The organism is Amycolatopsis sp. NPDC104775 (assembly GCF_055583325.1).
This window is the reverse complement of record NZ_JBVJOE010000001.1, coordinates 1-115,343: the sequence shown is the minus strand read 5'-3', so window position 1 is coordinate 115,343 and position 115,343 is coordinate 1. Positions and strand designations below refer to the sequence as shown.

Here is a 115,343-nt window from a genome sequence, read left to right as displayed (position 1 = left end):
GTGGACTCGCGTACTCGGCGTCGGTGGCGTCGCTCTTGGCCGGTTTGCCGACTTCGCCGATGTAGTCGTCGTAGACCGCGCGGCGGCTCGATTCCACGAACACCGTGCTCGAGTATTCCGCGGAATTCGTGACGGCCAGGTCGGCGCGCCCGCCCGCCAGCGCGACCTTCATCGGCTGCGCGGTGCGGACGAAGAGCCCGACCGACTTCGAGGTGAAGAAGTAGGGCTCCTGCATCATGTAGCTGGCGGGGGAGAACTCCGGCTCGTCCACCGTTCCTGCGGAAAGCGGATACGGCTGGGTTTTGCCCTCGCTGGTTTCGCCGCCGCCGTACCAGTGACCGGACGTCGTGAGGTCGAAGTGGGTCGCGCGCTGTCCTGCGGCGAGCCCGTCGACCGTCCACTTCAGATCGAAGCGGTCCGGGCGCGGCGTGATCCGAAGGGTCACCGTGCGGCCCGCGGTGCTGTCGGCGCGGGCGACGACGGTGGTGCCCTCTCGGGAGATCGACCGTACGCGCGTCACCACGCCGCCGTCGAAGGTGAACGCGTCGGACGCGGTGCGCAGCAATTGTTCGCCGCCGCGGGTAAGGCTCAGGCCAAGGCGGGCGGTGTCGATGCGCAGGTGGTAGCCGGGGGAATCGGGACCGCGCGGCACGGAGATCGAAGAAAGCGGTTCGGCCGCGGCGGGAGTCGCGACGGAACCGGTGAGGACGAGCCCGGCCGCCGCGTACGCGAGTCGTCGAGGCACTCGAGGCATGGGAGCCTCCTATTCTGCGTGAATATGCTCAATGTGACGCTCGAACCTGCAGTAGTAAGCATGTCGCGCGGCGGCTTTGTCAAGGCTTGGCCTCGGGCGGCCGAGCGGGAAAACGCTCGGCGAAATCGGGGAGTCCTGAATGGACCCGGGCACGACTGTTCCGCCGTCCGGCCAAGGAGCGGCGGACGGCGAACCGGGACGGCCCTCAGGCGATCTGGACCGGGATTCCGGCGGCCTTGAGAGCGGCGGTGACGTCGGGGTCGGCGTCGGTGTCGGTCACGACTTCGTGGACGTCGGTGATGTCGCAGATGCGGGCGAAGGCGCGGCGGCCGAGCTTCGAGCTGTCCGCCACGGCCACCACTCGGGCCGCGTTGCGCACCATGAGCCGGTTGATGTCCGCCTCGCCCTCGTGGCAGGCGAACGCGCCCGCGGCGGGGTGCAGCGCGTCCACGCCGAGGAAGAGCAGGTCCAGGCTGAGCTGGCTGAGCACCAGGGTGGCCAGCGGCCCGCTCAGTTCGAAGGACTGCGGGCGGGCGACCCCTCCGGTGACGACGATCTTCATGTTCGGCCGCACCGCCAGCTCGTGGGCGATGTTGAGCGCGTTGGTCACGATGGTGAGGCCGGGGGCGTCGGCCAGGTCCGCGCGCATGGCCAGCGCCCGGGCCACGCCCGCGGTCGTGGTGCCGCCGTTGAGGCCGACCACCATCCCGTTGGACACCAGTGCCGCCGCCGCGGCGCTGATCCGCTGTTTTTCCGGGGCGTGGCGGGCGGTTTTGTAGCGCAGCGGCAGATCGTAGGCCAGGTCGTTCGCGACGGCTCCGCCGTGGGTGCGGGTGAGCAGCTGCTGTTCGGCGAGGTGGTCCAGGTCGCGGCGGATCGTGGCGGCGGAGACGTTCAGCTCCGCGGCCACCTCTTCGACGTCGAGTTTCTCCCGTTTCGCCAAGAGGTCCAACAGTGTGCTCAACCGTTCATGCCGAGCCATCGGCTTGTGCTCCCTTCGAGCCGGTCCCCGTGCCTGTTTGCCCGCCGCCGCGCCATTGTTCACCCCTCCGGCCGATCGCGCTCATCCGGCCCCGCCGCCGGTTTTCATCCGGAAGTCGTACTCGGCGGGCAGCGGGCCAGCGGAGATGGCGTGCCACACGTCGCTCAGCGACGTCTCGCCCTCGCGGATCCCGGGCACGGTGAACCCGCGCTCGTACACCTCGCGCGCCCCTTCGAGATCGCCGAGCGCGAGCGAGATCCGCGCCCGCAGCAACGCGAACCGGCCTTCGACCGGCCACGGTTCGAGCAATTCCCGTGCGGCGCCGGGATCTCCGGCGGCGAGGTGCGCGGCGATGGCCTCCACCGCGAGCGGAGCGAGTTTCGGCAGCAGGTCCAGCGCCCGCCGGTAGTTCTCCGCGGCGCGCACCGGATCGTCCTGGGCGGCGGCGAGATTGCGCCACGCCCAGCCGTTCGGCTCCGCCTCGACCGACCGGTGCCAGGCGGCCGCCGCGCCCTCGCGGTCGCCTGCCGCCCAGCGTGCGATTCCCCGGTGGTACCAGGTGAGCCAGCCCTTGTCGGGCACGGCCTCCAGCAGGTCGGCCCAATGCCGGTTGACGAGCGTTTCCGGCGGTTCGGCGGCGGGCTCGGCCCGGGGTGCCACGCCGTCGAGCAAGTCCAGCCACGGCTGCTGCGCCGCGCCGAGACTGCTCTCGGGAAACGGCGTGCCGGGCAGGTCCACCAGCATCCGGCGGGTTTCCAGTGCGCCCCAGCCGGATCCCGCCGCCAGAAGTTCGCCGGGCGCGGCGTCGGCGGACGCGCGCCATTCGCGCCACCGCCGGTCCAGTTCTTCCGCGGCGGGCAGTCCCGCGGCGACCGAGGCGAGCGCGGCTGACCAGTCCGGTCCGTGCGCGAGTTCCGGGTCGGCCGCGACCGGGCCGTAGCTTTCGAGCCAGTCCCACGAGGCGCCCGCGGGCAGCCGCAGGTGTTCGAGCTGCGTGCGGGCCAGCCCGGCCTGGATTTCGAGGTATCCCTCCTTGCCCGGCGCGAGCCATTCCTGCCACCGTCGCCCGCCCGCGGATTCGCCCCACACGAACAGTTTCCGCCCGCGCAGCCGCGCGGTGGACGCCTGGCCGAGCCCGTGCCCGTCCGCGTCCACGGCGGCGATCCACGGCGGTCCGTCGACCTCGAAGAAGTAGTCGGCCGCCGCCGTCGCCCGGGCGGGATAGGTCAGGTCGCCGGTGACGTCGACGAGTTCCAGCCGCCCGGAATAGCCGTAGTGCCAGGCTTTGCCCGCGGGCGCGAGCACGCGGGTCCCGGCCGTCTGCGCCACCGCGGTGTTGGACCACCAGTACACCGGCACGTCGCTGTCGTGCGGGTTGCGGATCCGGACGCCGACGAACAGCCGGCGCGATCCTTCGGGCAGCCAGAAATCCAGCTGGTACGGCAGATCGCGGGTGCGTTCCCATTCCCACAGCCGCAGCAGCGGTTCGCCGCCCGGCCCGGGTGCCTCGGCGGCGAACATCGGCGCGCAGGTCAGCGTGGTGTGCCCGGTGCTGCCGAGATTCCACTCGACGCCGCCGGCGAACCACGCGTCGCGCAGCGCCAGGTTCGCCGGCTGGAACACCGGGTTGCGGTACACCAGGTCCCGGCCGGTTTCCTTGTCCAGCAAGGAATGCAGCCGCCCGCCCAGCCCGGGCAGGACGGTCGCGCGCAGGTGCTCGTTCTCCAGCACCAGCGCGGGCAGCCGCTGTTCGGTCCGCTCGCGGCCGTATCCGTCCTGCATCCGGTACGGCAGCACCGTGTCCAGCCGGCCGTAGGACAGGTTTGCCGCGAGGTCAGCGGGAAGTTCGCCCGCATTGACCACCGACGCCGCCGGTTCGGTCCGGATCAGCGGCGGCAACGGGTTTTCCGGGCCGAGCGCGGCGGCGGGGAGGACGAGTTCGGTGCTCGTGATCGTGCTCATGCGTCCGGCAGCCGTTCGCCGGTGGCGGCGTCGAACAGGTGCGCCGCGCCGGTTTGCGGCGCCAAGGAAATCTCCTCGCCGCGCCGCCACGGGGCCATGCCCGGCGTCCGCACGGTGAGCACCCGGTCCCCGGTCCGGCAGTAGAGGTACTGGTCGCTGCCGAGTTCCTCGACGACTTCGACGACCGCGCGGTATCCGGTGCCGCCGATGTCCCAGCCTTCCGGCCGCACGCCGACGACGATCCCCGGCCCGGTCAGCGCGGACCGCTGCGCCGGGGTGAGCGGGAGCGTGCCGTCGCCCGCCGCCGCGCCGGAACTGTCCACTGTGGTCTCGATGAGGTTCATCGCGGGCGAGCCGATGAAGCCCGCGACGAACACGTTGCGCGGGCGTTCGAACAGCCCGACCGGGGAATCGCATTGCTGCAGCACGCCGTCGCGCAGCACGGCCACGCGGTCGCCCATGGTCATCGCTTCGATCTGGTCGTGCGTGACGTACAGCGTGGTGGTGCCGAGCCGCCGTTGCAGCGACGCGATCTGCGTGCGGGTCTGCACCCGCAGTTTCGCGTCCAGATTGGACAGTGGCTCGTCCATCAGGAACACGCTCGGCTCCCGCACGATCGCGCGGCCCATCGCCACCCGCTGCCGCTGCCCGCCGGACAGCTTCGCCGGACGCCGGTCCAGGTATTCGGTCAGGTCCAGGGTCGCCGCGGCTTCGCGGACCCGGCGCTCCCGCTCGTCCTTCGGCATGCGCGCGAGCTTGAGGTGGAAGCCGATGTTCTCCGCGACGGTCATGTGCGGGTAGAGCGCGTAGTTCTGGAACACCATCGCGATGTCCCGTTCCTTCGGCGGCAGTTCGGTGACGTCGCGCTCGCCGATGTGGATCGAGCCGCCGTCCACGCCCTCCAGCCCGGCGAGCATCCGCAGCGTGGTCGATTTGCCGCAGCCGGACGGCCCGACCAGCACCAGGAATTCGCCGTCGGCGACCTCCAGGTCGAGCCCGTCCACCGCGGGGCGCTCGACCCCGGCGTAGTAGCGGGTGGTGTCGGTGAAACTCACGGTGGCCATCGAAGTCCTACTTTCCGGCGCCGAGGGTCAGGCCGGTGATGATCCGGCGGGCGAGCACGACGTAGAGCAGCAGCATCGGGAGCACGACGATCGCCACCCCGGCGATCAGCCCGCCGTACTCGGACTGGTAGCTGGCCGCGCCGTAGAAGGTGAACAACGCGCGCGACAGCGTGAAATGGGCCTGGTCCTTGAGGAATACGATCGCCAGCAGCGTTTCGTTCCACAGCCCGATCGCGTTGAGCGTCAGCGCGGTGATCACGCCGCCGCGGGCGAGCGGCAGGACGACCGACACGAACACCCGCACCGGCGAGGCTCCGTCGAGCACCGCGGCCTCTTCGATCTCTTCCGGCAGCGAGCGGAAGAACCCGGTCAGCAGGAACACCGTGAACGGGATCGACAGCGCCACGTAGAGCACGAACAGCCCGTACTGGTTGTCCAGGTGGATCTCGCTGAACGCGACGAACAGCGGGATGATCACGGTCTGGAACGGCACCCCCATGCCGATCGCGACGCCGTTGGTCAGCACGCCCGAACCGCGCACCCCGAGCCGGGTGAGCGCGTAAGCGCAGGGCGCGGAGATCGCCACCGTGACGACCGTCGCCAGGCCGACCAGGACCACAGTGGACAGCACGGCGTCGCCGAATCCGGCGTTGTTCCAGGCGTAGACGAAGTTCCGGAACGGCTTGCCGACGTGAAACCATTGGTAGGGCAGGGCGAACGGCTTGGTGAAGATCTCCACCGGGGTCTTGAACGACGCGGTGATCAGCCAGTACAGCACCAGCAGGTTGCCGGCGGTGAACAGCCACACGATCACCGAGCCGAGCAGCCGCAGCGGGCTGAGCCTGCGGCTGCCGGGCGCCGGGCGGGGCCGGCGCGGCGGGGTGCGCCGGGGCTTGCCCGCCGCGCTGCCGCGCGGCGGCGCTTCCGTGACGGTCACAGGATCTCCTTCAGAACTGGATGGCGTCACGGCGCATCAGCCGGCGCAGGAGCACGACGAGGATCGAGACGAGGGCGATCATCGCGACCGCGCAGGCGCAGGCCGCGCCGAAGTCCGGCGTGCCGTTCGAGCCGAAGGTCCGGTCGAACACGTAGATGCCGAGCGTCCACGCCCGGTTCGGCGGGGCGTAGGTGCCGGGCCCGGCGAGCACGAAGACGAGTTCGAAGATCTTGAGCGCGTTGATCGTCCACAGCACGCCGGCCACGCCCACCACGTCCCAGGTCAGCGGGAGCGTGATGGAGCGGAACTTCTGCCAGGGCGAGGCGCCGCCGAGGTCGGCGTCCTCGTAGAGGTGCGGCGGGATCTGGTCCACCGCGGCCATCAGGATGGTGATGTAGAAGCCGGAGCTGGCCCAGATCAGCGACGCGGTCACCACCCCGGTCACGTTCTCCGGCGCGAGGAATTTAGCCGCGTCCGCGCCGAGGTGCTCCAGCACGTAGTTGGCGAGCCCCTGTTTGCCCGGCTGGTACTTGAACACGAAGCCGAGGAACATGCCGAGCGCGACCGGGGCGACGATGTTCGGGAAGAACAGGATCGCCCGCACGATCTTCCCGCCGCGCATGTCGCGCAGCACCATGGTGAACAGGAACGCGAGCAGGAAGGTGCCGACGCCGCCGAGGAACACGTAGATCAGCGTGTTGCCGAAGGCGTAGCGGAACGCGTCGCTCTGCCACATCCGCACGTAGTTCCCGACCCCCTGCGGCCGCGGCGTGTCGCCCGCGCCGGACCAGCTGGTGAAGCTGAGCACGACGGTCGCGATCGTCGGCAGCACCAGGAACGCCAGGTAGAGCGCCAGCGCCGGGGCGGCGAACGGCCAGAACAGCTTGCGTTTGCGGCTCAGGTGCGGCCCGAGCGCGGGCCGCCGCCCGGCCCGGGCCGCCTCGGTGACTGTGGTGACTGTCGCCATCAGTGCTGGTTCTTCCAGAAGGCGGCGGACTTCTGCGCGAGCTGCGCGACGAACGCCTCCGGAGTCAGCTGTCCCTTGAGCAGCGCGGTGTCGGCGGGGTCGAACACGTCGGTCTGCCATTTACCGCCGGCGATCGCGTCGATGCCGTCGTACTGCAGCACGTGCTCCTTCTTCTGGTCGTCCATCACGGTCTTGACCGGCTTGAGGTCGTCCGGCACCGCGAGATCGGGGCGGGGCACCAGGTTGTCGGCCACCGCCGGGATGCCGGCGAGGTTGCCCTTGTTGAGGAAGTAAGCGATGAACGCTTTGGCCGCTTCGGCGTTTTTCGCCTTCTTGGGCACGGCGAAACCGATCGACATCTGCTCCACGGTGTCGTGCGTGGCGCCGGGCGGCATCGGGAACTGGAAGGAGCCGTAGTCGATCTTCGTGCCCGCGCCCTGCTTGTCCAGGTATTCGCGGGTTTCGCTGGGCGCCCAGGTGCCGACGTAGAGGAAGCGGGCGTCGCCGTCCGCCCAGCGCTGCTGGATCTGCGGGAACTTGGCCGCGTCCCAGCCGTCGATGAAGTACTTCGAGATCCGCGCGGTCTGCGCGGCCGCTTCGCGGAACCCGGGCACGTCGGTCCACGCGCGGCCGGTCGGGTCCTGCGCGGCCTTCGCCAGCCCGCCCGCGCCGACGTAGCGCTCGGCCAGCTGGGTGAAGTAGTACATGTTGTAGAACGGGATGTCGCCGTCCTGGCTGACCGCCGCCTTGCCGTCTGCCTTCGCCTTGTCGAACAGGCCGATCAGCTCGTCCACGGTCTTCGGCTGGCCGAGCGCGCCGCCCGCGGCCTTGTTGTACCACCAGGCGCTGGACTGGATCTCGTACGGCACGAGGAAGCTGTGCCCCTCGCGGTCCTTGTTCTGCGGGAAGTCGTACGAGGTGGGGGAGAGGACGTCCTTGACCGTCTTGTCGCCTTCGCCGATCTTCATGCCGAACACGTCGTCGAGGCTTTGCGTGCCGCCGGGCGTCATGATCGCCGCGCCGACCTTGCTGACGTCCTGGTCGAACAGGTCGGGCACGGTGTCGGTGTTGAGCGCGGGGACCAGGTTCTGGGTGTAGGCCTTGCGGCCGAGCCACTGCACGTCGACCTTCACGCCGGTCTTGTCCCCGAAGCACTTCAGCGCCTTTTGCAGCACCTTGCCCTGCGGCTCGTCGGCGGTCCACATGGACCAGTAGACGAGCTGCCCGCCGCTCGCCGGTTTCACGGCGGGGTCCGGACAGGGCGAGGACAGGAACTCGGCCGCGCCGGGGAGCGCGTTCTCCCCTGAGCCGTCGCCTGCCGCGTCCCCGCCGCCGCCGCACCCGGCGAGCAGCAGCGTCGCCGCTAAGGTCGAGCCCACGAGCTTGTGAAACCGCATCAGCCACCACCTGATCGAGGTCGAAAGACCACACACTGAGTGCGTGTTGCTGCGCATTTTTAGCGCTTATCAATCACTTGTCAACATTCCAGCCGAGGTTCGCTGCTGCATCGTGATCCGCGGCCAGAGGGCGGCGGCCTGCGCGAAGGGGGTCGAATGGCGGGTTGACAGTGCAAAATCGATCACCAAGACTGTGTGAACTTGTTCGTTCTTGTCGGTTATTGATGCCGATCGCCTGCGAGGAACCGAGCCATGTCACGCTTCCGCATTCCCCTGACCGCCGGTGCGGCCCTGGCCCTCACCGCCGGGACCTGCGCCGTGCCCCTGGCCGCGCACGCCGACCCCGGCTACTCCGTGTCGGTGGGGGCCGTCGCCGACTACCCGTTCCCGACGGACACCCCGGCCGCCCCGTTCCTCGACCGGGACGGGACGTTTCATTTCCAGCAGTCCGCCGCCCTCTACGGCAAAGAAGGCCCGCGCGTCTGGGACTTCTACACCGGCAAGGACTTCGATTCGGCGAAGCGCGACGCGGGGCTGAGCGACGCGGTGAACCCGGCGGAACCGCGCGACCGCAACAACGACACGACGTGGCGGTGCAACACCAGCCCGACCGGCCGCGAGGCGACCGACCCGCCCGCCGGGTCCAGCTACACCCAGAAGAACTTCTGCGATCTCGTCGGCACCTGGGTCGACCCGGACACCGGCAACTGGTACGGCCTGGTGCACAACGAGTTCACGCCCGAGCCGTTCGGCGCTTATTCGTTCTCGCACTACGACGCGATCGACTGGGCGGTCTCGGCGGACCACGGCCGGACCTGGCGGATCGGCGGGCACGCGATCACCTCGCCGTACTCGACGAAACGCGGCGACACGGCGGCGTTCCCGAACCAGACTTTCGACTACGGAGACGGCGATCCGCGGCTGTTCGCCGATCCGAAGTCCGGGTACTTCTACGTCTACTACGGCTCCCGCATCGTGACGAAGGCCGGAGCGGGCGGCGGCGGGTTCAGCGGCCTCGCCCACGTCGCCCGCGCGCCGATGTCCGGGAAGATGGGCACCGGAACGTGGCAGAAGTGGTACGACGGCCGTTGGTCTGAGCCGGGCGTCGGCGGCAAGGAAAGCAACCTCGTGCCCACGGACGTCGACCCCCTCGGCTACACCCCGCCGGAGAAGGACTACGACCCGGCGCACACCGGCACTGCCGCCCAGCAGGTGGCCGCCGGCACGCTGCCGCGCAAATCCGACCTGTTCGTCATGAACATCGCTTACGACGCGCACCTCGGGCTGTACATCGGCGAGCCGGAAGCGGTCGATTCGGTCGGGCCGCAGCGGTTCTACGCGACCGAGGACCTGGCGAACCCGAAGTGGCGGCTGATCGGCGACACCGGCTCCTACCGGGACCAGTCGTGGTACCGCTGGTTCGTCGACTCGGCGTCCCGGACCACCGGGACGATCGTGGGCAAGACCTTCCGGTCCTACTGCTCGATCTCGTGCGTGGACGGCCGGGACGGCGTCTACGCGGACGTCACCGTCACGTCCGCCGCACCGTCGCCGTCGCTGGTCGACCCGGGCCGGGTCTACCGGATCGGCTCCGGCCGCGTGCTCGCCCAGTCCGGCCGCACCGGCACCACGTCCGTGCCTTCGTGGCTGGCAGGCGATCGCGCGAACTGGCGGTTCACCCCGGCCGGGGACGGCTCCTACCGCATCACCAACGCCGCGAGCGGGCTGGCGCTGGGCGTTCCGGCGGTCCCCTCCGGCCGGGCCTGGGGGACCGCGCCGATCCTGAGCGCCGGATCCGGCGTCGCCCAGCAATGGTTCCTGGTCCCGGCGGACGGCGGGATGCGGCTGGTCAACCGCTACAGCGGACTGGTGCTGGCGCTTTCGGCGGCGCCGGGGCGGCAAGCCGAGACCACGCCGGTGCGCGCCTGGACCGACCACAGCGGCAGCCGGGTCGGCGACGGCCGCACCGCGGGGGAACAGCTCCTGCAGCTCACGCCGCGCCGCTGAACCACCCCAGCCGTGAGGGGAACCCGGAGGGAATCAGATTCCCTCCGGGTTCCCCTTACGTCGGTCAGGCGATCGCGGCGGTGAAGACGTGCAGTGCCGAATTCGACGGCAGGGTGATCGCGACGACTCGCTTGCCCGGCGTCAGCGGGACGGAGTTCGCGAACACCCGGTAGGCCACCGTCGGGTAAGCCGGACCGGACTTCGTGTTCTTGCCCGGCACCGAGGCGACCGTGGTCGCGCCGTATTTCGCCGGGTCGGAGCAGCACCAGTTCGGGAAGCCGAGATCGGCCTGGCTCGTGCTGCCGTCGGCGTACCGGACGACGACCGTGCCGTTCGCGGCGGAGCCGGTCCCGGTGCCGGTCAGGACCAGCTTCGAACCGCTGCCCTGCACGGCGACGGTTTGCCCGCTGGCGACGACGTTGTCCGGCTTCCCGGCACCCGCGTCGGGCCAGGTCGCCTGGGCGCCGTTCGCGGTGAACGGCGCTCCCGGTTTCAAGCCCGCGTCGGCTAGGCCTTCGGCACGAAAGCTGCTGCCGCTGCCGTCGAGGTCACCATTCGCGACGTGCGCGGCATCAGTGACTCCGACGTTTCCGTATGCCGCGGCCACCGTCGCGTAGGGCACGGTGACCATCGTCGACCCGGCCGTCTCGTGGGTGCTCAGCCGGGCCTGGTACTTCGCGGTGGCGGTCAGCTCGTAGTCCGCCGGACGCAACCCCGCGTCCGGCGTGAGCCGCACCGGGACCTGCACGGTCTGGCCGGGCCAGACGAGCGACGGAGCTGGCGGAACATCCGCGTGGAAACCGTTGGCCTGCACCGACAAAGCCACGTCACGCACCGGCAGCGGCGTGCTGTTGGTGAAGCTGACGGTAGCCGAGACGGCCTGACCGGGAGCGGCTGTCGCGGGGGCGGAAAGCCGCACTGAGGCGTTGTCGTCAGCGGGGAAGAACCCGCCGACCGCGCTCGCCCCGAGCAGCCGGATGTCCTGCGCGGCACCGGAATCGATCGAGCCGGTCTTCACTCGCACGACACCTCGTGCGGACGGGTCGTACCACCAGCCGGACGGGGCCTGGTCCAGTTCCGCCTTGCTGGCGTACTGCCGCAGGACGCCGTGGCCGCCCAGCACCGCCGCCGGTTTCGTTCCCGTGTGGACGGACAGCTGGTAGTTCCGCGCCGCCGGTTTCCCGGGATAGGACCCGGTGCTCGCGCCGATCCCGACGGTCACCGTGCCCGGCCCGGACTGCGGCGCGTCCACCGTGAACGTCTGCCGGGCCTGCTCGCCGCGCTGGTAGCCGCGCGTGACGCCGTCGTCCTCGGCGAGGGTGAAGCTGCCCTTGCCCTGCGGGTACACGTCGACGTCAAGCCGGCCCTTGTCGCGGGTCTGCCAGGAGGTCGTGCCTTCCGCCCACATCGGCACCACAGCGCCGCCGCGGACGAACAGCGGCAGCTTGTCCAGCGGCGCGTCGTAACCGTCCACAGTGGTCGGACCGGTGTAGGTCTTGCCGCTCCAGTAGTCCACCCAGGTGCCCTTGGGCAGGTAGATGCCGTTGCGCACGGACGAGCTGTCGTAGACCGGGGCGACCAGGAAGTCCGTGCCGGACAGGAATTCGTACTTCGCCTTGTCCGTCCACGCGTTCGGGTCGCCGGGGTATTCCAGGGCCAGCGGCCGGACCTGGCCGACGCCGGTCTGGTGCGCCTGCGCCGAGTAGCTGTAGGTGTAGGGCAGCAGCCGTTCCTTGAGCAGCAGGTACTTGCGGTTGATCGAGGTGTAGGGCTCGCCCTGGCGCCAGGGCTGCTTGTCCGACTTCGCCCAGCCGTCCATGGTCATGGCGACGGGAAGGAAGGACTTCCACTGCAGGTCGCGGACGTAGGTCTGCGGGGTGCCGCCGAAGATGCCGTCGATGTCGCCGGTGTTGTAGGCGATGCCGGAGAGCGTCGAGCCCGCGTAGGTCGGGATCTGCCATTTGATGTAGTCGTAGGAGCCGGACTGGTCGCCGCTCCACAGCACGCCGCACCGCTGCGCGCCCGCCCAGCTCACCGGCTGCCAGACGAACCCGCGCGCGTCGCTGTTGTCCTCGATGCCCTTGTGCGCGGTGTCGCAGGCGTCGAGCGCGAACTGGTAGCCGGGGCCGACCCAGGCGACGTCCAGTTTGCGCACGCGGACGCCCGCCTTGACCTCCTCGGCCTGGTTCGGCACGCCGTTCTCGGTCCACAGGCCGAGCTGCATTTTGTTGTCCCGCAAGCCTTCGCCGGTCTGCTGCAGGTTTTCGTAGCCGCAGCCGTAGCCGTCGTTGACCAGCATCCAGCCGTTGGGCATGCCGTGTTCGGGATAGCCCTCGGCGACCTTCACCGCGTCGAGGGTGTGCCGTTCGCCGCGGTTGGCGTTGTGCAGATAGCAGTCGGAATCGCCGGTCTCCAGGCCGTAAAGGGGCGGGAGGAAGGGTTTGCCGACCAGGTCGGTGTAGCCGGAGATGACGTCCTTGAGCCCGTCGCCGACGACGTAGGTGGCGTCGAAACGGCGTTCGTCGTGCGTCGTGCGGACCGGTTCGCCGAACGAGTAGCTCCCGGGCGCGAAGGTGTTGCGCAGTACGCCGTATCCGGCTGTCGAGGCGTAGAACGGCTGGGAGTTGGGTGCGCCGCCGTCGTTCCAGTTGTCGTCGGCGAAGATCTTGATGGTCTGGTCTCGGTGGCTGAACCGGCCGTTCTGCTCTCCGCCGCCGACGTACTGTTCGGCGGCGCCGCGGGCGAGCGTCTGCGTGGTGGTGTCGCCGGTCCAGGACAGCGGGGAGGATTCGGCCCAGAGCTGCTTGCGGTCCGCGCCGTCGTAGAGGGCGAACTTCAACGGGTGCTTGTAGGCGCGGAGGGTGGCCTTTCCGGTGCTGATGGCCCAGTAGGAGCCTCGGTCGGTGCGCTTCGGCACCGCGGGGGCTTTGCCGTTCGGCAGCACGATCTTGCTGCTCGCCGGATCGGTGAAGACGCCGTCCGGCGCGAGCCAGACCCGGACCGCGGCCTCGGCCGGGAAACTGACCCGGACGGCCGCGGCGCCCGCGGTCAAAGTGGTCACCGGGCCGTCGGCGGAGAAGCCGGTCAGGTCGCCGAGCTGCCCGGCGGGGGCGGTGGCGGCATGGGCGGGGGCGGGAGTCGCGACGGCCAGCAGGACCAGCGCTGAGGCCAGACAGCGAAGGGGTTGCATAAATCTGCTCATTGCATACCTCTCTTGCGCATTAAAATGCACATGGCGCTTCTGTATAGCGCACTCAGGCAGCGAAGTCACCGGCCGAAGCGGTGGAGCAGACTTCCGTCGGGTAGTGAGGTTCTGAGGGGTGCCGCTGAGCCGGATCCGTTGGGCGGCAGGCGGATCCGCGCGGTGCCGCTTTCCGGCACCGCGTCGGCCTGACCTGAACCTCCTGGTTTCTTTATCCGGCCAGCAGCCGCAGCAGCCGTGCGGTTTCCGCCGCCACAGCGGAACGGCCGAGCCGCACGTACTTTCGCGGGTCGACCGCCTCGGGCTGCTCGTCCAGGAACTGCCGGACCGCGCCGGTGAACAGCCCGTTGAGGTGCGTCGAGATGTTGATCTTCGCCATTCCGCCGGTCACCGCGCCGCGCAGTTCGTCGTCGGAAAGGCCGGAGGACCCGTGCAGCACCAGGGGTACTGGGACCGCCTCTCGCAGCCGCGTCACCAGGTCCCGGTCGACCCGGGCGGTGCGCGACAGCATCGCGTGCGACGTGCCGACCGCCACGGCGAGCGCGTCGACCCCGGTGGCAGCGACGAACTCCGCGGCCTCGGCCGGGTCGGTGCGAGCGCCCGGCGCGTGCACGCCGTCCTTGCCGCCGACCTCGCCCAGTTCGGCCTCCACGGCGACGCCCGCCGCGTGGCAGAGGTCCGTCACCTCGCGGGTGCTGCGCACATTGTCCGCATAGGACAGTCGCGAACCGTCGTACATCACGCTGTGCACGCCCAGTTCGACGCCCTCGCGGACGAGCTCGGAATCCTCGATGTGGTCGAGATGCACGAGCACCTCCACCGACGCCGCGCGCGCGATCGCCAGCGAAGCCGCGGTAAGCGGGGCCAGGCCGCCGTGGTACTTCACGCAGTTTTCGCTGATCTGCAGGATCACCGGCAACCGGGCCTCTTCGGCTCCCGCGACGATGGCCTCGGCGTGCTCCAGCAGGATCACGTTGAACGCGCCGACCGCGCCGCCGCGGTCCTGCGCCGCGGCGAGCAGCTGGGGGAGGGCGGGGCGGGTGATCATGCGGAGGCTCCGTTCAGGAATCTGCGGTAAGCGGACAGGTCGATTTCGCCGGCGACCGGGCGCAGCACGGCGGCCGCCCCGGCTGCCGCGGCGTGGCGCAGCGCTTCGTCCAGCGGCAGCCCACGCACGAGCGCCGCGGCCAAACCGGCGGTCGCCGCGTCCCCGGCGCCGGTGGGATTGCCGTGCACGCCGGGCACGACGGGAACCGAGACGGCTCCGGACGGGGGATACGCGGCGATCCCGTCCTCGCCTCGGGACACCACGACCAATCCCGCGCCGAGACTGGACAACGCCGCAGCGCCCGCAGTTTCGTCGGTGGCGCCGGTGGCCGAGAGAAGTTCTTCCCGGTTCGGTTTCACGTCGGCTCCGGCGCGGGCGGCGGCCAGCAGAGCGGGTCCGGACGAATCGACCAGTGCCCGGACCCCGGCGTCCCGGGCCAGCCGGACCCACTCGCCGACCAGTTCCGGCGAGGCGTTCCGGGGCAGGGAACCGGAAATCACGAGCAGCTCGGCGTCCCGCACCCGGGCGGCGAGCAGTGCCGAGAAGCCTTCCCATTCCGCCGCGGACAGCTCGGGTCCCGGCTCGACGTAGACCGTGGGATGGCCGTCCCCGGCGACCGCGACCGTCGACCTGGTTTCGCCTTCGCATGGCACCGAGTCGAACGGAACCGTCAGCGCCGAGCCGAGCCATCGGCCCGCGTCGCCGCCGAGCGGAAGGACAGCGTGCATCGGAACGTCCAGCGCGGCAAGGACATGCGCGACATTCACGCCCTTGCCACCGGCTCGCCGCTGGACGTCGAGCACCCGGTTCGTGCCGCCGGGCACGTGGGCGGCGACCTGGTAGGTGATGTCGACCGCGGGGTTGGGCGTGGCTACGACGATCATCGCAGCGCCAGCAGCGTCGCACCCACCACGGCAGCCCGATCCCCGTGGTGCGCCTGGGCAATCGCGGGCGCCCGCAGTGCTCCGAGCCGATGCGCGACCTCGCGGGCGAGCGGGCCGAGCAGCAAGTCGCCCGCCTCGGCGAGGCCGCCGCCGACGACCACCGTGGAACATCCGGCTACCGCGGTGGCCCAAGCGAGCGGCTCCGCGAGCGCGCGGACGCATTCGTCCCACGCCTCGACCGCCGCGGGATCTCCGTCGCGAACCCGCGCGGCCACGGCAGCCGCGTCCGGTGCTCCGGCGCGGCGCGCGAGCCCGGCCGCCGACGCGACTTCCTCGACGCGGCGGCCGTCGGGCAGCCGGATCTGGCCGACCTCGCCCGCCTGCGGACCCGCGTCGAGCACCTCCCCGCGCACCACGAGCGCGGTCGCGAAACCGGTGCCGACCGGTGCGAACAGCACCGGTCCCGACGCTCCGGCCGCCGCGCCGGTGCGGGCCTCGGCGAGCGCGCCCGCGCGGACATCCTGTCCGAACGCGAGCGGGACATCGAGGCGCGCGGCGACGAGGTCGCGGACGGGGACGTCCTCCCAGCCGAGGTTGACCGCCCGGACGCACCGCCCGGCGCGTTCGTCCACGATCCCCGGGACGACCAGCCCCACCGCGCCGATCGGATGGCGCGCTGCGGCACGGGCCACCAGATCGGCGAGCGCGGCGGGATCGCCGAACGGAGTCGGTTCGCGCCATTCGGCGAGAACGGAACGCCCGTCGGTCACGCACATCTTGACCGTCGTGCCGCCGACGTCGATGCCGAGGACGGCCATCAGGCGAGGATGACCGAACGGGTCAGGGACCGCGGGTGGTCGGGATCGAGCCCGCGCCGCCGCGCGACCGCGACCGCGAACCGCTGCGCCACGACCAGCCCGGCGAGAGGGTCGAGGTCGTGGTGCACGAACCGGGCGCCGGTGCGCGCGACTTCGCCGGCCAGGCCGTCCGGGGTCTCGCCGAACGACCACACGAGCCGGCCGGGCTGCGCGATGGCGATCGGGCCGTGCCGGTAGTCCATCGCGGGGTAGGCCTCGGCCCAGAACTGCGCCGCTTCCCGGGTTTTCAGCGCGGCCTCGCAGCTGATGCCGACCGCGGGCCCGCGCCCGATGAAAGTGACCTGTTCGGCGTCGAGCAGGTCGTCGATCGGTTCCCGCAGCGCGCGTTCCGCCTGCCGCGACAGCTCGCCGATGTCGTCGCCGAGACCGGCGCGCAGCAGCGCGAGCGTGCTGGTGGCGAAGCGGGTCTGGACCACTGAGCGCTCGTCGGCGAACGGCAGCTCGACCACCTCGGCCGCGACCGAGGCCGCCGGGCCGTCGCCCACGGCGGTGATCAGCGTGGTGCGCTGCCCGGCGAGCGAGGACAGCAGCTCGATGATCTCGGTCGTGGTGCCGGAGCGGGAAATCGCGACGACGCGGTCGTATTCGCGGCCGGCCGGGTACTCGGATCCGGCGAACGCGTCCGTGACGCCAAGGCCCCGCTGCTCTCGCGCGGCGGCGTAGCTCATCGCGACGAACCAGCTGGTGCCGCAGCCGACCACGGCCACCCGTTCGCCCGGCTGCGGCAACGCGGCGCCGGCGGGCGCGGCACAGTCCGCCGCGGCGAGCCACATCCGCGGCTGGGAGGCCAGTTCGGCGGACACGAAGGACCCGGTCCCGGGCGCGGCGAGCGCGTCGGCCGCACTGGGCGCGGGGGACTCGGGCGAAAACGACTCGGGGGAGGACGGCTCTGTCATGAAGGCCCTTCGATCCGTGAGCGGCAAAGTGAGCGCGAGCCTCAGTGTAGACGATCGTTTGTGATTGAAGTAAGCGATTTACGTCATCTTCAATCATCGAGTCCGGGTGTTGTGGTCGCTCGGGCCGGTGGCTGCGCCACCGCGGCGGAGGGCTAGGGGGAGGGCGCGGCCGAGGTCGGCCCGATGCTGGATCTGGGCGGGCAAGGCGGCGGAACGCAGGAAAGCCCCGCCGGGAAGAGGGGCTTCGGCTGGGAGTTCGACCTCGCCGAGACGCGCGAGGATCGGCTGAACCTGGACTACGTCCGCGGCGTGTTCACGACGTGGTGCTCGATCGCGTTGGAAGAGAGCGCCCACGGCGAGGCACTCGCCGAACTGGGCGGTGCCGGGGGAGTCGCTCCGATGGCCGAGTGGCTGTCAGGCAAGCTGGAGCGGTATGGCTGCTCGTTCGACGAGGAACTGGTCCTCGGGCAGCGCACGCCCGGCTCGCCGCGCCGTGGACCCGGTTCCCGGCGGGCGCGGACTAGCTTCCGGCGCGGCATGCGCCCGGCAACGGCCCGTCGGCAGTGTCGTCGTGGCTGTCCGAGCCGCCCGTCCAGCGGGCACGATCGGAAACGCCGTGGTGCCCGGGTGCCGCGACCGGTGATCCCGGGCAGACGGCTGCTGCTCGGCGGCGCACGCCTCCCGGGTCAGGGGAGTGGCGCCGCCGAGCGGCAGCCGGAGCGGAAAGTCCATTGTGGACTTTGCCGTGAATGAACCGCGGCGAACTCAGGAAGCGGCGAGGGTTTCGTAGATTTCCCGCGTCTCCTGGGCCCACGGCTCGGGACGGAACGTCTTCGGGTCGAGCCGGATGTGGACCCGGCGGCCTTCCGCGTGGGTGACGCCCGCCTCGGAGAGCACCTTGAAGCCGTAGACGACGCTGGTCTCGCCGACGCGGTCGACAACGAGGTGCACGTACACCGGCCCGGTGCCGAAAATCGGGGCCTTGTAACTGATCGCGAACTCGGCGACCCCCACCGACGCGTCGGGGTGGCCGAGCTTGCCGTTGCGGAAGCTGTATCCCTTGGCGTCCCAGAACATCGTCAGCGCGCGCTCGACCAGCAGCCCGTAGCGGGTGTTGTGCACCATGCCCATGGAGTCGAGATCGTCGAAATGCACGAAGACCGGCTGCAAGTGGCCGTGGTCCGCGGTCGGGCCTTGGTTCACGTCGGTTCCCTTCCCCCAGTACGCCGTCGGACCACCAGCATAGTCACGCCCGGCGCGGCACGGCCTCGGTCAAGGACATCGCCGTCGGCGTCGGGAGCACCCGGCCGATTTCCAGGTCCGCCTCCGCGAGCAGCGCGGCGAGTTCCTCGCGGGTGCGTTCCTTGCCTTCGAACACCGTCATCATGAGCAGGTCGGAAGCCGGGTTCGGCTGGTCCTCGTCCGCCGGCGGGACCACGATGTCGAAGATGAGCAGTTTCGACTCCTGCGTCATCGCCGCGCGGCACGTGCGGAGGATCCGGACGGCTTCCTCGTCGCTCTTGTCGTGGATGATCCGTTTGAGCAGGTACAGCTCGGCCCCGCGGGGCAGTTCGGCGAAGAAGTCGGCGTCGACGAGGTCGAACCGGCCCTCGGCGGCCGGATCGGCGATCCGGTGCCGCGCCAGCACCTCGGGCCGCTCCACCAGGACGCCGCGCAGGCCCGGATTGCGGACCAGCACCGCCTCCAGCATCCCGCCGAGCCCTCCGGCGACGTCGACGACCGTGCCCGATGCCGGGAACTCGTAGCTCTCGGCCATTCCGCCGTGTTCCAGCACCGAAAGATCGGCCATCGCGTCGGCGAACAGCTCGTACTTCTCCGGGTCCTTGCTCAGGTGCTCGAAGATCTGCCCGCCGAAGATCTCGTCGAACACCGTCGTGCCGCGGCGGACGGTGTCGTCGAGGCGTCCGGCCGGCCGCCAGTACATCTCGTCGGTGAACAGCAGCACGAGGTTGCGCAGGGACACCGGGAAGTCCGCGCGCAGCACGCTCGCCGCGGTCGTCAGGGCGAACCGGCCGTCGGGCTCTTCCCGGAACACGCCGCGCGTGGCGAGGAACCGGAGCGTCCGGCGCAGCCGGTCGGCGTCCACCCCGGCCGCGGCGGCCAGGTCATCCGCGGTCCGGGGGCCTTCGGCCAGACGGCCGGCGATGTCGGCCTTCGCCGCCGCGCGCAGGGCGGCCGGGTACAGGTAGCCCAGCGCGTCGCCCATCAGCTGCCGCACCGCTGAGCCGATGTCCTTCGGATCCGTGCTGATCACGAGCCCGCCTTCCGTCCGGGGGTCACCAGTCGACCAGGAATCGTTCGAAGCCGCCGAGCGCGGCGTTGTTCTTCCAGCGCAGTTCGTTCATCGGCTCGGCCAGCCGCAGGCCGGGGAACCGCTCGAACAGCGCGCGCAGCCCGATGCGCACTTCGAGCCGGGCGACCGGCGCGCCGATGCAGAAATGCGGCCCGTGGCCGAACCACACCTGCGACGGCTGGTGGCGCCGGACGTCGAACGCGTCCGGATCCGGATAGGCCCGGGGATCGCGCAGCGCCGCTTCGTAGTTGACCACCACCGCAGCGCCGCGGGGGACCTCCACTCCGCCGACGGTGAGGTCTTCGGTGGCGATGCGCGGGAAGGGCGACATCCCGGGAATGCCGAGCCGGGCGATTTCGTCGGTGGCTCCCGCCCACAATTCCGGATCGGCCTTGAGTGCCGCCAGCTGGTCCGGATTCCGCAGCAGGTTCAGCACGCCGCTGGTGAGCACGGTGGCGCTGGTCTCGTGCCCGGCGACGAAGACGAAGGTGCCGAGCGAAACCATTTCGGACTCGGTCAGGCCGCCCTCGGCGTCCGACTGCGCGGCCACCACGCTGAGGAAGTCGTCCCCCGGGTTGTCCCGCTTCGCCTTCACCAGCTCGACGAAGTACCCGCGGAGGCCGACGTAGGCCTGGGCGATCTCCTGTTCGGTCGAGCCGATGTTCAGGATCGTGTCGGTCCATTCGGTGAACAGCGGCCAGTCCTCGAACGGAACGCCGAGCATGTCCGAGATGACCCGCAGCGGCAGCGGCCGCGAGAACGCCTCGTTCAGGTCGACCGGCCCGCCCCGGGCGGCCATCTCGCTCACCACTTCGTCCACAATGGACTCGACGCGGGGGGTCAGCGCCGCGAGCCGCGCCGGGGTGAACGCCTTGCCCGCGAACTTGCGGATCCGGGTGTGCCGCGGCGGGTCCATGTTGATCAGGGAATCGGGATTCGGCCGCACGGCCTGGGACCGGGACGCGTTCTCCTCGCATCCGGCGGCCCGGCTGAACCTCCGGTCCGAGAGCACGGTCTTGGCCTCGTCGTGCCGGGTGACCAGCAGCGCCGGGTCGCCGGTCGCCAGCGCGACCGGGCAGAGCGCCGCGGCCTCGCGCAGTTCGCCGAGCAGCGCCGGCACCTCCACCGGATCGGTGCGGTGCACCGGCATCCTCGGCGGCCCGGGCGCGAGGTCCGCGCCGGGGGACAGCATTTCGCTGGACATGGTTCCTCCGGCTCAGGCCGCGACGGCCTCGACGACGGACACCGAACCCGGCGTGGCGACGATCCGGGACAGCCGCAGGCCCGCCTGCGCGAACAGCGTGCTCAGCTCGTCCTCGGTCCGTTCCTTGCCGTCGAAGACGATCATCATCGCGATGTCGGACAGTTTGCTCGGGTGCGGGTCGTTGCCCTGCGGCACCACGGTGTCGATCACCAGGACGCGCCCGCCCTCGGCCATCGCCTCGCGGCAGCCGCGCAGGATGCGCACGCTGTCCTCGTCGTTCCAGTCGTGGAGGATGCGCTTCAGCAGATAGGTGTCGCCGCCGGAGGGGATGGTCTCGAAGAAGCTCCCGGCCTCGACCTGCCAGCGGCCCGCCAGCGCCGGGACGTCCAGATTGTGCCCGCGCACCACTACGTCGCGGTCGAACAGCACGCCCTTGACGCCCGGGTTGGCTTCGAGCACCGCGCGCAGCAGGCCGCCCTGGCCGCCGCCGACGTCGACCACCGTCGAGCCTTCGGCGAACTCGCAGTTCGCCACGATCGGGCCGTGCTCGGTGGCCGACAGGTCGTCCAGCGCGGTGTGGAAGACGTGGCCGCGGTCCTCGTGCCGGCCGAGGTAGTCGAACAGCGGGGAGCCGAAGATGTCGGGAAAGACGGTGGTGCCGTCGCGGACCGTGTCGTCGAGGCGGCCCGCCGGCAGCCAGTACATCTCGTCGGTCAGCAGGTTCACGATGGACGCCATCGGCAGCGGCGAGCCGGTCCGCAGCAGATTGCTCGCGGTGGTCAGATGGAACGCGCCTTCGCCGTCCTCTTCGAACAGGCCGCGGGTGGCCAGGAACCGCAGCACGCGCCTGAGGTGGTCGGGGCTGGCCTTGCTGCGCTCGGCGAGGTCTTCGGCGGTTTTGGCGCCGTCGGCGAGGTGGTCGGCGATGCCGAGCGAGACGGCGACGCGCATGGCGGCGGGGTAGAGGTAGCCGAGGGAGTCCCCGAGGACCTGGCGGACCGCCGCACCGATGTCGTTCTGCTGCTCCTGACTCAACGGAAACCTCCGGGACCTGGATCGACGATCAGAGGACCTCAGTGTCACGACGCCCGTTGACCGCTGATTGACCGGTCGCTGACGAGCCGGGCCGATCAGCGCGCGGTCAGCGATCCGTCAACGGCCGCGCCGATGCTTCGGGCACCGACGCGGGAGGACGAGGCGGATGCGGATCACCGAGGGAGTGCTGGAGCGAGGGGACCTGAGCACCTGGTACCAGGTGCACGGTGAACTGGGCGCGGACGACGGGCGCGCGCCGCTGGTCGTCTGCCACGGCGGCCCGGGGCTGACCCACGATTACTTGTCGCCGGTGAAGGAACTCGCGAAATCCGGGCGTCCGGTGGTGTTCTACGACCAGTTCGGCAGCGGCCGGTCGGGGCATCGGCGGGACGCGCCCGCGGAGTTCTGGACTGTCTCGTTCTTCCTGCGGGAACTGACCGACCTTCTCGACCACCTGGGGATCTCGGGCGGCCATCATCTGCTCGGCCACTCGTGGGGCGGGATGCTCGGCCTCGAACTGGCCGCGCTCGCTCCGGCCGGGTTGCGGTCGCTGGTCGTCGCCGACGCCTTCGCGCGGGCACAGACTTATACCGACGAGGTTGGCGCGCTGGTCGCGGCGCTGCCCGAAGACGTCCGCGCCGCCATCGAGCGGCACGAGGCCGCGGGCACTACCGACGATCCCGAGTACCAGGAGGCCGTGCGGGTGTTCTACCGGCGGCACGTGTGCCGCCGCCGTCCGGTGCCGGACGAGGTGCTGCGGACCCTCGGCGCTCTCGGCGAGGACCCGACCGTCTACCACGCGATGGCGGGGCCGAGCGAGTTCCGGCTGACCGGTGCGCTGCGGGACTGGGACATCACCGGCAGGCTGGCCGGAGTCACCGCCGACGTGCTGCTGGTGTCCGGCCGCCACGACGAGGTCACGCCCGCCGCGGTGGCCGAGCTGCACGAGGCGCTGCCGAACTCGCGCTGGGAACTGATCGAGGACGCCAGCCACATGCCGCATCTCGAGGCACCTGAGCGGTTTTTGGAGCTGGCGGGGAAATTCTTCGACCACGTGGACGCGCGCGGAACGCGGCGTTGATCACTAGACTCGCCCGCATGCCTCCTACGATCGGCTTGTTCGCGGCCAACATGCGGGCGGTCGCCGAACCGGCCGCGGCGACGCGGATCGCCCGGCTCGCCGAGGACCTCGGCTACGACTCGCTCTGGGTCGCCGACCATGTGGCGGTGCCGTCGCCGCGAGTCGAGCCGTCGCCGATGGAGCCGGACGAGGCGCTGCTCGATCCGCTGGTCGCGCTGACCTATCTAGCCGCCGCGACCAGCCGCATCCGGCTGGCGACCGGGTGCGTCGTGCTGCCGCAGCGGAATCCGCTGGTGCTCGCGAAACAGCTGGCGTCCGTGGACGTGCTGAGCGGCGGACGGCTGGTTTTCGGGGCGGCGGTCGGGTATCTGGAGCCGGAGCTGCGCGCGCTCGGCGTGCCGTTGCGGCGGCGCGGCGCGCGCACCGACGAATACCTGCGAGCGATCCAAAGCCTTTGGTACGACGAGAAACCCGCGTTCGACGGGGAGTTCGTCAGCTTCTCCGGGGTGGACGCGCACCCTCGGCCAGTGCAGCGCCCGGTTCCGCTGGTGATCGGCGGACACAGCCCGGCAGCGTTCCGGCGGGTGATTTCCTTCGGCGCGGACTGGTACGGCTACCTGCTGGGCCTGCGCGCGACGGAGCAAACGCTGACGGAACTGCGCCGCGTGGTCGAGGCGGCTCCCGGAGCCAGGAAGCCGCGGGTGACGATCACGCCGTCGCGGCGGCTGGACGCGGACGGCGTCCGTGCGTACGGAGAGATGGGCGTCGACCGGCTGGTGGTGGCTCCGCTGCCGACGTGGACAGCCGACCAGATCGCGGAGTTCGTCGAAGCCAACGCTCCGGCCCGGATCGGCGCGCAGCCCGCCTGATCGTCGTTCCGGGCCGTCCCGGCGGAGCCGGGCTCCGCCGGGGCGCGCGGTCACGCGAGGAAGTCCGCTGCCTGTTCCCCGACCAGCAGAGCAGGCGCGTGCGTGTTGCCGCTGGGGATGCGGGGGAACACCGAAGCGTCCGCCACCCGCAGGCGCTCCACGCCGTGGACTCGCAGCCGGGAATCGACCACTGCGTCCGCGTCGGAGCCCATGCGGCAGGTGCCCGACTGGTGGTGATACGTCGTGACCGTCGACCGCACGTACGCGCGCAGTTCGTCCGTTCCGCGGACCTCCGGGCCAGGATGGCACTCGACCGCGCCCCATTCCTCGGCCAGCACGCGAGCACGGCCGATTTCCTGGCACAGGGCCACGGCCGCCACGAGAGTGTCCACATCGGACTCGGTGCGCAGGATCGCCGGGTCGATCAGGAGCTCGTCGTCCGGGTCGGCTCCGGTCAGCCGGATGGAGCCTCGGCTGGTCGGGCGCACCAGCCCGGCTTGCATCGTGAAGCCGGTCGGCGGGCCGGTCAGGCCGGGCTGGTACATCGGCACCGGGAAGTTCAGCGGTTGCACGTCCGGCGCGTCGAGACCCGGCCTGCTGCGCCAGAACAGGTGCGTCTGCGCGGGCCCGATGCCCGCCGAGGGCCGGCCGGGATCCCGCTCGGTGCCGACGATCACCGGCACCAGCAAGTGATCCTGCAGGTTCCGGCCGACGCCCGGCAACGCGGCTTTCACCTCGACACCCACCGCGCGCAGGTGTTCCGGATCGCCGATGCCCGAGAGCATCAAGACCCGGGGCGACTCGATCGCCCCGGCGCTCAGCACGACCTCACCGGTGCAGTAGGTCTTTTCCACCTGCCCGTCGCGCAGCCACTCGACTCCGACGCAGCGGGTGCCGTCGAGCAGCAGCCGCCGCACCCGTGCTCCGGTGACGACGGTCAGCGAATCCGCCACCGGTTCGACGTAGGCGCGGAACGCGCTCCGCCGCTGCCCGTCGGCCACGGTGAACTGCACGCGCGAAACCCCGTCCGGCGTTCCCCGGTTGTAGTCCGGGTTGTACCCGATGCCGGTCTCCTCGGCCGCTTTGATCAGCGACTCGTGAATCGGATCCGTGCGATACCGCGTCGTCACCGGCAGCGGTCCGTCGGCGCCGTGCCATTCGTCGGCTCCGGCGTCGAAGTTCTCGATCCGCTTGAACACCGGCAGGACGTCCGCCCAGGACCAGCCGGGGTTGCCGAGACTGGCCCAGTGATCGTAATCGGCTGCCGCGCCGCGGGTGTAGATCATGCAGTTGAGCGAGCTGGACCCGCCGAGCACCTTCCCGCGCGGCCAGTGCAGCCGCCGGTCCGCCGCGTGCTGCTGCGGCGTGGTCAGATAGGCCCAGTCGTGTTCGCCGAACCACAGTTCGCCGAACCGGCGCGGGTCGTGAATGGCCGGGTCGTCGTCGGCGCCGCCGGCTTCGAGCAGCAGCACGCGGGCGCCCCGGCCGGCGGTCCGGCGGGCCGCCGCGCAGCCCGCGGAACCCGCGCCCACCACGATCACATCGAATTCGCTCACTGCGGGTTTCCTCCGGGTCAGGACGTGAAGACGAGCACGGCGTTCTGGCCGCCGAACCCGAACGAATTGCTCACCGCGACGTCGACCGGCTGCGCGCGGGCCGTCTTGGCCACCACGTCCAGCTCGACCTCCGGGTCCTGGCTGTCCAGGTTCGCGGTCGGCGGCACGAGCGCGGTGTGCACGGTCAGCGCGGTCACGACCGCCTCGATGGCCCCGGCCGCGCCGAGCGAATGCCCGACGACCCCCTTGACCGAGGTCACCGACGCGCTCTCCCCGAGCGCGGTCCGGATCATCCGCGCTTCGGTGGAGTCGTTGAGCGGGGTGGACGTGCCGTGGGCGTTGACGTGGCCGACGTCCGCCGGGCCGAGGCCGGCGTCGGCGAGCGCGGCGGAAAGTGCTCGTGCCGCACCCTTTCCGGTGGGGTCGGGCGCCGTCATGTGGTAGGCGTCGGCGGACGCGCCGTAGCCCGCCACCCGGGAGTACACCTTCGCTCCCCGCGCCCGTGCGTCGGTTTCCCGTTCCAGCACGAGGATTCCGCTGCCCTCGCCGACGACGAAACCGTCCCGGTCCACATCGAACGGACGCGACGCCGCGGCCGGATCGCCGAGCCGCTGGGAAAGGGCTCCCATCCGGGCGAACCCGGTGACGATCAGCGGGCTCACCCCGGCTTCGGCGCCGCCGGTGAGCACCACGTCGCACACGTTGTCCCGCAGCAAAGCCAGCGCCGAACCGATCGCGGTGGCCCCGGACGCGCACGCCGTGGCGGTGACGAAGTTCGGCCCGGCCGCGCCGAAGCGCATCGCGAGATGCCCCGCGGCCATGTTCGGCACCAGCATCGGGATCAGCAGTCCCGACACGGTGTGCGGCCCCGGCCCCAGCAGCTGCTTGTGCTGACGCTCCCAAGTGGACACTCCGCCGAGCCCGCAGCCGAGGACCACGCCGACCCGCGCACCGTCCCAAGTGGACGGATCGAGGCCGGAGTCCGCGACCGCCTCGGCCGCCGCGGCCAGCGCGAGCTGGACGAACCGGTCGTGGCTGAGGGCGCTGCGCTTGCCGACGTGCTTGGCCGGGTCGAAATCCGGGACGGTGCAGGAAATGTCCACCGGCAGCCCGGCGAGCGCGGCGTCCTTGCGCGCGGCCGGCGCACCGGACCAGATCGCCTCCTGGCAGGCGGCGACCCCGATCCCGGCGGCGGTGACCAGGCCCAGGCCCGTCACCGCGATCGCCGGGCGGGTCACGACGCCGCCGCCGTCACCCGCTTCGCGATCTTCTCGGCGGCGTCCTCGAGGGTGTCCCGGGGGGACGCGGTGTCCTCGTCGATCCGCACGCCGGTCGCGGTCTGCATCTCCAGCAGCAGCTCCACGAGGAACAGCGAGTCCATTTCGAGGTCCTCGAAGGTCACGCCGGGCCGGATTTCGTCGCGGTCGACCTGGAACTTGTCCACCAGCAGGTCGACCAGGGTGTCGTAGGTCGCGCTCATTTCAGGTCTCCTTCGTTCGTGGTGCGCGGTCGGTGAGAGGAAGTCCGGTCGGGGGACGCGCGTCAGCCGCGCGTCAGCTCGGGCCAGGTGAGCACGGTCGACCCCCAGGTCAGCCCGCCGCCGAACGCGGTGAGCAGCACTCGCTGCCCGGCTCGCAGCTGTCCCGCCGCCAGGGCGTGGTCCAGGGCGAGGGGAATCGACGCGGCGGCGGTGTTGCCGACTTCCGCGATGTTTCCCGCGCAGCGTTCGCGCGGGACGCCGAGCATGTCGGCGAGGCGGTCGAGGATCCGCTGGTTGGCCTGGTGGCCGACGAGCCAGTCGATGTCGCCGACGGTCAGCCCCGCGTCTTCGAGCACGGTCTGGCACGAGGCGGTCATCCGCTGGACGGCACGCCAGAAGACTTCGCGGCCCGCCATGCGGAAGTAGCGGTCGGCCGGGTCCGGCGCGCTCGCCGACAGCCGCGACCGCGATCCGCCCGCCCGCACGGTGATCATGTCGTAGCCCTCGCCGTCGCTGCCGAGATCGCACCGGCCGATCGCGCCCGGCTCGTCGGCGGTGCCCGCGCGCAGCACCACCGCGCCCGCACCGTCGCCGAAGATCACCGAGGTGGTGCGGTCGGCGGGGTCGAGGATGCTGGAGAAGGTCTCCGCGCCGATCACCAGCACCCGCTCGGCGGAACCGCTGGCGATCAAGCCCGCGCCGGTAGCCAGGCCGTAGAGAAACCCAGTGCAGACGGCGTTGACGTCGTAGGCGGCCGCGCCCGTCATCCCCAGCCGGCTCGCCACCAGGGGAGCGGTGCCGGGGCAGGGCCGGTCCGGGGTCGTCGTGGCCACCACGACGGTGTCGACCTGGCTTTCGCCGGCGGACTTGAGCGCCGCGGCGCCCGCGCCGATCGCGAGGTCGGAGGTCGCGGTGCCGGCGTCGGCGTGGTAGCGCCGCGCGATGCCCGTACGGGAACGGATCCACTCGTCCGTCGTGTCCAGCCGCGCGGACAAGTCCGCATTGGACACTTCGCGGGGCGGCAGGAAACTGCCGATCCCCGTCAGCACCGCCGACCGGCTCACCATCGCTTCCCCTTCCGTGGGCCAGGAAACCCAGTCTGTGCCGGGGGCTTGACGGGGCGCTGACCGATGGTTGACGCCGCCGCGCGGTCATCGGGCCGTCAACGGCCGGTCAGCCGGGCCGGACACGATGGGGCGCCGGAACAGCCGAGCCCGGAGGCGCGGATGAAAGTGTTCGAAGACCTGGCCGCGCTGGCGCGCGAGGCGGGGAGCGCTCTCGGCGTCACCTCGTGGCGCGAGCTCGGGCAGGCCGAGGTCTCCCGGTTCGCCGAAGCGACCGGCGACCGGCAATGGATCCACGTCGATCCCGAGCGCGCCGCGGCGGGCCCCTTCGGCGGCACGATCGCGCACGGCTACTACCTGCTGTCGCTGATTCCCTCCCTCCTGGGCGAAATCTTCGTGCTGCGGGGCACCGGCGCGGTGCTCAACACCGGCGTGGACGAGTTGAGGTTCCGCCACCCGGTGCCGGTCGGAGCCCGCTACCGCGCGGCGGTGCGGCTCGACAGCGTGGACGTCAACCGGCGCGGGGTCGCCGAAGTCGGGTTCTTCGTGGAAATCCACGTCGAAGGGCGCGACGAACCCGCGTGCACCGCGCTAGTGCGGCAGATGGTCCGGCCCCCGGCCGCGCGCCCGGCGGTCAGCCGACCGGGATGACCGGAGGCTGGCCCTCGGCCAGCGCCGGGTCCTGGGCGAGGATGTCGGCGTAGCGCTGCCGCAGCCGCCCGCCCGGCTGCAGGCCGAGTTCCTCGCCGAGGCGGACGCGGATGCGGTGGAACGCGGCGAGCGCGTCGCTTTGCCTGCCGCAGCGGTAAAGCGCGAGCATCAACTGCTCGCAGAAGACCTCGCGCAGCGGGTGCTGAGCGACGAGCGGGCCGAGGTCCGCCGCCGCCGTCATGTTGTCGCCGACGGCCAGCCGCGCGGTGGTGATGTCTTCCCAGACGCCGAGTTTGCGTTCCTCCAGCAGCGCCGCCGCCGACCGGCAGCGCAGTCCGTCGCCCGCGTCGAGCAGGGCTGGCCCGTGCCACAGCCGCATGGACTCCTTCAGAAGATCGATCGCGCGGTGCGGATCGGTGCGCACGAGCGCCGCGCCGCGGGCGGCCAGCGCGAGAAAGCGGCTGCCGTCCACGTCTTCCGGCGCGACGTCGAGCAAGTAGCCGTTCGGCACCGCGCGGACCACGATCCCGCCCGGGCCGTCGACCAGCTTGCGCAGCCGCGCCGCGTGCGCCTGGACCGCGTTGCGGGCGTTGGACAGCGACCGTCCCGACCACAGTTCCGTCGCGAGGTCGTCGTAGGACACCGGCCGTCCGGGATCCAGCGCGAGCGTCGCGAGCATCGCCCGGACTTTGCCCGCCCGGATGTCGCGCAGGACTCCGTCGACGTTCACCGAGACAGTGCCGAGAAGACGAATGAGCACGGTTTCTCCCTGGAATGAGCCGGCGCGGGTTTTTTCTCCCGTCAAGAAAAGCACATCCGGTGCCCGGGACGCCATTGCCCGGCGGGCGCGAAACGAATTCCTTCCCTGGGTTCTTCCCAGGGGTCCGGCTGCCCGAGGCAGGGGTTCCCCCAGTGCTGTTCGGCCGATCCCGGCGCCAGACTCGGACCTCGGTCACCCACTGCCGGAGAATCGGAGTGCTCCGTGGACATCGCCGACAAGGCCACTGCCGAGGCGCCGCCGGTGCCGCGACTCGACCATGTGATGGTTCTGCTCGACCCGGCGAGCTACCAGGCCGTCACCGAGTCCGGGTTCCTCGGGGACCGGTTCGCCCGGCGCAAGCTCAAGCACGCGGACAGCTCGGTCGCGGGCTCGTACTCGACCCTGGGGATCGCCGGCGACAACACGCTGATCGAATTGTTCGGCACCCGGCCGCCGGGCGCGGACGCCCTCAACGGCGGCCTGGTTTTCTCCTTCGCCCAGCCCGGTTCGTCGTCGCTGGCGCAGTCGCTGCTCGGCGGTACTGAGGTCGAGTACCGCTACGACCTGGTGCGCCGCGCGGTTCCCGGCCACGACGAGCCGCAGCCCTGGTACCACCTGATCAACGTCGACCTCGGACAGCCCAGCCCGTTGCTGCTGTTCCTCAACGAGGTCACGCCCGCGTACTTCACCTCGGTGGGCGCCTCCGCCGGGGCCGACGGAATCCTCGACCGGGCCGCCTACCTTCGCGCGGTCCTCGGCGAGCACGAGGGCGAACGCCCGCTGATGCGCGACATCGAGAGCGTCACCTTGGCCGTCACGGAGCAGCGGGCCGCCCGGCTGAGCGCCGCGCTGCGCCCGTTCGGCTTCTCCGCCGAGTCCGGCGGGGTGCTTCGCGGGCCGGATCTCACCCTCCGGCTGGTCGGCGGGGCCGAGGGGGCGGAGCGGGTGACGGAAATCGGAATCCGGATTTCCGCCGCCGGTTACGAACCCGGACGCGCTCTCGATTTCGGCCCCGGCTGCCGTCTTGTCTTCGACTCGCCGGAATTCGCCCGAATGGTGTTCCCGCCCGTCGGCTGAATGCTGTTTCCGGCATCTTTTACCCCGGCGATCCGGCCGGTTCCGCCGCATTCCCGTTCGCGAGAAGGAATTCAGCGTCATGACGAAGACAACGCTTTTGTTCGCCGATGCGTTCGCCCGGCAGGCGGCGGCGTCGCCGGACGCGGTCGCCGTCGAATTCGGCGCGCGCTCGCTGACCTACCGCGAACTCGACGCCGCCGCGGGCGCCCTCGCGGCGGTGCTCCGCGGCCGCGGAGCCGGGCCGGGGACGCTGGTCGGGGTAGCGGCGAGCCCGTCGGTGCACCTGCCGGTGGCGATTCTCGGCGTGCTGCGCTCCGGGGCCGCGTGGCTGCCGCTGGACCCGGGTTATCCCGCCGAGCGGCTGCGGTACATGATCGCCGACGCGCGCATCGAGCTGCTGGTTGCCGACCCGATCTCCGCCGCGGTGCTCGACCACGGCGTCGAGGTCGTCAGCCCGGACCAGGCGGGCGAACCGCTTGCCGCGCACCCGATCCGGCCGCAGGATCTCGCCTACGTCATTTACACCTCCGGCTCCACCGGACGGCCCAAGGGCGTCACGCTCACGCACGGCGGACTCGCGAACCTCATCGCCGCGCAGGAAGCGACGTTCGCCGTCGGACCCGGCGACCGGGTGCTGCAGTTCGCGCCGTCCAGCTTCGACGCGTCGGTGTTCGAAACGGTGATGGCGCTGGCCGCCGGCGCCACGCTGGTGCTCGCGCCCCGCGACGCGCTCGCTCCCGGCCCCGGCCTCGCCGATCTGCTGCGCCGGCTCAAGATCAGCCACCTCACGATCCCGCCGTCCGTGCTGGCGACCTTGCCGGTCGAGGACTTGCCGGACCTGCGAACCCTGGTCAGCGCGGGCGAGGCGCTGCCGGAACATCTCGTGCGGCGCTGGCAGCCCGGCCGCCGGATGGTCAACGCCTACGGCCCGACCGAGACCACCGTCTGGGCCACTGCCGCCGAGGTCGAAGCGGGGGCGGGAAAGCCGTCGATCGGCACCGCCATTCCCGGGGCGAGCACGGTCGTGGTCGACGAGCGGCTGCGCCCGGTCGCCCCGGGCGTTCCCGGCGAGCTGCTGGTCGGCGGCGCCGGTGTCGCCCAGGGCTACCTGGGCAGGCCGGGGCTGACCGCGCAGCGGTTCGTGCCCGATCCGGACGTGCCCGGCGGCCGCCGGTACCGCACCGGGGACCTGGTCGTGGCGCGGCCGGACGGGAATCTGGAGTTCCTCGGCCGGGTGGACCACCAGGTCAAGATCCGCGGCGTCCGGATCGAGCCGGACGAGATCGCCCGCTGCCTGGCCGGATTCGACGAGGTCGAGGACGCGGCGGTGATCGCGCGGGATCTCGGCCGCGGCGACGAGCTGTACGGCTACGTCACCGGTGCCGCGGACCCGGAACTTCTCCGGGAGCGCCTGAAGGCGGAGCTGCCGGAACACCTGGTCCCGGCCGCGGTTCTCGTGCTCGAAGAAATGCCGCTGACCCCGAGCGGCAAGATCGACCGCGCCGCGCTGCCGGAGCCGCCGCGCGCGGCCTCCGGCCAGGATTACGTCGCCCCGCGAACCCCGGCCGAGCACGCGCTCGCGGCGCTGCTTGCCGAGCTGCTGCACGTCGAACGGGTCGGCGTCCACGAGGACTTCTTCGCTCTCGGCGGGCATTCGCTGCTCGCCGGTCGCCTCGCGGCCCGGGTCCGGCAGGACCTCGGGCGGGAACTGCCGCTGCGGCTGCTGTACCAGTCGCCGACCGTCGCGGGCATGGCCGCGGCGCTCGACGGCGGGGAGGCCGCGGCACTCGCCCCGCCGCCGATCGAGAACACCGTCGGAGACGACCCGGCCCCGCTCGCGTTCCCGCAGGAACGCGTCTGGTTCCTGGAAAAGCTCGCTCCCGGCAACCTCGCCTACAACGCGCAGGCGACACTGCGGCTGCGCGGACCGCTGCGGGTTGACGCGCTTACCGCCACGCTCACCGAAATCGTGCGCAGGCACGAGGTTTTCCGCTGCGCGTTCGTCGCCGAGGGCGGGACGCCGACCCAACGGCCGCTGCCGCCGATGCCGGTCGGGCTTCCGGTGGTCGACCTGACCGACCTGCCCGCCGAGGCCCGCGCCGCCCGGATCGAGCAGATCGTCGCCGACACCGTGCGCGATCCGTTCGACCTGGCCCGCCCACCGCTGGCGAGGTGGGTGCTGATCCGCGAGGCCGAGGACGACCACACCCTGGTGCACGTCGAACACCATCTGGTGCACGACGGCTGGTCGTTCGCCCTGTTCTGCCGCGAGCTCCAGCGAATCTACCCGGAGGCGCTGGACGGCACGGTTTCCGGGACGCTCCCGGTGCCGCGCTTCACCGATTTCGCGCGCTGGCAGCGAAACTGGCTGCGCGGCGATGTCCTGGAGAAGTACCTCGCCTTCTGGACAGCCGAGCTCGAAGGCTGCCCGACCGCGCTCGAACTGCCGCTGGACCGCCCGCGCCCGCGGGTGCAGAGCTTCCGCGGCGCCGCGCTGCGCGTCGACATCCCGCCGGAGCTGAGCGGCAGGCTGCGCGATTACACCAAACGCCGCGGCGTGACGCTGTACTCGGTGATGCTCGCCGGGTTCGCGGCGCTGCTTTCCCGGCACAGCGGGCAGTCCGAGATCGTCGTCGGCAGCGGTGTCGCGAACCGGCGCCTCGCCGAAACCGAAGACCTCATCGGCATGATCGTCAACACGCTGGCCTTGCGCCTCGATCTCGAGGGCTCGCCGGGCTTCGACGACCTCGTCGGCCGCGCGCACCGCACGGTCGGTCGGGCCAGCCAGTGGCAGGACATGCCCTTCGAAATCCTCGTCGACGCACTCGGCCTGCCTCGCGATCCCAGCCGGAACCCGGTGTTCCAGGCCATGTTCAGCTTCCACGACTCCCAGGTGCCCGAACTGGACTTCGCCGGGATCCGCGGTTCGGTGGTGGAACGGCACAACGGCTCGGCGAAGACCGACATCAACGTCGTGGTCGTGCCGCGCGCCGAACAGCGCGCCGGGCACGCCGTGCGCGACGACACCGACCCGATCACGCTGATCTGGGAATACGCCACCGATCTCTTCGACGCCGACACGTCCGCCGCGCTCGTGGAGCGGTACCTGGCGCTGCTCGACGCGGCGATCGCCGATCCGGGGACCGCGTTCGACCGGCTGCCCCTGCCCGGTGCGGGGCGCGCGCTGGCCGGTCCGGTCACCGATTTCCCTTCCGGGCGCACGATTCCGGAGCTGTTCGCCGAGCAGGCGGCACTCCGCCCGGACGCCGTCGCGATCGTCGACGGCGAGCGCGAGCACACTTACGCCGAACTCGACCGCCGCGCCAACGGCATCGCCCACGCGTTGCGCGCCAACGGAATCGGCCCGGACCGGCCGGTCGGCGTGCTGCTCGAACGAGGCGACGAGATGATCGTCGCGATCCTGGCCGTGCTCAAGGCGGGCGGCGCTTACGTCCCGCTCGATCCACGTTATCCAGCCGCCCGGCTGGAAATGATGGCCGCCGAAGCACGGCTCGCCGCGGTCGTCACTCGCACCGGGTTGGAGACGCGGCTGCCCGACGTTCCCGTTGTCACCATGGACGGCATCGAGAGCGCGGCCGACGCCCCGCACTGTGAAGCGCGACCGCGAAACCTCGCGTACATCCTGTTCACCTCGGGCTCGACCGGCAGGCCCAAGGGCGTGATGGTCGAGCACCGTTCGGTGCTGCGGCTGGTCCGCGACACCGACTACGTCGAGTTCCGCCCCGGAGAACGGTTCGCCCAGGTCGCCGACGCCTCGTTCGACGCCCTCACCTTCGAGCTGTGGGGCGCGTTGCTGAACGGCGGCACGGTCTGTGTCATCGACACCGGCACTCTGCTGGCCCGCGGCGGCCTCGGCCGCGCGCTGAAACACCACCGCGTGACCACGATGTTTCTCACCTCGGCGTTGTTCACCGAGGTCATGGCCGACCATCCGGATTCCTTCGCGGGCATGCACACCCTGCTCGTCGGCGGCGACGTCCTCAACACCGACCGGGTCCGCCGCCTCCTGGAAACCGATCGGGAGCACCGGCCCGCCCGGCTGATGAACGGATACGGACCCACTGAGACCACCACATTCGCGGTTTGCCACCTCATCGAGGAGCTTCCCGCGGACGCGCCCTCGGTGCCCATCGGCCGTCCGATCGCCAACACCACGGCGCACGTTCTCGACGCCCACCTAGCTCCGGTCCCGCCCGGGGTCGCCGGTGAGCTGTATCTCGGCGGTCCGGGCGTCGCGCGCGGATATGCCGGGCGGCCGGGCCTGACCGCGCAGCGGTTCGTGCCGGATCCGGTCGCCGCGGACGGCAGCCGGCTCTACCGCACCGGCGACCGAGTGCGCGTTCTCCGGGACGGCACCCTGGAATTCCTCGGCCGCGCCGACGAACAGGCGAAGATCCGCGGTTTCCGGGTCGAGCCCGGCGAAGTCGAGGCCGCGCTCGCCGCGCACCCGGAGGTCACGCAGGTGGCGGTGGTCGTCGAAGACTCGCCGGGAGGCCGCAGGCTCGCCGCCCACGTCGTCGGAACCGCGCTCGCCGCGCGGCTGAGGGAGTTCCTCGCCGAACGGCTGCCGCCCTACCTGCTCCCGTCGCGCTACGTCCGGCTCTCCGAGATGCCGATGACGCCGAGCGGCAAGATCGACCGGGCCGCGTTGCCCTCGGGCGGCGATTCGGCCGAGGTCGAAGAACACCAGCCGCCGACCACGCCGACCGAGAAGGCCATCGCCGAGCTCGCGGCGGAGCTGCTCGGAGTTCCGCGCTTGGGCGTCGCCGACGACTTCTTCCGCCTCGGCGGCCATTCCCTTCTGGCCATGCGGCTCGCCGCACGGGTCAACGAGCGGTTCGGCACCGAGGTGCCGCTCAACCGTTTCCTGCTCACGCCCACCGTCGCGGCCTTCGCCGCCGAAGTGGACGCGGCGGTGCGGGTGACCGCCGGACCGGACCGGCTCGACACTGACGCCGCGATCCTGGACCGGCTCGACCAGCTGTCCGACCACGACGTCGAGGAGTTGCTGCGAACCATGGCCGAGAGCGAGGCCGACCAGTGACCGAGATTTCCGAAGCCCCCGCCCCGGACACCGCGGCCGGCCGGCGCGCCCTGCTGGACCGGCGGCTGCGGGAGCGCCTGGCCTCCCGCGGCCGGGTGCTGTCCTACCCGCAGCAGCGGCTGTGGTTCCTCGACCAGCTCGACCCGGGCAATCCGGTGTACGTCGTCCCGCTGGTCTACCGCATCGACGGACCGCTGGACCTCCCGGCGCTGGAGCACGCGCTGACCGAGGTCGTGCGACGCCACCACGTGCTGCGGACGGTGTTCCGCGCGGTCGACGGCGAACCCCGCCAGTTCGTCCAGCCCGCGCCGGAGCTCGCCGTCCCGGTGCGGGAGGCAGCCGATCCCGCCGAGGCGGACCGGATTTGCGCGCAGGAGGCCAGGACTCCGTTCGATCTGGAAGCCGACCTGATGATCCGCCCGCTCCTGGTCCGGCTCGGCGCCGCGGAACACCGGCTTTGCCTGACTCTGCACCATCTCGCCTGCGACGGCGCGTCCCTGGGACTGCTCGCCGGCGAACTCTCCGCGTTGTACCGGGCCCGGTTGCTCGGCGAGCCCGCTGACTTGCCGGAACTTTCCTTGCAGTACGCCGAATTCGCCGAACGGCAGCAGGCGAGCCTGTCCGGTCCCGGCCTGGCGGAGACGGTCGAGCGCTGGCGCGAACGCCTCGCCGGTGCGCCGGCCCTGGCCACGCTGCCCGCCGACCGGCCCCGGCCGCCGGTGCAGAGTCACCAGGGCGGGCACGTCACGTTCAGCGTGGACGCCGGGACCACCGCCGCGCTCGCGGAGCTGTCGAAAGAAAGCGGGGCGACACCGTTCGCGGTGCTGCTGGCGGCGTTCGCAGTGCTGGTGCATGGATACACCGGCGGTGACGAGGCCGTCGTCGGCTCCCCGGTCGCGTGCCGCACCACCGAAGCGGTCCGGCCGCTGATCGGGTTTTTCACCAACACCGTCGTGCAGCGCCTCGACCTTCGCGGCGAACCGACTTTCCGCGAACTCGTCGCCCGCGCCTGGAACGAGGCCCGGTTCGCGCTGGCGGATCAAGACCTGCCGTTCGAAAAGCTGGTCGAGGAACTGCAACCCGCCCGGGACACCGCGCACAACCCGGTCTTCCAGCTCATGGTCAGCTACCAGGAGGGGGAGGAGACCACCCTGTCCCTGCCCGGCTGCGAAGTCCGGATGGTCCCCGGCGACACCGAAACCGCGAAGTTCGACCTGACCCTCGGACTCACCCGCGAAGACGGCAAGCTCTCCGGACGGCTGGAGTACGCCACCGACCTGTTCGACGCCGCGACCGCGCAGCGGCTCGCGAAGCACTACACCACCGTCCTCGCCGCGGCAGTGTCCGAACCGGACACTCGCATCGGCGCGCTTCCCCTGCTGTCGGCCGAAGAAACCCGCCACCTGCTGGCCGGGCTCAACCCCGCGCCCCAGCCGGTCCGCGAAGCCCTGGTGCACGAACTGATCGAAGAGCAGGCCGCGCGAACGCCGGAGGCGCCCGCGCTGCTGCACGTCGCCGAGGCTCCCGGCGAGGCGCTGACTTACCGGGAACTGGACGAGCGCGCCGAAGCCCTCGCCGCCCGGCTGCGCGCGCACGGCGTCGGACCGGACGTGCCGGTCGGGGTGTACCTGCCCCGCTCGCCCGAACTCGTGGTCGCGATGCTGGCGATCCTCAAGGCAGGCGGCGCCTACCTGCCGCTCGACCCCGGCTATCCGCACGAACGGCTGGCCTTCATGGTCGCCGACTCGCGGGCCGCGGTCGTCGTCGCTTCGGCCGCGCTGGCCCGGCGGGCCGCCCGCCTGCCCGCGCCCTCGCTGCTCGTGGACCGCCCCGCCGAAGGGGAAGCACCCGCTCCGGCGGCCGTCGCGGGCAAGCCGTCACCGGACAACCTCGCCTACGTCATCTACACCTCGGGGTCCACCGGGACTCCCAAGGGAGTGATGGTGACGCACCGGAACGTCGGCAATTTCTTCGCCGGGACGGACCCGCTGATCCCCGGCGCCGTGCCGGCGAGCTGGCTGGCCGTGACGAGCGTGTCGTTCGACATCTCGGTGCTGGAACTGCTCTGGACGCTCGCTCGCGGGCACCGGGTGGTGCTGCGGGGCGACGAACCGGCCCGGACCGCCGCGGCTGCGGGCGGCCCTGCCGTCCCGGCCGCCGCGCAGGCCAGGACCCTCGATTTCAGCCTGTTCTACTTCGGCGGCGACCGCGGCGGGGACCCGGCCGACCGCTACCGGCTGCTCGTCGAGGGGGCGAAATTCGCCGACCGCAACGGTTTCCACGCGGTGTGGACGCCGGAACGGCACTTCCACGAGTTCGGCGGGCTCTATCCGAACCCGTCGGTCACGGGAGCCGCGATCGCCGCGGTGACCGAGCGGGTGCGGGTCCGGGCGGGAAGCGTCGTGCTGCCGCTGCACGATCCGCTGCGGGTCGCCGAGGAATGGTCGGTGCTCGACAACCTCAGCGGCGGCCGGGTCGGCGTCTCGGTGGCCTCGGGCTGGCAGCCCGACGATTTCGTGCTCTCACCGGACAATTACGCCGACCGCAAACGCCTCATGATCGAAGGCGTCGAGACGCTGCGGAAGCTCTGGAGCGGGCAAAGCATCAAGCGCCGCAACGGAGTCGGCGAGGATACCGAGGTGTCGGTGTTCCCGCAGCCGGTGCAGGCGGAGCTGCCGTTGTGGATCACCAGCGCGCGCAGCCCGGAGACCTTCCGGATGGCCGGCGAGCTCGGAGCGGGCTTGCTGACCCACCTGCTCGGCCACTCGGCCGAACAACTCGCCGAAAAGATCGCGCTGTACCGCGAAGCTTGGCGCGAGGCTGGGCATCCGGGCGAGGGCCGCGTGACCTTGATGCTGCACACGTTCGTCGGTTCCGACGAGGACGAAGTCCGCGAAATCGTGCGGGAACCGTTGTGCGCCTACATCAAGTCGTCGTTCGACCTGCTGGCCGGGCTCGGCGCGGCGATGGGGAGCGACACCGATCCGCGCACCCTGCCGCCGGACGAGCTGGACGCGTTGGTGGCAGGCGCTTTCGAGCGTTTCTTCGAAACCTCGGGCCTGCTTGGCACGCCGGAACGCTGCGCGGACCTCATCGACCGGCTCAAGGCCATCGGGGTCGACGAAGCCGCCTGCCTGGTCGACTTCGGCGTTGCGCACGAGCAGGTTCTCGACGCGCTCGGCCAGCTGCGCGTGGTCCGCGAGCTGTCCGAGGACCGTCGGCGGCGCGCGCTCGCGGACGAGCCGATCGCCGCACAGATCCGCCGCCACGGCATCACGCACCTGCAGTGCACGCCGTCGGTGGCGGGCCTGCTCGCGGAAGACGAGGACGCCGCCGCGCTCGGCACGCTGACCGGGCTGCTCGTCGGCGGCGAGGCGCTGCCGGAGCCGCTGGCCGAGAAGCTGGCCGGGGCTGGCCCGGCGGTCCGCTCGATGTATGGCCCGACCGAAGCGACGGTCTGGGCGAGCAGCACCGAAGTCGACGGCGGCGCGGTCGCGCTCGGCGAACCGATGGCCAACACCCGGGCCTACGTCGTGGACGCGCACCTGCGGCCCACGCCGCCGGGCGTGCCCGGCGAACTGCTGCTCGGAGGTCTCGGCATCACCCGCGGCTACCTCGGGCGGCCCGGGCTCACCGCGCAGCGGTACGTGCCGGACCCGTTTTCCGGCGTGCCCGGGCAGCGGCTCTACCGCACCGGCGACCTCGTGCGCCGCGCCGCGGACGGCTCGCTGTGGTTTCTCGGCAGGCTCGACCACCAGGTCAAGCTCCGCGGCCACCGAATCGAGCTCGGCGAGATCGAGAACGCCGTGGCCGCGCACCCCGGCATCCGGGCAGCGGCCGTGGCGGTCCGCGGCGAAGGGGAGGCGAGCCGGATCGTCGCCTACGGCGTCCCGGGGGCGGAGGAGGCACCGCCTTCGGCCGCGGAGATCCAGGCCTTCTGCGCCCGGACGCTGCCGGACTACATGGTGCCCGCCGACGTCGTGCTGCTCGAACGGCTGCCCAGCACCCCCAACGGCAAGCTCGCCCGCGACGAACTGCCTGAGCCAGGGCAGCAGGCCCAGCGCGAATACCGGCCGCCGGACAACGACGTCGAGCGCGAGGTCGCCCGTGTGCTCGCCGAGGTCGTCGGAGCCGAACGCGTGGGCGTGCTCGACAACTTCTTCGAGATCGGCGGGAACTCGCTGCTGGCGGTCCGCGCCCGGACGCTGCTGGCTCCGGTGCTCGGCGACCGGGTGTCCTTAGTGGACATCTTCCGCTATCCGACCGTCCGCGGCCTGGTCGCCGCCTCCGGCGGAGGACGCGCCGACACCGGGGTCGACCGGGCGCGGGAGGCCGCGAGCCGCCGTGCTTCGGCGTTCGCCCGGCGCCGCGCGGAACGGGGCACGGCATGACCGAGCCAGCAACGGACGGCCTCGAGCCGATCGCGGTGATCGGGCTCGCCTGCCGGGTGCCCGGCGCGCGGACCCCGGAGCAGTTCTGGCGGAACATGCGCGACGGCGTCGAATCGATCACCCGGTTCGACCGCGCCGAACTGCTGGCCGCGGGCGTCGACGAAGAGACCCTCGCCGATCCCGACTACGTGCCCGCGTCCGGGCATCTTCCGGACGCGGACCGGTTCGACGCCGCGTTCTTCGGGTTCACCGCGGCCGAAGCCGAGACGATGGATCCGCAGCAGCGGATGCTGATCGAAACCGCCTGGGCGGCGATGGAGGACGCCGGGCACGATCCCGCCCGGTTCGCCGGGGACGTCGGCGTGTTCGCCGGCGCGTTCTTCGCCAAGTACCTGCTGAACAACCTGGCGACGAACGCGCGGTTCCAGCGCTCGCCGATGGCCCCGCTGGCGCGGATGTTCAACGACAAGGACTTCCTGGCCACCCGGGTCTCGCATCTGCTCGACCTCACCGGCCCCTCGCTCACCGTCCAGACCGCCTGCTCGACGTCCCTGGTGGCCACGCACCTGGCCTGCCAATCGCTGCTCAGCTACGAATGCGATGCCGCGCTCGTCGGCGGCGCGACGGTGAACGTCCCGCTCCGAAGCGGTTATCCGGTGGCGGAAAGCGGATTGTTCAGCGCCGACGGGCATTGCCGCCCCTTCGACGCCGCCGCGGGCGGGACCGTGCCGGGCAACGGCACCGTGGTCGTCATGCTGCGCAGGCTCTCCGACGCGCTCGCCGACCGCGATCACATCTACGCCGTCATCCGCGGGTCCGCGGTCAACAACGACGGCGCGATGAAGGCGGGGTACGCCGCGCCGAGCGTCGACGGACAGTTGCGCGTGGTCACTTCCGCGCTGACGGTCGCCGGGATCGATCCGGCGACGGTCGGCTACGTCGAGGCGCACGGCACCGCCACCCAGGTCGGCGATCCCATCGAAACCACCGCGCTCGCCCAGGCCTACCGCGGCCCGGGCGGTTCGTGCGCACTCGGCTCGGTCAAGGCCAACATCGGCCACCTCGACGCGGCGGCCGGACTGGCGGGCCTGCTGCGCGCCGCGCTCGCCGTGCACCACGGCCGGATCCCGCCCGCGGCGAACTTCACCACGCCCAATCCGCAGCTGAGACTGGAAGAAACACCGTTCTACGTCCCGGCCGAGGCGCGAGACTGGCGACCGGACGGACATCCCCGCCGGGCGGGTGTCAGCTCGCTCGGGGTCGGAGGCACGAACGCCCACGTCATCCTCGAACAGGCCCCGGCACCGCGGCGGGCAAGCGGAGAAGCACGGCAGTGGCAGCTGCTCCCGGTCTCCGGCCGGACCCGGCGGGCACTCGACGCCGCTTCCCGCGGACTCGGCGACGTCTTGGCCGAGGCCGACGCCCCCGCACTGTCCGATGTGGCCTTCACCTTGCAGCAGGGCAGACGCGCCTTCGAGTTCCGCCGTGCCGTCGTGTGCGCCGACCACGCCGACGCGGTCCGCGTGCTACGGGGCGAGGAATCCGCGCGGCTGACCACCAGGACCGCACCAGAGGGCGTGCACAGCGCGGTGTTCGCTTTCCCCGGCGGCGGTTCGCAGCACCCGGACATGGCCGTGGACATCTACCGCTCGGAAAAGGTCTTCCGGGCGGAGGTCGACCGCTGCGCCGAAATCCTGCGTCCCCGGCTGGGTTTCGACCTTCGCCGCCTGCTGTTCCCGTCCGCGTTCCCGCCGCTGGAAGGCCGCGAACTCGCCGGGGGAGCGGCCACCATGGGCCGGGATCAAGGGGCAGGCGTGGTCTCTTCCCTGTTCGTCATCGAGTACGCGCTGGCCCGGCAGCTGATGGCGTGGGGCGTGCGGCCCGCGGCGCTGCTCGGCCACAGCCTCGGCGAGTACGTCGCCGCGTGCCTGGCGGGCGTCTTCACGCTTGAAGGAGCACTCGACATCACCCTTGCGCGCGGCGAGCTTTTCGCCGCGATGCCACCCGGCCGGATGCTGGTCGTCGGCCTGCCCGAAGCCGACGTAGCGGCGCGGCTGTCGGACCGGATTTCGATCGCCGCGGTCAACTCCCCGGAGCTCACCGTGGTTTCCGGGCCGGACGAGGACATCGCCGCGCTGCTCGCCGAGCTGCGCGGACAGGACGTCGACTGCCGGAAGGTCAGCGTCCCGGTCGCCAGCCACTCCTGGATGGTCGAGCCGTACCTGGCCGAGTTCACCCGCAAGGTCGCCCGGGCCGGACTGTCCGCGCCGGACCTGCCGGTGGTCTCGGGCGTGACCGGGACCTGGCTGACCGCCGAAGAGGCGACCGATCCGGAGTACTGGGCCCGGCATCTGCGCCAGCCGGTCCGGTTCGCCGACAGCCTTCGCCAGGCATTGGCCGAACCGGGCCGGGTCGTGCTGGAGGTCGGCCCCGGGCGGACCCTCACCGCGCTCGCGGCCGCTCAGCGGCTCGCGCCCACGCCGGTCGCGGTGCCCACCATGGGCCTGCCCCGCGACACCCTGCCCGACCTCGCCCACCTGGTGCACGCGGTCGGCAGGCTTTGGCAGTCCAATGTGGACGTCGACTGGGCGGCCTTCCACGGAGACGCCGACCCCCAGCGGGTCTCGTTGCCGACCTATCCGTTCCAAGGCGAGCGGCACTGGATCGAACCGGGCGCCGCACGCACCGCGGAAAGCGCCCCGGTTCCCGCCGAGGAATCCCCGGAGGACCGCATCGAGCTCGACGACGGGTTCGTCGCGCCGCGCACCGAACGGGAACGGCGGATCGCTCGGATCTGGTGCGATCTGCTCGGCCTGGAGCGGGTCAGCGTCGACGACGATTTCTTCGACCTCGGCGCGCATTCGCTGATGGTCACGCAGCTCACCCGCGAGCTGCGCCGGATGGGCGCGGTGGAGATCAGCGCCCGCGACGTCTTCGCCGCCGGAACCGTGGCGGGCATGGCGGACCTGGTCGGGCAGGCGCTCGGCGAACCGCCGTCGGCGCCCGCCGGCTCCGGGCTCGTCCTCGAAGACGAGGTCGTCCTCGACGAGACAATCACCGCGGAAGGGCTGCCGCCGGTCGTCGGCGCCGCCGATCCGGAGACCGTCCTGCTGACCGGCGCCACCGGATTCGTCGGCGCCTATCTGTGCCACGAACTGCTCGAACGAACCCAGGCCACCGTGGTCTGCCTGGTCCGCGCCGCGGACGCGGGCGAGGGCCTCGAACGGCTCCGCGCGAACCTGGACTCCTACGGCCTCAGGACCGGCTGGGGAGACAGGCTGCGAGTGCTGCCGGGAGACCTGGCGCGGCCCCGGCTCGGCCTGTCCGCCGCCGCTTTCGAGGCGGTCGCGGAGGAAACCGACGCGATCTACCACTGCGGCGCCTGGGTGAACTTCGTCCGGCCCTACCGCGCGTTGAAGGCCGCGAACGTGCTCGGCACGCAAGAGATTCTGCGGCTGGCCACCACGAACCGGCTCAAGCCGGTCCACCACATCTCCACCCTTGCCGTGCTCGCCGGGGCGATGCGTCCCGACGTCCCGCGCATCTCCGAGGACGACCCGCTGCCCCCGCCGATCGGCCACGACACCGCCTACAGCCAGAGCAAGTGGGTGGCCGAGGGCCTGATCGGCCTCGCTCGCGAGCGAGGCGTGCCGGTGTCGGTCTACCGCGCGGGCGGGGTGCTCGCGGACAGCCGCAGCGGCGCGGCGAACCGCGACGACTACGTCACGAAGGTCATCCAGGGTTGTGTCCAATTAGGACTCGCGCCGGAGCGCCGATACGCGCTGTCCGTCGGCACCGTCGACCATCTGGCCCGGACCGTGGTGGACCTTTCCCTGGCCCCGGCCTCGCTCGGGCGCACCTTCCACGCCATCGACCCGGATCCCTTCCCGTGGAACGAAATCTTCGATCGCATCCGGGAGTTCGGCTACGCGGTCGAGTCCGTTCCGTTCGACCAGTGGCGGGCGGCGCTCGTCGAGCAGGTCGACCGCGAAGGCGACGACAACGCCCTCGCGCCGCTGATGGCCATGCTGGGGGACACCCCGGACCGGCAGATGCCCCGCATCTCCTGCGACAACGTGGTCAGCGTGCTGCATCGCGACGACGCGCCCGCACTGGATCAGAGCTACTTCACCACAATGCTCGGGTTCTTCGTCAGCAGCAGGCTGCTGCCGCCAGTTCCCGCCGCGGACAAGAGAGGTTCCTGAATGAGCATGTTGCTGACCGGCGCCACCCTCATCGACGGCGTCGCGGACGAACCGGTCGCCGGTACCGCGGTGCTCGTCGACGGCGAACGGATCGCGGAGGTGGGCGCGCGGGAGACGGCGCGCGACGCCGAGGTGGTCGACCTTTCCGGGCTCACCGTGCTGCCCGGGCTCATCGACGCGCATGTCCACATCGGACACTCGAGCGAGATGCGCGCGGTGCTGAACATGGAGCTTTCGGTCGCCGAGCGGGCCGCCGACATCTTCCGCACCCTGCGGCAGACGCTGGAGGCGGGCTTCACCGCGGTGCGCGATTGCGGCGGCATCGACCACGGCATCCTGCGCACGGTGGGCCGCGGCCTCGTGCCCGGGCCGCGGATCTGGGCCTCGGCGTCGCCCCTGGTGCAGTGCGGCGGGCACGGCCACCTCGGCTCGCCGTTCGTCGGCCCGGACGAGACGTTCCACTTCCGCGTGCGCGGGCTCACCGCGGTCGGGCGGATTTCCGACGGCTGCGACGAGGTCCGCAAGGCCGCCCGCGAGTGTTTCCGGCAGGGCGCGTCCTTCCTCAAGATGGCCGTCACCGGCGGAGTGGTGTCCATTGCGGACAATCTCTCCGACACTCAGTTCACCGTCGAGGAAATCGCCACCGCGGTCGCCGAAGCGCACGCCCGCAACACGTATGTCACGGTGCACGCCCACAACATCAACGGCATTCGCAACGCGGTGTCGGCTGGCGTCGAATGCGTCGAGCACGGCACCGGCATCGACGAGGCCACCGCGGCGATGATGGCCGACCGCCGGGTCAGCCTGGTGCCGACCCTGGCCATCGCGAAGGTGCTCGAAGAGAACTTCGAGGTCCACGGGCTGCCTCCGCAGGTCCGGGATCGCGTCTGCGGCACCATGGACGGGATGGTCGAGGGCCTCAAGGCCGCGCTGGCCGCGGGCGTCCCGGTCGGCTCCGGGTCCGATCTCATCGGTCCCGACCAGACCCGGCGCGGGCTGGAGATCGCGCTCAAGGCCGAGATCCTCGGGGCGATGGCCGCGATCAAGTCCGCCACGTCGGTGAACGCGGAGATCATGCGGGTCGCCGACAAGATCGGCTCGGTCGAGCCGGGCAAGTACGCCGACCTGGTCGCGGTCGACTTCGACCCGCTGGCCGAACCCGCCCTGTTCGACGACCCGGACCGGGTGGTGTTCGTCGTCAAGGGCGGCCGGATCGTCAAGGACACCCGGAAATGACCCCGTCCGGGAACGGAAAAGCCCGCGAGCAAAGGAGAACCGCGATGGCGGAACGCACCTTCCAGGTCGTGCTCAACGACGAGGAACAGTATTCGCTCTGGGACGAGTCCCTGCCGGTCCCGGCGGGCTGGCGGCCGGCGGGGTTCAGCGGCCCGGAAGCCGACTGCCTGGCCTACGTCGACGAGGTGTGGACCGACCTGCGTCCGCGCAGCCTGCGCGACGCGAGCTGACCCGGCGGACAGGGGAGAAACCATGGGCACGTTCGGGAGACGGCCGTTCGTGGTCGGCATCGGCGGCTCGGACCATCCGGACTCGGCGACCGAGCGCGCGCTGGCCGCGGCGCTGCGGGAAGCCGAGAGCCACGGCGCCGAGGTCCGGCTCTTCGGCGGCGCGTTCCTCGGCCGGTTGCCGTTGTTCCGGCCTCGCCACCCGGACCGGGCCTGGCCCGCGACCGAACTCGTCGCGGCCGTCGCACGCGCGGACGGCCTGATCCTCGCCACTCCGAGCTACCACGGGGGCGTGTCCGGACAGGTCAAGAACGCGCTGGACTATCTCGAGGACCTCCGCGAGGACGACCGGCCCTACCTGGACGGCCGCGCGGTCGGCTGCATCGTGACCTCGGCGGGCGCCCAGGCGGGCGGTGTCACCCTGGCCGCGCTGCGAGCCATCGTGCACGCCCTGCGCGGCTGGCCGACGCCGTTCGGCGCCACGCTCGAAGCCGGGCCCCTCGCCGCCGACACGGAGAAGCTCGGCGTCGTGGCCGGGCAGGTCGTCGAATTCGCCCGCATGGCAGGCTCCGCGGAGGTGGTCCGGTGACCGCGTCGCCCGTCCCCGCCGAACCGGCGCCGCCCGCGACCACGGCCGAGCGCATCGCCGAATACCGCCGCCGCCGCGCGGAATCCCGGGAACCCGGTTCCCCGCGCGCGGCGCGGCGCCAGCACGTGCTGGGCAAGTTCACCGCCCGCGAGCGTCTCGACCTGCTGCTCGACGAGGACTCGTTCGTCGAGATCGATCCGCTGGCCCGGCACCGCAGCACGAACTTCGGCGCGGACCGGCAGCGTCCGGCGGGCGACGGCGTGGTCGCCGGCTTCGGCAAGGTGGACGGCCGCCCGGTGTGCGTGTTCGCCCAGGACGTGACCTCGTTCAACGGCAGCGTCGGCGAGGTGTTCGGCCAGAAGGTCGGCAAGGTGCTCGACATGGCGGTGCGGGTCGGCTGCCCGGTCGTCGGCCTTTACGACTCCAGCGGCGCGCGCGTGCACGAAGGCGTGCTGTCGCTGGCTTCCTTCGGCCAGGTCGCGCGGCGCGTGGTCGGCGCGTCCGGGATCGTCCCGCAGATCTCGGTGATCATGGGAGTGTGCGCGGGCGGCGCGGTGTACACGCCCGCGGCGTCCGATTTCGTCGTGATGGTCGAGAAAACCTCGCACATGTTCGTCACCGGCCCGGACGTGATCCGCGCGGTGAACGGCGAAACGGTCGGCATGGAGGACCTCGGCGGGGCCCGGCTGCACGTGGCCAGGACCGGCAACGCGCACCACATGGCCGCCGACGAACCCGCCGCGATCGACTACGTCAAGGACCTGCTTTCCTTCCTGCCGGGCAACAACCTCGAGGAGCCGCCGAGCCATCCGGTGGTCGCGGACCTCGCCGAATCCCCGCTGGACCGCGGACTGGACGAGGTGATCCCCGACCTGCCCACGCGCGGCTACGACGTCCTCGACGTCATCGGCGGGCTCGTCGACGACGAGTTCCTGCTGGAGGTGCACGAAGAGTTCGCGCCCAACATCGTGTGCGGATTCGCGCACGTCGAGGGCAGGCCGGTGGGCGTGGTCGCCAACCAGCCGCAGCACCTCGCGGGCGCGCTCGACATCGACGCCGCCGAGAAGGCCGCGCGGTTCGTGCGGTTCTGCGACGCGTTCGGGATCCCGCTGCTCACGATCGTCGACGTCCCGGGATTTCTTCCCGGCACCGATCAGGAACACGCCGGGATCATCCGCCGCGGCGCGAAACTCGGCTTCGCTTACATCGAGGCGACCGTCCCGAAGATCACCGTCATCACGCGCAAGGCTTTCGGCGGCGGGTACGCGGTGATGGCGTCGAAGGAGTTCGGCGCTGACCTGGTGCTGGCCTGGCCGACCGCGGAGATCGGGGTGATCGGCGCCGGCGGGGGAGTGGGACTGCTGTTCCACCGGGAAATCGCGGGAGCCGCCGACCCCGAGGCGGCCCGCCGCGACTTCGCCGAGCAGTACTACGAAACGCTGATCAGCCCGTACGTCGCCGCGGAGCGGGGTTGCGTCGACGACGTCGTCGCTCCTTCGGAGACCCGGGCGCACCTCGTCCGCGCGCTGCGGACCCTGTGGACCAAACGGGTGGTGACCCCGCCCCGCAAGCACAGCAACATCCCGCTCTGAACCGTCCCGCTCCGGCTCACCGCGCGGACGTCGCGGTGAGCCGGAGGTCGGCGACATGAGCGGCGACCGCGGTCCGGTTGTCCACGCCCAGTTTCCCGAACAGGTTGGTCAGGTGCATCTCCACGGTTTTCTCGGAAATGCTGAGCCTGCGGGAGATCTTGCGGTTGGTGAGCCCGTCCCGGACGAGTTCGGCGATCTGCTGTTCGCGGCGGGTGAGCAGCGGTTCGGTGGCGGCCGGCTCCGGGCTTTCGGCCGTCCGGGACCTGCGCGCGGCGAGCCGGCGCTGTTCCCGATGCGCGCGTTTCGCCAGCGCGGTCGCACCGGCGCGCTCCAAGCCCGCCTTCGCGAAACGCAGTTCCCGCAACGCTTCGTCGGTAAGCCCCTGGTGCCACAGCGCGACGCCCAGCACGACCCGGGCGCGCAGTTCGTCCACGGTGGCACCGGTCCGCGTGATCCCGGCGACGGCCGCCCTCGCGGCGGGCAGCGCGGCGGCCGGATCTGTGACCAGCAAAACCTGCGCGGCCGCGAGGTGGCCCAGCCCGGCCTGTCCGGTCAGCGAGATCAGCGCTTGCGCGCGTTCGGCCCACGCCGCCGCGACGGCCGGGCGTCCCGCGTCGAGTTCGGCCCGGACCAGCAGCTCGTACCAGATCACCCGCGAACCGGCGTTGGCGACTTGGAGGTCGACGTTGCCGATGATGCCCGCGAGTTCGAGACAGCCGTCCGGGTCGTCGTCGAGCAACCGGGCCTCGGCCAGCAGCCGCAGCGCCAGCGCGCCCTGCCAGCCCACGACGACCTCGCTCTCCCGGGCCATCTTCTCGGTGACCGCGCTGAGCGCCTCGTCGGGGACGCCCAGGTAGCTGTTCGCCCAGCAGAGCCGCGCGCGGGCGGTGAAAAGCTGTTCTTCGCACCCGGACCGTTCGGCGAGCTGCACCGCGTGCCCGGCGGCCGCCTGCGCCTCCGCGAGTTTGCCGCGGCTGCGCAACGCCATCACCTGCCCCAGCAGCAGTTGCGAAAGCACCATGCCGTTGTTCGTCCGGACCGCGCTTTCGACGGCCCGGTCGAAGTGCCGCGCGGCGTCGTACCAGCGCTGCAGCAGGATTTCGCTCCAGCCGATCCACACCGCCGCGTCCAGGCTCTCCGGCAGTTCGTCGTCGAGCATCCCGTCGAGAATCGCGATCGCCAGGTCCAGCCGGGCGGCCGCGCCGGCCGTGTCGCCCAGCGCGCAGTCCGTCTTTCCGAGCAGCCCCAGGCACGACGCCTCGAGCCCGCGATGCCGGTGGCGGCGGGCGATCGCGAGCGCCTTGCTCGCCCACGCGTGGCAGGCCTCCGGGTCGTTGCGGACCAGTTCCCCGTGCGCCATCTCCAGCTGGAGGAAGGCGGTGGGCACTCCGGCGTCGTCGCCGCGCGCGGCGATTTCCGCGCGCAGGATCACGTCCGCCGAACCGCGAGCGCCCAGCATCCGCTCGATCGCGGCGAGGTGGGCGACCGCCTCGGCCCGCTCGTCGCGCTGTTCGTCGGTGAGCGTGCGCAGCGCGTGGTGCATGGCGTCCCAGGATTCGGACAGCTCCCCGCTGATCCCGAGCGCCCGGGCCAGCGCCATGAGCGCGACGGCGCGGCGCTGCCGGGTTTCATCGCGGCTGGGCAGCGTCTGCAAGGCGGTGCGCAGCCAGGACGCGGCCGTGCGCGGCTGATTCGCCATGATTTCCATGGCCGCGCCGGCCAGCAGCTCCGCGCCGGCGAGGTCGCCGTAACGGATGCTGTGCTGCACGTGCGGTGCGCGCTGCGAGGCGGGCGCGCCGCGTTCGCGCAGGGTTTCGCCGGCCAGTTCGTGCAGCCGGATCCGCCTGCTCAGTTCGCAGCTCTGGTAGACCGCGCGGCACACCACCGGATGGCGGAAGGCGAAACTGGTGCCGTGCACCGCGGGCCGCACGAGGTCCCGGCGGATCAGGGAATCCAGCGCCACCAGCACTTCCTGCTCGGGCGCGGCCAGCATGGTGGCGATCAGCGCGACGTCGAAGCCTTCGCCGAGGACCGCCGCGGCGTCGGCGACGTGCCGGGCGAGCGGATCGATGCCGTCGAACTCGGCCAGGAACTCGATGTCGTCGTGGTTCGCGTGCAGGGGACTCGACTGCTCTCCCGGCCAGGGCCGCTCCTTGAGCAGCGCGTTCAGGTAGCGCGGGTTGCCCCCGCTCTCGCGGTAGAGCTGCGTGCGCCAGGTCGGGGTTCCCGCACCCGCCAGCAGCTGCTGAACGTCGTCCTCGGAAAGCGGACGGATGTCGAGCCGGGCGACGGGCAGCGCGCGCGACCGGTCGAGCAGGAGCGACCGGAGCCCGGCGCAGGCCTGCCGGTCCCGGAAGCCGAGGGCGAGCAGGACGGGGGCGTTCGGCGGTTTCCGGAGCAGATCCGCCAGCAGCTTCAGCGATTTCTTTTCGTAGCTGTGGCAATCGTCAAGAATCAGTACCAGCGGTTGTTCCGCGGCCAGCCGTTCCAGCAGGCTTCGGACGTCGCGGTGCGCGTTCTCCGGCGAGGACGGCGCGGCGAGCGGGAGATCGAAATGGTCTTCGAGCAATTCGCCGAATACTCCCAACGGCCGCTCGGCCGCTCCGCGAAATGCCCGCACGGTCAGCACGGTGGTGCCGCGCTCGCGGGCGTATTCGGCGAAAGTGTCCAAAACGGTGCTTTTGCCCACTCCGGCGTCGCCGGTCACCTGCACCAGCGCCGAGGTTCCGCCGTCGCGGAGGCCGTCGAGGAATTCGAGCAGCGTGCGCAGTTCGTTTTCCCGTCCGCAGAGCAACCGCCGATCGGCCGATTTGTTTTTCGCGAGCGGAGCATTCGCGTTCTTCGCTGATAGAGGTCGTCGTGGAGCGGGCCGAGGCATAGTCCCCCCTGGACATGTCAGCAGTTTTTTCCTTGAAGCCGCGAAACCCCCAGGCCGCCGGGCCCCGTCCGGCCTTGTCCCAGCGAAGATTTCTTCGCCGTCGCGGCTGACGTCAACGGAAGCGCAACGCCAGGGGCTTGTCAAGCGCCCGGATTCGTTCGTGCCAGGGGGCGCCCCAGGGTAATCCCCAGTGTCGCGGCCGGTGCCGTCCGCACAAGACTGGACCGCGTCTTGCCCGCAGAAGGGAAACCGTGGAGGGTTCGTGAGCACACGCATCTATGCGCTGCCGGTCGAGCAGACGCAGTGGCAGGTGCCGGGTGGCGGTACCACGGTCTTCGACTGGGAGTACGACGAGGGGCGCGATCGGCTGCTCGGCCTCTACGAAAAAGGCAAAAAGAAGCAGTGGGACGCCGCCGAACGGCTCGACTGGTCCATCGAGGTCGACACCAATGACCCGATGGGAGTACCGGAACAGAGCATCGCGATTTACGGCTCCCGGGTGTGGGAATCGCTCGGGCCGAAGGAACGCGGCACCGTCCGCCACCATCTGGCCGCGTGGCAGTTCTCGCAGTTCTTGCACGGCGAGCAGGGCGCGTTGATCTGTTCCTCCAAGATCGTGCACACGGTGCCCGGGCTGGACGCGAAGTTCTACGCCGCGACGCAGGTCATGGACGAGGCCCGGCACGTCGAGGTGTATTCCCGTTACCTGCGGGAAAAACTCGAACTCGCCTATCCGATCAACCCCGGGCTGAAAGCGCTGCTCAACGACGTCATCTCCGATTCCCGCTGGGACATGACCTATCTGGGCATGCAGGTGCTGATCGAGGGCCTCGCGCTGGCCGCCTTCGGGCTGATCCGCGATCTGGCGACCGAACCGCTCGCCAAAACGCTCAACGCCTACGTGATGCAGGACGAAGCCCGGCACGTCGCTTTCGGCAGGCTCGCGCTGCGCGAGTACTACCCGGAGCTGACCGAAGCCGAGCGGGACGAGCGCGAAGAGTTCTGCACCGAGGCGTGCCATCTGATGCAGCAGCGCTTCGCCGGCGAGGAGGTCTGGCGCAACCTCGACGTCGACGCCGACGAGTGCATCACCTTCATGCGCGAGTCCGAGCATTTCAAGCGGTTCCAGAGCCATCTCTTCTCCCGGATCGTGCCGACGCTCAAGGACATCGGCCTCTTCGGGGAGAAGATGCGGGCGAAATTCGCCGACATGGGGATCATCGGCTACGAGGGCCAGGACCTCGAAGCGCTGATGGAGCAGGACGAGAAGATCGCCGAGGACCTGGACCAGGCGAGGATCGAACAGGTCGACTCGGCCATCGCGCTGGGCCGGTTCGACGACTGAGACCGAGCACGCAGGGTATGAAGCAGGTCACAATCGAGAAATATTAACGATCGGTCGGATAGTTTTTTGCTAGCGTGCTCGCTGTGACGGAGATCGCAGACGGCAGGCTGGTCCGGGGCGAGCGCACCCGGGCGACGGTGCTCGACGCCGCGATCGCGCTCGCCACCGAGGCCGGGCTCGACGGGCTGACCCTGGGGCAGCTGGCCGACCGGCTCGGCGTGAGCAAGTCGGGGCTGTTCGCGCACTGGCACAGCAAGGAAGAGCTGCAGCTGGCCACGATCGCCCGCGCCAAGGAGAGCTTCAAGGAGCTGGTGATCGCGGGGGCCATGGCCGAGCCGCCGGGCGTCGGCAGGCTGTGGAAGCTGCACGAGGCCCGGCTGGCCTACATCGGCGACGACCGGCTTCCCGGCGGGTGTTTCTTCGTCAACGCGCAATTCGAGTACGACGCCCGGACCGGTCCGGTCCGGGACCGCCTGGCCGAGGTGCTCGGGGAGTGGCTGGCGCTGCTCGAGCGGCTCGCGGCCGAGGCGGTCGACGCGGGGGAAATCGCCGACGACGTCGATGTGCCTCAGCTCGCCTTCGAAATCAACGCACTGGGTGCGGCGACGGTGTACCAGTCGCGGTTGCTGCCGGGCTCCGAAGCGATGGCCCGGTCGCGGGCCGCGGTTCTCGCCCGGCTGCGTTCGGTGTGCCTCGATCCGGGGCTGCTTCCGCGCGACTGAGCCCGTCCGCCCAGGCCGTTGCCCGCCCGCCGCCGTCCCGGCGATCCGGGTGTTTCCCGCCGACCCGTACGAGGAAGTGAGAGGCGTTCGTCATGGCTGGACCAACGCGAAAACAGTATCTGGCGGTGGCTCTGACCGCCTGCGGAGCCACCTTTCTGGCGATGCTGGACACCACGGTCACCAGCCTGGCCGTCCCCGACCTGCAGCACGATTTCCCCGCCGCGACGGTCCCCGACCTGTCCTGGGTCCTGAGCGGCTACGCGGTGTTCCTCGCCGCCCTGCTGGCCCCCGCCGGACGGCTCGCCGACGTGCTCGGCAGACGCAAGCTGTTCGTCGGCGGCGTCGGGCTGTTCACGCTGGCCTCGCTGGCCTGCGCCCTGGCCCCGGACCTGACCGTGCTGGTCGTCGCCCGGCTGGTCCAAGGAGCCGGCGCCGCGGCGATGATCCCGGCGTCGCTGGCGATTCTGCTGATGGACGGCCCCGCCGAAAAACGAGCCTCCTCGATCGGCCTGTGGAGCGCGGCCGGCGCGGTCGCCGCCGCGGTCGGCCCGAGCATCGGCGGCGTGCTGGTCGAACAGCTGGGCTGGCAGTCGGTGTTCTACATCAACCTGCCGCTCGGTCTCCTGGTCATCGTCTCCGCGCTGCGCGTGCTGCCCGCGCCGCAGGCCCCGTTGAGCGGCAAAATCCCCGACCCGTTCGGCACCCTGTGCCTGGCGCTGGGCATCGGCGGCCTGACGTTCGCCGTCACCCAAGGCGGCAACTGGGGCTGGCTCGACGCCCGGATCCTGGCCAGCGCGCTGGTCGGCATCGCGGCGCTGCTGATCGCGGTGCTGCGGTCGCGCCGCCACGCCGTCCCGGCGATCGAGATTTCCTTGTGGAGCAACCGGAACTTCGCCGCGGTCAACGTCGTGTCGCTGTTCTACGGGATGGCCCAGTACGCCTGGATGCTCGGCAGCGTCCTGTACCTCACCGAAATCTGGGGATACTCCGAGATGCAAGCAGGCGTCGCGAACACCCCGGGCGCCTTCGCCGCTTCGGTCGCGGCGCTCGGCCTTTCCCGCGTCGTCGCGAAAATCGGCGGCCCCCGCACGGTAACGATGGTCGGCCTGACCTGCTTCGCCGCGTGCGGCCTGTGGTTCAGCTTCGGACTGGCCGACCACGCGTCGTTCCTGACCTTCTGGCTGCCCGCGGCGCTGGTAGCCGGTTTTGGCATGGGCGCGGCCACCACGGGCACGTCGATCACCGCCGCGATGTCGGCCCCGCCCACGCGCTTCGCCGGTTCGAGTGGCCTGAACACGGCGTCCCGCCAGTTCGGCGGCGCGCTGGGCATCGCGGTGATGGCGGTGATCCTGCAGCAATTCACGAGTGCGCGTGGCGTTCGCGGGGTCGACGCGTACAGCCACATGTTCTTGTACTGCACGGTGGCGGCGCTGGTCGCCTTGCTGGTGACTGCCTTCTTCATCAAGTTCCCGGCCCCGGCCGCGCAACCGGCCGCCACGACGGAACCGGAGGTCCGTGTGGCGGACTGAGGTTCCGCCACGGAAGGCGGCTCGGCGGGTGCCGGGCCGCCTTTTGCGGACGGCCAGATCGTGGCGGTGAATCACGGGTTGACCGAGGAACAGCAGATCAGCGCGGATCAGCAGCACGCTTACGCGGTGCTGTTGAAGATCGTTTATTCGGGGTTCCTGAGCCAGGGCCCGGCGGCGCCGTGATTGAGCGTCCGCCGGGCCGTTCGCGGCAAACCGCATGACTCCAGCGAGTCCAAACCGGACGGCACCGAAACCGGCATACTTTTAGCCCCGCTTCGGCGATCTCGTCGCTACGTCGTGACAGTCATGCGTGCCTGCGCACGCGGTCCACCGCCGCAGGTGACTGTCGTTCCCTCGTAAATCAGGCTGGTGGAACAACCTTCGTCATCGGTGACAGTCACCGTCACCGTCCAGGTGCCGGGCTTGGCGTATGTGTGCGAGAGATCGGGCGTGGTGGTCACCAGCCGCTGTCCGTCGCCGAAATCCCAGGCGTACTGGGCCACTGTGCCGTCCGGGTCCGAGGAACCCGCTGCGGTGAAAGCGCGGGTTTTGCCGGAGGTGGGTCCGGATTCGGTCAGTGCGGCCAGCGGGCCTTGGTCCGGCGTGAGGAACGCGTTCGAACCGTCGTGCCAGACCAGGCCGGTGTCGGCGGGCGGGAGGCCGCTGGCTGCTGGCTGGCCGTCTGGCCGCAGCACATAGCTGTACACCTGGCTGTGCAACGTCGGGTTGTCCACCGCGATCGCCTGGATGACGAACAGGTACTTGCCGTCCGCGCTGAGCGTGACCCGGCCCGGCATGACTGGCATCGGATACGGCGAGCCGGGCAGTGGCGTCAGCTGGCCTCCGGTGCCGATGCTCCAGCCGGTTACGGTGTTGGAGGTGGTGTTGGGCACGTAGAGCCGGTGCGAGTCCGGCGTGATGACGGCACCGTGCGTGGTTCCGCCGCTGGGATACGGCGAGCCCGGGATCGGTGTCAGTGAACCGTCATGGCCGACTGCGTAGCCCGAGAGGTCACCGCTGCCTTCGTTGCTGACATAGAGGTACTTCCCATCCGGCGTGAACGCGGGGATGACTGGCTTGTTCCCGGCCGCCACCGGCGTGCCGACCTGCGTCAGCGTTGCGTTGGGGGCGATCGCGAAGGACGTCACGCTGTTCGCGAGATAGTTCGTGACGATGAGGTGGCTGGCGTCCGGCGAGATCGCGACCTGGCTGATCGCGCTGTCGATCGGTGCGTCGGGCACGCCCGTTCGGCTGAGCGTGCCCGACGGGGAAATCGCGTACGAGCGCACTGATCCCCTGCCGTTGGCACCGCCTCCCAGGGTGACGAACAATCGCGAGCCGTCCGGGGTGATGGCGGCTCCGACGACAGGCAGGCCGACCAGGACAGTGCCGCCGTCGATCGGGCTCAGTGTGCCGTCCTTGGCGATGCGGTAGCCGATGATGGTGCCGGATCCGCTGTGTACGGAATAGACCTTCTGCGCGTCGGGAGTGATCGCCATGCCCAGCGAACCGAGGCCTCCGGCGAACGGGGAGCCGGGGACGGTGGTCATCGCGCTGTCCCGGGTCACGCTCACCGAGCTGATGCCGGGCGAGGCGAATCCGCCGACCAGGAGGTAATGGTGCAGGGGGAGCGGGGTCTCCGCGCTCGACGGCGCCGCCAGCGTCAGTGCCGAGGTCAGCGCGACGCATCCGGCGGTGGCCAAAGCGGCGGTCCGTCGATTTCTCCGCCGCCTGGTGATACCGGGCCGAGGGGTGCTGGTGTGGTGACGTGCCGCCGACTGACCGTTATTCGTCCACATCGCTCGATTTCCTTCCGCCAGACCAGATTGCCCGCAACCGCAACCTAGGCCGGTTTCGGGAGCGTGACTGTCCAGCTTTTCGGACAGTCAGACGGCCTGCGGAGCGGAGCCGGACTGAGCCGGGGTGGTTTTCGTGCTCAGCCGGGGGAGTTCCCGCAGCGACAACCCGGCCAGTACGGAAATCAACGCCGCACCGCCGTTGTAGATCGCGACCGCGGTCCAGCTGCCGCTCGACTTGACCAGCGCCGCCGAGATCAGCGGGGCGAACGAGCCGCCGAGCACCGCGCCCAGGCCGTAGGACACGGCCAGCCCGCTGTAGCGGATCGACGGCGGGAAAGACAGCGCGAAGAACGTCGGCTCCGCGGCGGAGTTCGCGCTGACCGCCAGGAACAGCAGCACGAAACCCGCCACCATCGGCAGGTAGCTGCCGCTGCCCAGCAGCGGGTAGAACGCGAACGGCGTCAGCACCAGGGCGATCGCCGACACGACGAACACCTGCTTGCGCCCGAACCGGTCGGCCAGCAAACCGAACAGCGGGGTGGTGACCATGTACATCGCGGTCACGATCAGCAGCATCGACAGCAGCGTGGTCTTCGGCTGGTGCAGCACCGAAGTGCCGTAGGTCAGCGAATACACCGTCACCACATAGAAATTGACGTGGGTGCCGAGGCAGCACAGCATCACCAGGATCATCGGGCGCCAGCCGTGCTTGATCGCGTCCGCGAGCGGGACCCGTTTCACCGCTCGGGCGTTTTCCACGCGGACGAACTCGGGGCTTTCGTCGAGCTTGACCCGGATGTACAGGCCGACCAGCACCAGCACCGCGCTCAGCAGGAACGGGACGCGCCAGCCCCAGGCGAGGAAGGCGTCGCCGGGCAGTTCGTTCAGGACCAGGAACAGCAGGTTCGCCAGGAGCAGGCCCCAGCCCGCGCCGGAGTTGACGAACGCACCGGCCAAACCGCGGCGGTTGCCGGACGAGCTTTCCACGCTCATCACGAAACCGCCGGCCTGTTCGCCGCCGAGGGCGAGGCCTTGGAGCAACCGGCAGAGGACGAGCAGGACCGGCGCGGCGAGGCCGATCGTGCGGTAGGTCGGCAGCAGGCCGATCGCGAAGGTGCCGACGCCCATCAGCGTCATGGTCAGGAACAGCACGCGTTTGCGGCCGACGCGGTCGCCGAGGTTGCCGAAGATCGCCGCGCCGATCGGGCGCATCACGAAAGCGATCGCGAAGGTGGACAGCGACAGCAGGACCCCGGCGGCGGGGTCGACCTGCGGGAAGAACAGCTTTCCGAAGACCAGCGAGGCGGCGACCCCGTAAACCAGGAAGTCGTAGTACTCGACGGTGGTGCCGACCATGCTCGCCACGACGGCGCGGCGGCCGGACCTGGCGCGGGCGGCGGATTCCGGTGCGGACGGGGATTTCGGCGTCGTCATTGAACGCCCCTCTCCGAATGGGGTGCGGCGGGCTGGGGAAGGTGAAGGGAAATAGCGAGCCCCGAGCGGGGTCGCCGTAGCGTAAGCAGGCCGTTCGGGGCAATCAATTCGGAGTTCCCGAAGCGCTGCTTCGGGTTTGCGAAATAGGTTTCCGCCGCCCGCGCGCGTAGCGTCGCGAGGATGGAAGACACGCATTCCGGACCGCTGGCCGGGGTACGGATCGTCGAGCTGGGCGGGGTCGGGCCGACGCCGTTCGCCTGCATGCTGCTGGCCGATCTCGGCGCCGAGGTGCTGCGGATCGAACGCCCGCCCGGCTACGACGGCGGTGCGCCGATCGAACCGCGCTTCGAGCTGATGAACCGCGGCCGCCGCGGCGTGCCGCTCGACCTCAAGACCCCGGCCGCGGTCGCCGCGGTGCTGCGGATGGCCGAGCGGGCCGACGCGCTGGTCGAGGGGTTCCGTCCGGGCGTCGCGGAGAAGCTGGGACTCGGGCCGGACGAATGCCTGGCCGTGAACCCGGCACTGGTGTACGGCCGGATGACCGGTTGGGGGCAGAACGGGCCGCTGGCCAAGGCCGCGGGCCACGACGTCAACTACGTGTCGCTGACCGGCGTCGTGCACTCGATCGGCGAGGCGGGAGGACCGCCGGTGATCCCGCTGAATCTGGCCGGCGACTTCGGCGGCGGGTCGCTGTACCTCGCGCTCGGCGTGGTGTCCGCGCTGCTGGAAAGCCGCACGTCCGGCCAGGGACAGGTGGTGGACGCGGCGATGGTGGACGGTTCGGCGTCGCTGATGACCGCCTTCTACGGGTTCCGCGCGGCGGGCTACTGGACTGACGAGCGCGGCACGAACCGGCTCGATTCCGGCGCGCCCTGGTACCAGGTCTACGAGACGAAGGACGGCGGCTGGATCAGCCTCGCCGCGAACGAGACCCGCTTCTGGCGCAACACCGTGCGGATGCTCGGCTTCGCCGAGGGCGAACTGCCCGGCCAGCACGACCGGGAGCACTGGCCGGAGATGAAAAAGCGGTTCGCCGAGGTGTTCCGCACCCGGACCCGCGACGAGTGGTGCGCGCTCGCCGAGGGGCAGGACGTCTGCCTCGCGCCGGTGCTGTCCATGGCGGAGGCTCCGCGGCATCCGCACCTGCGGGCGCGCGGAACGTTCGTCGAGGTCGACGGCGTCGTGCAGCCCGCCCCGGCACCGCGGTTCAGCCGTACGCCGGGTGCGATTCAGCGGCCGCCCGCCGCGCCGGGGGAGCACGCGGACGAGGCGCTGGCCGACTGGGGCTTCTCCGCCGAAGAGGCCGCGGCCCTGCGCGCCGGGTTCGGAAATCCCGAATCCGGTCTTCGGGAATCGTCAATTGGTTTTCCGGGCCGTCCGCATTAATCTGAGGGAAACCGCGATGGGAGGAAGGAACAATGTGCGCGAATTTCCTGAATGAATCGCAGGCGGAATGGCTGAAAACCGTCAACGATTTCATGGACAACGAAATTACCGTCGAGTACGTGCGCGAGTGCGATTTCGAACGGCGGTACCCGTACGAGGCCTATGCCAAGATCGCGAAGCAGGGCTGGCTCGGCATCATGATCCCGGAGTCCGAGGGCGGCTCCGGCGGGGACATCTTCGACTACTCCCTGATGGCCGAGGGGCTCGGCAAGTTCGGCTTCGACTTCGCCTGTTCGGTCCTGGTGCCCACGTTCACCGCGATGAACATCGTCAAGTACGGCACTGCGGAGCAGAAGGCGCGCTACGTCAAGCCGTTCATCGACGGCGAGATCCGGTTCTCCGTCTCGATTTCCGAGCCGGACGCCGGTTCGGACGCCGCCAACACCAAGACCCACGCGCGCCAGGACGAGAACGGCGACTGGATCGTCAGCGGCTCGAAGCTGTGGTGCAGCGGCGCGGCGGCGAAGGACACCGTCATCGCGATGCTGGTGCGCACGGACAAGAACGACAAGCACAACGGCCTGTCGGTGCTGCTGATCCCGAACGACACCCCGGGCCTGGACATCCGCAAGCTGCCGACGTTGTCCCGGCACGCGACCGGCACCACCGAGATCTTCCTCGACGAGGTCCGGGTGCCCGCCGACGCGCTGCTCGGCGAGGTCGGCCAGGGCTGGAAGATCATCACCGAACATCTTGAGCTGGAACGCTGCGCGGTCGCCGCGGCCTACGTCGGCAACGCGCAGGAAGCGGTCGACAACGCCAACCGGTACGCCCACCAGCGCACCCAGTTCGGCAAGCCGATCCGCGATTTCCAGGTGCTCAAGCACATGCTCGCGGAGAACCAGACGCGCGTCGACGCCGCCCGCCTGCTCTGCTACCGCGCGGCGCAGATGAAAGCCGAGGGCCTGCCCGCCGCGCGCGAGACGTCGATGGCCAAGCTGTACGGCTCGGAAACGCTGAAGCAGTGCGCGCTCGACGGCATGCAGATCCTGGGCGGCTACGCGAACCTGCCCGAGGGCGACATGGAGCGGTACCTGCGCGAAAGCATCCAGTCGACGATCGGCGGCGGCACCTCGCAGATCCAGCGCACGATCATCGCGAAGTCGATGCGCCTGCCCGCCTGAACCGCTTTTCCCGAGGAGAGAAGATCAATGGGGATCAACAACCGGATCGACATGCCTTACGACGAGCTGGAGGTCGGGCAGACCTTCCGCTCGGGCGGACGGACGATCACCGAGGCCGACGTCGTCAACTACTGCGCGCTCACCGGCAACTGGATCGAGATCCACTCCAACAAGCACTACGCCGCGCAGACCCGGTTCGGGAAGCGGCTGGTGCAGGGCTCGCTGACGTACTCGATCATGACCGGGCTGATCCAGTTCGGCCCGTCGATCCAGGCGAATTACGGGATCGACAACCTGCGCTACCTCAAGCCGGTCGCGATCGACGACACGATCTACGTGACCGCCGAGGTCACCGCGAAGAAGGAAAAGGACGACAAGTACGGCGTCACGACCTTCCTGATGAAGGCGCTCAACCAGGACGGTTATGTGGTGCAGCGCAGCGAGTGGAGCCTGCTGATGCTGCGCCGCCGCGACGACCTCGAAGCCCTGCTCGCGTCGTCGCTGCCCACGGAGAAGCAGCCGGAGCGGAAGTGAGCGCGGGCGAGCCGGTCGCCGCGATCGTCGGGATGGGCGACGCGTACGCGTCCAAGGCCGACCGGAAAGACCCGCTGCAGCTGGCCACCGAGGCGACGATGGCCGCGCTGGCCGACGCCGGGATCGGCAAGCATCAGGTCGACGCGGTGTTCACCGGGCGCTCGCCGTGGGCGGACAAGCGATCGCAATGGAGCAACATCTTCATCTCGCACCTGCAGATGCCGGTGACGCTCAACAGCGAGATCACCTTGCACGGTGCGGGGTTGACGTCGACCATCGCGGTGGCGTCGCAGATGATCGCGGCGGGTGCGGCGGAGTACGTGCTGTGCGTGCAGAGTGACGCGACCGAGTTGTTCGTGGACGCCGTAGCGATGGGTTCGGAGGCCGATTCGGACCCGCAGTACGAAGTGCCGTACGGCCCGACCATCCCGTCTCTGTACGGGCAGGCCGCGTGCCGGTACTTCCACGAATACGGGCTCACCGAGGAAGACCTCGCCGACGTCGCCATTGCCAATCAGCGGTGGGGCGCGCAGCATCCGCACGCGGCCAAGCGCAAGCACGGCGAGATCGACCGCGAGAAGGTGCTGTCCTCGCCGTACGTGGCCACCCCGCTGCGCCGGTGGATGTGCTCCACCTGGGGCGGCGGCACCGGCGGCGCGCTGGTGGTAACCTCACCCGAGCGCGCGAAGGAAGCGCGCGACCCGGTCTGGGTGCGTGGCTACGGTTCCGCGACCACACACGAGTACCTCACCGACCGGATGAACATGCGCTCGGGCCGGTTCGCGGGCCTCGGCGAATTCCCGAACCTCACGCACACCGCGACCGTCGAAGCCGCCCGGCAGGCGTTCACCCGGTCTGGGCTCACTCCGTCCGATGTGGACATGCTCCAGCTGTCGGTGAACTTCGCGCACATGGGCCCGATCATCCTGGAAGACCTGGGTTTCGCGAAGAAGGGCCACGGCATCGACGTGTACCGCGAAGGCCGCACCGGGGTCGACGGCGACCTGCCGACCGACACCAATGGCGGCTGGCTTTCCTTCGGGCAGCCGGGGATCTCGTGCAATATGGACAGTCTGGTCGAGGCGGTCCGGCAGTTGCGCGGGACCGCGCTGGGGCTGGCACCGAAGCGGAAACCGCGCACGGTGCTGGTGCAGGGCGCGGGCGGGATGCTCGCCGCGGCGGGTGTGATGGTGTTGTCCGGCGACGAAGCTGGGAGGCCGTGATGAGCGAGGACTGGCCGCAGCCGTACCGGTTGCCGGACGCGGAGCCGTACTGGGCGGCGCTCGGCGAGGAACGGCTCACCTATCAGCGCTGCGGTTCGTGCGGCGAGGTCGTGTGGCCCGCGCATTCGTACTGCCCGCACTGCTCCGCCCGATCGCTGGAGTGGGAAGAGTCGCGGGGTCGCGGCACGGTGTGGTCCTACAGCACGATCATGCGCGGTCCGACGCCGGTGTGGGCCGCGATCGTGCCCTACACCGTCGGATTCGTCGAACTGGCGGAGGGCTATCAGCTGTTCACGCAGATCGAGGCGGACCCGGACGCCATCGAGATCGGGATGCCGGTCGAGGTGCGGTTCGCGCGGCGCGGGGAGCAGACGATCCCGGTGTTCGCCCCGGCAGCGGAGGAATGACATGGCAGGCCCGCTCGACGGTGTGCGGATCCTGGACCTGACCTCGAACTTCATGGGGCCGTACGCGTCCCTGCTGCTCGCGGACCTCGGCGCGGACGTGGCGAAGGTGGAGTCCCCGGAAGGGGACACCACCCGCGGCGTCGGGCCGCGGCGCCACCCCGGGATGGCCGCGATCTTCCTGCACCTCAACCGGAACAAGCGCAGCCTGGTGCTCGACCTCAAGCATCCGGACGGGCGGGCCGCGCTCGTGCGGATGATGCGGTCGGCGGACGTGCTGCTGCACAGCCTGCGCCCAGCGGCGATGCGGCGGCTCGGACTGTCCTACGCGGACGCGCGGGAGATCAATCCGCGGCTGGTGTACTGCGGGTGTTTCGGGTTCGGCCAGAACGGCCCGTACGCGGGCAAACCGGCCTACGACGACCTGATCCAGGCGGCGGTGGGCATGCCGGTGGTGCAGAGCCGCGGACAGGGCGAACCCGCGTACGTCGCGACGGCGATCGCGGACCGGGTGGTCGGCATGGCGGCCTCGTCGGCGGTCGCCTCGGCGTTGTACTACCGCGAACGGACTGGGCATGGGCAGGAGGTCCAGGTGCCGATGTTCGAGACGTTCGCGCATTTCGCGATGGGCGACCACCTCTACGGGCACACCTTCGTGCCGCCGATCGGGAGCTGGGGCTACGCGCGGATGATGAACGCCGACCGCCGTCCTTACCGGACCCTCGACGGCTACCTGGGCGTCAACATCTACACCGACCGGCATTGGCAGCGGTTCTTCGCCGCGGTCGGCCGGGCGGACCTGGCGCGGGACCCGAGGTTCGCCGACATCCACGGCCGGACGGAGAACATCGGCGAGCTGTACGCCTTCCTGGCCGAGGTCTTCGCGCTCCGCTCCACCGAGGACTGGCTGAAGGTGCTCGCCGAGGCGGACATCCCGGCGATCCGGATGAACACGCCGGAGACGCTGCTGAGCGATCCGCACATGAACGACATCGGGTTTTTCGCCGAGCAGGACCATCCCTCGGAGGGGCGGCTGCGCACCATCGGCATCCCGCAGCAGTGGAGCGAAAGCGCTCCCGAGCTGCGGTATCCCGCGCCACGGCTGGGCGAGCATTCGGCGGAGCTGCTGCGGGAGTACGGGTTCGGCGAGGACGAGGCCGCCACGCTGTTCGCGGCGGGCGCGGCCGGGACGGGAGTGCGTGATGACGCGTGAACTGCCCCTGACGGGGATCGTCGTGGTCGAGCTGAGCGACAGCGCGTCCGCGCCGTTCGCCGGCAAGATCCTGGCCGAACTCGGGGCCGAGGTGTGGAAGGTGGAGCGGCCGGCCGGAGACTCCGCGCGCGGCTGGGGACCGAGCGCGTGGAAGGGCGACGGGGCGGCGTTCCACGCGCTCAACCGCGGCCGTCGCTACCTCAGCCTCGACATCAAGGACCGCTCGGAACTGGCGACGCTGCACCGGCTCATCGCCGAGCGGGCCGATGTGTTCCTGCACAACCTGCGTCCCGGCAGCGCGGCGAAGTACGGCCTCGACGCCGAAAGCCTGCGGGTGACCAAGCCGGAGCTGGTGCACTGCGAGATCGGCGCGTTCGGCAAGGCCGGGCCGCTGCGCGAACTGCCCGGTTACGACCCGCTGATGCAGGCGTTCTCCGGGATCATGGACATCACCGGAGAACACGACGGCGGGCCGGTGCGCGCCGGAGTGTCCATAGTGGACTTCGGGACCGGTATGTGGGCGGTGATCGGCATCCTGGCCGCGCTGAACCGGCGGCACGTCAAGCACACCGGCGCCGCGGTGGACGCGTCGCTGCTGGAGACGGCGATCGCGTGGAACTCCGTCGGCATCGCCGGATACGCGGCGGACGGATACCCCGGAAGCAGGCACGGGTCCGGCGTGGCGTTCATCGTTCCGCACCGCGCGTTCGCGGCTTCGGACGGTGCGCTGATCATCAGCTGCGCCAACGACTCGCTGTTCGCCCGGCTGTCCGCGGCGCTCGGGCACCCGGAATGGGCGGACGACCCGCGGTTCGCCGCGAACGCCGCCAGGCTGGAGAACCGTGCCGAAATCGACCGGCTGATCGGCGAGCGGATCGCGACGGGCACGCGTGCGCAGTGGCAGGACCGGTTGCAGGCAGCCGGGATTCCGTGCGCACCGGTGCAGACGACCCCGGAACTGGTCCGCCACGAGCAGACCCGCGAACTCGGCATCATCGGCGCGGCCGACGAGGGCGAGATCGGCGTCGTCGGCCTGCCCTTGTCCTTCGACGGCAGGCGCCCGCCGCCGTTGCCCGCGGTCCGCCCGATCGGCGCGGACAACGACCTGCTCGGCTCGGTGCTGCCGACCCGGGCCTGACCCCGTCCCCGGACAGAAGTGGAAAATGTCATGGCTGCGCCGTATTCGGAAAAGCACTGGAGCGCGATCGAGTCCGCGCCCGTGAGCGAAGCTCGGGCGGTGCAAGAGGACCGGTTGCGGGAGCAGCTGGCGTATGTGGCCGCGCGCAGCGTGTTCTATCAGGAAAAATTCGCGGGAATCGACCTGGCGCAAGTGCGGACGGTCGAGGACCTGGCGAGGTTGCCGTTCACGGAGAAGCAGGAGCTGCGCGAAAGCTTGGCTGCCGCGCCGCCGCTGGGCGCGCACGTGGCGGCGGGCCCGGACGAGATCGTGCAGATCCAGGCCTCCTCGGGGACCACGGGCAGCCCGTCGTACGTCGGGCTGACCCGCGGCGACATCGAAACCTGGTGCGAGCTGGGCGCGCGGGCGCTGTACGCGAACGGATTCCGGCCGGGCGACCGGCTGCTGCACGCGTTCGGCATGAGCAAGGGGTTCGTCGGCGGGCTGCCGGTGGTGCAGATCCTGCAGCACATGGGCATCGTGGACATCCCCATCGGCGCCGAGGCGGGCGCGGAACGGCTGCTGCGGGTGCAGGCGGACCAGCGGCCGAACGCGCTCATCGGGACGCCGTACTTCCTGGCGTATCTCGCCGAGCAGGCCCCGTCGATCGTCGGACTGGACGCCCGGGAGCTGGGGGTGCGCGCGATCAGCGTCGGCGGCGAACCCGGCGGCGGGCTGCCCGCGGTGCGGGAGAAGCTGGAATCGCTGTGGGGCGCGACCTCGCGGGAAATGCTCGGCGGCACGGACATCGCGTGCACCTACTGGGGCGAATGCGAGGCGGCGAACGGGATGCACTTCCTGTCGCCGGACCTGATGGTCGCCGAGCTGATCGACCCGGACACCGGGGAGCGGATCGCTCCGGTGGAGGGCGCCCAGGGCGAGCTGGTGTACACCGCGCTGCGGCGGCAGGCGTCCCCGCTGGTGCGCTTCCGCACCCGGGACCACGTCGTGGTGACCGGAACCGAGTGCGCGTGCGGGCGGACCGGGTACACCGTCCGGTGCATCGGCCGGACCGACGACATGCTGATCGTGCGCGGGATCAACGTGTTCCCGTCGGCGATCAAGCAGCTGGTGGCGGAGCTGGCTCCGCTCACCACGGGCGAGATGCGGATCCGCGCGGACTTCGAGGGGCATTCGACGCAGAAGCCGCTGCCGCTCGTGGTCGAGCACGCGGCTGGGCTCCCGGTCGGGAAACAGGCCGATCTCCGGACGTCGCTGGAAAGCCGGATCCGGTCCGCGCTGAACGTGAAAACCGCCGTCACGCTGGTCCCGGACGGCACCTTGAAACGTCCTGACCACGTGAAAGTCAATCTCGTGGAACGGGTGCCCGCGCAGACCGCGTGATAGAGGTAGAGCGTGAGCGCGTTCAACAGGCTGCACCTGATCCGGCAGGTCGACCTCCTGACCTTGCGGCTGTTCCTGTCCGCGGTCGAGGAGAAGCAGATCGGGCTGGCCGCGATCCGGGAGAACGTCTCGGCCTCGACGGCGACGAAACGGATCCACGACCTGGAGGCCATCGCCGGCATCGAACTGCTCGACCGCGGCCCGCGCGGCGTGGCGCCGACCCCCGCGGGCGCGGTGCTGGCGCGGCACGTGCGCAAGATCTTCGGCAGCCTCGAGGACATCCGGTCGGAAATCGCGGCGTTCACCGAGGGAATGCAAGGCGACCTGACGATCGCGTCGGCCCGGTCGATCTTCGCGCCGTTTCTCGCACGCGAACTCGGTGAATTCTCCCGGCAGTATCCGCAAGTCCGGTTGATCGTCCACGAAATCGAAAACAAGGAAATCCTGCGGGAGGTCGCGCGCGGCGAAGCGGACCTCGGCGTCTTCGCCGCGGCGCACGAGCTCGACCTGACCGGCGTGGACGTCACCCCGTACCGCCGCGACCGGATCGTGGTGGCGCTGCCGCGCGGGCACCGGTTCGCGGACCGGCTGAGCGTGACGTTCGCGGACCTGCTCGCGGAACCCCTGATCGCGGTGGGCCCGATGGCGGGCGCGTTCCAGGCCGCGGCGCGGCGGCTGGGCGAGGAGTTCGAACCGGCGTACAGCGTGCGCAGCGGGGAGGTCGCGCTGAGCCTGGTCCAGGCCGGACTCGGTGTCGCGGCGCAGCCGGAATGCATGGTCACGCGGGAATTCCTCGACCGGGTGGCAGTGGTCGAACTCGCCGAACCGTGGGCGGAACGGAAAATTCACCTCGCGACCGCGGCGGGCCGCCGTCCGGGCCCGGCGTGCCGGGCGCTGATCGAGCAACTGCTGGACCGGCCGGTGGACGAACCCCAGGAGGGCGGCTGACGGCGGTCTTCGACAGCTGAAGTGTCCAAGTATCCGGACAGTCGCGCGGTCGGCGTGCGCTTAGCGTTCTCCGCATGTCAACGACGACTCATGAAGAACTGGCCAAGGGCTGGATCCGCGCGCTCTCGGACGTCGACCTGTTCTACTCGCTGTGCGCGGACGACTGCAAGGTCTGGCACAGCGCCGACGACAAGTGGATGTCCGTCAAGGAAGCAGTCGACGCCGTCCACGAACGCGGCGGCCTTCCGGCGTTCGAAAATTCCCGCTACACCTTGACCGACAAGGGTTTCTTCGTGCAGACCTCGGCCACGCTGGCGGCCGCTCGGGTGCACTTGATCCAGGTGGTGACGGTCAAGAACGGCAAGGCGGTCTCGGCCGAGGAGTACATCGGCCCCGAGATGGACATCGCTGTCTAGGTGGGGAACGGACTTTCGATGAGTGCGATCGCAGGACGCTCGATCATCGTCACCGGCGGTGCGAGCGGAATCGGCGAGACGGCCGCGCGGCTCTTCGCCGAGAACGACGCGCTGGTGACCATCGCGGACATCAGCACCGAAGCCGGTGAAGCGCTGGCGGAGGAACTGTCGGGCAAGGGCTGCGAGGTCCAGTTCGTCACCGCCGACGTCACCGACGAGGCGCAGGTCGCGGCGATGGTGGCGGCGGCCGAATCCGAGTACGGCAGGCTGGACGGCGCGTTCAACAACGCGGGCGTGCCGAACAACGGCAAGAAGCTGGCCGATCTCACCCGCAAGGAGTCGAGCGGGTCTTCGCCATCAACGTGACCGGCCCGTTCCTCTGCATGAAGCACGAGGTGCCGGCGATGCTGCGGGCGGGCGGCGGCTCGATCGTCAACACCGCGTCGGTCGGGGCGTTCGTCTACATTCCGCTGGCCGCGGAATACACCGCGTCCAAGCACGCGCTGATGGGCCTGACGAAAGCGGCGGCGGCCGAGTACGGCGAACACGGCATCCGCGTCAACGCCATCGGCCCGTCCACCGCGCGCACGCCGATGTACCTGGAGTACTTGAAACTCAATCCGGAGTACGAGAAGACCGTCGCCGCCACGCACGCGCTGCGACGCGGCAGCGAACCGGTCGAGCAGGCGCAGGCGGCGATGTGGCTGCTGTCGGACGCGGCGTCGTTCGTCACGGGCGTGACGGTTCCGGTCGACGGCGGCTACGTCCTGTACTGAACGGGATCCGCCACATTGACCTGGTTCGCGGAAACATGAAATATTATGTGGCATGAGTGCGGTGCTGACCCGCGGCGCGCTGGCCCGCGCCGCGGGGCCGGTGCTCGATCGCGTGCAGACGGAGCTGCGGGGCAGTTCGGTCGCGATGCTGCTGGCCGACCACCGGGCCAAGGTGGTGGACATCCGCTACGGCGAGCGCGCTTTCGGGCGGGAGGTCACCTCGCTCGGGGTGGTGCCGGGCGTGCGCCTGGGGGAGGACGAGGTCGGCGTGAACGCGATCGGCACGCCGCTGGAAACCCGCCGGAGCCTGCTGCTGCGCGGAGCCGAGCACGCGCTGCCCGCTTTCCACGATTTCACCTGCTTCGGCCATCCGATCGTCCATCCCGGCACCCGGCGGCTCGCCGGGGTGCTCGACTTCGCGGTGCCGGTGAGCCGGGACGAGCGGCTGGCCCCGGCGCTGGTGCGCCACCTGGTCGCGGAGATCGAAAGCAGGCTCCGGACGGACGCCGCGGAGGCGCAGCGACGGCTGCTCGCCGCGTTCCAAGCCGCGGCCGGGCGGCGGGACCGGCGGGTGCTGGTCGTCGGGCACGGTCTCGTGCTGGCCACCCAGCCCGCGCTCGACCTTTTGGCGCCGGCCGACCACGCCGCGGTCGAAGCGTGCATTGAGGACGGCGGCGGGAACGCGCGGATCACGTTGGCGTCCGGCCAGCCGGTGCGGCTTTCCTGGGCTCCGGTGGAGGGCACCGAGGGGACCATGGTCGACCTCGTGGCCGAGCAGCGTCCCCGCCGCCCGCGTGCCGCGGTGCCGGTGCGGTGGCCGTTGCTGGTGGCGGGGGAGCCGGGCACGGGCAAGACGACTGTCGCGCGAGAGGCCGCCGGGGACAGTGCGGCGGTGCTGGACGGAGTCGAAGCGATTCGGGTCGGCGCGGCGGAATGGGCCGAGCGGGCCAGCCGCCTGCTGGAAGGCGACGGCCCGGCCGCGATTGTCGAGAACGTGCAGCTGCTGTCGGAGCCGCTGGCCGCGTTGGTCGCGGCGCGGACGCGGATGTCGAGGCGGAACGTCGTGCTGACCTCTGCCGCGGGCAAACCCCACCCGCCGATCACGGCCTGCTGCGGTGAGCGGCGGGAGCTGGCTCCGTTGCGCGTCCGCCGCCACGAGATCCCCAGACTGGCACAGCGAATGCTGAGCGAGGAGTGCGCCGCCCGGTTCACGCCGGAGTCCTTGCGGTTGCTGGCGGCTCAGCCGTGGCCGGGGAATCTGGCCGAACTGCGCCGGGTCGTCCGCACCGTGGCGGAGCGGCGTTCGGCGGGCGACGTCGTCCCGGCAGACCTTCCGCCGTCGCATCGGGACGGATCGGCGCTCGCTTCGCCGTTCGACCGGGCCGAGCGCGAGGTGATCGTCGCGGCGATCGCGGCCGCGGGCGGCAACAAGCTCGAAGCGGCCCGCGCGCTGGGGATCAGCCGGTCGACGCTGTACAACCGGCTGAAAGCCTTGCGCATCCGCTGACCCTTGCCCGCCGAGTGGCTTGACCCTTCCGGTCAACTAGATATTATATATTTCATGCGCGCTGCCCTGGGTGGTGGCCGATCTGACATCGACGAGGAGCAGGTATGGCGACGATCATCGAGCGGCTCGCGGGATTCGCCGCGGGCGCGGACGCCCGGGAATTCCCCGACGAGGTGATCCGCGAATCCCAGCGCATCCTGCTCGACTCGCTCGGCTGCGCGGTGGCGTCCCTCGGCGACCAAGGCGCGCAGCGCGGCGTCGACTACGCGCGATACCTCGGCGGCAGCGAAGGTTCAGCGTCGATCCTCGGCACCGGCGTCAAGACTTCGGTTCCCGCCGCCGCGTTCGCCAACGCCGAGCTGATCAACGCGCTCGACCAGGACGCGGTCCTGCCGCCCGGCCATGTCACGCCGTACGTGCTGCCCGGCGCGCTGGCCACCGCGGAGTCGTTGCGGACGTCCGGCACGAAACTGCTCGAAGCGATCGCGGTGGCCCACGAAATGTCGTACCGGATCGGGAAAGCGACCGACTACCTGCGCGACATCAAGGACGGTGTCGTCACCATTCCGGACGTCATCGGCTACAGCAGCACGCTTTTCGGCGCCGCGGCCGCGGTCGGCGTCGTCAAGGGGTTCGACGGGGAAACCCTGGCCGACGCGCTCGGCATCATGGGCTCCACCGCGCCGACCAACACCCAGCGCGCGTGGATGATGCACGCTCCGGCCACCACGATCAAATACCAGCTGGCCGGAGGAATGGCGTTGTCCGCGGTCACCGCCGCGAACCTCGCCGAACGCGGCCACACCGGCGACCGGCAGATGCTCGACGACCGCGAATACGGCTTCCCGCGCTTCATCGGCACCTCCCGCTGGGAACCGGCGCCGATCACCGCGGAGCTCGGCGAGACATGGACGTTCACGCCGTTCCAGTCGTTCAAGCCGTATCCGCATTGCCGGGTCATGCACGCGTTGTTCGACGCGCTGACCGAGATCGTCGAAACCCACGACATCCGCCCCGACGAGATCGACGCGATCACCGCGTATGGCGAGAGTTTCGTCATGCAGCCGGTCTGGGTGAACGAAACCATCCGCAACCCGCGCGACGCCCAGTTCAGCATGACGCACGGTCTCGCCCTCGCCGCGCACCGGATCCCACCGGGCAAGGACTGGCAAACCCCGGAGGCGGTGCTGGACTCCTCGGTTCTCGACCTGACGAAGAAGGCCGAGTTCAAGGCGCACCCGGACTACACGGAGGCGCTCAAGAACAATCCGGCCGCTCGCCGGTCGCTGGTCGAGGTCGAGGCTCGCGGCACCACCTACCGCGGCGAGCGCGCCTACCCGAAGGGCAGCCCGTCGCCCGACCCGGCCACTTATATGACTGACGACGAACTCGTCGCGAAGTTCCGGCACAACGTGGAGGGCGTCGTGGCGGACCCGGACGCGATCGTCCAGGCGGTTTTCGATCTGCAGAACGTCGAGGACGTCTCGGTGCTGCTGAACCAGGTCGGCGGTGCGGCATGATCGACGTGATCAACCCGGCCACCGAGGAAGTGATCGGGTCCATTGTGGACAGCGACGCGGCGGCCGTCGACGCGGCGGTGTCCGCTGCGGCCAAGGCGCTCGGCCCGTGGTCGGCTCTGTCGCCCGCCACCCGCGCCGGTTACCTGCGCGCGCTGGCGGACGAGTTTGAAAAGCGCTCTGAGGAGATTTCGGAGCTGGTCACCCGGCAGAATGGCACGCCGATCAGCATCACCCGCGCGATGCAGAGCCAGGTGCCGGTCTGCTACCGGTACTTCGCTTCGCTGGCGGATAGACTCTCGGTCGAAGAACATGTCGAGACGGCGAGCGGCGACGCGATCGTGCTGCGCGAACCGGTCGGCGTGGTCGCGGCCATCACGCCGTGGAACGGCCCGCAGCCGCTCATCGCGTGGAAGCTCGGCCCCGCGCTGGCGGCCGGCTGCACCGCGGTGATCAAGCCGGCGCCGGAGACGTCGCTGGACGCGTTCGTCTTCGCGGAAATCGTCACCGCGGCGGGAATTCCCGAAGGCGTGGTGAACATCGTGACCGGCGGGCGCGAAACCGGTGCGGCGCTGGTCGCGCATCCTGGCGTGCACAAGGTGGCGTTCACCGGCTCGACCGTAGCGGGCAAAGCGATCGCCGCCGAATGCGCGAAGCAGTTGAAGCACGTCACTCTGGAGCTGGGTGGCAAGTCGGCGGGCATCCTGCTCGACGACGTCGATCTCGACGCGTTCCGGCCGCTGGTGCTTTCCGCCTGCGCACCGAACACCGGGCAGACCTGCCGGGCGCTGACCCGGGTGCTGGCTCCGGCGTCGCGCTACGACGAGGTCGTGGACCTGCTCGCGGCCACGATGGCCGGGATCCCGCAGGGGGACCCGCTCGACCCGACGGTGTTCTTCGGCCCGCTCGTGAACGCGACGCAGCGAGAGCGAGTCGAGTCCTACATCGAACTCGGCAAGGCGGAGGGCGCCGAATTGGTGATCGGCGGCGGCCGCCCGTTCGAGCGCGGCTACTACGTCGCGCCGACGATCTTCCGCGGAGTCACCAACGACATGCGCATCGCCCGCGAGGAAATCTTCGGTCCGGTGCTCACCGTGATGCCCTACCAGACGGTGGACGAAGCGGTCGCCATCGCGAACGACTCGGAGTACGGCCTCGGCGGCGGGGTGTTCTCGCCGGACCGGGACCGGGCGACGGAGGTTGCTCGCCGGATCGTGACCGGCAGCGTCGGGGTGAACACCTCGACGCTGCCGATCGAGACGCCGTTCGGCGGAGTCAAGAACAGCGGGATCGGCCGGGAACTCGGGCCGCAGAGCGTCGACGCGTACCTGGAGTACAAGACGATCTTCCGGGCGTAGCGGAGCGGAGAGGGACCCGCGCCGCGCACAAGCGGGCGATGTGGATGCGGCTTCTCCGGCGCGGCGCGACGACAGCGGGGCAGGCTCGGCGAGCGCGAGGGAAATGGCCATTTCGTGCATCACGGACGCGGTCGCTGGGCAGGTCCCGCGCGTCTCACCGGACAGCTTGGCGCAGCTGGGCGCCGACGAGACAGTCGACTTCCCCGCGTCCGGCTCGCCGGAGGACCGTGTCGCGCTGGCCGACCAGGCCGCGGGCACAACCGCCCGGGCGTCGCTGGTCATGTCCTGAACCGGCGGCCGGACGAGAACGGAGACGACGAGTGGCGAACTCGATCGAGATCGCGGGTGTCGAGGTCCGGCACCCGGACGAGGTGTACGTCGGCGGCGAATGGCTGCCCGCGAGCGGGGGCCGCTACGGGATCGTGTCGCCCGCGGACGAAAAGGTCGTGGCCGAAGTAGGGCTGCCGGGAACCGGCCAAGCCGAGGCGGCGGTGGCCGCGGCGCACGAGCGGGGCTTGCCGTCGTGGGCTCGCCTGCCGGTCGCGGAACGAGTCGCGGCCTGCCGGCGTTTCTGCGCCGCCATGGAAGAACGGCTCCAGGAAATGGGTGCGGTGTGGGCGGTCGAAGCCGGGATGCCGGTCCGCTACAGCGCCACCTTGCATCGCTTCGGCGCGGTCGGTGCGTGGACGGCGGCGCTCGACCAGGCCGAAGACGCGCTGCGGCCGGAACGGCGCAGCACTCCGCTCGGCGACGTGATCGTGAAGCACGAGCCGGCGGGCGTGGTCGCAGGGATCATGGCCTACAACGGCCCGCTGGTCACGATGGCCACCAAGATCATCCCAGCCCTGCTCGCCGGTTGTCCGGTGATCGTGAAAGCGGCGGTGGAATCGCAGCTGATCATGCGCCTGGCGGCCGAGTGCGCCGAAACGGCCGGTTTCCCGCCCGGCACGCTGTCCATTTTGGCCGGGGACACCGACGTCGCTCGTGCGTTGTCGGCCGATCCGCGGGTCGACCTGGTCTCCCTGACCGGCGGACGCGTCGCCGCGCAGGACATCATTGATTCGACCCGCGGCCGGCTCGCCCGCACGCACCTGGAGCTCGGCGGGAAGTCTCCGGCACTCATCCTCCCGGACGCTCCGCTGGACAAGGTGCTGCGCAGCCTGGTCCCGGGCGCGACCGGCGGCACCGGCCAAGTCTGCGCCCTGCTCACCCGCGTGCTCGTCCCCGAATCGAGGCACGACGAAGTCGTCGAGGCGATGACCGGCGCGTGGTCGCGGCTGAAGATCGGCGATCCGCTCGACCGCGGCACCGACATCGGCCCGCTCGCCAACGCGGCCGCCCGCACCCGCACCGAGCGGGCCGTCCAGCGCGCCGTCGCGGAAGGAGGCCGCGTCGTCGCCGGGGGAGGGCGTCCGCCTGGTCCCGGGTGGTGGTTCGAGCCCACCATCGTGACCGACGTCCAGCGCGGGTCGGACCTCGCCCGGAACGAGGTTTTCGGCCCGGTCACGGCGGTGCTGGCCTACACGGACCTGGACGACGGCATCGCGCTCGCCAACGACACGTCCTACGGTCTCGCCGCGACGGTCTACACGGCCGATCTCGAACGCGGCCAGTACTGCGCGGACCGCATCGCCGCGGGCTCGGTCGCGCTGAATTCGTTCGGCCCGAGCGTCGCCGCGCCCTGGGGAGGCAGGAAAGGATCCGGCTGGGGACGGGAAGGCGGGCCCGAAGGAATCCGGGAATTCGCCGAAACCAAGCAGATCCTCCTCGGACCCGGCCTCTCCTGACCGCCGCCGTCCCGGGCCCGCTCGCCGCGGTTCTCCGCCTGTCGGTGCGCGGCGGTGTTCGGTCGCGGACGGCGCCTCCGGCCCTCTCCTTGACTACAAGTCTGCGAAAGTTTAATATAAAATATTATTTCTGCGGCAGGGAGGTGCGCGATGGCGCCTCGGACGGATCCGGACTTGAGCTGCCGGGCGCTGGCCCTCCTCCGCGTCGTGGCCGCCGGACGGGCCGAGATCACCCGCAGCAGCGAGCCGGACCTGTTCGTCGACGGCGTGCCGTGCTGCGATCAGTACACCGCGCACGCGCTCGCCCATCGAGGGCTGATCGTCCACACCGGACCCGCCGTGCTCGGGAAGCGGGTCCGAGCCCGCCTCACGGCGGCGGGTGCGGCAGCGCTGGGGGCGGCGGGCGAGGCGGCCTGAAAAGAAAAAGCAACGGGCAGTACGGCGGCTGAACAGGCCGCTGTACTGCCCGTCTCCATGTTCGCTCCCGGCCGCCGCTTCGTTTTGCGGACTCGACTGTGCGGTGAGCGGCTGTTGCCCCGGTCTCACCCGGCTTACCGTTCGGAGGTGCGGCAGCGCACCAGCGCCGCCCGATCGAGCCGACAACGGAGTTGCGCCGAAATGGACCAGAAAACGAACCCGCCCTCCCTCGATCGGGAACCCGTCGAGGGCACGTGCCCGCGTTGCCAGGCCGCCGAGTTGTCCCGCTATCCGGTGAATTCCGAGGGCGGCTGGTTCGACGTCGTGAAATGCCAGGCCTGCCTGTTCTCGGTCAGCCGGGAACGTGGCCCGCGGCTGGGGCCGATCCAGCTGCTTTCCGACCTCGTGCGGGGAAAGGACTGACGATGATCGCAGTCGACGTGGGCGGCACTTTCACCGACGTGGTCGCCCTGCGGGACGGGAAGATCCGCACCGCGAAGGTCTCCACCGACTACACCGATGTCACGCGCCCGGTGCTCGAAGGCGCCGCGCTGCTCGGCGTCGCGGGCGCCTCGGTGTTCAACCACGCCAGCACGCACGGGCTGAACGCGGTGATCACCCGCGACGTGCCGAAGATCGGGTTCCTGACGACCGAGGGGCATCGCGACATCCTGGACATGGGCCGGGTGTGGCGGCCCGCGGAGGCCATTTTGGACCCCGGCTGGCGACGCAGTTTCGGCGACGCCGCGCGGCCGCTGGTGCCGCGGTACCTGCGCCGGGGAATCCGGGAGCGGCTCACCGCGACCGGCGACGTGCTGTTCGAGCTGGACGAGGCGCAGGCGCGAGCCGAACTCGAAGTGCTGCGCAAGTGCGGCGTGACCGGCGTGGCCATCTGCCTGATCAACGCCTACGTGAACCCGGCGCACGAACTCCGCCTGCGCGACCTGGTCCGCGAGGTGCTCGGCGAGGTGCCGTGCTCGTTGTCCAGCGAGGTGTCCCCGCTGGCGAAGGAGTACGCGCGGGCGTCGACGACGGTGGTCGACGCGCTGATGAAGCTCATCTACGCCGATTACACCGCGCGGCTCGAAAAGGGGCTGGCCGAGCTGGGCTTCACCGGGCAGCTGAACTTCGCCGATTGCGCGGCGACGCTGGTGCCGTCGCACCGGGCGATGGAACAGCCGTTCCGCATCGTGTTCTCCGGGCCCGCGGCGGGCACAGTCGCCAGCGCGCATTTCGGTTCGCTGATCGGCGAGCGCCACCTGCTGTGCGCGGACGTCGGGGGCACGTCCTGCGACATCAGCGTGGTCACCGGCGGCGAGCCGTTCGTCGACACCACGTTCGAACTGGAGCACGATCTCGTCGTCAACGCGCTGGCCAACGACGTCAGCGCGATCGGAGCCGGCGGCGGCAGCCTGGTGACGATCGGCCAGACCGGCGAGATCCAGGTCGGCCCCGGCAGCGCCGGTTCGACGCCCGGACCGGCCTGTTACGGCCGCGGCGGCGCCCAGCCGACCACGACCGACACCTGCCTGCTGATCGGCATCCTCGACCCGGGAACCTTCGCCGGCGGCGAGCTGGCGCTGGATCCGGAGCTGGCCCGCCGGGCGTTCGAGAACCTCGACTCGGACTTCACGCTGGCTCAGCGGGTGCGGTACGCGTACGAGATGGCGGTGCACAACATCGCCGAGGGCGTCTTCAACGTCGCGATCAAGAACGGCGTCGACCCGCGCGACTACACCCTGATCGCCTACGGCGCCGCCGGGCCGATGCTGCTGCCCGCGGCGATGGACGCGGTGCACTGCAAGCAGGTCGTCGTTCCGCCGAACCCGGGGCTGTTCTCGGCGCTGGGCCTCCTGTCGGCCGATCAGGTGTTCACCGTGAACCGCAGCGCCTACACCGTGCTCACCCCGGACGTCGCGGAGCGGATCGACGGGTTGTTCGCCGAGATGGAGGAGCAGCTGCGCGAGCGGCTCGGCCCGGAGGCCGCGGCGACTTTCGAACGCAGCTACGACGGGCATCTCGTCGGGCAGAGCTGGGACACGCCGTTCGTGCCGGTTCCGGCCGGGACCGTCGACGAGGCGGCGGTCGCCTCGATGATCGCGTCGTTCCACGACACCTACCAGGAACGGTCGGGCAACCGCTTCGAAATGGTCCCGGTCGAGGGCGTCACGTTCCGGGTCCGCGCGGTGCTGGACACCCCGAAGGTCGAGTATCCGGAACTGCCCTCCCGTGCCGCGGACGAGCCGCTGCGGCCGGTTCGCACGACGGTCCTGCGGTATCTGGGCGAGGGCGCGGAAGACCAGGAGGCGCCGGTGTACGACCGCACCGCGCTCCGGGCGGGCGACGAGTTCGACGGCCCGGCGATCGTCCACGAAGGACTGTCCACGACCCACGTCGGCGCCGGCCAGCGTCTCGTCGTCGGCCGCTACGGCGAACTCGTCATCCGGAAGAAGTGAGCGTCATGACCACTTTGGACACTTCGTCCGTCCGCATCCGCGACCTCGCCGACGACGCGTTCGCCGGGGCCTACCGCACCGACCGCTTCACCGCGTCGGTGATCGTGAACCGATTGAAATACGCCGTGGGGCACATGAGCACCGCCTTCCTGCGGGAAGCGTTCTCGCCGATCATCCGCGACTGGTACGACTTCGCGTGCACCATCAGCGGCCCGCCGTCCCAGGACTACCGGATGGCCGTCGTCAGCAACAGCCTGACGCCGTTCCTCGGCACGATGCCCGACGCCACCCGCAACGCGGTCGAGGAATTCGGTCCGGAGAATCTCTCCCCGGGCGACGTGCTGATCTGCAACGACCCGTACCGCGGCGGACGGCACGTGAACGACGTGCTGTTCACCCGCCCGGTGTTCGCCGGCGGCGAGATCGTCGCGTTCGTGACGATGTGCGCCCACCAGCTGGACATGGGCGGCACGGTTCCCGGCGGATTCTCCGCGACCAAGACCACTGTCTACGAGAACGGCCTCGTCCTGCCGCCGATGCTGCTGTGGGCGAAGGACCAGCCGGTGCGGTCGACGTTCAGCCTGATCTTCGACAACACCCGCTGGGGCGGCCTGCTGCTGCCGGACTTCCACAGCATGCACCAGCAGTTGCAGCTCGGCGAGCGGCTGGTGCGAGAGAACATCGAGCGCTACGGCCTCGACGCGTTCCTCGGGTCGCTCGCCTACGCCTGCGACACGTCCGCCGAGCAGATGCGCGAAGCGATCGCCAGCGTTCCGGACGGCGATTACACCGGCCGCGCGCTGATCGACGCGGACGGGCTTGACGACACCGTCGATTACCAAGTGCACGTGACGTTGCGCAAACGCGGGCACGATATCGAGGCCGACCTGTCCGGCACCTCGGCGCAAGCCCGCACCTGTATCAACTGCGGTGTTCTCGACGCGAAAACCGCGCTCGGCGTAGCGCTCACGATGCTGCTCGACCCGGCGATCCCGTTCACCTCCGGCACCTGGCGCAACGTCGACCTCGTCGCGCCTCCGGGAACGCTGCTGAGCGCGCTGCCGCCGGAGGGCGCGCCGATGATGTTCTGGGAGCCGTCCGGTGCGCTGATTTCCGCGATCTTCGAAGCGCTGAACCCGGTCCTCGGCGAACGCGCGATCGGCGGGGACTACGGCTCCACCAACACGCACAACGCCAGCGGAGTGCGGGACGACGGCACCCCGTGGACGAGCGCGACGCAATGCGGCGGCGAGCACGGCCCGTGGGGCGCGACCAAGGAGGGCGACGGCGACAGCTACACCGTGCTGTACAACCTCAACAACCTCGATCCCGCGACGGAGACGATCGAGCACGATTCGCCGGTCGTGCTGCTGCGCAAGGAGCACGCGATCGACACCGGCGGGCCGGGCAAGCACCGCGGCGGCGCGGCGAACCTCAAGGACACGCTGTGGCTGACCGCCGCCGCCCAGCACCTGTCTCCGTTCCGCACCAAGGAGCCCAGCGGGGTCGGAGCCGACGGCGGGAAGCCGGGCCCGACCGGGGCGATGTGGATTTTCCCGCCGCGGGAATCGGCTTCCGGGCCGGACGGACTCCTCGGCCTCGAGCCGGAGGTCTACGCCGCCAGCACCCCGGTCGCCGGGGTCCTGAACCCGGAAACCAAGGCGCTGGACCCGGAAAAGGGCGTCTACCACTATTTCGCGAGCCGGAAGGCGTGGCTGACCGAGGCCGGTTCGGTCCTGCGCTGCCTGACGAACGGCGGCGGGGGATGGGGCTCGCCGTTCGAGCGCGACCCGCAGCGAGTGCTCGCCGACGTACGCGACGAGTACGTCAGCGTCGAAGGAGCAGCCCGCGATTACGGGGTGATCGTCGTCGGCGACCCGCACTTCGACCCCGAAGGCCTGCGCGTCGACGAAGAAGCAACAGCCCGGCTGCGTTCCGGCCGGTCGAACGAACAAGGAGTGAGCTGATGGTTTCCGCCGCGGTCCCGGTTTTCGGGGATCGGAACCTGTTCTTCGCGTGGAGCACCTACACCACGGACTACGCGACTTACGCCAAGTGGTACGACGAGGAGCACATCCCGCAGGTGATGGACGCGCCCGGGATGGTCGGCGCGCAGCGGTTCCTCCTCGCGGACACCAAGCCGCTGCCCGGCGTGCGTTCGCTGGACTTCGGCCACCTCGCACTGTACGAAATGGACGGAAGCGCGCAGGGTTTCCGGGACGAGGTCAAGCGGAAACTGATCTCCGGGGAAATGGTGCTGCCGGACTACATGGTGCAGCCGTTCCAGGCGCTCTTCGCGAAGCCGGTGAGCGAACCGTTCCACTCGGACCTTTTCGCGGAAGCCGAGAACCTGGACGACCGGCATCTGTTCTTCGCGTGGAGCCGCCACACTGGCGACGACGCGACGTTCGCGAAATGGTACGACGAGGAGCACATCCCGCAGATCATGTCGGCGCCGGGAGTGCTTCGGGCGCAACGGTTCGAGGTGTCCGACGTGAAGCCGCTGCCCGGCGTCAAGCCGGTCGACGAGGGGCATCTGGCGATCTACGAGACCGCCGGCGGCCTCGAAGGGTTCCGGGCGGAGGTCAAACGGCAACTGATCTCCGGCGAGATGGTGTTGCCGGACTTCATGATTCCGCCGTTCGCGACGATGTTCCTCAAGCCTGCCAGCTCGTTCTTCCGCTCGAACCACGATGCGTGACGCGGGATTGAGACAGGAGCGCACGTCATGACGTTCACCCGGATTCTCGACGCGGTGGCCGACCAGCTTCCGCCGCCCGGCGGCGGGATCGCGGTCAGCTACGAGGGCCGCGAACGGCTCACCTACGCGGAACTGCGGGACAAATCGCTGCGGTACGCGGCGGCGTTGCGGGAACTCGGCCTCGGCAAGGGCGACCGGCTGGGACTGCTGCTCTGCAACGACCCGGAGTACCTGCCCCTGTGCTTCGCGGCGATGCGCCTCGGCGTGGTCGCGGTGCGGCTCAACTTCCGGCTCGCGTCGGCCGAGCTGAAGTTCATTCTCGCCGACTCGGGCTGCAAGGCGGTGATAGTGCACCGCAGCCTGCTCGACCGGGTCGAGCCGGTGCGTGCGGAGACCGGGGTCGAGGCTTTCGTGGTCCGGCAGGATTCGGCTGAGCCGGTGCCGGAATGGGCGCTTCCGTTCGAAGTGTTGCTCGGCAGTGAGCCGCTGGCCGAAGCGCCGGAGGTAGGAGACGCGGACCCGATGTCGCTCCTGTACACCTCGGGCACGACCGGCTTGCCCAAGGGCGCGGTGTGGACCCATGCCAACACCGTCGCGACAGCGACCGCGCAGGCGCTTCGCTGGGGCTTTACGCCGGAGACCGTCGCGCTGGTGCCGGGACCGCTCTACCACGCGGGTGCGTTCGAGGCGATGAGCGCACCGACGTTCCTGATGCACGGCACCGTGGTGTGCCTCCGGTCGGGCAACTTCACGGTCGACCGGCTGCTGGAAGTGCTCGAAACCGAGCAGGTGACCGACTGCCTGCTGTTCTCCTTCATGCTGCACGACCTGCTGCGCGTGGACGGGATCGAGGACCGGCTGCCGAAGTCGGTGACGCACTTCGTCATCGGCGGCGACACGATGATGCCGTGGGTCGTCGAGCAGGTGCGCGCGAAGCTGCCGTGGGTCCGGCTGACCCAGGTCTACGGATTGACCGAGGGCGGCGCGATCGCGACGTCGCTGGACGACGAGGATTTCGACGCCCAGCCGAAGAGCGTCGGCCGCCCGCTGCCGCTGACCGAAGTGCGGGTCGCGGGCGAGGGGCTCGAACCGGCCGCGCGCGGCGAGGTGGGCGAGATCCTCGTCCGCGGTCCCGCGGTGTGCGCTGGCTATTGGCAGCGCCCGGACGCGAACCGGGACACCTTCGTGGACGGCTGGTGCCGCAGCGGAGATCTGGGCTACGTCAACGCGGACGGCTTCCTCGTCCTCGCCGGCCGGGCGAAGGACATGATCCGCAGCGGCGGGGAGAACGTGTACCCGGCGGAGATCGAGCGAGTCCTCACGCAGCATCCGGCGGTGCTCGACGCGGCCGTCGTCGCGGTGCCGGATCCGAAGTATCTCGAAGCCGGGTGCGCGGTGCTGGTCCTCGCCGAGGGGCAGGTGCTCGACGAAGGGGAGCTGCGCGCGTATTGCCGCACGCATTTGGCGGCTTACAAGGTGCCCCGGCACTTCGTCGCGCAACCGGAGTTGCCGCGCAACGCCTCCGGGAAAATTCTCAAGTTCAAGTTGCGCGAGAAGTACGAAAAGCTGGCTACGTCAATGGATTCCGGCGCGCTCGCGGGAACGCGGCGGGGAGAGGCAGGCACCCGATGAGCAACGCTGTCCGACGCCGCAAGCCCGAACTGGCTCTGGTGACCGGCGCGGCGGGCGGGGTTGGCTCGGCCACCGCCCGGCGGCTCGTCGAGGACGGCGCGAAAGTCGCCCTGACCGACCTGAACGCCGCACGGCTCAAGGAACTGGCGGACGAACTCGGCGCGGTCGCCTTGCCCTCTGACGGGACCGACCGCGCGGCGCTCCACGACGTGGTCGAGCAGGCCGTGGCCCAGCTGGGCGGACTCGACACGGTGATCGCGGCTCAGGGCGCCGCGGTGTCGGGAACCGCGCGGCCCGAGCACGCGGAGGCTTACCAGCGAGCGCTGGACGTGAATCTGCATGGGTCGTATTACCTGGCCGGGGAGGTGTTGCCGCATCTGGTGGAGCGGCAGGGCTCGCTGGTGCTGTTCGCGTCGACAGCCGGGCTGATCGCCGGCCCGCCCGGGACGGTCGGCTACACCGCCGCCAAGGCGGGCATCATCGGCATCACCCGGTGGCTCGCCCGGGACTACGGGCCGAAGGGAGTCCGGGTGAACGCGGTCTGCCCCGGCTGGATCCGGACCCCGCTCGGCGAGGGCGCGATGGCGTATCTGGCGAAACGGGAAGGAATCACGCTCGACGAGGCGTATGCGCTGACGACGAAGCACGTGCCGCTGCGCCGGGCCGCGGAGCCGGAAGAGATCGCGTCGGTGTGCGCGTTCCTCGCCTCGGGCGACGCGTCCATGGTGACCGGTCACGTCCTGGTCGCGGACGGCGGCGGGGCCGCGGTGGATTCCTCGACGCTGGTGTTCGACGAGCCGTGAGCCGGGCTTCCCGAGAGGGTCGCTTTCACGGACTCTGATTCCCTGCACGACGCGCCGCGTTCGCCTCAGTCATTCCTCAACCCACGTCACCACTTCTTCCAGACCTGCTCGGGCGGTGCGGTAGCTGTTCGCCGGATGGTCCTTGTCGGGGTAGCCGAACGAGATGCCGAGCAGGATCTTCCGGTCGGCCGGAATCTCGAAGTGCTCGCGGATCACCGTCGCGTGCCCGGCGAGCGCGGCCTGCGGGATCGCGCCCAGTCCCAGGCTTTGCGCCGCCAGCAGGAAAGTCCCGACGTACAGTCCGCTGTCGACGGCTCCGTACAGGTCGTGCACGGCGTCCGTCGTGACAATCGCGACGTGCGGTGCGCCGAAAAAACGGAAGTTCTCGAACGCTTGCCGCGCCGAGGCTTCCCGGTCCCCGCGTTCGATGCCGACGGCCTCGTACAGCTGCCAGCCGCTTGCCCGGCGACGGTCGCGGTATACCCCGCGGTATTCGGCGGGCGGGGCGAAATCGAACTCCGCCGGGTGGTCGCGCGCCCATCCGGTCATCGCCTCGCGGAAGCGCTCGGTGCCCGCTCCGCGGGTGACGATCACCTGCCACGGCTGGGTGTTGCACCAGGACGCGGTCCGCTGCGCGAGCGTCAGCAGCCGTTCGACGATCGGCTTCGGCACCGGCCGGTCCTGGTAGGCGCGGCAGCTCCACCGGCGGGCAAGCAGGTCTTCGAAGGCTTCGTCGGGGGTCATCGGTCAAGTATAAAATATATTCTCGGTTGCCGGAGGGTCAGTTGCGCAGCCAGTAGGCCACCGCCTCCGCGCGGTTCGCCGCGCCGAGCTTGCGCAGGATGTGCGTGATGTGGGTCTTCACCGTGCCCTCGGAGATCGAGAGCTTCCGCGCGATCGCCCGGTTCGCGTCGCCGCGCGCCATCAGGTCGATCACCTCCGCTTCGCGGGCGGACAGCAGCGGGTGGCGCGGCGGCCCGGACTCCGGCGGGGGAGCGATGCGCACGTCGGCGGCCAGCCGGGTCATTCCCGCCTGGAGCGAGGCCAGTCCCTCGAGGACGGACACCCGGGCCAGCGTCTCGCTCACGCCTTCCGCGTAAAGGTTCAGCACGGCGCGGTCGGTGGCGTCGACCTCCCGGCGGGGCGAGTAGTAGCTGTCCGCGTGCAGTAATCCGACGACCTTTCCGTACGCCTGCAACGGCGCGATGGCGTAGGAGGTGCAGCCGGACATCGAAACCAGCTGCCGGTTCACGCGCGGGTTCTCCTGCACGTCGTACACCAGGCCCGCGCGCGCCTGGCGCACGACGTCGGATTCAACCAGCGAACCGTCCAGCCGAGGCGGGGCTTCGCGGCCGGCGGCGAGCATTTCCTCGGCCAGCCGGGGATCCTGCTCGATCACCATCTTCCGCAGCACCCAGGTCGCATCGTCCACAGTGGAGACGAGCACGCGGTCGAACCCGATCGTGCAGGCCTCTTCGGCGGCGCGCGAGAGCACTTCGCCCGCGGTCGCCGAGGTGTGCAGGCGGGTGAGCGCCCGGCGGACGCGGCGCATCGTCGCCACCCCGTCGGCGACCTTGGCATCGTCCACTCGGGACTCCAGGTCCCGGACCCGGCCCAGCAGAGCGGTCAGCCCGGGCAGCCGGTCCGGTGCCGGAGCTGTGCTCAGTTCGGCCATCGCGGCGTCCCAGACCTGGCCGAGCAGCCGTTTCGCGGGCAGCACCTCGGCGCAGCGGCCGACCGGCAGCGCGCGGTCGAGGAAAGCGGACGCGTCCAGTCCCAGTTCGCGGACGGCCTCGGCGAGTCCGGCGCCGAGGCGGACGCTGTCGAGCCGCGGAAACCCAGTCGCGTTCATGGCAGCTCCCTTGCCGACATTTCGCACATTATATATCTGCGGCGACACCGGGGCCAGCCGGGCGATCGGCCGTACGGGGTAGCGGAATACGACCGGCGGCAGATGCGGCAGCCGGGTGACGGCCGACACACTGGCCACGCTGTCCCACCCATCGAACCGGGAATCCCATGACTACCGCATCAGTGGCAACGAAGCCACGCGTGTCCCTCCGGGCACGCCTCGGCGGCTTCGACCAGACCTATCTGGTACTCGTCATCACCGTGCTGCTCGCCCTCGCGGCGGGAGCCACCACGACGAATTTCCTCACCGCAGGCAATTTCGGCAGCATCCTGAACCTGTCCGCCGCGTTCGGCATCCTCGCGATCGGCGAGGCGATCGTCGTCCTCGGCAAGGGGCTGGACCTTTCGGTGGCGGGGATCGGGCTCGGCTGCGCGCAGGCGACGCTCGCGTTCGTCAGCGAAGGCATGCCGGAATGGCAGGCGATCGCGCTGATGACCGCGCTCGCGCTCGCGATCGGGCTCGTCAACGGCGTTCTCGTCGCTGTGTTCGAGGTGCCCGCCCTGTTCGTGACGCTGGCGACCGGCATGCTGGCGATCGGCGGGATCGACATCCTGTTCCTCAGCCAGAACGTCTACGGCGTGCCGACCGGGTCGCTGCTGGCCCATCTCGGCAGCGGCTCGGCGCTCGGCGTGCCGAGGCCGGTGCTGATCGCGGCGGGCGCGTTCCTCCTCGCGTGGCTGTTCGTCGCCTTCACCTCGTCCGGGCGGCTGATCCGCGCGATGGGCGACAACTTCGAGACCGCCCGGTCGACCGGCGCGCCGGTGCGGCCGCTGCAGATCCTCACCTACGTGCTGTCCGCGCTGCTCGCCGCGCTGGCCGGGTTCGTGACCGTGTCGATCCAGGGCAGCGTGCAGACGACGGTGACGTCCTTCGACCCGATCTTGTTCACCGCGCTGACCGTGGTGGTGATCGGCGGCGTCTCGCTGTCCGGCGGGCGCGGCACGATTTTGGGCGTCCTCGCCGGGGCGCTGTTCGTGGGCGTGCTCAACAACTTGCTGGTGCTGCACGGGCTGAGCACGGCGGTGCAGGACCTGATCCGCGGCGCGGTGCTGGCCGCCGCGATCGCGTTCGACGCGTGGCTGCATCCGCGCAACGAGGAAACCGAGAAATCCGGCGAACTGTGACCGGCGACGAAGCCGGGGAACGGAAGTAGGAAGCACATGAAGATCACCAGGAAGCTGCTCGTGCTGGCCGCGTCGGCGGCGCTGGGCGCGGCGGGCCTGTCCGGCTGTTCGGTCGGCGGCGGGTCGTCGGATTCGGCGGCCGCCGCGACCGACGCGGTGTTCGGCTCGAACGAACAGCTGATGCCGATGCGGCAGAAATCGCACGACGCGCTGAAGGACAAGCGGATCGCCTTCGTCCCGATTCTCTACAAGGGCTACAAGCTCACCGAGAACTGGGGCACCACCATGCAGCGCACGTTCGACAACCTCGGGGCCGAGTTCAAGGTCTACGACTCGAACTTCAGCAGCGACCGGATGATCAGCACGATCAACGACCTCATCGCGCGCAAAGCCGCCGACGTGCTCGTGCTGCAGAACCAGGACCTCGGCCTGCTCGACAACGCGATCGACCGGGCGCAGAAGGCGGGCATCTACACCGTCGTGCTGAACATGCCGTCCACCCGGCTCGGCGACGCGTTCGTCGGCGTCGACGTCTACGGTGCGGCGCAGTCGATCGCGAAACGCGCGATCTCCGATTGCGACGCCCGGCACGCGCCGAAGACCCTGTCGGTGATCGACGGCCCGGGCAACGACCCCGCGTCGATCCTGTGGGGCCAGGGCATCAAGGACGTCGCGCAGGCGCAGGGCTACCAGGTGCTCACCGCGCACTCGCAGTTCCAGAACGCGCAGGCGCAGGCCGCCGCCGAGTCGGTGCTGCAGCAGCACCAGGGCAAGCTGTGCGGTTTCCTGGTGACCTTCGACCTGAACTCGATCACCGTCGGGCAGACCGTCAAGGCGGCGGAAGGCCGCGGCCAGGTGGCGCCGGGTTCGGTCGGCGTCTACACGCTCGACGCCGACGCGGACTGGTGCAACGCGCTCAAGCAAGGCGTGGTGACCGCTTCGGCCGCCTATGACGTCCAGGGCATCGGCGCCGCCGGCGCGGTGGCGGTGCAGAACCTGCTCACCAACGGGGTAAAGCCGGGTTCGGCGCATTCGGTCGGGTACGCCTCCAGCACGGTGGTCGACAAGGCGAACATCGACCAGACCACCATCGCGTGCTACCAGAGCAAGTGAGCGGGGACTGATGACTACGTCTCCGCTGCGGCGCGGGCTGGACGCCTTCGGCATGACCGGCGGACGGCCCGCGGAACGAATCGCTCGCTACCGCACGGTCTCGGACCTGTTCGAGAAGCGGTGGATGGAAGGCGCGGTGCCGCTCGTGCTGGCGCTCGCGCTGTGCGTTTACGTGCTCGCCACGACCAATGTCGGGGCGGCCAACGCACCGCTCGTGCTGGACGAGGTGTCCGAGTACGGCCTGCTCGCGGTCGGGCTGACCGTGGTGCTGGTCGGCGGCGGCATCGACCTGTCGGTCGGGTCGATCGTCGGGTTCTGCGGGCTGGGCGCGATGGTCGCGGACCGAGTGTGGCTGTGGCCGACCGCGCTGGTGGTGCCCGCGGCGATCGTCGCCGGTGCGGTGCTCGGGGCGGTGAACGGGTATCTCATCGCGATCCTGCGGATGCGCCCGTTCATCACCACCCTGGTCACGCTGATCGCCTTCGGCGGCGCGGCTTCGGTGCTGCAGAACGCGAACAGCACGCAGATCGGCGTCACGAAGCCGTCGCTCGTGTGGGATTTCCTCAGCGAGGGCCGGATCCTGGGCATCCCGACCGCGTGGTTCCTCTTCGCGGTGGGGCTGCTCGTGGTCCACCTGGCGCTCACCCGGTCCCGGTGGGGCTGGTGGGTCACCGCGACCGGTTCGGACCGGAGGTCCGCGCGGCGCAACGGCATCCCGGTCACCGCCGTGACGTTCTGGACCTACGTCCTGTCCGGCGCGCTGGCGGGCACCGCCGCGATCCTCACGTCGGCGCGGCTCGCCCGGACCGACCCCAACGTCGGCAACAGCTGGGAGATCATCGCGCTGACCGCCGTGGTGCTCGGCGGCGTCAGCATCAAGGGCGGACGCGGTTCGGTGCTCCGCGCGGCCGTCGGCGTCGCGGTGGTGACGATCATCGAGCAGGCGACCGTTTCGGACGGCGCGCAGGGCTCGTACTACACCGTCATCCTCGCCGCGGTGCTGCTCGTGTTCACCGTGCTCGATCTCAAATGGGGCAAGTACCGGCAGCGCGCGGTGGAGAAGCTGAAGATCGATCCGGCGCGGCTGCGGCTCGGTCCGCTGATCGACGTCACGAAGCCGGGCACGGTCTGGTCGCTCAACCGCAGGCTGACCGACGCGCCTCCGGTCGGGCTCGGCAAGATTCGCGGCGCGGAGGACTGCGCGGTGGACGCCGAGGGCAACGTCTACTGCGGCGACCAGCGCGGCTGGGTGTGGCGGTTCCGCGGCCTGGACGACACCGAGGGCGAGATCTTCTCGCGCACCGGCGGATTCCCGTGCGGACACGCGTGGGACGCGGAAGGACGGCTGGTCGTCGCCGTCGGCGGCATGGGCATCTACCGCATCGGCGCCGACGGCGAACCCGAACTGGTCGCGAACAAGGTCAAGCGCAGCCCGCTGTCGCTGATCGACGATTCGGGGCTGCGGGCGATCGACGACCTCGACATCGCGCCGGACGGCTCGATCTACGCCTCGGACTTCTCGACCCGCACGAACACCGCCGACTTCCTGCTGGAGCTGGTGGAATTCCGCCCGAACGGCCGGGTCATCCGGGTGACGCCGGACGGCAGGACGGAAGTCGTGGTGTCGAACTACGTGTTCCCCAACGGCATCTGCACCGCCCACGACGGCGCATCGATCCTGATCGCCAGCACCGGGCTGTGCCGGGTCGACCGGCTGTGGATCGCCGGGCCGAAAAAGGGACGGCTCGAACCCGTGCTGGAGAACCTGCCCGGCTATCCGGACAACATCAACCGGTCCTCCGACGGCAACTACTGGATGCCGTTGTGCGCCATGCGGACCCCGATGTCCGACCTGCTCGGCCGCTACCCGGCGGTGCGGCGGCGGATGACCCGCGAGGCGGCGGTCGACAACTGGGTCGTGCCGCAGCTCAACACCTCCTGCGCGATCAAGTTCAGCGATCGCGGCGAGATCCTCGCCGTGCTGTGGGACGAGACGATGGAGAACTACCCGATGGTGACCGCGGTCAAGGAACGCGACGGGCACCTGTACCTGTGCGGCGTCAGCAACAACCGGATCGGCAGGCTCGAACTGGACCCGAGCGAGATCGGCGACATCGACCCCGCTGCCGTCCCGGGGACCGCCGCGCGCGAGGCCGCGGAGGCGGTGCGATGAGCCCGGTACTGGACACCGTGAAGGAATGGATCAACCCGAACTGGGGCCGCGCCCGGACGGTGCCCCCGATGGACACCGGGCTGCGGCCGAACCTGCGGCTGGACGCGGCGGCGGAGTTGCTGCCCGCGGGCGAGTACGAGCCGGACGACGTCGTCGTGACCGCCGAGGGCCTGGTGTTCAGCAGCGGCAACGACATCTTCGCCGTGCGGGCGGACGAGGTGACGCGGCTGGCTTCGTTCGGCAGGCCGGTAACGGCGCTGACCGTGCGCGACGAACAGATCGTCGCGGCAGTCGAGGGGCGTGGCCTGGTCGCGGTGTCGCAATCCGGCGAGACCGAGGACTTGTGCACCGACGCGCCGGTCACCGCCTGCGTGACCGCGCTCGCGACAGACGGGTCCGCGCTGCTGGCGGCTGTCGGTTCGACGAAGGTCGCGGAGTGGCCGCGGGCGCTTGTCACCGGCGACCGGTCCGGGCTGCTCGTCCGGGTCGGCGGTGCGCGGGCGGAGGTGGTCGCGGAGCGCCTCGCGTGGCCGTCGGGCGTCGGCGTGGCCGAGGGCGAAGTGCTGTTGTCGCTGAGCCTGGACCACCGAGTGGAAGCACGGTCCGCCCCAGGCAAGAGCGGCCGGGCGCTGAGTGCGAACCTTCCCGTCTACCCGGGACGAGTGCACGTCGCCGGGGACGGCTGGTGGTTCGCCGCGCCTTACATCCGCAACCGGGTCACCGAGCTGCTGCTGGACGAACCCGCGCTGCTGGCCGAGATGACGGAGACGATCAGCCCGGAGGAATGGTTCGTGCCGCGGCTGCGCGCGGGCGATCCGTTCACCGACACGATGCAGATGGGGCAGCTGCGCGTGCTCGGCGTGGTCAAGAGCTGGGCGCCCGCGCGGTCGTGCGGACTGGTGTTCCGGATGGACTCCACCGGCCGGGTCGCCGAGAGCGCGCATGCCCGGGTCGACAGCGCGCGGCACGGGGTCACCGGCGTGACCGTCCACAACGGACATGTGGTCGCCGCCGCGCGCGGCGGCCGGAACCTGCTGCGGCTGGAGGACGCATGAGCACGGTGTTGCGGCTGACGAACATCAGCAAGCGCTACAGCGGGACGTACGCGCTGGACGGCGTGGACTTCGACGTGCGGCCGGGTGAAATCCACGCCCTGCTCGGCGAGAACGGCGCGGGCAAGTCCACCATGGTCAAGATCGTTTCCGGGGCGGTCGCGCACGATTCCGGCACGCTGGAGGTCGACGGCGTCGCACGGGCGTTCACGACGCCGCGCGAATCGGTCGAGGCCGGCGTGGCGATGGTCTACCAGGAGGGCTCGCTGGTCGAGTCGATGACCGTCGCGCAGAACCTGTTCATGGGCGACGAGAAGGTGTTCAACAACCTCGGCCACCTGAACGTGGCGGCGCGGGAGCTGCTGGAATCGCACAACTTCCACATCCGGCCGGACGTCCCGGCCGGGGCGCTCGGCGTCGGGCAGAAGCAGATGGTGGAGATCGCCCGCGCGGTGCACCGCAACGCGAAGCTGGTCATCCTGGACGAGCCGACGTCGTCGGTGACCCCGGAGGAACGGCTTCAGCTGTTCCTGTCCATGCAGCAGTTGAAGAAGCGCGGGATCGGCGTCATCTTCATCACGCACATGCTGGACGAGGCGTTCGAGCAGGCCGACCGGATCACCGTGCTGCGCGACGGCGTCGTCCAGGGAACGCTGGCGAGGCCGGAGTTCAGCCGCGACCGCGTGGTGAAGATGATGGTCGGCCGCACGGTCGAGATGGGGCGGGTGGAGCCGAACCGGGCGCCCGAGCCGGCGCCGACGCTGCAAGTCGAGGACCTGACGCTGCTGCCCGTCGTGCGGAACATGGCGTTTTCCGCCTACGCCGGGGAAATCGTCGGCATTTACGGCCTGGTCGGCGCGGGGCGCAGCGAAACGGCGATGATCGTCAGCGGGATCCTGAAACGGCGGCGGCTGCGCGGCGGCCGGGTGCGGCTCAACGGCGAGCCGGTGCGGTTCCGCACGCCCCGGCAGGCGCGCAAAGCCGGGATCGTCTACATCACCGAGGACCGGAAGGCCTCCGGCTTCTTCAGCCATCTGACGATCGCCGACAACATCTATCTCGGCCACCTGTGCGGCGCGCGGCGCCTGCCGTTCCTGTTCCGGCCCGGTGCGCGCAAATCGGTCGCGAAACGGTTTGTCGAACAGTTCCACGTCCGCACGCTGCAGCCGACGAAGGCGACCGTCGAGGAGCTGAGCGGCGGGAACCAGCAGAAGATCGTGCTGGCCAAGGGACTTACCCGGAAACCGCTCGTCGCGATCATCGACGAGCCGACCCGCGGCGTGGACCTCGGCACGATCCCGGAAATCCACGCGATGATCCGGGCGCTGGCCGACGACGGCGTCGCGGTCGTGGTCATCTCCTCGTATCTGCCGGAGATCCAGGCTTTGTCCGACCGCGTGCTCGTGGCGCGCGCGGGCAGCATCGCCGCGGAATTCTCGCCGGAGGAAGCCGACGAGGAAAGCCTCATGTTCGCCGCAGTGCACTGACCAGAACGGAAATTCTCATGCGCGGAGTCATTTTCCAGGGCGACCGGGTCCTCGAGATCCAGGCTTTCGCCGATCCCGAACCCGGCCCGGACGAAGTGGTGCTGGAGATGAAAGCCTCCGGAATGTGCGGCAGCGACCTGCACTTCTACCGGGCTCCGGCCGGGCAGGCGCTGGCCGCCTTCGGGATGACCGGCGACGGCGCCGGGATCATCGGCGGGCACGAGCCGTGCGGCGTCGTCGCGGCGATCGGCTCGGCGGTCGATCCGCGCGCCGTGCGGGTGGGAGACCGGATGATGGTCCACCACTACGACGGCTGCGGATTCTGCGACCTGTGCCGGACCGGCTGGCCGCAGATGTGCGAACGCGGCAACGTGATTTACGGCGCGACCGCGCACGGCGGGCACGCGGACTACCTGAAAGTGCCCGCACGGACGCTCGTGCCGTTGCCGGACGAGCTGAGTTTCGCCGCCGGCGCCGCGATTTCGTGCGGCACCGGAACCGCGTACGGCGCGCTGACCCGGCTCGAGGTGAACGCACGCGACACGCTGGCGGTGTTCGGCCAGGGCCCGGTCGGTCAGGCCGCGGTGCAGCTCGCAGCGGCGATGGGCGCCGAGGTGATCGCGGTGGACATCGCCGCGGAACGCGTTGCGCGGGCGAAGGACTTCGGCGCGGCGCACGCGATCGATTCGACGTCGGCCGACCCGGTCGAAGCCATCCGGGACCTGACCGGCGGCAAGGGCGTAACGAAGGCACTCGACTGCTCCGGTGCTCCGCCCGCACGGGCGGCGGCGGTGAAGTCCGCCGCGAAGTGGGGCTCGGTCGCGTTTGTCGGCGAAGGTTCGACGGTGACGCTAGACGTCAGCCCGGACCTGATCCGCAAGCAGCTGACGGTGGTCGGCTCGTACACGTTCTCGCCGGTGGGCCAGGCGGAGTGCGCCCGGTTCATCGCCCGGCACGGCGTCGAGGCGGACCGGGTGTTCACCGATCGCTGGCGGCTGGACGACGCGGCCGAGGCTTACGCCGCGTTCGACAAGCAGACCGGCGGCAAGGCGGTCATCGAGTTCTGAGCACAGAGAAAGCGCCGACGGGTTCTGCCCGTCGGCGCTTTCCCGTCGGTTCAGGCTCGCAGCAGCTTCGCGAACTCGACGACCGGCTGGTCGAGGTCGCCGTCCTTGATCGCGTGCAGCAGTTCGGCGCGCCGGTCCTCGGTGAGCGCCGATGCGAGGACGTCGTGGAACTTCGCGTCCAGATCCGCCTGCGACATCGGGTTCTCCGCGGTGCCGACCGGGTTGTCGACGAACACGTGCTCGGTCCGGCCGTCCTGATAGGTCACCGTCAGGTCCGCGACCCAGCGCCCCGGGTACTGCTCGTCCAGGTCCGGGCGAACCTCGATCTTCACCTTCCGCGCGAGTGCGGCGACGTCGCTGTCCTCGCCGATGTCCAGCTTTCCGGCGAGATACGCGTGATGCGTGGCGAACCCGTTGCCGTGGCCCAGCATCGACAGCGCGAATTGGAACGGCAGGCTGTACTGCAGGTGCTCGATGATCTTCGGCGCGTACGCGTTGCGGTTCTGGTTGCCGATCACCACGTCCCCTCCGGTCTGGATGCCCAGCAGGACGGACTCGACCTGGTCCGGGCTCCCGGCCAGCTGCCGCGCGCCGTCGACGTAGGCGTGGTTGATGCCGCAGCAGCAGTAGGGCTTGAGCCAAAGGCGGGAGACCTCGAAGGTCTGGTCGAGCCCGAACGCACCGGCCGCCTCGTCGCCGACCTCCCGCCCGGCGAAGGCGCGGAAGAAGCCCTTCGAACCGGTCAGAAAGGTCGTCGGGCCGGTGACCCCGGCGGCGGCCAGTTCCGCCGCGCGGATGCCGCCGCGAGTGCCGATGCCGGAGTGCACGCGTTTGATCGAACCACCGCCGGAGCTGTACTCGGTCGTGCCCGAGGCGTGGCTGAGCGCGGTCGAAAGCGCGTGCCCGGTGGTTTCCAGGTCGAAGCCGCGCAATTTGGCGACCACCGCGGCGGCACCGAAGGTCGACAGCAACCCGTGCGGGTGGAACCCGCGGATCAGGAGGTCCGGGTTCGCCAGCGTGCCGATCCGGGTGTAGACCTCGTATCCCGCGACGATGGCGGTCAGCACGTCGCGCATGTCCGCGCCGAGTTCTTCGCCGACGGCCAGCGCCGCCGACACCACGCAGCTGCCCGGGTGCGCGGAGCTGGCGCGATGCGCGTCGTCGTACTCGAAACCGTGCCCGAAGGTGGCGTTGACGAACGCCGCGTCGGCCGCGCTCATCGCGTCGCCGCTCGCGACGACGTGCGCGGTTCCCGGGGCATGGGACGCCCGGGTCGCGTCGAGCACGGCTTGGCTCCACGGCAGGGCCGCGCTGCCGACCTGCAGGGCGAGCTGGTCCTGCAGCAGCCTGCGGGCTCCGGCGAGGGCTTCGGCCGGGATGGCGTCGAAGGTCAGGCCGGTCACGAGCCGGGCGACTGCTTCTTCGACCGGGGAGAAGGTGCTCACTGTGGGTGCCTTTCAGGAGAGGGGCAGGCCGTAGGACTTGATCTCGACGTAGGCGTCGAAGCCCTCCGGACCCGCTTCGCGGCCGATGCCGCTGTTCTTGAAGCCGCCGATCGGCGCGGTGAAGCCGACCGGGTTGCCGTTGACCTCGACCGTGCCGGTGCGGATCTGCCGGGCGACGGCCAGCGCGTGCTCGAGATCGGCGGAGAACACCGAACCGTTGAGGCCGTAGCCGGAGTTGTTGGCGATGGCGATCGCCTCGTCCTCGGTGTCGAAGGTGTGCACGGTCAGGACCGGGCCGAAGATCTCTTCCTGGGCGATCTTCGCGTCCGGGTCGACGTCGGCGAAGACCGTGGGGGAGACGTACCAGCCGCGCTCCAGCCCTTCCGGCCGTCCGCCGCCGATCAGCAGCGACGCGCCGGACGCCTTGCCGTCGGCCAGATAGCCCTCGACCCGGGTGCGCTGGGCCGCGCTGGCGAGCGGGCCGATCTCGGTGGCGGGGTCGAACGGATCGCCGACCGGCATCGACCGGACGAGGTCCGTCAGCCGGTCGTGGAGTTCGTCCCGGCGCGAGCGGGCGACGACGATGCGGGTCTTGTTGCTGCAGACCTGGCCGGTGTTGCGCAGCGACACGGCGCGGACGGCGGCGATCGCGGCGTCCAGGTCGGCGTCGCCGAGCAGCACCGCCGCGGACTTCCCGCCGAGTTCGAGCGTGCACCGGCGCAGGTCCTGCCCGCACAGAGCGCCGATCCGGCGTCCGGCCGCGGTGGAGCCGGTGAACGACACCTTGTCCACGCCGCGGTGCCGGACCAGGTATTCGCTGACTTCCCGGTGCGCCGGGACGATGTTGACCACGCCGCCGGGCAGCCCGATCTCTTCCAGCAGGTGGCCGAGGAGGTACGCGTCGAGCGGCGTCTCCGGGGACGGTTTCAGCACCACGGTGCAGCCGGCCAGCAGCGCGGGGGCCAGTTTGATCATCGTGATCAGCAGCGGGGCGTTCCACGGCACGATCGCGGCGACCACCCCGGCCGGCTCGCGCGTGACGAGAGCGTGCCCGGTCGCCGAGCGGCGGGTGTCCTCCCACGGGTAGTCCGGTGCGAGGCCGAGGAACGCGTCCAGGAGAAGCCGGGGGCCGATCGCCTGCATCTTGGTCGACAGCGTGATGGGACACCCCATCTCGGCGCTGACCAGGTGGGCGATCTCGGTCTCGTGCTCGGCGAGCGCGGTGCTGAGCTTGCGCAGAGTGGCGATGCGCTCGTCGAGCGGCATCCGGGGCCACGGACCGCGATCGAACGCGTGCCGCGCCGCGGAGACGGCGGCGTCGATGTCCGCTTCGGCGCCCTCGGCGACCTGGGCGAGAACTTCCTCGGTCGAGGGGGAGACCACGTCGAAAACGCGGCCGGACGCGGGCTCCGTCCATGTGCCGCCGAGGAAGAGCTTGTCGTAGTGGCCTTGCCACAGCGGGGGTTGCGCGGGCATCAGTGCACGCTCCTTGCCGGTCCGGGGAAGTCTTCCGGAAGCATACGTAATATAAAATATCTAGACCAGGGTTTCGGCGGGCCGATCCGCCGGGTTGACGTGCGCAAGCCTAGATAATATAAAATATTATCTAGACCCACTGAGCGAAGGCGGGCGACATGCAGCACAAGCCACTCGACGGCGTCCGGATCCTGGAGATCGGGGGCTACATCTCGCTCCCGTTCGGGACCTCGATGCTGTGCGGCCTCGGCGCGGAGGTCGTCAAGGTGGAGAAGCCGGTCCTCGGCGAGGACTTCCGGCGGCGGATGAACGACGGCAGCCCGTACTTCCGACAGTACAACGCGGGGAAGCGGAGCCTGTCGGTCGACCTCAAGACCGCCGAGGGGGTCGAGCTGGTCAAGGCGCTGGTGCCGCGCTTCGACGTGCTGCTGGAGAACCTCCGCCCGGGCAAGCTCGCCGCGATGGGCCTCGGCCCGGAGGACTGCCGGGCGCTGCGCCCGGACCTGGTGTACGGATCGGTGACCGGCTTCGGCTCCACCGGGCCGCTGGCCGACCGGCCCGCCTACGACACGATCGGGCACGCGTTCGGCGGCCTCTACTCGCTGTTCAGCGACGAGGGGCGGCCGCAGCTGGCAGGCGGCCTGAGCGCGGACCTGGTCACCGGGCTGACCACGGCGGCAGGCGTGCTCGCCGCGCTCGTCGGCCGGCTGAAGACCGGGCAGCCGCAGCGTGTGGAAACCTCGATCATGGAAGCGGTCAGCACCTTGACCGCCGACGGGATCACCCAGGCCTTCGAACTCGGCCACGACCCCAGCCGCACGAGCAGGCATCCGCAGGCGCAGAACTTCTGCGTGCCCACCTCGACGGGGGAGTACCTCGCGGTGCACCTGTCGTCGTCGCAGAAGTTCTGGCAGTCGCTGTGCCGCGCGCTGGAGCGCACCGATCTGCTGGAGGACCCGCGCTTCGCCGAGTATCGGCCGCGCGAGGCGAACTACTTCGAGCTGGTCCCGATCGTCGAGGCGGAGTTCGCGCGCAAACCCAAGGAGCACTGGGAGCGCGTGCTGACCGAACACGACGTGCCGTTCGCGCCAGTGCTGTCCATGACCGGCTACCTCGACCACCCGCAGGTGCGGCACCTGGACATCGCCGACCACCAGCCGGACGGCCTCGCGCTGCTGCGCCCGCCGTGGAAGTTCGGCGGCGAGCGTCCGGACCGCTCTCCCGTCGCGCCGAAGGTAGGCGCCGATTCCCGTGCGGTCGCCAGCGAGGTTTTGGCGGCCGAAGACGTCGAGAAGCTGTTCGAGACCGGCGTCCTGTACGAATCCTGACCGACAACTGGAGAACACTGATGAAGCCGTACCGTTCCATGCTTTTCGTGCCCGGCCACAAGGCCTCGTGGGCCGACAAGGGTCTCGCGTCCGGTGCCGACGCGCTGATCCTCGACCTCGAGGACTCCGTGCCCGCCGCGAACAAGGACGAGGCGCGCCCGGTTGTCGCGGAGACCGTCGACCGGCTGCACGCCCAGGGCGTCCGGCCGGACATCTGGGTGCGGCCGAACGCGTCGGTCAGCGGCCTTCAGGGCGCGGACCTGGAAGCGGTCATCCGGCCCGGGCTGGCCGGGCTGTTCCTGCCGAAGGTGTTCGACGCCGAGGAACTGGTGCGGATCGACGCGGTCGTGTCGCACCTCGAGGCGCGCGAAGGCCTGGAAGCCGGGAGCGTCGGGCTGATCGTGAGCTACGAGACCGCGGCTTCCATGGCGCGGTGCGAAGAGATCGCCGCGGCGACGCCCCGGGTGTCCAGCCTGCTCGGCGCGACCGGCCCGAGCGCCGACGTCGGCCGCGAACTGGGCTTCGAGTTCACCCCGGCCGGGCTGGAGTCGCTCTACCTGCGCAGCCGGATCGTGCTCGCCGCGCGCGCGGCCGGGCTGCACCACCCGGTGGCCGGGGTGTGGCAGGACATCCGCGACCTGGACGGCGCCCGCCAGTTCTGCTTGGACAACAAGCAGCTCGGCTACCGCGGCATGGTCTGCATCCACCCCTCGCACGTGGCGATCGCGAACGAAGTGTTCACGCCGACGCCCGAGGCGGTCGAGCAGGCGCGCCGGTTGATCGACGCGTTCCGCGCGGCCGAGGCGTCGGGCAGCGCGGCGGTGGATTTCGAAGGCCAGCACGTGGACATCGCGCATGTGAAGACCGCGGAGGGGATCGTCGCGCAGGCGGAGGCGATCGCGGCGAACGCCTGACGAAGACGCGCCGCGTCGAAAAGCGCCGGGCTCCCGAGGGGCCCGGCGCTTGTCTTGAGCGGACTATTCGGCCTCGTCTGACCAGAGACCGCGCTCTTCGAGCATCCGGACGACATTGTCGGCCCCGTCGAGGATGTGCCGCTCCGCGATCGTGCGGGCCTTGCGGGCGTGGCGGCCGCGCAGGGCCTGCACGAGTTCGGCGTGGTCGGCGAGGGTGTGGTCGACGTGGCCTTCGATCGCGGCGTAGAAGCGGTTCGGCAGGTGCTTGACCACGGAGCTGAGCAGCAGCGTCAGCCGGTGGGAGTCGGCGGCCAGGTTGAGCTGGCGGTGGAACTCGTGGCCGAGCCGGGTGATGGCCTCCTGGTCTGCGGCTCCCGCGGCCTTCTCGAAATCCTCGTTGATCGCTTCGAGCCGGGCGACCTGGTCCGGAGTGATCTTCTTGGCGGCGCGCGCGGCCAGCTCGGCGGAGAACTGCGCCTGGGCCCAGAACAGGTCGCGCACGTCCTGGCGCGACACCGGGGCGACGACGAACCCGCGCCGCGGCACGAGTTCCACGAAACCCTCGCTGCGCAGCGAGAGCAATCCCTCGCGCACCGGGGTGTTGCTCACCCCGACCGCCTCGGCGATCGGTTCGGTGCGCAGGAACTCGCCGGGTTTGACCTCGCCGGACATGATCAGTTCCCGGACGTAGGTCGCTACTTCCTCGGGCAGCTGCTGGCGGCGGTCGCCGCTGCGCAGCCGGGCCAGTTCGTCAGCCACGTGCCACCTTCCCGCTGCCTCGAAGCGATTTCGAGGGTCCGTGCCGAAAATCGTCAGTCGAAAGCCGTCTCTCGCTGTCCAAGAAATAACATCATATACAAAGGGCAGGTCATCGTGGCACGTGCGGCAGGCTCTCCGGCGCGCCGACCCGCCGGGGATCCACCGGTGCGGCGGCGAGCAGCGCGCTGCCGCTGACGGTGCCGAGCGGCCCTTCCCGGTCGAACAGCGTCGCGGTCGAGACGGCGACGCCGTCGTGCTCGACACGTTGCCCGGCGGCGAGGCCCAGCTGCAGGTCGGCCGCGGGCGCGCGGCCGAGCGAGAGGGTGAGGTCGGCGTTGATGAATTCGAGCCCGGCGTCTCCCCAGTTGGTCACGAGATTCACCAGGTCGGCCACGGTGGCCGCGTGCTGGAACGGCGTGGGCCTTTCCCCGCGCACGACCTCCTGCGGGAACACCCAGAGAGTCTTGCGCGCGGCGTTCTGATGCGGCTCGGGCGATCCCGTCCAACCGGCTCCGTCGCTGTGGAACACCCGGGGTTCGGCCGTCGCGGGAAGCACGTCCGGCGGAGGCGGCGCGGGGCAGCGCTCCGGAGCCCACGCGGTGCCGACCGCTGGGGACCCGCCGGCGAGGAAGAGCCCGGAAGCCTTTCCGACGAGGACGTCTTCTTGCCACAGCGTCGCTTCGACCAGGCAGAGCCTCCGCCCGCGCCGCACGACCTCCGCACGGGCGGCAGCGGGGACGAACCCGGCCGGGCGAAGCAGGTCGACAGTCCAGCGGACAGGCCGGAGAAGTCCCGGTGCGACAGCCCGTTCGGCGGCTCGCGCGAGCGCCCCGCTCGTCGCCATCCCGCGCAGCTGCGCACCGCCGCCCCAGCTCGCGCGTGCTTCGGGGAGCGGATGCAGGATCTCGCCGTCCGGGCCGGGTTCCGCGGTGAAGAAGGCCATGGTCACTTCACGAATATAACATTATATATGGACGAGGGATGCGCTGCGGCGGAGGCGCTTCCCGGATCGGGGGTCCATCCGGGAACGAGTCCGCGGTGGCAAGGAGTCAGGGGAAAAGTTCGTTCGGCACGGCGGGTGTCCAGTGGCGGGCGGAGCGAAGGGCTCGGGCGCGGCGATCAGCTGGCGCAGACGCGTCGGTCGGGCGCTGGCAAGTCCGTCAGGCCGTTTTGGCTCGGCTGCCAGGCTGCCCAGCCGTCTCCACGCGCCACCGCTTCACCGGCTCGCGGATTTCGGCAGTACCTCGTCGTTGTGCTGTCCCACTTCCGGCGCGGGCTGAGGCGCCAGCCGATGCCCGTCGACCTGGATAGGGGAACTCGGCGCCCAATGCGGTCCCGCGCCGGGCTGGTCGACTTCGCCGAACAGCGCCAGTTCCCGCAGTGCCGCGCCGCCGTCCCGCCCCAGTTCGGCGAAGCTTCGGTAGCGTTCCCACAGGATGCGGTGCCGGGTCAGCGTTTCCGCCACCTCCGCGTAGGGAGTCTGGCTGAACCAGCGGGCCAGCAGCGGCGTGATGACGTCGCGGTGCCGGTAGCGGTCGGATTCGGTGGCGAAGGAGATCCCGAGCGATTCGCTCAGCGCGGCGAAGGCGCCGGACAGCCCGGTCGCGGCGAGCATTTTGTGCCAGTGCCGTTCGGTGAGCAGGACGATCATGACCCGGACGCCGTCGGCGGTGGCGAAGTCGTCGCCGTAGGTGCCGTAGATTTCGTTGCCGGACTTGGTGCGGACGTGGTCGGTGAGCTGTGCTTCGGCGAGATAGCCGAGGTTTCCGGCGATGGCGAGCGCGACGTCCTCCAGCGCGACCCGGATCGACCGGCCCTCGCCGGTGAGCTGCCGGTGCCGTTCGGCGGCCAGCAGCCCGACGGCGAGGTAGAGCCCGGCGCAGACGTCCCAGGCGGGCAGCACGTGGTTGACTGGCTCGGAGCCGGTGCCGGTGAGCAGCGGGAAGCCGGTGGCGGCCTGCACGGTGTAGTCCACCGCCGCGCCGCCGTCGGCCCGGCCGGTCAGCAGGACGTGGATGAGGTCCGGCCGCCGCGCGCTCAGCGCCTCGTACCCGAGATCGGCGTGCCGTTCGGTGTTGGTCACGACCACGCACGGGCCGCCGTCGACGATCAGCTCGGCGACCCGGCGGCGGTCCACTTCGGACTCCAGGTCGACGGCGACCGCCCGCTTTCCTTTGTTCAGGCCGGACCAGTAGAGGCTGGTCCCGGAGTCGGCGAGCGGCCAGCGGGTGCGGTCGGCCGCACCGCCGAGCGGCTCGACCCGCACGACGTCCGCGCCGAGCTGGGCGAGCGTGAGCCCGCACAGTGGCGTCGCGACGTAGGCGGACAGTTCGACGACCCGGAGTCCGGTCAGCAGCGCGGGGTTCATGCGTCGTGCACCCGGGAGAAGTCCGGCTTGCGGCGTTCGCGGTGCGAGGCGAGGCCTTCGTGCACCTCGGGGCCGCCGAAGCCGTAGAACTCCAGCGCCAGCGAGGAGTCGAAGATCGCGCCGGCGAGCTGGCGGTACCAGAGATTGAGGCTCTGCTTGGTCCACCGGATCGCGGTGGGCGCGCCGTTGGCGAGTTCGTGCGCGATCTCCCGTGCGGTGGGCAGAAGTTCGGCTTCGTCGTCGACGCACAGCGACACCAGGCCGATCCGCTCGGCCTCGGCGCCGTTGAGCGGGCGGCAGGTCATCAGGTAGTACTTGGCTTTCGCCATGCCGCACAGCAGCGGCCAGCACACCGCGGCGTGATCGCCCGCGGCGACGCCGAGGCGCGTGTGGCCGTCGATGATCTTCGCGTTCGCGGTGACGACGGAGACGTCCGCGAGCACTCCGGCGACGAGTCCGGCGCCGACGGCGGGGCCGTGGATCGCGGAGACGATCGGCTTCGAGCAGTCGATGACGTTGTAGACCAGGTCGCGCGCCTCGCGCATGGTGCGGGAGCGCGCTTCGAAGTCAGTGGCGAGTTTTTCGACCAGGTCGAACGATCCGCCCGCCGAGAAGCCCTTGCCTTCACCGCGCAGCAGGACGGCTTTCACCTCGGGGTCGCGGTCGAACTCCCGCCAGATGTCGGCGAGATCGGCGTGCGCGGCTTCGCTGACCGCGTTGAGGTTCGGGGCGTCGAGGACGAGTTCGAGGACGCCGTCCGCGTCCGGCCCGTCGACTCGCAGGTGTTCGAATCGTGCGTAGCGGCTCATGCCGTTCCTTTCCTGCCGTCGCTGAGAAACAAGCCCTCGCGGTCGTATTTCCGGAGTCGCTCGGCGTCGCCGGTGGTCACCTCGGGGAGTTCGCGCAGGTCGTCCGCGACGGCGAGGTCCCAGCCGCAGCGGGAGCGGACGTGGGCGACGCGATCGGCCAGCGGCTCCGGCCCGGGTGCGATCGCAGTGAGCACGAGTTCGCCGTCGCGCCGGGTCAGGATGCCGAGGTCGGTGACCACCGCCCGGACCCGCGCGCCGGGGCTGGTGACGTAGCCGCAGTTTTCGATGAACCGCCGCGGGCTCATCGTGCCGACGACGTACGTCTCGTCGGCACCGGTCACGACGTCGTTGCCGCCGCCCGAACCGACCAGGTACGGGCCGCCGACGACGCGGGTGGTGTTGATGTTGCCGTGCCGGTCGATTTCCGCGGCTCCGACGCAGGCGATCGACCGCGTGGCCGGTCCGTTGACGAGATTCCCCAGCGCCTGTTCGGTGTCGAGCAGCATCGAGGACGACGGGAAGTTGGCGAAGCTGAAGATGAACGGGTCGCCGGGCGTCGGGGAGTAGTCCCAGAGGCCGAGTTCGGCCGCCAGCGCGACCTCGTGCCCGTCCGCTTTCGCTTGTTCGACGGCCACCCAGGCGGCGAGGTTCGCCAGCCCGGCCCCGGCCAGCACGCCGTCGATCCGGGTTTCGGCGATCCGCGACCGGACCAGGGCGGCGAGCCAGGTCGCCGCGCGTTCCGGCCGGGTCACCGGCCCGGTGTGTTCGCCGCGGCCGGTGGGCGGCGTCGGCTGCCCGAGCGTGCGGGTCAGCGCGCTGAGCCGCGCTTCGCCGAGTTTCGCCAGGTACGTGTCATGGTCGACGAGGATCCACTCGCGGATCCAGTCGTCGAAGTCCGCCGAACGGCTCGCTTCCCGGGCGGCGATCCAGAACTCGACGTCCTCGGCGTAGCCCTCGACCGGCAGCCGCGCGCCCTCGGTGCCGGGGAAGACGCCGCCGGGATGCGCGCCGAACGGAGCCTCGGCCACGGCCAGCACCCGGTGCGCCGGAATGCGGACGAAAGGCGCCCACGGACGCAGATCGTCCACGACTTTCTCCACCGTCGCCAGCACTCCGCGCCGGGCGGCGAACGCGCCGATCGAACCCTCGAACATCGGCGGTGCGATGGCCAGATTGCCTTGGCGATCGGCGACTGCGGCGTGCAGGATCGCGACGTCCGGGGTGAGCGGCGCGACCAGGCCGACGCGGCCGAACGGCGTGTCGACCTCCGCGTAGCCGGGGTTTTCGGTCATCGACGAATCGCGCACCGAACCCGTGACCACCGCGGGCACGCCGGTCGCGGCGGCGCGCAAACCCTGGATGTAGCTCAGGAACGACCAGTTCTCGACCTCGACCGAACCGTCCGAATAGGACTTCTGGAACACGGGATTGGGCGTGAACACGGGAAACGAGTCTCCCGAGTAGACAGTCACGACCTTCTCCAGGCACCCGGAGCGGAAAAGCACCGCGCCGAGCGAGGACAGGCTGGCCATGATCAGCGTGAACCGCGACGACCGGCGCCAGTGCTGCCGCGCGATCTCGCGCACGAGCGCGCTCCAGCGGCTGTGTCCCAGGATGACGTGCAGCGCGTCGCCCTCGCGGACATGGCGGGCGACGGCTTCGTCGAGACGGCAGAAGTCGGTCATCAGGCCACGACCACCAAGGTTTCGGCGACGCACGCCGGTTTCGCCGCGCCTTCCAGCTCCACCGTGTACCGCGTGGTCACAGTGACTCCGGCGGCGCTGTCTTTCACCTCGGCGAACGATGCCCTGGCGCGCAGCCGGGAGCCGACTGGTACCGGTGCCGGGAAGCGGACCTTGCCCAGCCCGTAGTTGATCCGTGCGGTCCCGAAGTCGAGCCGGACCAGCTGCGCGCTGAAATACGGGATCAGCGACAGGGTGAGGAACCCGTGCGCGATCGTCGTCCCGAACGGCCCGTTCGCGGCTCGTCCGGGATCGGTGTGGATCCACTGGCGGTCTTCGGTGGCTTCGGCGAACGCGTCGATCCGCGCCTGGTCGACGGCGAACCATTCAGTCGGCCCGATCTCCTCGCCGATCGCGGCCCGGACTTCGTCCGCGGAGCCGAAGACCCGGGTCATGCCGTGACCCGTTCGAACACCGCCGCCAGGCCTTGCCCGCCGCCGATGCACATGGTTTCGAGGCCGTAGCGGGCTTCGCGGCGCTGCATTTCCCGGGCCATGGTGGCGAGGATGCGGGTTCCGGTGGCTCCGACGGGGTGGCCGAGGGAGATGCCGGAGCCGTGGACGTTGAGCCGGTCGAAGTCGGTGGCGCCGAAGCCCCATTCGCGGGTGCAGGCGAGTGCCTGGGCGGCGAAGGCTTCGTTCAGTTCGATGAGGTCGATGTCGGAGATTTTCAGTCCGGCGCGTTCCAGCGCGAGCGCCGACGCGGGCACCGGCCCGATGCCCATCACCTTCGGTTCGACTCCGGCGACGCCGTGCGAGACCAGCCGCACGAGCGGGCGCAGGCCCAGCTGGTCGGCGCGTTCGCGGGTGGTGACGACGCAGACGGCGGCGGCGTCGTTCTGACCGCTGGCGTTGCCCGCGGTGACGGTCGCTTCCGGGTCCTGCTTGCCCAGCACCGGTCGCAGCTTGGCGAGGGTCTCCACAGTGGTGTCCGGGCGAGGGTGCTCGTCGGTGTCCACGACGACGGTGCCCTTCCGCGTCTCGACCGGCACCGAGATGATCTCCTCGGCGAAGATCCCGGATTGCTGTGCGGCGACCGCCCGGCGGTGCGATTCGGCGGCGAGCCGGTCTTGTTCTTCCCGGCTGATGCTGTACTGGCGGCGCAGGTTTTCGGCGGTTTCGAGCATTCCGCCGGGGACCGGATAGTGCTTGCCGCCGGGGGTCTGGCGGCCGCGGGTGAGCGAATCGTGCAGGTGGACGCCCGCGCCGGTCGCGCCCCAGCGCAGGTCGTTGGCGTAGAAGACGGTGTTGGACATGCTTTCCGCGCCGCCCGCGACGATCAGCTCGCTCGCGCCCGCCTGCACCTGCAGCGCAGCCAGCAGCACCGACTGCAAGCCAGAACCGCACCGGCGGTCGACCTGCATGCCGGGCACCGTGACGGGCAGTCCGGCGTCGAGGGCGACGACCCGGCCGATCGCGGGGGCTTCGGCGCTGGGATAGCAATGGCCGAGGATGACGTCGTCGATCGCGTCGGCGGGCAGGCCGGTGCGTTCCAGCAGGCCCTTGAGCGCGATCGTGCCGAGGTCGGCGGCGGGGACGCTCTTGAGGGATCCGCCGAAGCGGCCGATCGGGGTTCGGACGGGTTCGCAGATGACGGCGTCACGCATGGGAACTGCCTTCCTCAGAGAATTCGGCTTCGAGGCTGGTGCGCGGTCCGGCGGCCGCGGTGAGCGTCAGCGTCGCGCCGCCGGGGCGGGGTTCGGTGCGCAGCTGTGCGGGCTGGCCGCAGAACAGCGGGGCCAGATTGCGGTGCGCCAGCCGGGTCGCTCGCGCACCGGGGGAGTCGAGGCGCAGCACCTCGGCCAGGGCCAGCGACATCAACGGCCCGTGCACGACCAGACCGGGATAGCCCTCCGTGCGGGTCGCGTACGGCCAGTCGTAGTGGATCCGGTGCGGGTTCGCGGTGGCCGCCGAGAAGCGCATCAGGAGGGTGGGGTCGGTGGCGAAGTCCCAGCCGTCCTCGGTGCGGCGGAACGGCGCGCCCACCAGCTCGTCGGGCCGCACTGGTGCGTCGGAAGCGGTCGCGCCCGCCTCGCGGTAGATGAGGTCCTGCCGTTCCTCGACGAGCGGCGAACCGTCCACTCCGGACAGCACGGTGCGCACCACGACGATGACCAGTTCGCCGGAGCGGCCGGATTTCTCCGTCACCGAGTCCACAATGGATCGCCGGGTCACCGTCTCGCCGATTTTCGGCGGGCGGCGGATCAGGACTTCGCCTCCGGCGAACATCCGCCGGGGCAGGTCGATCGGCGGCAGGAACGTGCCGCGCGCCGGATGCCCGTCGGGGCCGAGTTCCGCCGAGGCCGGCCAGCGGGGGAGGGCGACCCAGTGCCACAGCGGCGGCAGGTCCTCGCCCGGCCGCGGCGCGGGCAGCCCGTTGTCGAACAGCGCGGCCAGCGCGGCGACCGGGGCCGGATCGACCAGCTCCGCGGTCGTGACGGCGTGCGGTTCCCAGCCGGTCACATGAACCGTCCGCCGGTCACTTCGAGCACCGTGCCGGTCATGTACGAGGACAGGTCGGAGGCGAGGAACAGCGCCACCGAAGCGATTTCGCCGACCTCGCCCGCGCGGCGCATCGGGATCTCGGCCATCTTCTGGTCCCACGCTTTCTGCGGCATCGCTTCGGTCATCGCGGTGCGGATGAGTCCCGGCTGGATCGCGTTGACCCGGACCCCGTGGTGCGCCATTTCCTTGGCGGCGGCTTTGGTGAGCCCGACGATCCCGGCTTTGGCGGCGGAGTAGTTGGTCTGGCCGACCATGCCGACCTTGCCCGACAGCGAGGACAGGTTGACGATCGCGCCGCTCTTGCGTTCGCGCATGATCGCGGCGGCCTTGCGAGTGCCGTTCCAGGTTCCCTTGAGGTGCACGGAAATCACCTGGTCGAAGTCGTCCTCGGTCATGGTGCGCATGGTCGCGTCGCGGGTGATGCCCGCGTTGTTGACGAACACGTCGACCGGCGAGGGCGCCGCGGCCAGCAGATCGTCCACATCGGACGCTTTGGTGACGTCGCAGGCGACGCCGACCGCCTCGCCGTCCAGGCTTTCGGCGGCTTTCGCGGCCGCTGCGCCGTCGATGTCGCCGAGCACCACGCGGGCGCCGTTCGCGACGAACAGCTGGGCGATGGCGAGTCCGATGCCTTGTGCGCCGCCGGTGATCACGGCGGTCCGGCCGGTGAGCAAAGTCATGGCGTGTCCTCAGATCTTGTTGCGGGCGACGAGCTGGGCGGCGATGACGTTGCGCTGGATTTCGTTGGTGCCTTCGCCGACGATCATCAGCGGCGCGTCGCGGAAGTAGCGTTCGACGTCGTATTCGCGGGAGTAGCCGTAGCCGCCGTGGACGCGGATGGCGTCGAGCGCGACCTGCATCGCGGTCTCCGAGGCGAACAACTTCGCCATTCCGGCTTCCATGTCGGCCCGCTCGCCCGCGTCGAGCTTCTCGGCGGCGTCCAGAGTGAGCAGGCGCGCGGCGCGCATTTTGGTGGCCATGTCGGCGAGAAGGTTGCCGACGGACTGGTGTTTCCAGATGGGTTTGCCGAAGGACTCGCGTTCCTGCGCATAGCGGACGGCGTCGTTCAACGCGGCCTGCCCGACCCCCAGCGCCCGCGAGGCCACCTGGATACGCCCCACTTCCAGCCCGCGCATCATGTGCGACCACCCCTGGTTCGGGATGCCGCCGAGGACGGCGTCGGCGGGCACTTTCCGGCCGTCGAAAACGAGTTCGCAGGCTTCGACGCCCCGGTAGCCGAGCTTCGGCAGCTTCTTCGAGATGGTGAGGCCGTCGCCGGGTTCCACCAGCAGCACGCTCATCCCGCGGTGGGCGGGAGCGGCGTCGCGGTCGGTGATGCACAGCAGCCCGATCAGCCCGGAGTGCGCCGCGTTGGAGATCCAGGTCTTCGACCCGGTGATCGTGTAGCCGTCGTCGCCGGGCACGGCCTGGGTGCGCATGGCTTGCAGGTCGCTGCCGCCGCCGGGCTCGGTCAGCGCCATCGTCGCCCGGATCCGCCCCTCCGCCATCGCGGGCAGGTACTTCTCCTTCTGCTCCGGAGTGCCGAACGTCTTGATCAGGTAGGTAATGACGGAGTGTCCGCCGATCGCGCCCGCCAGGCTCATCCAGCCGCGTGCGAGTTCCTCGGTGACCCGGGCGAAACAGGCGGTGCTGACGTCGACGCCGCCGTATTCGGCCGGGGCGAGCAGGCCGAAGAAGCCGAGTTTCTTCATCTCGTCGATGAACTCGGCGGGGTAGATGTCGTCGGCTTCGAATTCGCGGACGCGGGGCCGGACCCGTTCGTCCACGAACTCCGCGACCAGCGCGACCATCTGCTGTTCATCGTCGGTGAGCGTCATCGCCCATTCCCTTCCCGTGTCTGCCGAACAAGGCGCTCGACCGTCTGCCCGACCGCCGCGCGGCTGGTCATTTCTGTGCTTTCTTCGCTTGGCGGACCAGGCCGCCGCCGATGATGAGGCGTTGGATTTCGCTGGTGCCTTCGTAGAGGCGCAGGAGGCGGGTGTCGCGGTAGATGCGTTCGACGGGGACGTCGCGCATGTAGCCGGTGCCGCCGTGGATCTGGACGGCGAGGTCGGCGACGCGGCCTGCCATTTCGGTGCAGTAGAGCTTCGCGGCCGACGGCCCGATCCGGCGGTCTTCGCCGGAGACGTAGCGCGCCGCGGTCTCGCGCACGAGTGCGCGTCCGGCCATGACGCCGGTCTGCTGGTCGGCCAGCATCGCCTGCACCAGCTGGTAGTCGCCGATCGGCTGCCCGCCCTGGGTCGCCGACGCGGCATACGCGACGGATTCGTCCAGGGCGCGTTGTGCGGTGCCGACGGCGAGCGCGGCGATGTGCACGCGGCCGCGGGCGAGGGAGGTCATCGCGGCGCGGTATCCGGCGTCTTCGTCGCCGCCGACGAGCGCGGCGGCGGGGACGCGGACGCCGGTGAAGGCGACGTCGGCGGTCCAGGCGCCTTCCTGCCCCATCTTCTTGTCCTTCGGCCCGACCTCCAGCCCCGGCGTGTCCGCGGGCACGAGGAACACCGCGATGCCCGGCCCGGAGGCGTCGGCGGGGCGGGTGCGGGCGAACACGACGAACAGGTCCGCCAGGGGCGCGTTGGTGATGAACCGTTTCTGCCCGTCGATCACCCACTCGTCCCCGTCGCGGACGGCCCGGGTGCGCAGCCCGGCGGGGTTGGACCCGGCGCCGGGTTCGGTGAGCGCGAAGGACGCGACGACCTCGCCGGAGGCGATCCGTTCGAGCCATTGGGTTTTTTGTTCGTGGGTGCCGAAGCCGACGAGGACTTGTCCGGCGATGCCGTTGTTGGTGCCGAACATCGAGCGCAGGGCGAGGGAGGTGTAGCCGAGTTCCATGGCGAGTTCGACGTCCTGGGCCAGGTCCAGGCCGAGGCCGCCCCATTCCTGGGGGATGGCGTAGCCGAACAGGCCCATGGCCGCGGCGTGGGCGCGCAGGTCGTGCGGGATGGCGTCGCCGTCTGCGATCTCCTGCTCGCGGGGGACGACTGTGGTCCGGACGAAGTCGCGCACGAGTTCCAGGATGGGCCGGAAGTCCTCGGGGGTCACCGCTGCTGCCATGCCCTCCACTATGACCCACACCGCCCGGATCGAAAATACTTTATCAGAAATCATCGAATGGCTCACAGGTGAGGAGAGCGCCGAGCCGCGCCGTCGAGGACAGGTATCTCCAGGTCAGACGCGTGACGACGCCGCCCGGTGAATCCGGTCGGGTGAGCTTCGCGGGATTCGCGCGGGGCGCGGTATGTGATACTTCATCGGACAGGACGTCGGGCGGAGGGGGAGTCGATGCTCGAGAGCGGACCGCGCCGGACCGGTCCGGCGAACCTCAACGCGATGGCCGCGCAGGAAATCCGCCGCCGGGTGTTCTCCGGCCAGCTGCGCGCCGGAGCGAAGATCGACCAGGACGCACTCGCCGAGGAACTCGGCATCAGCAAACTCCCGATCCGCGAAGCCCTGATCGCCCTCGACCACGAAGGCGTGGTCGAGCACATCGCCCGCCGGGGCGCGTTCGTCGCCCGCATGACCCGCGACGACATCCGCGACCACTACCGCGTCTTCGGCGTCGTGTCCGGACTGGCCGCCGAACGCGCCGCGAAAAACCTCACCCCAGGAAGCCTGCAAGCACTGGAAGATCTCGTCGACCGGATGGGGCAGGAAGCGGACCCCGCGGAGCTGGAACGGCTGAACTTCGAGTTCCACCGCCGCATCAATCACGCGTCGGATTCGCGTCGGCTGATCTCGATCCTGGCGGTCCTGGTGAAGACGGTGTCGCACGGGTTCTACGAAGCGCACGCGGACTGGGCGGACAAGGCCGCCGACGACCATCGCCGGATCCTGCACGCGCTGAGCACGCGGTCGGCGGCTCGTGCCCGGTCGATCGTGGAGAAGCATTTCTCCGACGGGGGCGAGCGGGCGGTGGCGTTGCTGGAGAAGCAGGGTTTCTGGGAGCACTGACCGTCCGGGTCCTCCGGCGGCTGAGCCGAACCGCTTCGGCGATGGCGCGGAATCCAAGCCCGCGGCTCGGGGTAGCACTGTGCATAGATAATACATAATATGTTCGAATGCCTGCCCGAACAGCCGAGGAGTGCCGATGACGACCGAAACGATCCGCCGCGGGCCTCTCGCCGGTGTCCGGGCGGTGGCGCTCGCCGGGATGGGGCCGACGCCGTTCGCGAGCATGCTGCTGGCCGACCTGGGCGCGGAGGTCGTCCGGGTGGCGCGGCCGGCGGACAACCGGGGCCGCGCGCTCGGCCAGACCGAGGGCATGGCCGCCGAGCACGATCTCGCCAACCGCGGGGTCGGCACGGTCCAGGCCGATCTCAAATCGGCCGACGGCGTGCGCGCGGTGCGGCGGCTCGCCGAAGCGGCCGACGTGTTCATCGAGGGGTACCGGCCCGGCGTCGCCGAGCGCCTCGGTCTGGGGCCGGAGGTCTTGCTGGCCCGCAACCCCGCCCTGGTGTACGCCCGCCTGACCGGGTACGGCCAGTCCGGGCCGCTCGCGCAGCAGGCGGGGCACGACATCAACTACGTCGCCCAGACCGGCGCGTTGCACGCGATGGCCCGGGAAGGGGAGGCGCCGCGGCCGCCGATCAACCTGCTCGGCGACTACGCGGGCGGGGCGCTCGTGGCCGCCTTCGGCATCGTGAGCGCTCTGCTCGAAACCCGCTCGTCGGGCCGCGGCCAGGTGCTCGACGCGGCGATGATCGACGGCGTCGCCTTGCTGACCGCCAAGCTGCAGGGCCTGCGCGCGGCCGGCCGCTACTCCGACGAACCCGGTACGAACTACCTCGATTCGGGCGCGCCGTTCTATGACACCTACCGCTGCGCGGACGGCCGGTATGTCGCGGTCGGCGCGCTGGAGCCCGATTTCTACCGGGAGTTCGTCTCCCGGCTCGGCGTCGACCTGACCGATTGGCCCGACCAGGACGACCGCGCGGCGTGGCCTCGGTTGCGCTCGCTCATCGCGGCCGCTCTCGCCGCGAAGGACCGGGACGAATGGGCGCGGATCTACGCCGGGATCGATGCGTGCGTAACGCCGGTGCTCACGTTCGACGAGGCGGCCGGGCATCCGCACAACGCCGAGCGGGCGGTGTTCGGCCGGGTCGGCGACGTGCTGCACCCGCGCCCGGCCCCGCGGTTCAGCCGTACCCCGGCGCGCGAGCCGTCCGCGCCCGACGCGGCGGTGCTGGACTTGGACTGGCTGCTGGCCGCGTGGACGCGGCCCCGGGAGCGGTCGGCCTGATCCCGCGGAGACCGCCCGTCAGCCGCGGGGCCGGGCGGTCTCCGACGGAAGCATCCCGAACCGTTCGCGATACTGCTGCGCGAACCGGCCGGGGTGGTGGAACCCCCAGCGCGCCGCGACGTCGGTGACCGAGTCCGCCGCGCCGGACAGCAGCTCCCGGTGCACCCGGTCCAGCCGGACCGCGCGGAGGTAGGCCATCGGGGACTTGCCCACCGCCTCTTGAAAGCCGGCCTGCAGCGCGCGGGGGCTGATGGCGGCCATGGCGGCCAGGTCCGCGGTCGTGACGCTCTTCTGGGGATTCCGGTCGAGATAGTCGACGACTTCCCGGATGCGCGACCCCCGGGTGTGCGCGGGGCGGCTGTGCAGCCGCGCGCTGAGGCTGCTGGGCACGGTCATGAGCAGCTGGGTCATCAGCGCCGACTCGAACTCGTGGCACGCGGCCGGAACGGTGGCGAGCCCGCCGTCGCGGCTCAGTTCGGCGTAGAGGAAGCCCACTGTCGCGAGGAACGACTGTGCGGTGCTCGACCGGAGCGAGAACGTCAGGTCGAAGTCGATCTCCTCGCGGACCGGTTGCCCGGTCAGCTTCGCCGCGTGCGCCTCGAGCAGGTCTTTCGGGAGTTTGACGTGGTACTGCCACGAATCCGCGCTCCACTGCACCAGGACCGGGGACTGCGGCACGAAGGCCACTCCCGCCTCTCCCGCCGCGAACGTCCGGCGCGCGCCGTGCTGCTCCACAGTGCTCGTGCCGGTGGCGGGAAGGTTGACGTGGTAGCACAGCCGCATCGGCGGACCGACGATCGTGGTGTCCGCGCCGTAGGCCATCCGCCCGATCGTGAGGTGCGCAGACGGCGCGAGGTCGAGCCGGAAGCGCATGCCGGCGCGGTCGTCGACCCGCACGTCGTGGCTCGCGAAGGCGCGCGTCACCTGCTCCCGGGCGGTCTCGAGGTCGGCGGTGCGGAAACGGACCGGTCCGGGCGGCACGGCAGGCCGGGCAAGATCGGGCATCGGCGCCTCCTCGGGTGGTCCCAGACGGTCGTCAAGAATATATGATGTGCGCAACCTGGCTAGACGGTGACCGGTCGAGAGTATATTTTATATTTGTTGCGAGCGAGTCGATCGATCAGCGCCGCGCCGGGCGCGCGGCGGGGAGAGGACACCGGATGGCAGGCCTGTACTTCGAGGAGTTCGAACCTGGGATGGTCATCGACCACCCGACCCGCCGCACCGTCACCGAGGCGGACAACACGCTGTTCAGCGTCATGACGCTCAATCTCGCTCCGCTGCACCTCGACGCGGAGTACAGCAAGGGCACCATTTACGGCCAGCGCCTGGTGAACAGCCTGTTCATCCTCGGCCTCGTGTCCGGGGTGACGGTGCCGGAGACCACCCAGGGGACCACCCTGGGCAACCTGGGCTTCGAGAAGATCACCTTCCCCAAGCCGGTGTTCCACGGCGACACGATCCACGTGCGCACCGAAATCGTCAGCAAGCGCGAGTCCAAGAGCCGCGGCGATTCCGGCATCGTGATGTTCCGCCACCTCGGCATCAACCAGCGCGACGAGATCGTGTGCGACGCCCTGCGCGCGGGCCTGATGCTGAAGCGGTCCGCCGCCGAGGCGTCCGCCGCGCGGAGCTGAGCGGAAAGGGGCCGGACATGGCCGAGGACGAAACCGGCTTCGCCTGGGTGCCGCCGGAAGAGGTGCGCGACCGCAGCCGCTACCTCGCCGCGCTGCGGAAGTGGAGCCTGCCCGGAGACGCGGAAGGCGTGGCCGAGGCGAACCGGCGGGCGATCGCCGACCCGGAGTGGTTCTGGCGCGCGGTGGTCGACGACCTGGACATCGCTTTCGCGGAACCGTTCGAGCGAGTGCTCGACGAATCCGAGGGGAAACCGTTCCCTCGCTGGTTCCCCGGGGGCCGGATCAACGTCGCCGAACTGTGCGCGCATCGGCACGCCCGCGGCGAACTCGCGGGCAAGACCGCAGTGGTCTACGAGGGCGACTCCGGACAGCGGCGCACGCTGACCTTCGGCGAACTGGACGAGCAGGTGCGCCGGTTCGCGGCGAATCTCGCCGCGCTCGGCGTTTCCCGGGGCGATCGCGTGGTGCTCTACCTGCCAGTCGTGCCCGAGGCGGTCGTGGCGTTCCTCGCGATCGCGATGCTCGGGGCGGTCGCGGTGCCGACATTCAGCGGCTACGCGGCGGACGCCCTCGCCACCCGGTTGCAGGATTCCGAAGCCGTCGCGCTGATCACCGCGGACGGGACGACCCGGCGCGGCAAGGAAGTCCCGCTGAAGGCGACCGCGGACGCGGCGCTGGCGGACGCGCCGTCGGTGCGCACGGTTGTGGTGGTCCGCCACCTCGGCACCGACGTGCCGATGACGGCTGGCCGCGACCGGTACTACGACGACCTGAACCCGTCGCCCGCGCCGGTCGAGACCGCGGCGACCGAGGCGAACGACCCGCTCACCGTCGTCTACACGTCGGGCACGACCGGCCGTCCGAAGGGGATCGTGCACTCCCACGGCGGATTCGCGGTGAAAACCGCCGTCGATTTCGCCTACGGCTTCGACGTGCACGCCGACGACGTCGTCTGCTGGATCACCGACCTCGGCTGGCTGGTCGGGCCGATGCTGATGACCGGCCCGCTGCAACTCGGCGCGACGATCGTGATGATCGAGGGCCTGCCGACGCACCCCACGCCGGACCGGATGTGGGAAGTGGTCGAGCGCAACGGCGTGACCGTGCAAGGCATCGCGCCCACCGCGGCGCGCGCTTTGCGTGCGGCGCAAGAGAAACCAGGCCACGAACTGGAAACCTTGCGCTCGTTCGTCTCCACCGGGGAAGCGTGGGACGAGCCGACCTGGTGGTGGCTGTTCGACCAGGTCGGAAAACGCCGGGTGCCGATCGTCAACTACAGCGGCGGCACGGAGGTCGGCGGCGGGCTGCTGATCGGCTACCCGTTCCTGCCCGCCGCGGCGGCCGCGTTCACCGGGCCGCTGCCCGGAGTGGACGCGGCGGTGCTCGACGACGAAGGCGGGCCGATCGTCGGCGCGATCGGCGAATTGGCTGTGCGCAACACCTTTCCCGGGATGACGCACGCGTTCTGGCAGGACCGCGAGCGCTATCTCGACACGTACTGGGCACGGTTCCCGGACGTCTGGGTGCACGGCGATCTGTGCAGTGTGGACAGTGCCGGGCAGTGGCGGATCCACGGCCGCTCCGACGACACGCTCAAACTGGCCGGCCGCCGGGTCGGCCCGGCGGAGATCGAGGCGGCCCTGCTGCGGGACAAGCGGATCGCCGAGGTCGCCGTGATCGGCGCGCCAGACGAACTGCGCGGCCAGCGGGCGGTGGCGTTCGCGGTGCTGCGCGCCGGCGGTGCGGAACCCGCCGACCTGCACGAGGTGGCACTGGAAAACGCGGGGAAGTCGTTCGCCCCGCAGGTGTACGTCGTGCCGACGCTGCCGAAAACCAAGAACGGCAAGATCATGCGGCGCGCTATCCGGGCGCGGTTCGTCGGGGCGCCGGTCGGAGACCTGTCCTCACTGGACCCGGCCACGCCGCTGGAAGACATCCCGGTGCTCGCGGAGGAGAACGCGCAATGACCGATCCGGAAAGCAACGTCGAAATCGTCCGGAAGGCGACGCGGGAACTGGCCCGCAAGTTCGACCACGACTACTGGCTGGACAAAGACCGCAAGCACGAATACCCGTGGGAGTTCGTGAAGGCGTTCGCCGCGGGCGGCTGGCTGGGCGCGATGATCCCGGAGGAATACGGCGGCATCGGCCTCGGCCTGGAAGAGGCCGCGGTGATGATGGGCGAGATCTCCGCGTCGGGCGCCGGGATGGCGGGCGGTTCGGCGATCCACTTCTACGTGTTCCCGCCGGCTCCGATCGTGAAGTACGGCTCGGAGGAGATGAAGCGCGAATACCTGCCGAAACTGGCGGCGGGCGAGCTGCTGATGGCGTTCGGGGTGACCGAGCCCGACGCCGGGGTGGACACGTCGCGGATCAAGACCAAGGCGACCAAGGTCGACGGCGGCTGGAAGATCAACGGCAAGAAGGTCTTCATCACCAACGCGCAGAACGCGCACAAGATCCTGCTGCTCGCGCGCACCTCGCCGCGGCGGGACGACAAGCCGCTGTACGGCATGTCGCTGTTCCTCGCGGACCTGGACCGCGACAAGATCACCGTGCGGGAGATCGAAAAACTGGGCCGCGCGGCGATCGACACGAACGAACTGTTCATCGACGACCTGTTCGTGCCGGACGACCGGCTGGTCGGCGAGGTGGACAAGGGGTTCTACTACCTGCTGGACGGGTTGAACCCGGAGCGGATCGTCGTCGGCATGGAGGGCGTCGGCCTCGGCCGGGCCGCACTGGACATCGCGGCCGAGTACGCGAAGAACCGGGTGGTGTTCGACCGGCCGATCGGGCAGAACCAGGCCGTGGCGCATCCGCTGGCGGACTCGTGGATCCGGCTGGAAGCCGCCGAGGGCATGGTCATGCGGGCGGCGAGGCTGTTCGACGAAGGCCGGCCGTGCGGCCCGGAAGCGGCGGCGGCGAAGTATCTGGGCGCCGAGGGCGGTTTCGAGGCGTGCGACCGGGCGTTCTCGACGCTCGGCGGGTACGCCTACGCGAAGGAGTACCACGTGGAGCGGTTGTGGCGGGAGGTCCGGTTGCTGCGCAACGCGCCGTTCTCGCAGGAGATGGTGCGGAACTACATCTCGCAGCAGGTCTTGGGGCTGCCGCGCTCCTACTGAGGCCAGTGAACAGCGGGCGGGGGGGGGGGGGGGGGGGGGGGGGGGGGCGGGGGGTGGGGGGGGGGGGGGGGGGGGGGGGGGGGGGGGGGAGGGGGGGGGGGGAGGGGGGGGGGGGGGGGGGGGGGGGGGGGGGGGGGGGGGGGGGGGGGGGGGGGGGGGGGGGGGGGGGGGGGGGGGGGGGGGGG

General features: G+C 70.4%; 93 protein-coding genes and 1 pseudogene (1 of these 94 running past the window's edge). 54 read left to right on the top strand and 40 right to left on the bottom strand.

What is annotated here, in order from left to right; genetic code table 11:
• The 7 genes from ACZ63D_RS00470 to ACZ63D_RS00440 form a co-directional block, all read right to left on the bottom strand.
• Positions 1 to 754, bottom strand: the 5' end (the start) of a protein-coding gene (locus ACZ63D_RS00470; RefSeq protein ID WP_465352129.1) for a glycoside hydrolase family 31 protein. It extends 1,223 nt beyond the left edge of the window; only the first 754 of its 1,977 coding nucleotides appear in the window; it begins with the start codon at positions 752 to 754; the stop codon falls past the left edge of the window.
• A gap of 205 nt (positions 755 to 959) precedes the next feature.
• Positions 960 to 1,736 carry a DeoR/GlpR family DNA-binding transcription regulator gene (locus tag ACZ63D_RS00465; RefSeq protein ID WP_465352128.1) on the bottom strand — a complete coding sequence of 259 codons (777 nt, stop codon included), beginning with the start codon at positions 1,734 to 1,736 and terminating at the stop codon, positions 960 to 962.
• An 81-nt stretch (positions 1,737 to 1,817) separates the two neighbouring features.
• On the bottom strand, positions 1,818 to 3,698 hold the full coding sequence (locus tag ACZ63D_RS00460) for a DUF5107 domain-containing protein (RefSeq protein WP_465352127.1): 1,881 nt from the start codon (positions 3,696 to 3,698) through the stop codon (positions 1,818 to 1,820).
• Complete coding sequence (locus tag ACZ63D_RS00455; RefSeq protein WP_465352126.1) at positions 3,695 to 4,762, bottom strand: ABC transporter ATP-binding protein; 1,068 nt, start codon at positions 4,760 to 4,762, stop codon at positions 3,695 to 3,697. Before ACZ63D_RS00455 ends, ACZ63D_RS00460 begins: the two co-directional genes overlap by 4 nt.
• Before the next feature lie 7 nt (positions 4,763 to 4,769).
• Positions 4,770 to 5,699: a carbohydrate ABC transporter permease gene (locus tag ACZ63D_RS00450; RefSeq protein WP_182888768.1), complete on the bottom strand. Its 930-nt coding sequence runs from the start codon at positions 5,697 to 5,699 to the stop codon at positions 4,770 to 4,772.
• Positions 5,700 to 5,709: 10 nt separating this feature from the next.
• Positions 5,710 to 6,666 (bottom strand): carbohydrate ABC transporter permease, encoded by a 957-nt coding sequence (locus tag ACZ63D_RS00445; RefSeq protein WP_465352125.1) that lies wholly within the window; start codon positions 6,664 to 6,666, stop codon positions 5,710 to 5,712.
• Positions 6,666 to 8,063, bottom strand: a complete 1,398-nt coding sequence (locus ACZ63D_RS00440; protein WP_465352124.1) for an ABC transporter substrate-binding protein — start codon at positions 8,061 to 8,063, stop codon at positions 6,666 to 6,668. Before ACZ63D_RS00440 ends, ACZ63D_RS00445 begins: the two co-directional genes overlap by 1 nt.
• 43 nt (positions 8,064 to 8,106) lie before the next feature.
• On the opposite strand from ACZ63D_RS00440, the gene ACZ63D_RS00435 reads away from it, so the two are divergent.
• Positions 8,107 to 8,262: a hypothetical protein gene (locus tag ACZ63D_RS00435; RefSeq protein WP_465352123.1), complete on the top strand. Its 156-nt coding sequence runs from the start codon at positions 8,107 to 8,109 to the stop codon at positions 8,260 to 8,262.
• A 53-nt stretch (positions 8,263 to 8,315) separates the two neighbouring features.
• Positions 8,316 to 10,070, top strand: a complete 1,755-nt coding sequence (locus ACZ63D_RS00430) for an RICIN domain-containing protein (RefSeq protein ID WP_465352122.1) — start codon at positions 8,316 to 8,318, stop codon at positions 10,068 to 10,070.
• 64 nt (positions 10,071 to 10,134) lie between these two features.
• On the opposite strand, the gene ACZ63D_RS00425 is transcribed toward ACZ63D_RS00430, so the two are convergent.
• The 5 genes from ACZ63D_RS00425 to ACZ63D_RS00405 form a co-directional block, all read right to left on the bottom strand.
• On the bottom strand, positions 10,135 to 13,260 hold the full coding sequence (locus tag ACZ63D_RS00425; RefSeq protein WP_465352121.1) for a TIM-barrel domain-containing protein: 3,126 nt from the start codon (positions 13,258 to 13,260) through the stop codon (positions 10,135 to 10,137).
• A 223-nt stretch (positions 13,261 to 13,483) separates the two neighbouring features.
• A complete protein-coding gene (locus ACZ63D_RS00420) occupies positions 13,484 to 14,320 on the bottom strand; it encodes a class II fructose-bisphosphate aldolase (RefSeq protein WP_465352120.1) in 837 nt (278 codons plus the stop codon).
• The gene (locus ACZ63D_RS00415) at positions 14,317 to 15,204 is read right to left on the bottom strand and encodes a 1-phosphofructokinase family hexose kinase (RefSeq protein WP_465352119.1); all 888 of its coding nucleotides are present in this window, start codon (positions 15,202 to 15,204) and stop codon (positions 14,317 to 14,319) included. Before ACZ63D_RS00415 ends, ACZ63D_RS00420 begins: the two co-directional genes overlap by 4 nt.
• Positions 15,201 to 16,022, bottom strand: coding sequence for an ROK family protein (locus ACZ63D_RS00410; RefSeq protein WP_465352118.1), 822 nt, complete (start codon positions 16,020 to 16,022; stop codon positions 15,201 to 15,203). The genes ACZ63D_RS00415 and ACZ63D_RS00410 overlap by 4 nt, the downstream gene beginning before the upstream one ends.
• A complete protein-coding gene (locus tag ACZ63D_RS00405; protein WP_465353668.1) occupies positions 16,022 to 16,855 on the bottom strand; it encodes an SIS domain-containing protein in 834 nt (277 codons plus the stop codon). Before ACZ63D_RS00405 ends, ACZ63D_RS00410 begins: the two co-directional genes overlap by 1 nt.
• 306 nt (positions 16,856 to 17,161) lie before the next feature.
• Between ACZ63D_RS00405 and ACZ63D_RS00400 the strand changes: the two genes are divergently transcribed.
• The gene (locus ACZ63D_RS00400; protein WP_465352117.1) at positions 17,162 to 17,731 is read left to right on the top strand and encodes a hypothetical protein; all 570 of its coding nucleotides are present in this window, start codon (positions 17,162 to 17,164) and stop codon (positions 17,729 to 17,731) included.
• A gap of 12 nt (positions 17,732 to 17,743) precedes the next feature.
• Here ACZ63D_RS00400 and ACZ63D_RS00395 read toward each other — a convergent pair whose 3' ends face one another.
• From ACZ63D_RS00395 to ACZ63D_RS00380, 4 genes are read right to left on the bottom strand one after another with little or no spacing between them, the layout of a single operon-like run.
• Positions 17,744 to 18,181, bottom strand: coding sequence for an acyl-CoA thioesterase (locus ACZ63D_RS00395; RefSeq protein WP_465352116.1), 438 nt, complete (start codon positions 18,179 to 18,181; stop codon positions 17,744 to 17,746).
• 43 nt (positions 18,182 to 18,224) lie between these two features.
• On the bottom strand, positions 18,225 to 19,253 hold the full coding sequence (locus ACZ63D_RS00390; protein ID WP_465352115.1) for a methyltransferase: 1,029 nt from the start codon (positions 19,251 to 19,253) through the stop codon (positions 18,225 to 18,227).
• 22 nt (positions 19,254 to 19,275) lie between these two features.
• Positions 19,276 to 20,496 (bottom strand): cytochrome P450, encoded by a 1,221-nt coding sequence (locus ACZ63D_RS00385; protein ID WP_465352114.1) that lies wholly within the window; start codon positions 20,494 to 20,496, stop codon positions 19,276 to 19,278.
• A gap of 12 nt (positions 20,497 to 20,508) precedes the next feature.
• The gene (locus ACZ63D_RS00380; protein ID WP_465352113.1) at positions 20,509 to 21,531 is read right to left on the bottom strand and encodes a methyltransferase; all 1,023 of its coding nucleotides are present in this window, start codon (positions 21,529 to 21,531) and stop codon (positions 20,509 to 20,511) included.
• A gap of 166 nt (positions 21,532 to 21,697) precedes the next feature.
• Here ACZ63D_RS00380 and ACZ63D_RS00375 point away from each other — a divergent pair, with 166 nt between their 5' ends.
• Together ACZ63D_RS00375 and ACZ63D_RS00370 are read left to right on the top strand one after the other, a co-directional pair.
• Positions 21,698 to 22,612 (top strand): proline iminopeptidase-family hydrolase, encoded by a 915-nt coding sequence (locus ACZ63D_RS00375; RefSeq protein ID WP_465352112.1) that lies wholly within the window; start codon positions 21,698 to 21,700, stop codon positions 22,610 to 22,612.
• Positions 22,613 to 22,629: 17 nt separating this feature from the next.
• Positions 22,630 to 23,481 carry an LLM class F420-dependent oxidoreductase gene (locus ACZ63D_RS00370; RefSeq protein ID WP_465352111.1) on the top strand — a complete coding sequence of 284 codons (852 nt, stop codon included), beginning with the start codon at positions 22,630 to 22,632 and terminating at the stop codon, positions 23,479 to 23,481.
• Positions 23,482 to 23,531: 50 nt separating this feature from the next.
• Here the strand turns inward: ACZ63D_RS00370 and ACZ63D_RS00365 are convergent, their stop codons facing one another.
• From ACZ63D_RS00365 to ACZ63D_RS00350, 4 genes are all read right to left on the bottom strand, one after another.
• Positions 23,532 to 25,037, bottom strand: coding sequence for a GMC family oxidoreductase (locus tag ACZ63D_RS00365; RefSeq protein ID WP_465352110.1), 1,506 nt, complete (start codon positions 25,035 to 25,037; stop codon positions 23,532 to 23,534).
• A gap of 17 nt (positions 25,038 to 25,054) precedes the next feature.
• Positions 25,055 to 26,275, bottom strand: coding sequence for a beta-ketoacyl-[acyl-carrier-protein] synthase family protein (locus ACZ63D_RS00360; protein ID WP_465352109.1), 1,221 nt, complete (start codon positions 26,273 to 26,275; stop codon positions 25,055 to 25,057).
• Positions 26,272 to 26,517: an acyl carrier protein gene (locus ACZ63D_RS00355; protein ID WP_465352108.1), complete on the bottom strand. Its 246-nt coding sequence runs from the start codon at positions 26,515 to 26,517 to the stop codon at positions 26,272 to 26,274. The genes ACZ63D_RS00360 and ACZ63D_RS00355 overlap by 4 nt, the downstream gene beginning before the upstream one ends.
• 62 nt (positions 26,518 to 26,579) lie before the next feature.
• A complete protein-coding gene (locus ACZ63D_RS00350; RefSeq protein WP_465352107.1) occupies positions 26,580 to 27,584 on the bottom strand; it encodes a beta-ketoacyl-ACP synthase III in 1,005 nt (334 codons plus the stop codon).
• 159 nt (positions 27,585 to 27,743) lie between these two features.
• Here ACZ63D_RS00350 and ACZ63D_RS00345 point away from each other — a divergent pair, with 159 nt between their 5' ends.
• Positions 27,744 to 28,232: a MaoC family dehydratase gene (locus ACZ63D_RS00345; RefSeq protein ID WP_465352106.1), complete on the top strand. Its 489-nt coding sequence runs from the start codon at positions 27,744 to 27,746 to the stop codon at positions 28,230 to 28,232.
• Here the strand turns inward: ACZ63D_RS00345 and ACZ63D_RS00340 are convergent.
• The gene (locus tag ACZ63D_RS00340; RefSeq protein ID WP_465352105.1) at positions 28,216 to 28,992 is read right to left on the bottom strand and encodes an AfsR/SARP family transcriptional regulator; all 777 of its coding nucleotides are present in this window, start codon (positions 28,990 to 28,992) and stop codon (positions 28,216 to 28,218) included. The two genes, ACZ63D_RS00345 and ACZ63D_RS00340, sit on opposite strands and share 17 nt — an antisense overlap.
• A gap of 222 nt (positions 28,993 to 29,214) precedes the next feature.
• Between ACZ63D_RS00340 and ACZ63D_RS00335 the strand changes: the two genes are divergently transcribed.
• From ACZ63D_RS00335 to ACZ63D_RS00300, 8 genes are all read left to right on the top strand, one after another.
• A complete protein-coding gene (locus tag ACZ63D_RS00335; protein WP_465352104.1) occupies positions 29,215 to 30,069 on the top strand; it encodes a DUF5829 family protein in 855 nt (284 codons plus the stop codon).
• Between the two features lie 79 nt (positions 30,070 to 30,148).
• A complete protein-coding gene (locus ACZ63D_RS00330) occupies positions 30,149 to 35,134 on the top strand; it encodes an amino acid adenylation domain-containing protein (protein WP_465352103.1) in 4,986 nt (1,661 codons plus the stop codon).
• Positions 35,131 to 39,525 carry a MupA/Atu3671 family FMN-dependent luciferase-like monooxygenase gene (locus tag ACZ63D_RS00325; RefSeq protein WP_465352102.1) on the top strand — a complete coding sequence of 1,465 codons (4,395 nt, stop codon included), beginning with the start codon at positions 35,131 to 35,133 and terminating at the stop codon, positions 39,523 to 39,525. Before ACZ63D_RS00330 ends, ACZ63D_RS00325 begins: the two co-directional genes overlap by 4 nt.
• The gene (locus ACZ63D_RS00320) at positions 39,522 to 43,730 is read left to right on the top strand and encodes a type I polyketide synthase (RefSeq protein WP_465352101.1); all 4,209 of its coding nucleotides are present in this window, start codon (positions 39,522 to 39,524) and stop codon (positions 43,728 to 43,730) included. Before ACZ63D_RS00325 ends, ACZ63D_RS00320 begins: the two co-directional genes overlap by 4 nt.
• A complete protein-coding gene (locus ACZ63D_RS00315; RefSeq protein WP_465352100.1) occupies positions 43,731 to 44,966 on the top strand; it encodes a metal-dependent hydrolase family protein in 1,236 nt (411 codons plus the stop codon).
• A 44-nt stretch (positions 44,967 to 45,010) separates the two neighbouring features.
• Entirely contained in the window at positions 45,011 to 45,196 is a 186-nt protein-coding gene (locus tag ACZ63D_RS00310) for an MbtH family protein (protein ID WP_465352099.1), read from the top strand.
• A 22-nt stretch (positions 45,197 to 45,218) separates the two neighbouring features.
• On the top strand, positions 45,219 to 45,782 hold the full coding sequence (locus ACZ63D_RS00305; protein ID WP_465352098.1) for an NADPH-dependent FMN reductase: 564 nt from the start codon (positions 45,219 to 45,221) through the stop codon (positions 45,780 to 45,782).
• Positions 45,779 to 47,374: an acyl-CoA carboxylase subunit beta gene (locus ACZ63D_RS00300; RefSeq protein WP_465352097.1), complete on the top strand. Its 1,596-nt coding sequence runs from the start codon at positions 45,779 to 45,781 to the stop codon at positions 47,372 to 47,374. The genes ACZ63D_RS00305 and ACZ63D_RS00300 overlap by 4 nt, the downstream gene beginning before the upstream one ends.
• A gap of 16 nt (positions 47,375 to 47,390) precedes the next feature.
• On the opposite strand, the gene ACZ63D_RS00295 is transcribed toward ACZ63D_RS00300, so the two are convergent.
• Complete coding sequence (locus ACZ63D_RS00295) at positions 47,391 to 50,168, bottom strand: helix-turn-helix transcriptional regulator (RefSeq protein ID WP_465352096.1); 2,778 nt, start codon at positions 50,166 to 50,168, stop codon at positions 47,391 to 47,393.
• Positions 50,169 to 50,514: 346 nt separating this feature from the next.
• On the opposite strand from ACZ63D_RS00295, the gene ACZ63D_RS00290 reads away from it, so the two are divergent.
• The 4 genes from ACZ63D_RS00290 to ACZ63D_RS00275 all read left to right on the top strand — a co-directional run bounded on the left by ACZ63D_RS00290 (position 50,515) and on the right by ACZ63D_RS00275 (position 54,031).
• A complete protein-coding gene (locus ACZ63D_RS00290) occupies positions 50,515 to 51,597 on the top strand; it encodes a ferritin-like domain-containing protein (protein WP_465352095.1) in 1,083 nt (360 codons plus the stop codon).
• A gap of 83 nt (positions 51,598 to 51,680) precedes the next feature.
• Positions 51,681 to 52,319 carry a TetR/AcrR family transcriptional regulator gene (locus tag ACZ63D_RS00285; protein WP_465352094.1) on the top strand — a complete coding sequence of 213 codons (639 nt, stop codon included), beginning with the start codon at positions 51,681 to 51,683 and terminating at the stop codon, positions 52,317 to 52,319.
• Positions 52,320 to 52,444: 125 nt separating this feature from the next.
• Positions 52,445 to 53,848 carry a DHA2 family efflux MFS transporter permease subunit gene (locus ACZ63D_RS00280; RefSeq protein WP_465352093.1) on the top strand — a complete coding sequence of 468 codons (1,404 nt, stop codon included), beginning with the start codon at positions 52,445 to 52,447 and terminating at the stop codon, positions 53,846 to 53,848.
• A gap of 60 nt (positions 53,849 to 53,908) precedes the next feature.
• On the top strand, positions 53,909 to 54,031 hold the full coding sequence (locus ACZ63D_RS00275) for a hypothetical protein (RefSeq protein WP_465352092.1): 123 nt from the start codon (positions 53,909 to 53,911) through the stop codon (positions 54,029 to 54,031).
• Between the two features lie 107 nt (positions 54,032 to 54,138).
• Here the strand turns inward: ACZ63D_RS00275 and ACZ63D_RS00270 are convergent, their stop codons facing one another.
• Both ACZ63D_RS00270 and ACZ63D_RS00265 read right to left on the bottom strand, forming a co-directional pair.
• On the bottom strand, positions 54,139 to 55,551 hold the full coding sequence (locus ACZ63D_RS00270; protein ID WP_465352091.1) for a PKD domain-containing protein: 1,413 nt from the start codon (positions 55,549 to 55,551) through the stop codon (positions 54,139 to 54,141).
• A gap of 183 nt (positions 55,552 to 55,734) precedes the next feature.
• Positions 55,735 to 57,081, bottom strand: a complete 1,347-nt coding sequence (locus ACZ63D_RS00265; protein ID WP_465352090.1) for an MFS transporter — start codon at positions 57,079 to 57,081, stop codon at positions 55,735 to 55,737.
• 180 nt (positions 57,082 to 57,261) lie between these two features.
• Here ACZ63D_RS00265 and ACZ63D_RS00260 point away from each other — a divergent pair, with 180 nt between their 5' ends.
• The 23 genes and pseudogenes from ACZ63D_RS00260 (at position 57,262) to ACZ63D_RS00150 (ending at position 81,864) form a co-directional block, all read left to right on the top strand.
• On the top strand, positions 57,262 to 58,467 hold the full coding sequence (locus ACZ63D_RS00260; protein WP_465352089.1) for a CaiB/BaiF CoA transferase family protein: 1,206 nt from the start codon (positions 57,262 to 57,264) through the stop codon (positions 58,465 to 58,467).
• Between the two features lie 32 nt (positions 58,468 to 58,499).
• On the top strand, positions 58,500 to 59,651 hold the full coding sequence (locus ACZ63D_RS00255; protein WP_465352088.1) for an acyl-CoA dehydrogenase family protein: 1,152 nt from the start codon (positions 58,500 to 58,502) through the stop codon (positions 59,649 to 59,651).
• Between the two features lie 27 nt (positions 59,652 to 59,678).
• Positions 59,679 to 60,185, top strand: a complete 507-nt coding sequence (locus ACZ63D_RS00250; RefSeq protein WP_465352087.1) for a MaoC family dehydratase — start codon at positions 59,679 to 59,681, stop codon at positions 60,183 to 60,185.
• Positions 60,182 to 61,408, top strand: coding sequence for a thiolase family protein (locus ACZ63D_RS00245; protein ID WP_465352086.1), 1,227 nt, complete (start codon positions 60,182 to 60,184; stop codon positions 61,406 to 61,408). Before ACZ63D_RS00250 ends, ACZ63D_RS00245 begins: the two co-directional genes overlap by 4 nt.
• A complete protein-coding gene (locus tag ACZ63D_RS00240) occupies positions 61,408 to 61,815 on the top strand; it encodes a Zn-ribbon domain-containing OB-fold protein (RefSeq protein ID WP_465352085.1) in 408 nt (135 codons plus the stop codon). Before ACZ63D_RS00245 ends, ACZ63D_RS00240 begins: the two co-directional genes overlap by 1 nt.
• Before the next feature lies 1 nt (position 61,816).
• Positions 61,817 to 63,025 (top strand): CaiB/BaiF CoA transferase family protein, encoded by a 1,209-nt coding sequence (locus tag ACZ63D_RS00235; RefSeq protein WP_465352084.1) that lies wholly within the window; start codon positions 61,817 to 61,819, stop codon positions 63,023 to 63,025.
• Entirely contained in the window at positions 63,015 to 64,163 is a 1,149-nt protein-coding gene (locus ACZ63D_RS00230; protein ID WP_465352083.1) for a CaiB/BaiF CoA transferase family protein, read from the top strand. Before ACZ63D_RS00235 ends, ACZ63D_RS00230 begins: the two co-directional genes overlap by 11 nt.
• A gap of 30 nt (positions 64,164 to 64,193) precedes the next feature.
• Positions 64,194 to 65,546 (top strand): phenylacetate--CoA ligase family protein, encoded by a 1,353-nt coding sequence (locus ACZ63D_RS00225; protein WP_465352082.1) that lies wholly within the window; start codon positions 64,194 to 64,196, stop codon positions 65,544 to 65,546.
• 12 nt (positions 65,547 to 65,558) lie between these two features.
• Positions 65,559 to 66,494, top strand: coding sequence for a LysR family transcriptional regulator (locus tag ACZ63D_RS00220; RefSeq protein ID WP_465352081.1), 936 nt, complete (start codon positions 65,559 to 65,561; stop codon positions 66,492 to 66,494).
• A 74-nt stretch (positions 66,495 to 66,568) separates the two neighbouring features.
• Entirely contained in the window at positions 66,569 to 66,910 is a 342-nt protein-coding gene (locus ACZ63D_RS00215; protein ID WP_465352080.1) for a nuclear transport factor 2-like protein, read from the top strand.
• A gap of 54 nt (positions 66,911 to 66,964) precedes the next feature.
• A pseudogene (locus ACZ63D_RS00210) lies at positions 66,965 to 67,686 on the top strand (SDR family NAD(P)-dependent oxidoreductase); the annotation flags it as partial.
• Between the two features lie 52 nt (positions 67,687 to 67,738).
• The gene (locus ACZ63D_RS00205; protein WP_465352079.1) at positions 67,739 to 69,193 is read left to right on the top strand and encodes a helix-turn-helix domain-containing protein; all 1,455 of its coding nucleotides are present in this window, start codon (positions 67,739 to 67,741) and stop codon (positions 69,191 to 69,193) included.
• Positions 69,194 to 69,297: 104 nt separating this feature from the next.
• Positions 69,298 to 70,713: an MmgE/PrpD family protein gene (locus ACZ63D_RS00200; protein WP_465352078.1), complete on the top strand. Its 1,416-nt coding sequence runs from the start codon at positions 69,298 to 69,300 to the stop codon at positions 70,711 to 70,713.
• Entirely contained in the window at positions 70,710 to 72,068 is a 1,359-nt protein-coding gene (locus ACZ63D_RS00195) for an aldehyde dehydrogenase (RefSeq protein WP_465352077.1), read from the top strand. Before ACZ63D_RS00200 ends, ACZ63D_RS00195 begins: the two co-directional genes overlap by 4 nt.
• 103 nt (positions 72,069 to 72,171) lie before the next feature.
• Positions 72,172 to 72,357 carry a hypothetical protein gene (locus tag ACZ63D_RS00190; protein WP_465352076.1) on the top strand — a complete coding sequence of 62 codons (186 nt, stop codon included), beginning with the start codon at positions 72,172 to 72,174 and terminating at the stop codon, positions 72,355 to 72,357.
• A 31-nt stretch (positions 72,358 to 72,388) separates the two neighbouring features.
• Positions 72,389 to 73,855 carry an aldehyde dehydrogenase family protein gene (locus ACZ63D_RS00185; protein WP_465352075.1) on the top strand — a complete coding sequence of 489 codons (1,467 nt, stop codon included), beginning with the start codon at positions 72,389 to 72,391 and terminating at the stop codon, positions 73,853 to 73,855.
• 150 nt (positions 73,856 to 74,005) lie between these two features.
• Positions 74,006 to 74,272, top strand: a complete 267-nt coding sequence (locus ACZ63D_RS00180) for a hypothetical protein (protein ID WP_465352074.1) — start codon at positions 74,006 to 74,008, stop codon at positions 74,270 to 74,272.
• A 201-nt stretch (positions 74,273 to 74,473) separates the two neighbouring features.
• Positions 74,474 to 74,695, top strand: a complete 222-nt coding sequence (locus ACZ63D_RS00175) for a hypothetical protein (protein WP_465352073.1) — start codon at positions 74,474 to 74,476, stop codon at positions 74,693 to 74,695.
• Between the two features lie 2 nt (positions 74,696 to 74,697).
• On the top strand, positions 74,698 to 76,728 hold the full coding sequence (locus ACZ63D_RS00170; RefSeq protein WP_465352072.1) for a hydantoinase/oxoprolinase family protein: 2,031 nt from the start codon (positions 74,698 to 74,700) through the stop codon (positions 76,726 to 76,728).
• Between the two features lie 5 nt (positions 76,729 to 76,733).
• Positions 76,734 to 78,695: a hydantoinase B/oxoprolinase family protein gene (locus ACZ63D_RS00165; protein ID WP_465352071.1), complete on the top strand. Its 1,962-nt coding sequence runs from the start codon at positions 76,734 to 76,736 to the stop codon at positions 78,693 to 78,695.
• Positions 78,695 to 79,429: a hypothetical protein gene (locus ACZ63D_RS00160; protein WP_465352070.1), complete on the top strand. Its 735-nt coding sequence runs from the start codon at positions 78,695 to 78,697 to the stop codon at positions 79,427 to 79,429. The genes ACZ63D_RS00165 and ACZ63D_RS00160 overlap by 1 nt, the downstream gene beginning before the upstream one ends.
• Positions 79,430 to 79,456: 27 nt before the next feature.
• Positions 79,457 to 81,061, top strand: a complete 1,605-nt coding sequence (locus ACZ63D_RS00155; protein ID WP_465352069.1) for a class I adenylate-forming enzyme family protein — start codon at positions 79,457 to 79,459, stop codon at positions 81,059 to 81,061.
• The gene (locus ACZ63D_RS00150; RefSeq protein ID WP_465352068.1) at positions 81,058 to 81,864 is read left to right on the top strand and encodes an SDR family NAD(P)-dependent oxidoreductase; all 807 of its coding nucleotides are present in this window, start codon (positions 81,058 to 81,060) and stop codon (positions 81,862 to 81,864) included. The genes ACZ63D_RS00155 and ACZ63D_RS00150 overlap by 4 nt, the downstream gene beginning before the upstream one ends.
• A 69-nt stretch (positions 81,865 to 81,933) precedes the next feature.
• Here ACZ63D_RS00150 and ACZ63D_RS00145 read toward each other — a convergent pair whose 3' ends face one another.
• Together ACZ63D_RS00145 and ACZ63D_RS00140 are read right to left on the bottom strand one after the other, a co-directional pair.
• Complete coding sequence (locus ACZ63D_RS00145; protein WP_465352067.1) at positions 81,934 to 82,608, bottom strand: nitroreductase; 675 nt, start codon at positions 82,606 to 82,608, stop codon at positions 81,934 to 81,936.
• A gap of 37 nt (positions 82,609 to 82,645) precedes the next feature.
• Positions 82,646 to 83,854 (bottom strand): LuxR C-terminal-related transcriptional regulator, encoded by a 1,209-nt coding sequence (locus tag ACZ63D_RS00140; RefSeq protein WP_465352066.1) that lies wholly within the window; start codon positions 83,852 to 83,854, stop codon positions 82,646 to 82,648.
• A 62-nt stretch (positions 83,855 to 83,916) separates the two neighbouring features.
• Between ACZ63D_RS00140 and ACZ63D_RS00135 the strand changes: the two genes are divergently transcribed.
• From ACZ63D_RS00135 to ACZ63D_RS00110, 6 genes are read left to right on the top strand one after another with little or no spacing between them, the layout of a single operon-like run.
• On the top strand, positions 83,917 to 84,900 hold the full coding sequence (locus ACZ63D_RS00135; protein ID WP_465352065.1) for an ABC transporter permease: 984 nt from the start codon (positions 83,917 to 83,919) through the stop codon (positions 84,898 to 84,900).
• A gap of 36 nt (positions 84,901 to 84,936) precedes the next feature.
• Positions 84,937 to 86,013, top strand: a complete 1,077-nt coding sequence (locus ACZ63D_RS00130) for a sugar ABC transporter substrate-binding protein (protein ID WP_465352064.1) — start codon at positions 84,937 to 84,939, stop codon at positions 86,011 to 86,013.
• A gap of 10 nt (positions 86,014 to 86,023) precedes the next feature.
• Positions 86,024 to 88,186 (top strand): ABC transporter permease, encoded by a 2,163-nt coding sequence (locus ACZ63D_RS00125; RefSeq protein WP_465352063.1) that lies wholly within the window; start codon positions 86,024 to 86,026, stop codon positions 88,184 to 88,186.
• The gene (locus ACZ63D_RS00120; RefSeq protein WP_465352062.1) at positions 88,183 to 89,241 is read left to right on the top strand and encodes a hypothetical protein; all 1,059 of its coding nucleotides are present in this window, start codon (positions 88,183 to 88,185) and stop codon (positions 89,239 to 89,241) included. Before ACZ63D_RS00125 ends, ACZ63D_RS00120 begins: the two co-directional genes overlap by 4 nt.
• A complete protein-coding gene (locus ACZ63D_RS00115) occupies positions 89,238 to 90,725 on the top strand; it encodes a sugar ABC transporter ATP-binding protein (RefSeq protein ID WP_465352061.1) in 1,488 nt (495 codons plus the stop codon). Before ACZ63D_RS00120 ends, ACZ63D_RS00115 begins: the two co-directional genes overlap by 4 nt.
• Before the next feature lie 17 nt (positions 90,726 to 90,742).
• Positions 90,743 to 91,792: a zinc-dependent alcohol dehydrogenase family protein gene (locus tag ACZ63D_RS00110; protein ID WP_465352060.1), complete on the top strand. Its 1,050-nt coding sequence runs from the start codon at positions 90,743 to 90,745 to the stop codon at positions 91,790 to 91,792.
• A gap of 50 nt (positions 91,793 to 91,842) precedes the next feature.
• Here ACZ63D_RS00110 and ACZ63D_RS00105 read toward each other — a convergent pair whose 3' ends face one another.
• Positions 91,843 to 93,237, bottom strand: a complete 1,395-nt coding sequence (locus ACZ63D_RS00105; protein ID WP_465352059.1) for an MmgE/PrpD family protein — start codon at positions 93,235 to 93,237, stop codon at positions 91,843 to 91,845.
• A gap of 12 nt (positions 93,238 to 93,249) precedes the next feature.
• Complete coding sequence (locus ACZ63D_RS00100) at positions 93,250 to 94,713, bottom strand: aldehyde dehydrogenase (protein ID WP_465352058.1); 1,464 nt, start codon at positions 94,711 to 94,713, stop codon at positions 93,250 to 93,252.
• Positions 94,714 to 94,871: 158 nt separating this feature from the next.
• Between ACZ63D_RS00100 and ACZ63D_RS00095 the strand changes: the two genes are divergently transcribed.
• Positions 94,872 to 96,041, top strand: a complete 1,170-nt coding sequence (locus tag ACZ63D_RS00095; protein WP_465352057.1) for a CaiB/BaiF CoA transferase family protein — start codon at positions 94,872 to 94,874, stop codon at positions 96,039 to 96,041.
• A gap of 20 nt (positions 96,042 to 96,061) precedes the next feature.
• A complete protein-coding gene (locus ACZ63D_RS00090) occupies positions 96,062 to 96,955 on the top strand; it encodes an HpcH/HpaI aldolase/citrate lyase family protein (RefSeq protein WP_465352056.1) in 894 nt (297 codons plus the stop codon).
• Positions 96,956 to 97,018: 63 nt separating this feature from the next.
• Here ACZ63D_RS00090 and ACZ63D_RS00085 read toward each other — a convergent pair whose 3' ends face one another.
• The 11 genes from ACZ63D_RS00085 to ACZ63D_RS00035 all read right to left on the bottom strand — a co-directional run bounded on the left by ACZ63D_RS00085 (position 97,019) and on the right by ACZ63D_RS00035 (position 108,212).
• Positions 97,019 to 97,714 (bottom strand): GntR family transcriptional regulator, encoded by a 696-nt coding sequence (locus ACZ63D_RS00085; RefSeq protein WP_465352055.1) that lies wholly within the window; start codon positions 97,712 to 97,714, stop codon positions 97,019 to 97,021.
• Positions 97,715 to 97,823: 109 nt separating this feature from the next.
• Positions 97,824 to 98,657 carry a thioesterase family protein gene (locus tag ACZ63D_RS00080; protein WP_465353667.1) on the bottom strand — a complete coding sequence of 278 codons (834 nt, stop codon included), beginning with the start codon at positions 98,655 to 98,657 and terminating at the stop codon, positions 97,824 to 97,826.
• A gap of 273 nt (positions 98,658 to 98,930) precedes the next feature.
• Entirely contained in the window at positions 98,931 to 100,082 is a 1,152-nt protein-coding gene (locus ACZ63D_RS00075; protein ID WP_465352054.1) for a CoA transferase, read from the bottom strand.
• Positions 100,079 to 100,891 carry an enoyl-CoA hydratase/isomerase family protein gene (locus tag ACZ63D_RS00070; RefSeq protein ID WP_465352053.1) on the bottom strand — a complete coding sequence of 271 codons (813 nt, stop codon included), beginning with the start codon at positions 100,889 to 100,891 and terminating at the stop codon, positions 100,079 to 100,081. The genes ACZ63D_RS00075 and ACZ63D_RS00070 overlap by 4 nt, the downstream gene beginning before the upstream one ends.
• A complete protein-coding gene (locus tag ACZ63D_RS00065) occupies positions 100,888 to 102,576 on the bottom strand; it encodes a CoA-transferase (protein WP_465352052.1) in 1,689 nt (562 codons plus the stop codon). Before ACZ63D_RS00065 ends, ACZ63D_RS00070 begins: the two co-directional genes overlap by 4 nt.
• On the bottom strand, positions 102,576 to 103,028 hold the full coding sequence (locus ACZ63D_RS00060) for a MaoC family dehydratase (RefSeq protein WP_465352051.1): 453 nt from the start codon (positions 103,026 to 103,028) through the stop codon (positions 102,576 to 102,578). The genes ACZ63D_RS00065 and ACZ63D_RS00060 overlap by 1 nt, the downstream gene beginning before the upstream one ends.
• The gene (locus tag ACZ63D_RS00055) at positions 103,025 to 104,239 is read right to left on the bottom strand and encodes an acetyl-CoA C-acetyltransferase (RefSeq protein ID WP_465352050.1); all 1,215 of its coding nucleotides are present in this window, start codon (positions 104,237 to 104,239) and stop codon (positions 103,025 to 103,027) included. The genes ACZ63D_RS00060 and ACZ63D_RS00055 overlap by 4 nt, the downstream gene beginning before the upstream one ends.
• Positions 104,232 to 105,095, bottom strand: coding sequence for an HTD2 family dehydratase (locus tag ACZ63D_RS00050; protein WP_465352049.1), 864 nt, complete (start codon positions 105,093 to 105,095; stop codon positions 104,232 to 104,234). Before ACZ63D_RS00050 ends, ACZ63D_RS00055 begins: the two co-directional genes overlap by 8 nt.
• Positions 105,092 to 105,817 carry a 3-oxoacyl-ACP reductase FabG gene (gene fabG / locus ACZ63D_RS00045; RefSeq protein ID WP_465352048.1) on the bottom strand — a complete coding sequence of 242 codons (726 nt, stop codon included), beginning with the start codon at positions 105,815 to 105,817 and terminating at the stop codon, positions 105,092 to 105,094. Before fabG ends, ACZ63D_RS00050 begins: the two co-directional genes overlap by 4 nt.
• Before the next feature lie 9 nt (positions 105,818 to 105,826).
• Positions 105,827 to 106,975: an acyl-CoA dehydrogenase family protein gene (locus tag ACZ63D_RS00040; RefSeq protein ID WP_465352047.1), complete on the bottom strand. Its 1,149-nt coding sequence runs from the start codon at positions 106,973 to 106,975 to the stop codon at positions 105,827 to 105,829.
• Positions 106,976 to 107,042: 67 nt separating this feature from the next.
• Complete coding sequence (locus tag ACZ63D_RS00035) at positions 107,043 to 108,212, bottom strand: acyl-CoA dehydrogenase family protein (RefSeq protein WP_465352046.1); 1,170 nt, start codon at positions 108,210 to 108,212, stop codon at positions 107,043 to 107,045.
• A 228-nt stretch (positions 108,213 to 108,440) separates the two neighbouring features.
• Between ACZ63D_RS00035 and ACZ63D_RS00030 the strand changes: the two genes are divergently transcribed.
• On the top strand, positions 108,441 to 109,109 hold the full coding sequence (locus ACZ63D_RS00030) for a GntR family transcriptional regulator (RefSeq protein ID WP_465352045.1): 669 nt from the start codon (positions 108,441 to 108,443) through the stop codon (positions 109,107 to 109,109).
• 136 nt (positions 109,110 to 109,245) lie between these two features.
• Positions 109,246 to 110,397 (top strand): CaiB/BaiF CoA transferase family protein, encoded by a 1,152-nt coding sequence (locus ACZ63D_RS00025; RefSeq protein ID WP_465352044.1) that lies wholly within the window; start codon positions 109,246 to 109,248, stop codon positions 110,395 to 110,397.
• An 18-nt stretch (positions 110,398 to 110,415) separates the two neighbouring features.
• Here ACZ63D_RS00025 and ACZ63D_RS00020 read toward each other — a convergent pair whose 3' ends face one another.
• Complete coding sequence (locus ACZ63D_RS00020) at positions 110,416 to 111,402, bottom strand: AraC family transcriptional regulator (RefSeq protein WP_465352043.1); 987 nt, start codon at positions 111,400 to 111,402, stop codon at positions 110,416 to 110,418.
• Positions 111,403 to 111,557: 155 nt separating this feature from the next.
• Here ACZ63D_RS00020 and ACZ63D_RS00015 point away from each other — a divergent pair, with 155 nt between their 5' ends.
• Genes ACZ63D_RS00015 through ACZ63D_RS00005 form a run of 3 tightly spaced genes read left to right on the top strand, consistent with a single transcriptional unit; the run spans position 111,558 to position 115,158 of the window.
• On the top strand, positions 111,558 to 112,034 hold the full coding sequence (locus tag ACZ63D_RS00015; RefSeq protein ID WP_465352042.1) for a MaoC family dehydratase: 477 nt from the start codon (positions 111,558 to 111,560) through the stop codon (positions 112,032 to 112,034).
• A 17-nt stretch (positions 112,035 to 112,051) separates the two neighbouring features.
• Positions 112,052 to 114,001 carry an AMP-binding protein gene (locus ACZ63D_RS00010; protein ID WP_465352041.1) on the top strand — a complete coding sequence of 650 codons (1,950 nt, stop codon included), beginning with the start codon at positions 112,052 to 112,054 and terminating at the stop codon, positions 113,999 to 114,001.
• On the top strand, positions 113,998 to 115,158 hold the full coding sequence (locus ACZ63D_RS00005; protein ID WP_465352040.1) for an acyl-CoA dehydrogenase family protein: 1,161 nt from the start codon (positions 113,998 to 114,000) through the stop codon (positions 115,156 to 115,158). Before ACZ63D_RS00010 ends, ACZ63D_RS00005 begins: the two co-directional genes overlap by 4 nt.
• Positions 115,159 to 115,343 lie beyond the last annotated feature (185 nt).

Coding starts and splice junctions, on each gene's coding strand:
- ACZ63D_RS00465 (WP_465352128.1), bottom strand. CDS start 1,736: ATGGCTCGGCATGAACGGTTGAGCACACTGTTGGACCTCTTGGCGAAA.
- ACZ63D_RS00460 (WP_465352127.1), bottom strand. CDS start 3,698: ATGAGCACGATCACGAGCACCGAACTCGTCCTCCCCGCCGCCGCGCTC.
- ACZ63D_RS00455 (WP_465352126.1), bottom strand. CDS start 4,762: ATGGCCACCGTGAGTTTCACCGACACCACCCGCTACTACGCCGGGGTC.
- ACZ63D_RS00445 (WP_465352125.1), bottom strand. CDS start 6,666: ATGGCGACAGTCACCACAGTCACCGAGGCGGCCCGGGCCGGGCGGCGG.
- ACZ63D_RS00440 (WP_465352124.1), bottom strand. CDS start 8,063: ATGCGGTTTCACAAGCTCGTGGGCTCGACCTTAGCGGCGACGCTGCTG.
- ACZ63D_RS00430 (WP_465352122.1), top strand. CDS start 8,316: ATGTCACGCTTCCGCATTCCCCTGACCGCCGGTGCGGCCCTGGCCCTC.
- ACZ63D_RS00425 (WP_465352121.1), bottom strand. CDS start 13,260: ATGCAACCCCTTCGCTGTCTGGCCTCAGCGCTGGTCCTGCTGGCCGTC.
- ACZ63D_RS00420 (WP_465352120.1), bottom strand. CDS start 14,320: ATGATCACCCGCCCCGCCCTCCCCCAGCTGCTCGCCGCGGCGCAGGAC.
- ACZ63D_RS00415 (WP_465352119.1), bottom strand. CDS start 15,204: ATGATCGTCGTAGCCACGCCCAACCCCGCGGTCGACATCACCTACCAG.
- ACZ63D_RS00410 (WP_465352118.1), bottom strand. CDS start 16,022: ATGGCCGTCCTCGGCATCGACGTCGGCGGCACGACGGTCAAGATGTGC.
- ACZ63D_RS00405 (WP_465353668.1), bottom strand. CDS start 16,855: ATGTGGCTCGCCGCGGCGGACTGTGCCGCGCCCGCCGGCGCCGCGTTG.
- ACZ63D_RS00400 (WP_465352117.1), top strand. CDS start 17,162: ATGCTGGATCTGGGCGGGCAAGGCGGCGGAACGCAGGAAAGCCCCGCC.
- ACZ63D_RS00385 (WP_465352114.1), bottom strand. CDS start 20,496: ATGTCCAGCGAAATGCTGTCCCCCGGCGCGGACCTCGCGCCCGGGCCG.
- ACZ63D_RS00375 (WP_465352112.1), top strand. CDS start 21,698: ATGCGGATCACCGAGGGAGTGCTGGAGCGAGGGGACCTGAGCACCTGG.
- ACZ63D_RS00370 (WP_465352111.1), top strand. CDS start 22,630: ATGCCTCCTACGATCGGCTTGTTCGCGGCCAACATGCGGGCGGTCGCC.
- ACZ63D_RS00355 (WP_465352108.1), bottom strand. CDS start 26,517: ATGAGCGCGACCTACGACACCCTGGTCGACCTGCTGGTGGACAAGTTC.
- ACZ63D_RS00350 (WP_465352107.1), bottom strand. CDS start 27,584: ATGGTGAGCCGGTCGGCGGTGCTGACGGGGATCGGCAGTTTCCTGCCG.
- ACZ63D_RS00345 (WP_465352106.1), top strand. CDS start 27,744: ATGAAAGTGTTCGAAGACCTGGCCGCGCTGGCGCGCGAGGCGGGGAGC.
- ACZ63D_RS00330 (WP_465352103.1), top strand. CDS start 30,149: ATGACGAAGACAACGCTTTTGTTCGCCGATGCGTTCGCCCGGCAGGCG.
- ACZ63D_RS00320 (WP_465352101.1), top strand. CDS start 39,522: ATGACCGAGCCAGCAACGGACGGCCTCGAGCCGATCGCGGTGATCGGG.
- ACZ63D_RS00315 (WP_465352100.1), top strand. CDS start 43,731: ATGAGCATGTTGCTGACCGGCGCCACCCTCATCGACGGCGTCGCGGAC.
- ACZ63D_RS00310 (WP_465352099.1), top strand. CDS start 45,011: ATGGCGGAACGCACCTTCCAGGTCGTGCTCAACGACGAGGAACAGTAT.
- ACZ63D_RS00305 (WP_465352098.1), top strand. CDS start 45,219: ATGGGCACGTTCGGGAGACGGCCGTTCGTGGTCGGCATCGGCGGCTCG.
- ACZ63D_RS00265 (WP_465352090.1), bottom strand. CDS start 57,081: ATGACGACGCCGAAATCCCCGTCCGCACCGGAATCCGCCGCCCGCGCC.
- ACZ63D_RS00260 (WP_465352089.1), top strand. CDS start 57,262: ATGGAAGACACGCATTCCGGACCGCTGGCCGGGGTACGGATCGTCGAG.
- ACZ63D_RS00255 (WP_465352088.1), top strand. CDS start 58,500: ATGTGCGCGAATTTCCTGAATGAATCGCAGGCGGAATGGCTGAAAACC.
- ACZ63D_RS00250 (WP_465352087.1), top strand. CDS start 59,679: ATGGGGATCAACAACCGGATCGACATGCCTTACGACGAGCTGGAGGTC.
- ACZ63D_RS00240 (WP_465352085.1), top strand. CDS start 61,408: ATGAGCGAGGACTGGCCGCAGCCGTACCGGTTGCCGGACGCGGAGCCG.
- ACZ63D_RS00235 (WP_465352084.1), top strand. CDS start 61,817: ATGGCAGGCCCGCTCGACGGTGTGCGGATCCTGGACCTGACCTCGAAC.
- ACZ63D_RS00230 (WP_465352083.1), top strand. CDS start 63,015: ATGACGCGTGAACTGCCCCTGACGGGGATCGTCGTGGTCGAGCTGAGC.
- ACZ63D_RS00225 (WP_465352082.1), top strand. CDS start 64,194: ATGGCTGCGCCGTATTCGGAAAAGCACTGGAGCGCGATCGAGTCCGCG.
- ACZ63D_RS00215 (WP_465352080.1), top strand. CDS start 66,569: ATGTCAACGACGACTCATGAAGAACTGGCCAAGGGCTGGATCCGCGCG.
- ACZ63D_RS00205 (WP_465352079.1), top strand. CDS start 67,739: ATGAGTGCGGTGCTGACCCGCGGCGCGCTGGCCCGCGCCGCGGGGCCG.
- ACZ63D_RS00200 (WP_465352078.1), top strand. CDS start 69,298: ATGGCGACGATCATCGAGCGGCTCGCGGGATTCGCCGCGGGCGCGGAC.
- ACZ63D_RS00195 (WP_465352077.1), top strand. CDS start 70,710: ATGATCGACGTGATCAACCCGGCCACCGAGGAAGTGATCGGGTCCATT.
- ACZ63D_RS00190 (WP_465352076.1), top strand. CDS start 72,172: ATGGCCATTTCGTGCATCACGGACGCGGTCGCTGGGCAGGTCCCGCGC.
- ACZ63D_RS00180 (WP_465352074.1), top strand. CDS start 74,006: ATGGCGCCTCGGACGGATCCGGACTTGAGCTGCCGGGCGCTGGCCCTC.
- ACZ63D_RS00175 (WP_465352073.1), top strand. CDS start 74,474: ATGGACCAGAAAACGAACCCGCCCTCCCTCGATCGGGAACCCGTCGAG.
- ACZ63D_RS00170 (WP_465352072.1), top strand. CDS start 74,698: ATGATCGCAGTCGACGTGGGCGGCACTTTCACCGACGTGGTCGCCCTG.
- ACZ63D_RS00165 (WP_465352071.1), top strand. CDS start 76,734: ATGACCACTTTGGACACTTCGTCCGTCCGCATCCGCGACCTCGCCGAC.
- ACZ63D_RS00160 (WP_465352070.1), top strand. CDS start 78,695: ATGGTTTCCGCCGCGGTCCCGGTTTTCGGGGATCGGAACCTGTTCTTC.
- ACZ63D_RS00155 (WP_465352069.1), top strand. CDS start 79,457: ATGACGTTCACCCGGATTCTCGACGCGGTGGCCGACCAGCTTCCGCCG.
- ACZ63D_RS00150 (WP_465352068.1), top strand. CDS start 81,058: ATGAGCAACGCTGTCCGACGCCGCAAGCCCGAACTGGCTCTGGTGACC.
- ACZ63D_RS00145 (WP_465352067.1), bottom strand. CDS start 82,608: ATGACCCCCGACGAAGCCTTCGAAGACCTGCTTGCCCGCCGGTGGAGC.
- ACZ63D_RS00130 (WP_465352064.1), top strand. CDS start 84,937: ATGAAGATCACCAGGAAGCTGCTCGTGCTGGCCGCGTCGGCGGCGCTG.
- ACZ63D_RS00125 (WP_465352063.1), top strand. CDS start 86,024: ATGACTACGTCTCCGCTGCGGCGCGGGCTGGACGCCTTCGGCATGACC.
- ACZ63D_RS00120 (WP_465352062.1), top strand. CDS start 88,183: ATGAGCCCGGTACTGGACACCGTGAAGGAATGGATCAACCCGAACTGG.
- ACZ63D_RS00115 (WP_465352061.1), top strand. CDS start 89,238: ATGAGCACGGTGTTGCGGCTGACGAACATCAGCAAGCGCTACAGCGGG.
- ACZ63D_RS00110 (WP_465352060.1), top strand. CDS start 90,743: ATGCGCGGAGTCATTTTCCAGGGCGACCGGGTCCTCGAGATCCAGGCT.
- ACZ63D_RS00100 (WP_465352058.1), bottom strand. CDS start 94,713: ATGCCCGCGCAACCCCCGCTGTGGCAAGGCCACTACGACAAGCTCTTC.
- ACZ63D_RS00095 (WP_465352057.1), top strand. CDS start 94,872: ATGCAGCACAAGCCACTCGACGGCGTCCGGATCCTGGAGATCGGGGGC.
- ACZ63D_RS00090 (WP_465352056.1), top strand. CDS start 96,062: ATGAAGCCGTACCGTTCCATGCTTTTCGTGCCCGGCCACAAGGCCTCG.
- ACZ63D_RS00080 (WP_465353667.1), bottom strand. CDS start 98,657: ATGGCCTTCTTCACCGCGGAACCCGGCCCGGACGGCGAGATCCTGCAT.
- ACZ63D_RS00075 (WP_465352054.1), bottom strand. CDS start 100,082: ATGAACCCCGCGCTGCTGACCGGACTCCGGGTCGTCGAACTGTCCGCC.
- ACZ63D_RS00070 (WP_465352053.1), bottom strand. CDS start 100,891: ATGAGCCGCTACGCACGATTCGAACACCTGCGAGTCGACGGGCCGGAC.
- ACZ63D_RS00065 (WP_465352052.1), bottom strand. CDS start 102,576: ATGACCGACTTCTGCCGTCTCGACGAAGCCGTCGCCCGCCATGTCCGC.
- ACZ63D_RS00060 (WP_465352051.1), bottom strand. CDS start 103,028: ATGACCCGGGTCTTCGGCTCCGCGGACGAAGTCCGGGCCGCGATCGGC.
- ACZ63D_RS00055 (WP_465352050.1), bottom strand. CDS start 104,239: ATGCGTGACGCCGTCATCTGCGAACCCGTCCGAACCCCGATCGGCCGC.
- fabG (WP_465352048.1), bottom strand. CDS start 105,817: ATGACTTTGCTCACCGGCCGGACCGCCGTGATCACCGGCGGCGCACAA.
- ACZ63D_RS00040 (WP_465352047.1), bottom strand. CDS start 106,975: ATGACGCTCACCGACGATGAACAGCAGATGGTCGCGCTGGTCGCGGAG.
- ACZ63D_RS00035 (WP_465352046.1), bottom strand. CDS start 108,212: ATGGCAGCAGCGGTGACCCCCGAGGACTTCCGGCCCATCCTGGAACTC.
- ACZ63D_RS00030 (WP_465352045.1), top strand. CDS start 108,441: ATGCTCGAGAGCGGACCGCGCCGGACCGGTCCGGCGAACCTCAACGCG.
- ACZ63D_RS00025 (WP_465352044.1), top strand. CDS start 109,246: ATGACGACCGAAACGATCCGCCGCGGGCCTCTCGCCGGTGTCCGGGCG.
- ACZ63D_RS00020 (WP_465352043.1), bottom strand. CDS start 111,402: ATGCCCGATCTTGCCCGGCCTGCCGTGCCGCCCGGACCGGTCCGTTTC.
- ACZ63D_RS00015 (WP_465352042.1), top strand. CDS start 111,558: ATGGCAGGCCTGTACTTCGAGGAGTTCGAACCTGGGATGGTCATCGAC.
- ACZ63D_RS00010 (WP_465352041.1), top strand. CDS start 112,052: ATGGCCGAGGACGAAACCGGCTTCGCCTGGGTGCCGCCGGAAGAGGTG.
- ACZ63D_RS00005 (WP_465352040.1), top strand. CDS start 113,998: ATGACCGATCCGGAAAGCAACGTCGAAATCGTCCGGAAGGCGACGCGG.